Annotated in this window: 84 protein-coding genes, 4 pseudogenes and 3 riboswitches (1 of these 91 running past the window's edge); of the genes and pseudogenes, 21 read left to right on the forward strand and 67 right to left on the reverse strand. The window is 38.0% G+C overall.

From position 1 onward, the window contains the following. From gcvPB to BDR01S_RS06905, 21 genes and pseudogenes are all read right to left on the reverse strand, one after another. Window positions 1-63, reverse strand: partial view of an aminomethyl-transferring glycine dehydrogenase subunit GcvPB gene (gene gcvPB / locus BDR01S_RS06805; RefSeq protein ID WP_066255299.1) — the start only. It extends 1,422 nt beyond the left edge of the window; the window shows 63 of its 1,485 coding nt (coding positions 1-63); its start codon is at window positions 61-63; its stop codon lies off the left edge, out of view. Further along, window positions 56-1,408 (reverse strand): aminomethyl-transferring glycine dehydrogenase subunit GcvPA, encoded by a 1,353-nt coding sequence (gene gcvPA, locus BDR01S_RS06810; protein WP_066255302.1) that lies wholly within the window; start codon window positions 1,406-1,408, stop codon window positions 56-58. Before gcvPA ends, gcvPB begins: the two co-directional genes overlap by 8 nt. 1 nt (window position 1,409) lies before the next feature. Beyond that, window positions 1,410-1,805: a glycine cleavage system protein GcvH gene (gene gcvH, locus BDR01S_RS06815; RefSeq protein ID WP_066255304.1), complete on the reverse strand. Its 396-nt coding sequence runs from the start codon at window positions 1,803-1,805 to the stop codon at window positions 1,410-1,412. A gap of 58 nt (window positions 1,806-1,863) precedes the next feature. Continuing rightward, entirely contained in the window at window positions 1,864-2,976 is a 1,113-nt protein-coding gene (gene gcvT, locus BDR01S_RS06820) for a glycine cleavage system aminomethyltransferase GcvT (RefSeq protein WP_066255308.1), read from the reverse strand. A 15-nt stretch (window positions 2,977-2,991) separates the two neighbouring features. Further along, complete coding sequence (glyA, locus tag BDR01S_RS06825; RefSeq protein WP_066255311.1) at window positions 2,992-4,242, reverse strand: serine hydroxymethyltransferase; 1,251 nt, start codon at window positions 4,240-4,242, stop codon at window positions 2,992-2,994. A gap of 153 nt (window positions 4,243-4,395) precedes the next feature. Next, window positions 4,396-4,494: riboswitch (glycine riboswitch) on the reverse strand. A 202-nt stretch (window positions 4,495-4,696) separates the two neighbouring features. Beyond that, on the reverse strand, window positions 4,697-6,085 hold the full coding sequence (locus BDR01S_RS06830; RefSeq protein ID WP_066255314.1) for an amino acid permease: 1,389 nt from the start codon (window positions 6,083-6,085) through the stop codon (window positions 4,697-4,699). 282 nt (window positions 6,086-6,367) lie between these two features. Then, window positions 6,368-6,435: riboswitch (glycine riboswitch) on the reverse strand. After that, a riboswitch (glycine riboswitch) is annotated at window positions 6,436-6,536 on the reverse strand. Window positions 6,537-6,742: 206 nt separating this feature from the next. Further along, window positions 6,743-7,501: a response regulator transcription factor gene (locus tag BDR01S_RS06835; protein WP_066255316.1), complete on the reverse strand. Its 759-nt coding sequence runs from the start codon at window positions 7,499-7,501 to the stop codon at window positions 6,743-6,745. Then, complete coding sequence (locus BDR01S_RS06840) at window positions 7,498-9,336, reverse strand: sensor histidine kinase (RefSeq protein WP_066363074.1); 1,839 nt, start codon at window positions 9,334-9,336, stop codon at window positions 7,498-7,500. The genes BDR01S_RS06835 and BDR01S_RS06840 overlap by 4 nt, the downstream gene beginning before the upstream one ends. Before the next feature lie 98 nt (window positions 9,337-9,434). Beyond that, the gene (locus BDR01S_RS06845; protein ID WP_066255319.1) at window positions 9,435-10,460 is read right to left on the reverse strand and encodes a TRAP transporter substrate-binding protein; all 1,026 of its coding nucleotides are present in this window, start codon (window positions 10,458-10,460) and stop codon (window positions 9,435-9,437) included. Between the two features lie 51 nt (window positions 10,461-10,511). Then, on the reverse strand, window positions 10,512-11,807 hold the full coding sequence (locus BDR01S_RS06850; protein ID WP_066255322.1) for a TRAP transporter large permease: 1,296 nt from the start codon (window positions 11,805-11,807) through the stop codon (window positions 10,512-10,514). A 1-nt stretch (window position 11,808) separates the two neighbouring features. Then, the gene (locus tag BDR01S_RS06855; protein ID WP_066255323.1) at window positions 11,809-12,306 is read right to left on the reverse strand and encodes a TRAP transporter small permease; all 498 of its coding nucleotides are present in this window, start codon (window positions 12,304-12,306) and stop codon (window positions 11,809-11,811) included. Between the two features lie 350 nt (window positions 12,307-12,656). Beyond that, window positions 12,657-13,106 carry a DinB family protein gene (locus BDR01S_RS06860; protein ID WP_066255325.1) on the reverse strand — a complete coding sequence of 150 codons (450 nt, stop codon included), beginning with the start codon at window positions 13,104-13,106 and terminating at the stop codon, window positions 12,657-12,659. Window positions 13,107-13,165: 59 nt separating this feature from the next. Next, window positions 13,166-13,874 (reverse strand): annotated as a pseudogene (locus BDR01S_RS06865) (polysaccharide deacetylase family protein). Between the two features lie 577 nt (window positions 13,875-14,451). After that, window positions 14,452-14,772 carry a ribonuclease E inhibitor RraB gene (locus tag BDR01S_RS06870; protein WP_066255329.1) on the reverse strand — a complete coding sequence of 107 codons (321 nt, stop codon included), beginning with the start codon at window positions 14,770-14,772 and terminating at the stop codon, window positions 14,452-14,454. 241 nt (window positions 14,773-15,013) lie between these two features. Continuing rightward, window positions 15,014-16,099 (reverse strand): 4Fe-4S binding protein, encoded by a 1,086-nt coding sequence (locus BDR01S_RS06875; RefSeq protein ID WP_066255332.1) that lies wholly within the window; start codon window positions 16,097-16,099, stop codon window positions 15,014-15,016. 36 nt (window positions 16,100-16,135) lie between these two features. After that, window positions 16,136-16,942 carry a dimethyl sulfoxide reductase anchor subunit family protein gene (locus BDR01S_RS06880; RefSeq protein WP_066255335.1) on the reverse strand — a complete coding sequence of 269 codons (807 nt, stop codon included), beginning with the start codon at window positions 16,940-16,942 and terminating at the stop codon, window positions 16,136-16,138. Window positions 16,943-16,944: 2 nt separating this feature from the next. Next, window positions 16,945-17,505 carry a 4Fe-4S dicluster domain-containing protein gene (locus tag BDR01S_RS06885; RefSeq protein ID WP_066255338.1) on the reverse strand — a complete coding sequence of 187 codons (561 nt, stop codon included), beginning with the start codon at window positions 17,503-17,505 and terminating at the stop codon, window positions 16,945-16,947. 13 nt (window positions 17,506-17,518) lie between these two features. Next, a complete protein-coding gene (locus BDR01S_RS06890; protein ID WP_066255342.1) occupies window positions 17,519-19,720 on the reverse strand; it encodes a molybdopterin-dependent oxidoreductase in 2,202 nt (733 codons plus the stop codon). Then, the gene (locus tag BDR01S_RS06895; RefSeq protein ID WP_066255345.1) at window positions 19,710-20,336 is read right to left on the reverse strand and encodes a TorD/DmsD family molecular chaperone; all 627 of its coding nucleotides are present in this window, start codon (window positions 20,334-20,336) and stop codon (window positions 19,710-19,712) included. The genes BDR01S_RS06890 and BDR01S_RS06895 overlap by 11 nt, the downstream gene beginning before the upstream one ends. Window position 20,337: 1 nt before the next feature. Beyond that, window positions 20,338-20,568, reverse strand: coding sequence for a hypothetical protein (locus BDR01S_RS06900; protein WP_066255348.1), 231 nt, complete (start codon window positions 20,566-20,568; stop codon window positions 20,338-20,340). A gap of 222 nt (window positions 20,569-20,790) precedes the next feature. After that, complete coding sequence (locus BDR01S_RS06905; protein ID WP_066255350.1) at window positions 20,791-22,842, reverse strand: molybdopterin-dependent oxidoreductase; 2,052 nt, start codon at window positions 22,840-22,842, stop codon at window positions 20,791-20,793. Window positions 22,843-22,984: 142 nt separating this feature from the next. Between BDR01S_RS06905 and BDR01S_RS06910 the strand changes: the two genes are divergently transcribed. Further along, complete coding sequence (locus tag BDR01S_RS06910) at window positions 22,985-23,545, forward strand: 4Fe-4S dicluster domain-containing protein (protein ID WP_066255353.1); 561 nt, start codon at window positions 22,985-22,987, stop codon at window positions 23,543-23,545. A gap of 17 nt (window positions 23,546-23,562) precedes the next feature. Further along, window positions 23,563-25,137: a PucR family transcriptional regulator gene (locus BDR01S_RS06915; protein WP_066255356.1), complete on the forward strand. Its 1,575-nt coding sequence runs from the start codon at window positions 23,563-23,565 to the stop codon at window positions 25,135-25,137. Window positions 25,138-25,326: 189 nt separating this feature from the next. Here BDR01S_RS06915 and BDR01S_RS06920 read toward each other — a convergent pair whose 3' ends face one another. The 3 genes from BDR01S_RS06920 to BDR01S_RS06930 form a co-directional block, all read right to left on the reverse strand. Next, window positions 25,327-25,683 (reverse strand): protoglobin domain-containing protein, encoded by a 357-nt coding sequence (locus tag BDR01S_RS06920; protein ID WP_169801417.1) that lies wholly within the window; start codon window positions 25,681-25,683, stop codon window positions 25,327-25,329. A gap of 160 nt (window positions 25,684-25,843) precedes the next feature. Further along, window positions 25,844-26,497 carry a vWA domain-containing protein gene (locus BDR01S_RS06925; protein ID WP_066255364.1) on the reverse strand — a complete coding sequence of 218 codons (654 nt, stop codon included), beginning with the start codon at window positions 26,495-26,497 and terminating at the stop codon, window positions 25,844-25,846. A 77-nt stretch (window positions 26,498-26,574) separates the two neighbouring features. Then, complete coding sequence (locus BDR01S_RS06930) at window positions 26,575-27,576, reverse strand: macro domain-containing protein (protein WP_066255367.1); 1,002 nt, start codon at window positions 27,574-27,576, stop codon at window positions 26,575-26,577. 246 nt (window positions 27,577-27,822) lie between these two features. Here BDR01S_RS06930 and BDR01S_RS06935 point away from each other — a divergent pair, with 246 nt between their 5' ends. Continuing rightward, window positions 27,823-28,149 (forward strand): winged helix-turn-helix transcriptional regulator, encoded by a 327-nt coding sequence (locus BDR01S_RS06935; RefSeq protein ID WP_335582600.1) that lies wholly within the window; start codon window positions 27,823-27,825, stop codon window positions 28,147-28,149. A gap of 20 nt (window positions 28,150-28,169) precedes the next feature. Then, window positions 28,170-29,093 (forward strand): DsbA family protein, encoded by a 924-nt coding sequence (locus BDR01S_RS06940; protein WP_066255369.1) that lies wholly within the window; start codon window positions 28,170-28,172, stop codon window positions 29,091-29,093. 360 nt (window positions 29,094-29,453) lie between these two features. Here BDR01S_RS06940 and BDR01S_RS06945 read toward each other — a convergent pair whose 3' ends face one another. Both BDR01S_RS06945 and BDR01S_RS06950 read right to left on the reverse strand, forming a co-directional pair. Then, window positions 29,454-29,948 carry a DinB family protein gene (locus BDR01S_RS06945; RefSeq protein ID WP_066255372.1) on the reverse strand — a complete coding sequence of 165 codons (495 nt, stop codon included), beginning with the start codon at window positions 29,946-29,948 and terminating at the stop codon, window positions 29,454-29,456. 130 nt (window positions 29,949-30,078) lie between these two features. After that, a complete protein-coding gene (locus tag BDR01S_RS06950) occupies window positions 30,079-31,272 on the reverse strand; it encodes an FAD-dependent monooxygenase (protein WP_066255374.1) in 1,194 nt (397 codons plus the stop codon). Between the two features lie 171 nt (window positions 31,273-31,443). On the opposite strand from BDR01S_RS06950, the gene BDR01S_RS06955 reads away from it, so the two are divergent. The 4 genes from BDR01S_RS06955 to BDR01S_RS06970 all read left to right on the forward strand — a co-directional run bounded on the left by BDR01S_RS06955 (window position 31,444) and on the right by BDR01S_RS06970 (window position 35,465). Further along, window positions 31,444-32,205 carry an IclR family transcriptional regulator gene (locus BDR01S_RS06955; protein ID WP_066255376.1) on the forward strand — a complete coding sequence of 254 codons (762 nt, stop codon included), beginning with the start codon at window positions 31,444-31,446 and terminating at the stop codon, window positions 32,203-32,205. A 101-nt stretch (window positions 32,206-32,306) separates the two neighbouring features. Further along, window positions 32,307-33,257 carry a fumarylacetoacetate hydrolase family protein gene (locus BDR01S_RS06960; RefSeq protein WP_066255378.1) on the forward strand — a complete coding sequence of 317 codons (951 nt, stop codon included), beginning with the start codon at window positions 32,307-32,309 and terminating at the stop codon, window positions 33,255-33,257. Between the two features lie 79 nt (window positions 33,258-33,336). Further along, complete coding sequence (locus BDR01S_RS06965; protein WP_066255383.1) at window positions 33,337-34,461, forward strand: cupin domain-containing protein; 1,125 nt, start codon at window positions 33,337-33,339, stop codon at window positions 34,459-34,461. A gap of 551 nt (window positions 34,462-35,012) precedes the next feature. Further along, a complete protein-coding gene (locus BDR01S_RS06970) occupies window positions 35,013-35,465 on the forward strand; it encodes a C40 family peptidase (protein ID WP_066255385.1) in 453 nt (150 codons plus the stop codon). A gap of 138 nt (window positions 35,466-35,603) precedes the next feature. Here the strand turns inward: BDR01S_RS06970 and BDR01S_RS06975 are convergent, their stop codons facing one another. The 4 genes from BDR01S_RS06975 to BDR01S_RS06990 all read right to left on the reverse strand — a co-directional run bounded on the left by BDR01S_RS06975 (window position 35,604) and on the right by BDR01S_RS06990 (window position 39,121). Continuing rightward, complete coding sequence (locus tag BDR01S_RS06975; RefSeq protein WP_066255387.1) at window positions 35,604-36,683, reverse strand: PrsW family intramembrane metalloprotease; 1,080 nt, start codon at window positions 36,681-36,683, stop codon at window positions 35,604-35,606. A 216-nt stretch (window positions 36,684-36,899) separates the two neighbouring features. Beyond that, window positions 36,900-37,628: an amino acid ABC transporter ATP-binding protein gene (locus BDR01S_RS06980; RefSeq protein ID WP_066255390.1), complete on the reverse strand. Its 729-nt coding sequence runs from the start codon at window positions 37,626-37,628 to the stop codon at window positions 36,900-36,902. Further along, window positions 37,625-38,269, reverse strand: coding sequence for an amino acid ABC transporter permease (locus BDR01S_RS06985; RefSeq protein WP_066255392.1), 645 nt, complete (start codon window positions 38,267-38,269; stop codon window positions 37,625-37,627). Before BDR01S_RS06985 ends, BDR01S_RS06980 begins: the two co-directional genes overlap by 4 nt. Window positions 38,270-38,335: 66 nt before the next feature. Then, on the reverse strand, window positions 38,336-39,121 hold the full coding sequence (locus BDR01S_RS06990; RefSeq protein WP_066255395.1) for a transporter substrate-binding domain-containing protein: 786 nt from the start codon (window positions 39,119-39,121) through the stop codon (window positions 38,336-38,338). Window positions 39,122-39,396: 275 nt separating this feature from the next. Here BDR01S_RS06990 and BDR01S_RS06995 point away from each other — a divergent pair, with 275 nt between their 5' ends. Further along, window positions 39,397-39,717, forward strand: coding sequence for a DoxX family protein (locus BDR01S_RS06995; RefSeq protein WP_066255399.1), 321 nt, complete (start codon window positions 39,397-39,399; stop codon window positions 39,715-39,717). Window positions 39,718-39,806: 89 nt separating this feature from the next. Here BDR01S_RS06995 and BDR01S_RS07000 read toward each other — a convergent pair whose 3' ends face one another. Further along, window positions 39,807-41,882 carry a sigma-70 family RNA polymerase sigma factor gene (locus BDR01S_RS07000; protein WP_066255402.1) on the reverse strand — a complete coding sequence of 692 codons (2,076 nt, stop codon included), beginning with the start codon at window positions 41,880-41,882 and terminating at the stop codon, window positions 39,807-39,809. Window positions 41,883-42,144: 262 nt separating this feature from the next. Between BDR01S_RS07000 and BDR01S_RS07005 the strand changes: the two genes are divergently transcribed. Together BDR01S_RS07005 and BDR01S_RS07010 are read left to right on the forward strand one after the other, a co-directional pair. After that, window positions 42,145-42,369 carry a hypothetical protein gene (locus BDR01S_RS07005; RefSeq protein WP_066255405.1) on the forward strand — a complete coding sequence of 75 codons (225 nt, stop codon included), beginning with the start codon at window positions 42,145-42,147 and terminating at the stop codon, window positions 42,367-42,369. 236 nt (window positions 42,370-42,605) lie between these two features. Beyond that, window positions 42,606-43,370: a DUF3891 family protein gene (locus BDR01S_RS07010; RefSeq protein WP_066255407.1), complete on the forward strand. Its 765-nt coding sequence runs from the start codon at window positions 42,606-42,608 to the stop codon at window positions 43,368-43,370. 169 nt (window positions 43,371-43,539) lie between these two features. Here the strand turns inward: BDR01S_RS07010 and BDR01S_RS07015 are convergent, their stop codons facing one another. The 8 genes from BDR01S_RS07015 to BDR01S_RS07050 all read right to left on the reverse strand — a co-directional run bounded on the left by BDR01S_RS07015 (window position 43,540) and on the right by BDR01S_RS07050 (window position 50,931). After that, window positions 43,540-43,758 carry a helix-turn-helix domain-containing protein gene (locus BDR01S_RS07015; protein ID WP_066255409.1) on the reverse strand — a complete coding sequence of 73 codons (219 nt, stop codon included), beginning with the start codon at window positions 43,756-43,758 and terminating at the stop codon, window positions 43,540-43,542. Between the two features lie 10 nt (window positions 43,759-43,768). Continuing rightward, complete coding sequence (locus tag BDR01S_RS07020) at window positions 43,769-44,254, reverse strand: DUF2975 domain-containing protein (protein ID WP_066255412.1); 486 nt, start codon at window positions 44,252-44,254, stop codon at window positions 43,769-43,771. Between the two features lie 258 nt (window positions 44,255-44,512). Continuing rightward, window positions 44,513-45,637 (reverse strand): NADH-dependent flavin oxidoreductase, encoded by a 1,125-nt coding sequence (locus BDR01S_RS07025; protein WP_082797331.1) that lies wholly within the window; start codon window positions 45,635-45,637, stop codon window positions 44,513-44,515. Window positions 45,638-45,786: 149 nt separating this feature from the next. Beyond that, window positions 45,787-46,173, reverse strand: coding sequence for an IDEAL domain-containing protein (locus BDR01S_RS07030; RefSeq protein WP_066255415.1), 387 nt, complete (start codon window positions 46,171-46,173; stop codon window positions 45,787-45,789). A gap of 126 nt (window positions 46,174-46,299) precedes the next feature. After that, window positions 46,300-46,719 (reverse strand): RrF2 family transcriptional regulator, encoded by a 420-nt coding sequence (locus BDR01S_RS07035; RefSeq protein WP_066255417.1) that lies wholly within the window; start codon window positions 46,717-46,719, stop codon window positions 46,300-46,302. 325 nt (window positions 46,720-47,044) lie between these two features. Next, window positions 47,045-48,436, reverse strand: a complete 1,392-nt coding sequence (locus BDR01S_RS07040) for a purine-cytosine permease family protein (RefSeq protein WP_066255420.1) — start codon at window positions 48,434-48,436, stop codon at window positions 47,045-47,047. A 39-nt stretch (window positions 48,437-48,475) separates the two neighbouring features. Next, window positions 48,476-49,468, reverse strand: coding sequence for an agmatinase (speB, locus tag BDR01S_RS07045; protein WP_066255422.1), 993 nt, complete (start codon window positions 49,466-49,468; stop codon window positions 48,476-48,478). Window positions 49,469-49,563: 95 nt separating this feature from the next. Then, window positions 49,564-50,931 carry a sigma-54 interaction domain-containing protein gene (locus BDR01S_RS07050; RefSeq protein ID WP_066255425.1) on the reverse strand — a complete coding sequence of 456 codons (1,368 nt, stop codon included), beginning with the start codon at window positions 50,929-50,931 and terminating at the stop codon, window positions 49,564-49,566. Window positions 50,932-51,130: 199 nt separating this feature from the next. Here BDR01S_RS07050 and BDR01S_RS07055 point away from each other — a divergent pair, with 199 nt between their 5' ends. Then, window positions 51,131-51,319, forward strand: coding sequence for a YjcZ family sporulation protein (locus tag BDR01S_RS07055; RefSeq protein WP_066255427.1), 189 nt, complete (start codon window positions 51,131-51,133; stop codon window positions 51,317-51,319). A gap of 139 nt (window positions 51,320-51,458) precedes the next feature. On the opposite strand, the gene BDR01S_RS07060 is transcribed toward BDR01S_RS07055, so the two are convergent. After that, window positions 51,459-52,028 (reverse strand): HD domain-containing protein, encoded by a 570-nt coding sequence (locus BDR01S_RS07060; RefSeq protein ID WP_066255430.1) that lies wholly within the window; start codon window positions 52,026-52,028, stop codon window positions 51,459-51,461. 823 nt (window positions 52,029-52,851) lie between these two features. Here BDR01S_RS07060 and BDR01S_RS07065 point away from each other — a divergent pair. Further along, entirely contained in the window at window positions 52,852-53,892 is a 1,041-nt protein-coding gene (locus BDR01S_RS07065; RefSeq protein ID WP_066260076.1) for a zinc-dependent alcohol dehydrogenase family protein, read from the forward strand. 292 nt (window positions 53,893-54,184) lie between these two features. Then, window positions 54,185-55,072 (forward strand): Rpn/YhgA-type helix-turn-helix domain-containing protein, encoded by an 888-nt coding sequence (locus tag BDR01S_RS07070; RefSeq protein WP_066255433.1) that lies wholly within the window; start codon window positions 54,185-54,187, stop codon window positions 55,070-55,072. 106 nt (window positions 55,073-55,178) lie between these two features. Here BDR01S_RS07070 and BDR01S_RS07075 read toward each other — a convergent pair whose 3' ends face one another. The 4 genes from BDR01S_RS07075 to BDR01S_RS07090 all read right to left on the reverse strand — a co-directional run bounded on the left by BDR01S_RS07075 (window position 55,179) and on the right by BDR01S_RS07090 (window position 59,437). After that, window positions 55,179-55,649: a lysophospholipid acyltransferase family protein gene (locus BDR01S_RS07075; RefSeq protein ID WP_066255435.1), complete on the reverse strand. Its 471-nt coding sequence runs from the start codon at window positions 55,647-55,649 to the stop codon at window positions 55,179-55,181. A 286-nt stretch (window positions 55,650-55,935) separates the two neighbouring features. Further along, window positions 55,936-56,445 (reverse strand): RNA polymerase sigma factor, encoded by a 510-nt coding sequence (locus tag BDR01S_RS07080; protein ID WP_235846504.1) that lies wholly within the window; start codon window positions 56,443-56,445, stop codon window positions 55,936-55,938. A gap of 78 nt (window positions 56,446-56,523) precedes the next feature. Beyond that, complete coding sequence (locus tag BDR01S_RS07085) at window positions 56,524-58,767, reverse strand: sensor histidine kinase (protein ID WP_066255437.1); 2,244 nt, start codon at window positions 58,765-58,767, stop codon at window positions 56,524-56,526. Beyond that, window positions 58,745-59,437, reverse strand: coding sequence for a response regulator transcription factor (locus tag BDR01S_RS07090; protein WP_066255440.1), 693 nt, complete (start codon window positions 59,435-59,437; stop codon window positions 58,745-58,747). The genes BDR01S_RS07085 and BDR01S_RS07090 overlap by 23 nt, the downstream gene beginning before the upstream one ends. A 459-nt stretch (window positions 59,438-59,896) precedes the next feature. On the opposite strand from BDR01S_RS07090, the gene BDR01S_RS07095 reads away from it, so the two are divergent. From BDR01S_RS07095 to BDR01S_RS07105, 3 genes are read left to right on the forward strand one after another with little or no spacing between them, the layout of a single operon-like run. Further along, window positions 59,897-60,343, forward strand: coding sequence for a hypothetical protein (locus BDR01S_RS07095; protein WP_066255443.1), 447 nt, complete (start codon window positions 59,897-59,899; stop codon window positions 60,341-60,343). A gap of 2 nt (window positions 60,344-60,345) precedes the next feature. Then, complete coding sequence (locus BDR01S_RS07100; protein WP_066255448.1) at window positions 60,346-60,570, forward strand: helix-turn-helix transcriptional regulator; 225 nt, start codon at window positions 60,346-60,348, stop codon at window positions 60,568-60,570. Window positions 60,571-60,626: 56 nt separating this feature from the next. Next, on the forward strand, window positions 60,627-61,334 hold the full coding sequence (locus tag BDR01S_RS07105; protein ID WP_066255450.1) for a DUF4386 domain-containing protein: 708 nt from the start codon (window positions 60,627-60,629) through the stop codon (window positions 61,332-61,334). Between the two features lie 132 nt (window positions 61,335-61,466). Here BDR01S_RS07105 and BDR01S_RS26205 read toward each other — a convergent pair. The 15 genes and pseudogenes from BDR01S_RS26205 to BDR01S_RS07175 all read right to left on the reverse strand — a co-directional run. Further along, window positions 61,467-61,594 (reverse strand): annotated as a pseudogene (locus BDR01S_RS26205) (hemin ABC transporter ATP-binding protein); the annotation flags it as partial. Between the two features lie 120 nt (window positions 61,595-61,714). Beyond that, complete coding sequence (locus BDR01S_RS07110; protein ID WP_157406116.1) at window positions 61,715-62,254, reverse strand: hypothetical protein; 540 nt, start codon at window positions 62,252-62,254, stop codon at window positions 61,715-61,717. A gap of 105 nt (window positions 62,255-62,359) precedes the next feature. Beyond that, complete coding sequence (locus BDR01S_RS07115; protein ID WP_066255455.1) at window positions 62,360-64,174, reverse strand: DUF2357 domain-containing protein; 1,815 nt, start codon at window positions 64,172-64,174, stop codon at window positions 62,360-62,362. Continuing rightward, window positions 64,158-66,224, reverse strand: coding sequence for an McrB family protein (locus BDR01S_RS07120; RefSeq protein ID WP_066255457.1), 2,067 nt, complete (start codon window positions 66,222-66,224; stop codon window positions 64,158-64,160). Before BDR01S_RS07120 ends, BDR01S_RS07115 begins: the two co-directional genes overlap by 17 nt. A 308-nt stretch (window positions 66,225-66,532) precedes the next feature. After that, window positions 66,533-68,050, reverse strand: coding sequence for a COG4705 family protein (locus BDR01S_RS07125; protein ID WP_066255459.1), 1,518 nt, complete (start codon window positions 68,048-68,050; stop codon window positions 66,533-66,535). Between the two features lie 235 nt (window positions 68,051-68,285). After that, window positions 68,286-69,629 carry an MmgE/PrpD family protein gene (locus BDR01S_RS07130; RefSeq protein WP_066255462.1) on the reverse strand — a complete coding sequence of 448 codons (1,344 nt, stop codon included), beginning with the start codon at window positions 69,627-69,629 and terminating at the stop codon, window positions 68,286-68,288. A gap of 211 nt (window positions 69,630-69,840) precedes the next feature. Then, the gene (locus BDR01S_RS07135) at window positions 69,841-70,644 is read right to left on the reverse strand and encodes an RQC-minor-1 family DNA-binding protein (RefSeq protein ID WP_066255464.1); all 804 of its coding nucleotides are present in this window, start codon (window positions 70,642-70,644) and stop codon (window positions 69,841-69,843) included. 188 nt (window positions 70,645-70,832) lie between these two features. Beyond that, the gene (locus BDR01S_RS07140) at window positions 70,833-72,467 is read right to left on the reverse strand and encodes a M20/M25/M40 family metallo-hydrolase (RefSeq protein ID WP_066255467.1); all 1,635 of its coding nucleotides are present in this window, start codon (window positions 72,465-72,467) and stop codon (window positions 70,833-70,835) included. Between the two features lie 82 nt (window positions 72,468-72,549). Then, window positions 72,550-73,311 (reverse strand): dimethylarginine dimethylaminohydrolase family protein, encoded by a 762-nt coding sequence (locus BDR01S_RS07145; protein ID WP_066255470.1) that lies wholly within the window; start codon window positions 73,309-73,311, stop codon window positions 72,550-72,552. Between the two features lie 123 nt (window positions 73,312-73,434). After that, on the reverse strand, window positions 73,435-74,394 hold the full coding sequence (locus BDR01S_RS07150) for an L-lactate dehydrogenase (protein ID WP_066255473.1): 960 nt from the start codon (window positions 74,392-74,394) through the stop codon (window positions 73,435-73,437). A gap of 90 nt (window positions 74,395-74,484) precedes the next feature. Beyond that, window positions 74,485-75,273 (reverse strand): ABC transporter permease, encoded by a 789-nt coding sequence (locus tag BDR01S_RS07155; RefSeq protein ID WP_066255476.1) that lies wholly within the window; start codon window positions 75,271-75,273, stop codon window positions 74,485-74,487. Window position 75,274: 1 nt separating this feature from the next. Continuing rightward, the gene (locus tag BDR01S_RS07160) at window positions 75,275-76,177 is read right to left on the reverse strand and encodes an ABC transporter permease (RefSeq protein ID WP_066255478.1); all 903 of its coding nucleotides are present in this window, start codon (window positions 76,175-76,177) and stop codon (window positions 75,275-75,277) included. A gap of 15 nt (window positions 76,178-76,192) precedes the next feature. Further along, window positions 76,193-77,260, reverse strand: coding sequence for an ABC transporter substrate-binding protein (locus BDR01S_RS07165; protein WP_066363080.1), 1,068 nt, complete (start codon window positions 77,258-77,260; stop codon window positions 76,193-76,195). Window positions 77,261-77,282: 22 nt separating this feature from the next. Further along, window positions 77,283-78,392 carry an ABC transporter ATP-binding protein gene (locus BDR01S_RS07170; protein ID WP_066255480.1) on the reverse strand — a complete coding sequence of 370 codons (1,110 nt, stop codon included), beginning with the start codon at window positions 78,390-78,392 and terminating at the stop codon, window positions 77,283-77,285. 91 nt (window positions 78,393-78,483) lie between these two features. Next, window positions 78,484-79,356, reverse strand: coding sequence for a dimethylarginine dimethylaminohydrolase family protein (locus tag BDR01S_RS07175; RefSeq protein ID WP_066260082.1), 873 nt, complete (start codon window positions 79,354-79,356; stop codon window positions 78,484-78,486). Window positions 79,357-79,603: 247 nt separating this feature from the next. Between BDR01S_RS07175 and BDR01S_RS07180 the strand changes: the two genes are divergently transcribed. From BDR01S_RS07180 to BDR01S_RS07200, 4 genes and pseudogenes are all read left to right on the forward strand, one after another. Then, the gene (locus tag BDR01S_RS07180) at window positions 79,604-80,335 is read left to right on the forward strand and encodes an IclR family transcriptional regulator (RefSeq protein WP_066255483.1); all 732 of its coding nucleotides are present in this window, start codon (window positions 79,604-79,606) and stop codon (window positions 80,333-80,335) included. A gap of 105 nt (window positions 80,336-80,440) precedes the next feature. After that, window positions 80,441-81,613 (forward strand): aminotransferase A, encoded by a 1,173-nt coding sequence (locus BDR01S_RS07185; protein WP_066255486.1) that lies wholly within the window; start codon window positions 80,441-80,443, stop codon window positions 81,611-81,613. A 114-nt stretch (window positions 81,614-81,727) separates the two neighbouring features. Further along, window positions 81,728-83,092 (forward strand): FAD-binding oxidoreductase, encoded by a 1,365-nt coding sequence (locus tag BDR01S_RS07190; protein WP_066255489.1) that lies wholly within the window; start codon window positions 81,728-81,730, stop codon window positions 83,090-83,092. Window positions 83,093-83,305: 213 nt separating this feature from the next. Beyond that, window positions 83,306-83,889, forward strand: a pseudogene (locus BDR01S_RS07200) (peroxidase family protein); the annotation flags it as partial. A gap of 135 nt (window positions 83,890-84,024) precedes the next feature. On the opposite strand, the gene BDR01S_RS07205 reads toward BDR01S_RS07200, so the two are convergent. The 8 genes and pseudogenes from BDR01S_RS07205 to BDR01S_RS07230 form a co-directional block, all read right to left on the reverse strand. After that, a complete protein-coding gene (locus BDR01S_RS07205) occupies window positions 84,025-84,351 on the reverse strand; it encodes a DUF2442 domain-containing protein (RefSeq protein WP_066255495.1) in 327 nt (108 codons plus the stop codon). 12 nt (window positions 84,352-84,363) lie between these two features. After that, a complete protein-coding gene (locus BDR01S_RS26625) occupies window positions 84,364-84,600 on the reverse strand; it encodes a DUF4160 domain-containing protein (protein WP_082797333.1) in 237 nt (78 codons plus the stop codon). Then, window positions 84,530-84,834, reverse strand: a pseudogene (locus tag BDR01S_RS26630) (thermonuclease family protein); the annotation flags it as partial. The pseudogene BDR01S_RS26630 and the gene BDR01S_RS26625, both read right to left, overlap by 71 nt. Before the next feature lie 504 nt (window positions 84,835-85,338). Then, the gene (locus tag BDR01S_RS07210) at window positions 85,339-85,614 is read right to left on the reverse strand and encodes a hypothetical protein (RefSeq protein ID WP_066255498.1); all 276 of its coding nucleotides are present in this window, start codon (window positions 85,612-85,614) and stop codon (window positions 85,339-85,341) included. 234 nt (window positions 85,615-85,848) lie between these two features. Then, window positions 85,849-87,183 carry an aromatic ring-hydroxylating oxygenase subunit alpha gene (locus BDR01S_RS07215; RefSeq protein WP_066255500.1) on the reverse strand — a complete coding sequence of 445 codons (1,335 nt, stop codon included), beginning with the start codon at window positions 87,181-87,183 and terminating at the stop codon, window positions 85,849-85,851. 815 nt (window positions 87,184-87,998) lie between these two features. Continuing rightward, complete coding sequence (locus BDR01S_RS07220) at window positions 87,999-88,736, reverse strand: esterase family protein (RefSeq protein ID WP_066255503.1); 738 nt, start codon at window positions 88,734-88,736, stop codon at window positions 87,999-88,001. Continuing rightward, a complete protein-coding gene (locus BDR01S_RS07225; RefSeq protein ID WP_066255506.1) occupies window positions 88,727-89,923 on the reverse strand; it encodes an ATP-grasp domain-containing protein in 1,197 nt (398 codons plus the stop codon). Before BDR01S_RS07225 ends, BDR01S_RS07220 begins: the two co-directional genes overlap by 10 nt. A 157-nt stretch (window positions 89,924-90,080) precedes the next feature. Next, a complete protein-coding gene (locus tag BDR01S_RS07230) occupies window positions 90,081-90,911 on the reverse strand; it encodes an alpha/beta hydrolase (protein ID WP_066255508.1) in 831 nt (276 codons plus the stop codon). Window positions 90,912-91,108: the final 197 nt, after the last annotated feature.

Here is a 91,108-nt window from a genome sequence, read left to right on the forward strand (position 1 = left end):
AAGGCTTGAACCAACACGTCCTTGACGACTGATTTCAAAAATTAGATCATTATATTCAACCATGTACAGCTGCCTCCAATACTTCGATAAATTGGTCAATCTCTTCTTTTGTCCGCTGCTCTGTTACGGCTAGTAGCATTTGATTTTCTAGGTCGTAATCCGTTCCTAAATCAAACCCACCGATGATACCAGCCTCAAGAAGTTTTGTATTGACTTCCTTTACCGGACGAGGAAGTTTGACAACAAATTCATTAAAGAATGGGGCTTTATTGATAATAGGAAAGCCTTTTTTATCGAGAGACTTTGCCATGTAATCGGCTTTTTCAATGTTTAGTTGGGCCATTTGACGAATTCCTTGTTTTCCAAGTGCACTCATACATACCGCAGAAGCAAGCGCATTTAGTGCTTGGTTTGAACAAATATTGGATGATGCTTTATCACGGCGAATATGTTGTTCACGAGCTTGCAGGGTTAATACAAATCCACGCTGTCCTTTTTCATCTGTTGTTTGCCCAACAATTCGTCCTGGGATTTTTCGCATGAATTTCTTACTTACGGCAAAATAACCGCAGTGTGGTCCGCCAAAGGACATAGGGATTCCTAATGGCTGCATATCTCCGACCACAATGTCTGCACCAAGTTTACCTGGAGCCTGCAAGAGTGCCAGTGCCAATGGATTGGCGCTTACAATTAACATCGCCCCTTTTGTATCCGCGATATGCTTGATTTCTGCCAAATCCTCAATAGATCCGAAAAAGTTAGGGTATTGAACAATAACCGCAGCCGTATTTTTGTCTATTTGTCCTTGCAGCTTCACCAAGCTTGTCTCATCATCCGTAAGATTGACGTCTTCAACTATATATCCTTGGCCTTCTGCTACCGTATTTAAGATCGCACGGGATTCAGGATGAACTGCCTTTGACACAAGTACTTTCGAACGACGTGTTGATGCAACCGCAAGCGATGCCGCTTCTGCTAGAGATGTAAAGCCATCGTACATTGAAGAGTTGGCCACATCCATTCCTGTCAGCTCACAAACCATAGTTTGAAATTCAAAAATCGCCTGTAATTCACCTTGGCTGATTTCCGGCTGGTAGGGTGTATAGGCCGTGTAAAATTCCGATCGTGAAATCATATGATCGACCACGCTTGGGATGTAGTGATCATAGGTTCCCGCCCCAAGAAAGGTTGGGTAATGGTTTGCATTTTTATTTTTAGAAGCAAGCTGATTCATTTTTTTCAAAAGAAGTGGTTCAGAAACCGCCTTTGGGATATTTAAGTCCCCTTTTAATTGAATCTCAGCCGGAATATCTTCAAATAACTCGTCTATCGAAGAAATATTTAAAAAAGCGAGCATTTCCTCTTGATCTTGTTTCGTATCAGGGAGGTAACGATATGTAGAAGTCATTTTATTCCTCTCCTTCATTTATATATGCTTGGTACACATCCTCATTTAAAAGTGCTTCCAATTCTTCCGGATTGGACATTTCCACTTCGATTAACCAACCTGCTTCAAAAGGATGTTCGTTAATCGTCTCAGGAGCATCTGCTAACTCCTCATTTACAGTAACAACCGTCCCTGTTACTGGAGAGTAAAGTTCAGATACCGCTTTAACCGATTCGATCGTTCCCATTGATTCATTCGCTGTTACTTCATCATCCACTTCCGGAGTTTCAACGAAAACGATATCTCCTAATTGCTTTTGTGCAAAATCAGAAATTCCAATTCGTACACGGTTTCCGTCTAACTGTAATACCCATTCGTGTTCTTTGCTATATAGTAAATTTGCGGTTGCTTTTGTCATTATTTCTCTTCCTTTCAAATGTAAATTAATGTTGGATATTCAGGTTTCTATCACTCTATTAACTCTTTTTATAGAAAGGTGCTTTAACTACGACTGCATCAATCGGCTTATTACGGATAACCACTTTTAATGGTGTCCCCACTTCTGCATGTTCTGCTGATAGGAGTGCAAGGCCGATGCTTTTCTTTAAAGATGGTGATTGAGTTCCAGATGTAACCACACCAATTTCCTCTCCACCTTCGGAAACCACTTGATAGCCGTGGCGCGGAATCCCCCGGCCGGTTACCTCAATTCCTACTAATTTTCGCTTTAACCCCGCTTCTTTTTGGGCTGAAAGTGCGGATTTACCAATAAAATCACTCTCTTTTTTGATTTTTACGGCAAAGCCGATTCCAGCTTCAAGGGGACTAATATCACTTAATAGTTCTTGACCATAGAGTGCAAGACGTGCTTCTAAGCGGAGCGTGTCACGTGCACCGAGGCCACATGGTTTTAAGCCCTCTTCACTTCCTGCTTCTAAAAGCTTTATCCAAAGTGCTTCGACTTGTTTGGCATCTAAATAAAGCTCAAAGCCGTCTTCTCCGGTATACCCTGTCCGAGATACGAGCACATCTGTAATCCCGTCTAAGTTGACATGTTGTGCAAATTTAAAGGATCCAATTTTTGAAAGATCTGTATCCGTTAACTTTTGTAAAATACCTTCAGCCCTTGGACCTTGAATGGCAAGCTGAGCAACTGTGTTCGAAATATTTTGGAGCGTCATATCTCCTTTAACATGCTGCTTCATCCAGTCAAAATCTTTCTCTATGTTTGCGGCATTAATGACAAGTAAATATTTTTCATCCGCTAATTTGTATACTAATAAATCATCGACTGTTCCGCCGTCCGGATAGCACATCGCTGTATACTGTGCTTGATCGATACTGAGCTTGGTTACATCGTTCGTGACAAGGTAGTTAATGTAACTCTCTGCATCTTTCCCTTCAACAAGCACTTCACCCATATGTGAAACATCAAAAAGACCAGCTTTTGTTCGAACTGCCTCATGCTCATCTAAAATGCCGGAAAACTGTACCGGCAATGCCCAGCCTCCAAAATCTATGACCTTCGCACCAAACTTTCCATAAGTTTCAAAAAGCGGCGTTTGCTTTAATGCGGTTGCTGTCCCCATTCTCATTCCCCTTTCTTATACTGTGATTGCCTGTTGAAATAACGGATAGACTTCACAAATTGCTTTGGTAGTTTCTTTTGCTTTCTCAAGAACAACTTGGTCCCCTTTACTCTTCAATACTGCAGCGATTACTTTCCCGATTTTCACCATTTCATCCTGTTTCATACCTCGTGTCGTTAAAGCCGCTGTTCCCATCCGAATACCGCTCGTTACAAACGGCTTTTCTGGGTCAAAGGGAATCGTATTTTTATTGACAGTAATGCCCGCTGCTTCTAATAATTTCTCTGCTTCTTTCCCGGTTAAATTCCACGGACGTAAATCTAAGAGGACGATATGATTATCCGTTCCACCAGAAACAAGAGCTGCACCTTCATTTTTTAATGTCTCGCCTAGTGTGGCGGCATTTAGAATGATTTGTTTCGCATATTCTTTAAAGCTTGGCTGCAATGCTTCATTGAATGCAACTGCCTTCGCTGCAATAATATGCATTTGCGGGCCGCCTTGAATACCTGGGAATACGGATTTATTAATAGCTTTGAACATCTCTTCATCGTTTGTTAAAATAATGCCCCCGCGCGGACCTCTCAAGGTTTTATGGGTTGTACTGGTTACAACATCTGCATATGGAACCGGCGAAGGATGGAGTCCTGCGGCAACTAGTCCCGCAATATGCGCCATATCTAACATGAATTTTGCGCCAACTTGATCAGCAATTTGTCTAAAGCGAGCAAAATCAATCGTTCTAGTGTAAGCACTTGTTCCTGCAATGATCAATTTCGGCTTTTCTCTTTTTGCAATTTCTTCTAGTTCATCATAATCAATCAATTGAGTATCTTTTCTCACACCATAGGAGACAACCTCAAACCACTTTCCTGAAACACTGACAGGACTTCCATGCGTTAAATGTCCGCCATGTGAAAGGTTCATCCCCATCACTTTATCACCGGGCTGAAGCAGTGCGAAAAATACAGCAAAATTTGCCTGTGCACCTGAGTGAGGCTGTACATTAGCATATTTAGCGCCAAACAACTGAGTTAGGCGGTCAATCGCTGCTCGTTCTGCCACATCGACAAATTCACAGCCTCCATAGTAGCGCTTTCCCGGATAGCCTTCTGCATATTTGTTCGTCATCACACTTCCCATTGCTTCTAAAACATCTTGGCTTACGAAATTTTCAGATGCGATCAATTCCAATGTTTGACACTGTCTATCCTGCTCATTTCTAATAGCTTCAAAAATTATTGAATCATTTTGTTGTAAACTCATCTTGTTCCTCCTTGGTTGTTGTTTTAGCAATCTCTAACTGTGTTAAACATTGAAGATTTTATCTGTTTATTCCCAAGATAAAACCTGAAACGCAGCACTACCCTTTTTTTGCACGCAAAAAAGGACATAGAAGGGTAGCTCAGAAGCTTTCATCTACCCTTCTCTGTCCTTTTACCTGAGAGTTTAAGTTCCGTTTAAGAACCTTCCCCTTTGGTGGCGTAAACTGTATACGCGCTCTCCAGAGTTGCGTCCAATCGTGGTACCATCTACCTGAGAGATTTGTTCCAAGGGTCTTTTTGGAACTTGCTCCTTCGGTGGCGTGTAATCTTGCACTCTCCCACAACCATCATCCGCTCATATTTTTTTATTATTTTTAGATTAATAGTTACTGACATCTAAGTCAAGCCTTTTTTGAAAACGGATACATTATTGTGTAAACTTCTCAAGCTGCCTCTTAATTTCCCGCTACTTTTCGATCATCTGCTTGATCAGCATAATCCGCCCTCTTGGTCATCATCTTATAGATCGCAATCAGCATGATAAACCAAACAGGTGTTACGAACAAGGCAACACGAGTGTCTTCCGCAAGTGCAAGGACGACAAGCACGAACGCTAGGAAAACAAGGATCAAATAATTGGAAAATGGATAAAGAGGTAATTTAAATTTATTCACTTTCGCTAGATCTGGTCTGGTTTTGCGGTATTTCAAATGGCTGATGACAATAATTCCCCAAATATAGATGAAACATACTGTAGAAATACTTGTGATCAGCGTAAATACTCCTTCTGGCATAACATAGTTCAAAATAACAGCAATTAAAATGACAACAGTAGAAAAGAACAATGCATTGGAAGGTACTTGACGAGTTGTGAGTTTTCCAAATGGTACAGGTGCATTTTTATCTTTTGCAAGTGCGTATACCATCCGGCTAGTACTGAAAACGGCACTATTACAGGCCGAAGCAGCAGATGTTAGCACGACAAAATTGATGATACCAGCAGCTGCCGCAATCCCAACCGCCACGAATACTTGCACGAATGGGCTTTTCGCTGGATTGATGGCGTTCCACGGATAAATACTCATGATGACAATAAGTGCGCCAATGTAGAAAATTAAAACTCGAATAGGGATATTATTGATGGCTTTTGGGATTACTCTTTCTGGGTCTTCTGTTTCACCTGCTGTAAGTCCGACAAGTTCAATGCCAACAAACGCAAACACGACCATCTGGAATGAGAGGATAAAACCATTCATACCATTTGGGAACATGCCGCCGTGGCCCCATAGATTCCCGAAACTGGATGCGCCGGAATCTGTCGAAAAGCCTTTAATAATCATAAATATTCCGATAATAATGAGGCCAACAATCGCAATGACTTTAATTAATGCGAACCAGAATTCCATTTCGCCAAAAAGCTTTACAGTTGCAAGGTTCATGATTAACAAAACGACTAGTGCAATTAATCCTGGCATCCACTGAGGTACACTCGGAAACCAAAACTGAGTATAGAGACCAACAGCTGTTAAATCCGCCATTGCAATTGAAATCCAGCAAAACCAGTAGGTCCAGCCTGTAATAAATGCTGCCATATTACCTATATAGTCTCTTACAAAGTCAACAAAAGAATGATATTTCAAATTGGATAAAAGCAGTTCTCCAAGTGCGCGCATGATTAAAAAGCAAATGACACCTGTAATTAGATAAGCAAATAATATCGATGGTCCTGCGAGATGAATTGATTTACCTGCTCCTAGAAAAAGTCCCGTTCCAATTGCCCCGCCAATAGCGATTAATTGTACGTGCCTGTTTTTTAGACCCCTCGACAATGTTTGTTCCTGCATATGAATTCCATCCCCCTACTCTCCCCGAGAATGCTTGCAATTGTTTGATGGTCTTAAATCAATAAGTCGTATGTAAAATCTATATTTGCAAATTGATCCCCGTGAAAGTTTAATATTTTATTCGTCAATTCGGCAGAAAAAAGCGCTTACATTTTGTGAAAAGGAAAAAATCAAGAGGACAATCATGATGGGAACCGATTATTAGTCTTGTTTTAACTCCTCCTTTATTATTTATTACTATTTTTCCCCGCACAAAAAGGACAAAGAAAAATAGGTTAATTCCTATTCTTCTCTGTCCTTTTACCTGAGAGTATAACTCCTTTGGTGGCACATGGCTCTCTCCAGAGACGCGTCCTATTGTAGTCCTTTTACCTGAGAGATTGAACCCAATTCTTTAGGTTTTGCTCCTTCGGTGCTAAACAATACGTTTAGTCTCTCCCACAATACTCATCCGCAATTATGAATCTAATTAAATCCTATTCTATCGGATGAGTGATGTCAAATGAATTTTCTGAATTAAAGTATTATTTCGATTTATAGAAATACAATTGGCGTCTAAATAGACACTTTTTCGTCACAATTTAAAACTTTTGTGTGCTTTCAACTCTTATTTATAGGTTAATCCAAAGTCAAATGGCTCTTCGAACTTTATGGGGTTTATTGCGGTACTTTTTCAAGCGCTGATTTTCGAAACTCTGATGGTGAAAAGCCTGTAAGCCTCTTAAAGTTGTTACTAAAATAAGCCAAATCCGAGTATCCCACTCTCTCAGCAATCTCAGACATTCGTAAGCTTGTATTTAGTAACAAACGTTTGCTTTCTTCAATTCGCAGCTCGGTAATATAATCGACAAACTTTTTATTTAGCTGTTGTTTAAATAATTGACTAAGATAACTGTGATTCATATGGACAAACTCTGCTGCATCTTTCAGAGTAATTTGGTCTAATGGTGTGGTTTCTATATAATGCAAAACCTTTTCAATCGTTGAGAAAGGAAGATTTTCATCCTCATTTTTTGGAGTATTCCTTTTTGTCTCTTCTTGTGATTTCATTTCCAGCCACTTTTCAAGACAAACTTTTAACTCGGTTTCCTCTACTGGTTTAAGAAGGTAATCGGTTACCCCAGTTCGAATCGCTTGCTGAACAAATTGAAACTCGTCATGAACACTAATGACAATGACATCCTGATTCTTCTTCAAATGACTCAATTCTTTTACTAACGAAAGCCCGTCCATTATGGGCATTCGAATATCTGTTATCACTAAATCTGCATCATTTTGCTTAATCCAATCAAGTGCTTCTAATCCATTTTCACATTCGTGGACCACATGTAATGGAAGGTTCAACTTATTTATCGTCCACTTAAGAGCTGTTCGAACCCATCTCTCATCATCAACCAACAAGATATTTTTCTTCATTCTTTCTCCCCCTCCACATAATGATCTAGAATTGGTAAATGGATCAAGATCTCCGTTCCTGAACCCGGTTCACTTTGTATGGTTATTCCATATTCTGCTCCAAACAAATAATGAATTCTTTGATTTACGTTGACTATTCCTATATTTTCACCATCACTGGTGGTCGTGTTAAGAGCAATTCTTTTATTGACCGTTTCTAAAATACTTTCCTCTATTCCTTTACCGGTATCGAAAATCCGAATAACAAAGGAAGACTCAGATTGACGGTAAACTGATATCATAATTTTTAATTTTCTAGTTGTAGAACCATAACCGTGAACAAAGCAATTCTCCACTATTGGCTGCAATGAAAACTTTACCACCTTTAGTTCCATGACCCAGTGCGGGATATCAAACATATACTCAAAACGGTCGTCAAAGCGAAACTTTTGAATCTGCAGATACATTTCACAAAAATTCATTTCTTCTCTAAAACTCACGGTAGATGAATGATTATTAAGATTATACCGGAGTAGTTTTCCAAGTGCGTATGACATGGTTGCAATATTTTCCTGATTTTGTTCCAATGCCATTCCCCTAATCGTTTCAAGAGAATTGTATAAAAAGTGGGGATTCATTTGTGATTGGAGCATTTTTAATTCCACTTCTTTTTGTTTAAGTGACATCTCTGCTTCCCTTAACTTAGAAATGTATACCTCTTCAAGTAGATGGGATAGTTTCTCCACTGTATTATTAAAACCAGCAGTCAATTGTCCGATTTCATCATTTGAAGCCACTCGAACTCTGCCATCTAATTTTCCAATTTCAACTTCTTTCATGAAATGCTGGAGTCGGCGGATTGGCCGAATGATGCTTGTAGCGAACCCGAAACCAATCAAATAGGCAATAATAAGAGACACAAAAATGGTTAAAGATATCGCTTTTTCAATTTGAATAATCCCGCCCGTTAAATCACGGTAGGGGACTGCCGATAGAAACCTCCAACCGAGGTTTTGAGAGAAAGTATAGGTAACAAAATCTTTTCGTTCATTTTCTAAAATTTCCGTGCTGTTTCCTTCTTTTTTTAAGTTTAAAAGTTGTTTGAATTCAACCCTTTTCCCGAGTTTCAAGTAGTCAGGATGGTATACATAATGTCCGTTCGCATCTAAAATGAAAAAATAGCCATTTTTACTAATGGTTACTTTGTTAGAAATTTCTTCTATTCTCCTGAAATTGATATCAATAATAAGCATGCCTACAGGTAAGAGAGTCTGGGGGTTATAGAGTCTCCTTACAAGTGAAATGACAGGCTGTTCCTTATTTTCTAATTTTAGTTTTCTCGTTACTAACATACTCATCCCATTTAATGGGACTGACGAATACCAATATTCCTCTTTCATTTTCATCGCTGGGTAGAAATTTCTTTTTCCTAAAGTATCGATAACCTGATCGTTATCAAGGATGATCGTAATATTAGAGATATCTGCTCGCGAATACTCTGCTTCTTTTAAGGTGTTACGAGTTTGTTCAATAAAGATGTCCTTATTTTCTGACGATTTTAATTTCAACAGACTTGATACATCAGGAGAGTTGATAAGTTTAAGGCTGGTAATCTCAAAATCTTGTAAATAATATTCGATATGTGACTCTACTTGATCAATAACTTGGCCGCTCGATTGTCTAAGGACATTTTCGAGTTCTACCGCTGAACGATAATATGAAATAACCCCAACTGAAAGGACTGGAAGAATAACCAGAAAACTGGAGAATACGACAAGCTTTAACATCAATGATTGATTTTTTAATAGAATGTATCGTTCAAGGAATTCTGCCATTTTTCTCCACCAGATCATCATCGTTGCTATTCATCCTATCTATTAGTAATTTTTTAAACAGAAAAGACCTAGCTGGTAAATGGATATATTCACCAACTAGGCTTACTGCCAGCTATTGATTATGGACGTGCTTTTTCAATGGCATCCATTACTTCTTTATAATCTTTTGAGTATTTATCAACCATGGATTTAACAGCGTCTTTCCATGGTGTAATATCATCAACCTCAGTGAATGTCACTCCGGCATCTTTCAGTTTCTTAGTTGAACGCTCTTCCCACTTATCCCATTCTTCCCTTTGAGCTTGAACGGAATCAAGTGCTGCTTGTTTAACAATCTTTTGGTCTTTTTCTGAAAGCTTATCCCATGCTGCTTTACTAATAAGCAGGACTTCAGGGATTCGTTGATGATGGTCTAAAATAAAGTTTTTAGCTTCTTGATAATGGTTGGAAGAGTCTAAACTTGGAATGTTATTTTCAGCACCATCAATAATTCCTGTTTGTAGGGCACTAAATACTTCTCCATATGGCATTGGTGTTGCGCTAGCTCCAAGAGCCGCCATGAAGTCAATATTGATTTTACTCTGCTGCACACGGATTTTTTGCCCTTTTAAGTCTTTTACACCTTTTAGTGGTTTAGTAGAATAAAAACTACGTGAACCTGAATCGTAATAAGCAAGCCCTTTCATTTTTGACTGTTCTAAACCATCTAACAGCTTGGTTCCCATCTCACCATTAAGGAAATTCCATAAATGTTCTTCACTTTCGAATACATATGGGAGTCCTAGTGCAGTGAATTGATCATTGAATTCAGCAAGCGGACTGGAATTGATTCTAGTGAACTCAATTGCTCCAAGCTGAACCTGTTCCAACACGGATTTTTCATCCCCTAATTGTGCAGATGGAAATACTTCAATTTTAATGCGTCCCTTTGTTCTTTCTTCAACCAATTCGGCAAACTTTTTGTCGCCAACCACAGTTGGATAATCCGGCGGCTGATTATCTGCCAAGCGGAAGGTATACTTTGCTTCCTCTGCTTTCGATCCACCATCTTTTGTCCCTGTCGTTGCCTCTTTTCCACAGGCAGCTAAGATACTACCCATTAAAAGCGTTGCTGCAAGAATTCCTGTGATTTTTTTCTTCTTCATTCTCTGTAACCCTCCTTAAAAATTGTTATTTTATTTTCACCTTTCCTTCGGTTACTTGACTAACATATTGGGAAGCCAAAGGACTACCTCAGGAATATAGGTAATAACCAACAGAACAATTAGTAACGCGTAGAAAAATGGCATCATCGCTTTTGTCCCTTGTTGTATCGAGACCTTTCCTATCGCACATCCGACGAACAAAACGGTTCCTACCGGAGGCGTTAATAGGCCAATTCCAGCATTTAAAATGAGGACGATCCCAAAGTGGACTGGATCCATTCCAAAGCTGGTTACAACTGGAAGGAGAATGGGTGTCATAATTAAAATCATTGGCGCCATGTCCATTGGTGCTCCAAGGAGCAGCAACAAAATATTAATTATTAATAGAATAATGATTGGATTATCAGATACACTTAAAAATAAATTAGTTACCATGGCTGGTATTTTCAAATAAGCTAAGATCCAGCCAAATGAAGCAGATGCGGCTATTAGGAAAAATACCATCGAAACCGTTCTCATCGTGCGAGTTAATATTTTCCATATATTAGAGAACTTTGCTTCCCGATAGACAACAAACGCTAGAATAAAAGAATACAAACAAGCTAATGCCCCAGATTCCGTTGCTGTAAACCAGCCACTCAAGATCCCGCCCAAAATAATGACCGCTGGGCTTAAGGATAATAGTCCATGGAAAAGGATACCGGTTCTTTCTGATTTTGGAACGGGGTCCGCTTTTTGGTAGCCTCTTTTTCTGGCAATAATGTAACCCGTGATCATTAAGGAAATTAACATAATAAATCCAGGAACAATACCAGCCATAAATAAACTGGCGATGGAAACACCACCTGCAGCTAAGGAATATAAAACAAGATTATGACTAGGAGGAACTACAACACCTTGAATCGCTGATGCAATCGTTACACCGACCGCATAGTCTGCTTCGTACCCCTTCTTTTTCATCATCGGAATCATAACAGACCCAACTGAAGAAACATCGGCGACGGCAGAACCAGAGATATTTCCAAAAAACAATGCTGCTACACTGTTAACCATAGCGAGCCCCCCACGAACTCTTCCGACCATTAAACTTGCCAGATTCACAATTCGAGTTGCAAGGCCCCCTTCACTCATAATTTGTCCAGTTAAAATAAAGAACGGTATCGCAAGTAAAGAAAAGGAATTCATTCCTTGGATCATTTGCTGGCCCACTACCGGAAGAGGTATACCGAGATAAATTACCGTCATTAATGACGATGCGATAAGCGTAAGGGCAATGGGAAAACGAAGTAATATTAATAGGACAAAGCTTGAAAGTAAGATGATAATCCCAATTGTGTTGCTTTCCAAGTTACATACCCTCCTCTATGTCATTATGGCGAGTGGTGTTAACGTTAAAGAATTGCAAAAGTGAATAAACACAAATCATCACTCCGGTGACCGGCATCACCGCATAGGTGATACTACTTGGCCATTTTGTTGCTGGCAGGGTTGAATCCATCATCAATACCGTAAAGTCCCAACCCTGGATTACTAAGTATAGTCCGAAAGCAAAAACTGAGGCACTGATGATTTTATCTAGCACCTTATTAAAACTTTTAGGAAATAGATTCGTGAAAGAATCAATTCCTAAATGGATATACTCTCGAAAGCCCACCGCAATGGCCATAAAAGCAAACCATGCTAGTAACAAAAGCGTAACTTCTTCTGACCAAAAGAAAACAAAATTGAATAATTTCCTGGTAAAAACTTGTGTTGTGACAACAAAAATCAATGCAAGTAACGAAATTAGAGTGAATTTTTCGAAAATAGTGTCGATGAATAAGCCTACTTTTTTGATTCCATTCATTTGATTCCCCCCATTTGAAAACGTTTTCCTGTTTTTTATTTTAAGGAATTTATGAATGTTTTTGAATGTCCTTTTTTTAGGATAATTTGTGATTTTTTTAGGTCGAATTTGAAATCTTTAAAATATTGAAACCACTTACATGTTTTTGTAAGTTTAATAAACGAATAAAAGATATATTAAACTTACCATTTTAATAGTATTTCATCAACTCGATAAACCGTGGGACTAAGGGTACTTTGGAAAAAAAATCCGCTAAAAAAGAATGGCTTGAGAATACCTCCAGCCATTCTTTCTATAAACCTTTGATTCCTTTTTGAATTTCTATGCTTTTCCTTCTTTTACGTATTTTTTTATCTCTTAAATGTTATAAAGTCTACATTCACTGGTTCAAATTCATTTGCTCTCAGAAGAAGATTGATCTGTCCTCTGTGATATTGGCCATGTAGTGCAACATGTGTCAGGATGTCCCTTACCGAATTATTGAACTCTTTCCCTTTACTGTTCTTGTAAGACACGATTTGCTCGAACTTTGGAGTGGACAAACCAGATAGTAACTCGTTAAAGTTTTGATGATTTTGGTTAATCAGCTGCTCACATTCTTCTAAGTTGACCTCTGCCCAAATAGGTAATTTTGAACTATCCAATCCCTTTAACCTTGTAAACCACACCTGTTCTGCCAGAAGGGTATGTGCAAACAAGTTGTAAACCTGTTTGTTCTCACCCTTGATAATTTGCAAATTTTTAAGAATTCGTTGATTAGCCCAATGTAAATGCTCAAACATATTTTTAATTGTTTCCAAGTGATCACCCCTATTAATAAACAATATATATTTAAAAAAAGAATTTTTAGGATACACCCTCATTGAGTTTTCTTTAGCTTCAAAAGTTCATTAACAGTGATGAACTTATAACCCTTGTTTGATAATGAATTCAGGATTCCTTTAATTGTTTTTAGCTCTTCGTTAGAATCATCATACATTGGGTGGATCAAGATAATCGACCCAGGTTTTATGTTCTTCTTCACGTAACTTAATTTGTCAGTAGCAGTGGAATAGTAGGTATCTGGTTCGAGATTCCACATAATGGTCTTTCTTTTATGCTTATTTAAGTAAAAAGGCAAACCTACGAGTTTTTTTCCATTTGGTGGTCGGAAATCAATTTTCCCTAAACCCCGCTTCTCGAATAAGTTTATCAGTTTTTTCAATTTCCGCCTTGATGTATGAAGGTGATTTAAATACCATCCGCTGATGAGAATAAGTATGATTGCCAATTTGATGGCCGGCACTTACAATTTTTTTAGCCTCAACTGGATTTTTTTCAATTTCATTACCGATTAGAAAAAATGTCGCTTTTACATGATATTGATCTAATAACGGTAGAATTTTATCGACATTCTTTGTTGGTCCATCATCAAAGGTCAACGCGACTACCTTTTGTTTGGTCTCCACCTGGTCAGTAATCCCACCAAATAACTGAAATTTTCTAGCATTCATTAACTTATAGGTTCCTAGTAATAAAAGGAACACTAGCAAAATACCAATTCCACTGTATATTAGAATTTTTTTCATAACTTCAGCCTTTCTAACTTTGTACTCTTCAATAAATCCTCACGTAAATAGGCAATGGTGTTAATACTCAAATATATCAGGAAAAAGTCAAAAAAATGGTCCAGTTTTACCTTAACAGGTTCCGTTTCCTATCACAAACATTAAAAATGGAGATTAAAATAGTGCCAATTTGCATATGAAGTTGGCACTATTTTTTTTATTGTGTAAAGCCATCTGGGTGGAAATTATATAAGCGGAGATTTTCCGGTTAGACTTCAGTATAGAGCTCGGTTCGGGGTATATAAGCGGAGGTTTTCCGATTAAGCCAAGCAAAATTACCCATTTTCATGTTTTTTGAGTTAATAGTCGGAAATCTTCCGTCTATTTAGGCTATTTTCAGTGCTATTTCCTGATTAAGAGAAGTTTCTCCGCTTATTTATCAAACCCGGTCCTTAACCTGCCTCCCCACCGATAAGACCTCATATCTTTACAGATATAGGTGAACTTTCCTGTCAATAAAGTGTGTATATGTTGAATTAAATCTATTGTTTCAGGTTGACCCGCTTTTAATTCTCCAAAATCGTCACCATAGTTACCCTTACTCTACAAAAACGCCCCAACCGTCTGAATATCCACCATGTGGTTTGCTTATGTTATTTAGTTTATTCTGTATTTTAATTAGTTCATTATAATTTAATAGCATTTTTTTAGAGCAACAACATGCCCATTCTTCAGTTTCATCGTCTTGCTCTAAGAAGCAATTGAATCCTTCGCCTTTTAGGACTTGTGATAATTTTTCACCTGTTGCTTTATCGGGAATGGCAACAAAAAATTCCACAGCTTGTTGTTTTTTAAAATTCAATCCATCTTTAAATAGACTACGTAAAGCATCTCCATCAGCATCATTTGGGAATTTCATTTATTTCTCCTCCATATTCCTGTACATTCGTAGTTGCTATTATAATACACGATTAACTTTTTCACTAATCATAAATTTATATTTAGTCCGAGAAAGTTGGCATATTATTAAAACTGTTTCTTTATATCTTCAATACGTTAGGTCACCGAAAGAGTCAGGCACCAGTCATTTTACCTGACTGGTGCCTGTGGATTGAGCCATTATTAATCACCATATTTGATAGTCCCGCAATGTCTTCTCTTCAGTTAGGTTTTTCGGCAAGTACGATTTTTTTAGAAAGCAGCTGGTTATTCGGTACGCCTTGTAAGAGTATATTTTGGAAAAAGCATATATCTTCACATAGATGACAATCGACACATTTTTGTGGCTGTAGTGTGATGGTTGTGCATCCATTCTTTTCCTCTTTAGATAAGGCATTTGTTGGACAGAGAGTTGTGCAGGCACCGCAAAAATTGCAATCTGGTAAAATAGTTGGAAGCCGATAATCATTGCGTTTTTGTAACGAATCACTTTTCATTATTTCTTCTAAAATTAGTTTTCGTTTATTCATATAAGGAAAAGCTGATTCATTCGTCACCTTTTCCACAATACTAGTGGATACTGCAGACCATTCTTTTTTCACTTTAGACATAGGATCATCCTGCAACTTTTCCCGGTACGATTGAACTTCTGAACCACCTAACGCTTCCTGAATCGCAAGCCTATTCGTTGATTTGATTTCACTAAATAATGTCGTAAAAAAGGAGCGCCGGTTATGATCGTACTGAGGTTGTTGTTTAGATTTTTGAATCTCAGCAGTGATCAAAAACCTCTTCCCTGACATTGCTTCTCCTGCGCCCAACTCTTTCCTCCATACCGCTTCCCCCTGTGATACTTCACAATGGCGGCAACTCTCATCAGGGTGATAGACAGCAAGTTTCTCACACATCCTGCTAATCGACACCCATACCTCCCGTGGAATCATGCCTAAGCATGGAACGGTGACCGAAGAAATCTCTGAATCGGAAATAGGCATCCTCTTACAGTGCAAGTACACTCTTTCATTTTTTGCACACTTTTGAATAATATCAGTTACAAGTTGATTGAGCGAAGGTCGCTGCGATGATATTGCACTCGTTGGACAAACGGTTGTACACAAACCACATTCAACACATTGGTCATTGATTTCAATCTTATTTTTCATAATAGTAATGCTGTTCGTTGGACAATAATCAACACAGCTATTACATGATCCTTTAGGCGAAATGATTCGTGTACAAAGGTTCGGTTCGATAGACAATGGTATCATTTTTTTATCCATCACATTCACCAATTTGAAAATATTCATTGGTATTGGACCTCCTCTCAATCTTAAACTCTCTTCCTATAAATGGTTAGCTGTTTCATAAAATTGGAATCGTGCAAGAAATTCGCTAATGAACAGAAGGACAAACACAAACGAATAGATTTTCGCATTGCACATTGCCTTATTTTTAATCGATAAAGATAGAATCGCAAAGGCAATGACGAAAGTGAAAAGTCTTATCCAAAAAATAAAATGATGGGTCGTCAGTCTAGCTGCTTCAACGGCCTGAGGTAACCCACTTTGAAGTGATGAGAAATAGAGAATCATCACAATAGCTGCGGCAATCAAAGAAAAAATAGAAATTCTAGAAATATTCACGGAGAGTTCTCCGCGAAAGGCTAATAGAAGCCCTACAAATAATGGTCCCAAAATAATAGAAGTTAAAAAGAAGGCAAACATGGTTGTCACACTATTCCATGCAGGAATCGCAGGAATCATATAAATCTTTGCTGATGAAAAAATCGCAATGGCACCAATAATAGTGGCAATGCCACCAATCAAACTGCGTCTAGCAGGCATATCTTTTAACCAAAACCAGGTATATAGTACACTTAATCCCACAAAGCCTCCATAAAAAGTGACCTCCCGGCTTAGCCACGAGACTTTAATATTTAAGATGGCCCGATAGGCTGCGAACGGTTGACCTAAATGGAATAAAGATACTAGGACCGCAATTCCTCCGAGCACAACGAGTGAACAAGAGATGATCAGTCCAGTGGACCGAGTGATGGTTTTATTTTTCCGATCAAACCACCAGAGTGTCACAAATCCTCCAATCGCAAGCTGCGACAAAACGGTGAAAATGACGAGAGGCAGATCATGCATGATTAAAACCTCCTAGATTGTTTGCCTGGTTTATGCAATATAAAATGAGTCGTTGGATGGGTAATCGAGGTATCGGCAAATGTCGGTATCTCACTGACCGCATTCGCAGGTTGAACCTCATTATAATCGACAATTTGAATGGCCTCTAAAGGGCATTTTTCTACACAGATTGGCAATTGACCGACGTCAAGACGGTCATAACACATACTGCATTTATCCATCTTTTTCTTCACAGGGTTAAACATTGGCACACTATATGGGCACGCCTTCCCACACATTTGGCAGCCAATACATAAGTCTTGATTATGGACAACGATCCCGTCTTCTCTCTTTGTATAGGCGCCCACCGGACAGGCCTTTTTACAGGCCGGATCGTCACAGTGGTTACAAGCAGTTGACACAAATGCTCTAACAGGTGTTCCGACAACGTCTTCTGGCAGCTCTTGAACCCTGCGCCGTCTCATATTTGGTTCCAGCTGATAAAAGCTCTTACACGATATTTCACAAGCGTGACAGCCGATACAACGCTCAATATTCACTAAAAATCCCAGCTTTTTTGCCATCCTTGATTCCTCCTTAAGCTTTTTCTATGTTTACAAAGTTATCGTGAAAGGCAATTCCACGCTGTCCTTTTAAATGTTCACCCATATCTTCCTGCAAAGCTTTTACAGTGAAATTCTCTGTATAGTTAACACCTTTCCACCAGCCCTCATACATGACAACCGTATCTGCTGGAACCATTTTCGTGATTTTTGCCGGTAAAGTCATATAGCCAGTTTCATTGATAATTTTGACCATATCCTGATCACGAATAGATTTTTTCTTGGCCAAATCAGGATGAATCTCAAGAAACGGATGCGCTTGAATCGCCATGAGCCAGTCTTGATGTTGGAACTGGCTATGGATGCCAAATTTCCAGTGCGGAGACATACAGCGGATCGGATATTCTTTAGGTGCCTTGTATTCCTCTGTAAATATTGGTAACGGATGATGTCCATACTCGGCCGCAGTTTTAGAATAAAATTCATACTTACCAGACGGTGTTCTAAATTTTAAATCCTTCCATGCAACGGTAATACTTTCGTTGGCTTTAGCTGTGCCCCCATTTTTTCGAAGGTCGTCCCAGCTCTTAACATTGAACAATGCCTTAATATCATCATTCATTTCCTTTTCAACCCAATCAAGCGGATCACCAGTGACAGGGAACGTACAAGAACCAGGCTTAAGCTGATTTAGCTTTTTCGATAATCCCATGGCAATTTCCAAATCACTCTTGGTTTCATAAAGAGGTTTAATCGCTTGCTCGTTCACATTCATCCAATAGTGCCAGTAGCTAACATTAACCCCCACAGATTCAAATGGTGTGGTCACGGGCAGAACAATATCTGAATATTCAACGGTCTTATTCATATATAAATCGGCGGTTACGATTAAGTCCATTTGATCAAACGCCTTCTTAACAACGGTCGGTTCAGGATCCTGGGCCATTGGGTTACGGCAAGCAATCCACATCATCTTAATTGGTGGATCATTCGCATCCAAAACTTGTGCCCCAAAGTTATTCATGTTCACATAACGGTCGGCTTCCCCACCGCTTCCTTCAGGGGCACCGAAACCCATCGTGGAGTAGTTGAATCCCCAGGTTTCTTCGCCAATATAATTGACGCCGCCGCCCTTTTTGCCAATATTCCCAGTAATCGCAGCTAGGGCATCAATAGCCCGAACCATCGCTCCTCCATTGACATGGCGCTGCATCCCAAACCCAATCCAAATATTTGCCGGCTTGGCGGTTGCATATTCACGAGCAATTCGTTCGATGACTGGCTTAGGAACACCTGTTTTTTCTGCTGCCCATTCGACTGTTATATTCTTTTTCACATACGAGAAAAATTCGTTGAACCCAATTGAATTCTGACTAACCCAGTTTTTGTCGTACAATTGATGATCAAGGATATAGCGGATCATCCCAAGTGCAAGTGCTCCGTCTGTACTTGCTTTCACTTGAATATATTCATCAGCTTTCGAGGCAGTTTGCGTGATAAGCGGATCGATTACGACTAGCTTCGTTCCTCTCTCTTTTGCCTGTTCAATAAAGTACATCGAGTGTGCTGAAGTCCATGCGGGATTTGCTCCCCAAAGAATAATATAATCGGCGTCTAGGAATTGTTCTGGGTCATTATTATACGGAGCTCCCATATCGAAGCCTTGGGCATCAGAGCCAGCAGGGTCACAAGGGGTTCCTTGTGCACGCGTCGTATACCCGATACTTGAAAGCATGCCTTCTGTTGCATAGTTTAAAATATTGAAGTTTCCGGAATACTTATTTAAGCAAATCGGCAATGTGCTGCCGTATTCTTTTTTAATGGCGAGGATTTTCTTGGCAATTATCGTATAAGCTTCATCCCAGCTGATTCGTTCCCAATTTCCTGATCCCCGTCCCTTTTGGCGCATCGGGTATTTAATTCGGTCTGGCGAATAGACAACACGAGGATAGGTGTTACCCTTTACACAAAGGCGACCTTTCGTGTATGTATTCTTTTCATTTCCCGTAATAAACGTGATCCTGCCGTCTTCTACTGTTGTTACGATGGAACAAGTATCATAACAATTACGGGGGCAGGCATTGTAGAATTGCTCCACTTTTCCATTTGATTTGGCTTGAGCTTTAGGAATTAGTCCCTTTGGTGCTTGACTGGTGGCAACTCCTAACCCTAATAAGGCACTTAATGAAGCTGAACCCTTTAAAAAAGTTCGGCGTGAAAAATTTTCAGTTAACATTGGGCTCCCCACCTTCGATTATAATTTTTTCAAGCTGTAAAAATTCTTTCAACAAGTAAGCAAATGCTAAGGTAAGTTGATTCTGACTGTGTTCTTCAATCCGTTCGCAGTGCTTATCCACCCATTTGAAGAAATGGTTTTCTAAAAATAACTTCAAATCTGGTCCCTTTTCGTTCTGATTTAATAAATAACAGATAAATTCTAATTCGTATTGAATATGATCATCAGGATATTGACCTTCATCCGCCACCTGAAGTCCTTCATAATGGTAGAAATTCCTAACTTTTATGGTCTCCTGCTGCATGATGGTTCCCTCAAAGTTCGAATAGGTTGATTCATAGGGAGAAGCATGTAACCGATTCGGTCCGACAAATAATCGGTTATAATCAAATACAAATGATTCAAGGGTCTCCTCGCTCACTTCGTCGAATTTGGTGATTGCTTGATTTCCAAATTCGCTCTCACATAGGACGGTCATTGTTCTTAAAAGTTCCGCGAGGTTTGCCCAATCGATTGTGGTAAGCTTCATTAAATCGCCCCGGTAGTAGTGCCAAAACAATTGATATAAAAGCAGCCTGTCTCCTTGATCCATATGAATAACTGTCAACTTGGTCATCTTATTTCCCCTCTTTTTGGATCAATACTTCCTGCTGCAGCTTGTCAAATTCCTGCTTTTCTTCATCCGTTAATTTCATCTTTTCGTGAACGACTGGATGCGGATCGCCTACATAATCTTTATTTGGAACAAATTTAATTTTATCTTTTATGTCTTGATCTGCCTGCTGCTGACATCCTAACAAGGAACCTATAACCGTCAGACCCATTAGTAGAATTAAGAATTTTTTCATATCATATATTCTCCCTTCAGGATTATGAATAAAGAATACCATGTTAAATGTTGAGCAAATGTAGAAGTCTCTACAGACTTTTAGTCGTTATGGTGTAAAAACATTCAATTATGCCATTACGTCACAGTTTGCTCATACTTTCACAAAATTTTAGACACATTTTAAATCAAAAAAAAGGATTAAGCTTTCCGTTAAGATGATCGAAAGCTTAATCCATTCACTTCAGCACAATTTGGTTATATTCACGTGTAGGTCATTTAATGCATTCCCTTTCCCGCTTGTCATGACCTTCCCCATGTCGGCTGCAGTAAAGGATATTAGTTTATTAACAAGCGGATGATTCGGAAAGATCACAAGTGTTTGCTGGTTCAAATCAGTAGAGAAATTGGCTCTAATCGTGATTTCTCCCTTTTCACTAACCACCTTCATCATTGAATAACGTTGAATGCCTTTTTCCTTGGCTAGTAACGGATGAAGATAAATGCACGGCTCCCTACTGATCTTCTTAAATGAGGTTAAATTTTGAAATTGAGAATTAATCCGAAATGGTTCATGATTTAATAACAAAATATACGGAAAGAGAGGATTAGATCCATTTTCCATTAACCCCATCCCAAATGGAGAAAGTTGATTATCCAAAGCCTGTTTGGAAAAGAGTTCGATTTTTCCAGAGGGTGTCTTAAATTCCATGGTCCCCCATGCCGTTTTTTGGACATCAACCCTGCGTGGACCATTTAGTAATTCACGCCAATCTTTAATATGAAGGGCTTGATAAAATTCATCAGTAAATTCCTGTTCAATAAATTGCTCATCCTCCATGTCAGTTGGAAAAGCACTAAAATGATCCTTGTATTCATTTAATTTTTTTGACAGCAAACGGGCAATTTCTAACTCGCTCTTACTTTCATAATAAGGCTCGATGGCCGGCTGGTTGATGCTGATCCAATGATGCCAATAGCTCGCAACAATATCCCACTCTTCAAATTGAGTCGTTGCAGGCAAAACCAGGTCTGAATATTGGGTGGTTTCAGTCATGAAATGTTCAACCGTAACAATTAGTTCCAAGGTTTGCAGTGCCTTTTTTAATTCTTCGACGTTCGCACTTTGAGTTAACAAATTTCTGCAGGTAATCCAAAGAAATTTCACAGGTGGATCCTGTTGTTTTTGTAAATCATTCGCAAAATCATTTATATCTAATGGACGTACCCCCGCTTTATTTCTTTTATCATCTGGAAAAGGGTTTAGAATATGATAAGTAAATTTCCAAGTGGCTCGCTGTCCAAATTGAGCCCCGCTGCCTTGACGGCCAATATTCCCTGTCATTGCTGCTAACGCATTAATGGCACGAATATTTTGTCCGCCATTTCGATGGCGCTGCATCCCAAATCCCATCCAAATATAGACTGGCCTATGTTTGGCCAGTCTCTCTGCCAGGAATTGAATCGCTTCTATTGTTTGTCCACATTGATTTAAGGCTTCTTCCATTGAAAGCTGATCAATATAATCTCTTAATTCTTCCCAGCCAACCGTGTATTGGTCAATAAATTCACGGTCAAATAAATCATGTTCGAGGATGTATTTTGCAATCGCAGTAGCAAGAGCGCCATCGCTTCCAGGTTTAATTTGGATATAGGTGTCTGATTTTTTTGCCGTTTCTGTATAGACGGGGTCAATGGTTATCACTTTCGCCCCTCGTCTTAGTGCTTCATATATATAATTCAGCGAATGAATCGATGTCCATACCGGATTAATCCCCCAGAGAATAATCGTTTCAGAATGAAGAATATCCTGCATATCGGATGTTTGATGTTCACCATAATCATAATAAACCGCATCCATTCCTGGAGACCAACATGGGTTCCCTACAGCTCTCGAAGTTTTTCCTAACCCGTTGAAGAATCCTTCCATCGCATGATGCAATATACCCATGTTCCCTGAATATTTATTTAGTGCTAGAGACAGATTGGATTCATACCGGTGATTAAGCTCGATTATTTTTCCCGCGATGATGTCAATAGCCTCAGTCCAGGAAATGCGCTGCCATTGACCACTTCCACGAGGATACTGTCTCATAGGATATTTCAGACGATCAGGGTGATAAACATTATTGATATAATTGTAGCCCTTCGCACATAACAACCCTTTTGTATAGCCGTGCTTGTGGTCGCCGGTAACCTTTTGTAAGTGTCCATTTTTCGTATAACCGAGAATGCTGCATGTGCTATAGCAATTGCGCGGACATACATGACGAGTAATTGAATAGGTTTGGTCCATTATGCATTCCCCTTTTCAATGTCCAAATTGTTCTAAACTTGTTACATTTATCGCGATTTCTTGTTTATGAAACATATATACTAAGTATATAGGGAAAACCCGAATATGAAAGACCGACAAAAGGCAAAAAGGTGATCATTTTATGAAACAACTAGGATTTCTCGTTCATATTGAAAAGTGTTTAGGCTGCCGTTCCTGCGAATTTTCCTGTAAAAATGAGCATGGACATGAAGACTCCTTCCGGAGAAATATCCATTCTTTAGAAGATGAAGATAATAAAATGGGCCATAGTTTTCATCATTTTTCCATGGCTTGTAATCACTGTGAAAATCCAGCATGTATGCCTGCCTGCCCAGAAGGAGCCATTAAAAAGAAGCCTAACGGAATTGTGATGATAGATAAAGCAAAGTGTTCAGGGTGTGGGAAATGTGTAATCTTCTGTCCTTTTGATGCCATTAAAATGAACCCCCTGACAGCGAAGGCGGATAAATGCGATATGTGTTATGATCGACAGATGCAAGGGAAAACCACCATCTGTGTTTCAGCCTGCCCGGTTAAAGCACTTGAAATCATAGACATTAACGATCCTAAGAACGCTGATTATGATAAGTCCATTTATGGATTTGAAATGAAAAAAATAACAAATCCTTCGATTCGCTTTCATAAGAAAAAAGAAGATATCCAGCATTTTTGGTGTCGATAAAGGAGTCCCTAAAAAATATGCTCACCATTCAAGAAATCATAAGCGCCCCTCCTTTTATACATGCCGAAATAATGGGTGGTTGGGAGGGAAAGGAGCGCTCTTTTTCGATTGTTCAAAATCATTCAATCAGTCTTGAGGAACCATCCTTATTACTTCTTGCCAAAACACAGAGTACAATCATGCAATTGCCTGAGTACCTTTCTAATCAAGACGTTCAGGGAATTCTTCTCTATGGAAATGATGACCTGTTGATCCCAACCACGTTTATGGAGACCGCTGATTCCTACAAGAAACCAGTCTTAATGATAAATGAACAGAACCCTGAAAGTATTAAACAAAAGATTGCTGATCTAAAGCATCTTAAAAGTATCGGCCTGTTTCAATATATTTGGGAACGTTCTACCAGCTATTGGCTGCAATTGATGAATGAGCGTGGATTACCCGGGCTACTGCAGCGGCTTTGTGTATTTCTAGGTCAAAATGTCCTGTTGCTAGACGAGGATTTCCAGTTTCATTCTGGAAATGAATCTCCTGCAACCAGTGGTCAAGTGGCATTAGTAAAATCTCTTTCCAATCAGCCATATAAAAATAAAAAAGAAGCTTTTAAGATCGTTGAAAATGAGTCAGGTCGTTATCTTCTATTTCATTTACAATCTGGGGAAAAACGATGTGGATTTATCCTTTTACAAGAACTACCAGGCATGATGATTGACATTTGCATTGAACAGATCATCCATGCCATTCCAGCCATCATTTCCTATTTAATGAAGGAAGATGCTGTAAAGCAAGCACATCGATCCTACAAGGAACTATTTCTCTACAATCTTCTATATAATAATTTAGAATCTGAGAATGGATTAATCCAACAAGGAAAGCAGTGGGGCTGGGATTTCACAAAGACCACCCAATTAATGGTAATGAGGTTAGATAGAAAAACAGACTTTCCAAACGGGAATGTCGATTTAGATGCAATCATGCGAAAAATACGCTCGCTCATTTCCGCCGCCTTTCTACAAGCAATTATCTTCCCCATTCAAGGTAATATCGTCATGATTGTTTTTGATACGCCTGATCATACGCCTAAAGAATTGAAAGAGCGAATGCTTGTTTTAGCAAATAGAATTCACAAGGAAATTGAACATTCTCTGGATACAATCGAATGTCAAATTGGGTTAGGACGTCATTACCCATCCAATATGCAATTGTTTCGGAGTTTTTATGAGGCAAAGGTTGCACTAGAATTAGGAAAGTATGAATCTAGACATCGTTCCGTGCGACATTTTGAAGATATTGGAATCGCAAGACTCCTCTCAAATGTTCATAATGACTTATTACACGAATACTTTGAAGCAACATTGGGTGAACTGATTGTTTTAGATGAAGAGAATGATGATTTTTATATGGTCACATTGGAAGCATTTTATAATCACAATGGTGATATTAATCAAACCGCTGAGCAACTCTATATTCACCCAAACACGTTACGGAAACGCTTAAAAAAGCTGGAATCTATCTTAAATGTTGACTTTAATCAGATGGAAGACATGCTAAAGATCTTCGTGGCCCTAAAGATTAGGAAAATTCTAAAGTAAACGCCTCCTATTTTTTCCATTTCAAAGGGAAAGTTCGGGATTGATGAAATACTAATCCAAAATTTAAAGTCAGCATCCAATTGATAGGATGCTGACTTTATTTTGGTTATTCGGATTAGTCTTGGCACAATTATTGCCGCTTAGGTTCTACGTATAACGCTACTGCCAAACAAGAAATTTTTTTGGAAATCATCTTACAATCTTATTCAACAAAAAATCAACTTTCTCTATAAGAAGGTCCCTTACACGAACATTAAGGTCCATTTCTTCCATCGTCTCTTTCAATTTGCCAAACCAAACTGCGGCTCTTTCGGGAGCTATTTGAAAGGAGTGTCTTTCTTTAACCTGTGAGACTTGCTTCCATTCTTCCTGAACAGATTCATCGGAAACAAGGCGATTTATAAAGACTCTTTGCCGTTTTTTCAGCATTTCAATATCAGTGTTTCTTTCATTAAACATGTTAACATAGTATGTATCCTTTAACAGCTTATCATAAAAGCGGTCAACCAACTCATTCACTTGTTCCTGTTCTAATGCAATAGTCATCATTCATTCCCTCTTTTTCTTAACAGAAGTAGTTTCTACTATTAGTATAGTGTAAATGAGATTCTAGATTCGTGACCTACATCACAGAAAAGTACTTTATGAAAGAAAAAAGACACCTCTGTTACTCTTAACAGCAGGTGTCCCTTTAGTGAAAATTACCTTATTTATTCTTCGACCGGCGATTATAATCCTTTTCAATTCCTTGTTTCCAGCTGCGATCAATCTTTTTACCACTCCGAAGGTTGACCACTGCTTCATTCACCGCTTCATAATTTAATTGGGTTCCTTCATGGTCAGCGTGGTATTCAACCGCAAAATCCTCACCGATTCCAAACCGGGCAGCCGTTGCAATGGCATCGATATTGGCTCCAAGGAACAGGAATTCCCAACCATATTTGTCCTTTTGGTGCTGAACCTTTTTTTTGATTTGGCCTACTGTAAATTCACGGCTGGCATTTTCCATCCCATCGGTTGTAATAACGAAGAGTACTTTTTCAGCACGTTCATCCTCACTCGTTCTCTTTTGTACATTGATGATTTTTTGAATTGTAAAACCAATCGCATCCAATAACGCGGTGGTTCCGCCTAATTCATAATCTTTTTCAGTGATAGGGGAAATGCCTCTTATATTTATTCGATCGTGTAATAATTCGTAATCGTGATCAAATAATGAAGTCGTAACGACAGCCTCTCCTTCTGCCTTTTGCTGTTTCTTCAACATTGCATTATAACCACCGATCGTATCGGCCTCAAGGCCAGCCATCGAGCCGCTTTTATCTAAAATAAACACTAATTCTGTTAGGTTTCTTTTCATATTCATCATCCCTTGTTATGTGATAAACAAAGAATAACAAATATCGATTACAAAATGGTCGCTTGGGAAGCGACATTTCAGGCACCGAGTAAGGGCTGATCAAAAGCAAATAAGGCCTCATTGATTTCATGGATATTGTAATTCGCCTGTTGAATAAAGTACTCAACAATCACATCAAATTTATTGCTGCGTGACAGGGTATAACCGGCAGCAGCCAGCAGCTCCATCGTTTCCTCCACATTTAATCGTAAAGCAATAGCAAAAGCAATCGTCGTTTTCTTTTTCGGAGTATACTCGGCTCCATTCCTGATTTTGGAGAACAAGCGACGGTCAATATTCGCCCGTTTATACGTCTCAACATCTGTCATTTCTTTTTCATCAATTAAACGAAGCAACCGCTCGGAAAAAGACTCATCGAGTTGGTCCAACAGGTTTACTAAGGAACTCTCTGCCTCTTTTAACTGATCCTGCTGAAAAATTTCGACTTCTTGCCGGCATTCCCATATGTATTGTTCTTCTCTGTTACGTTCAAAGCTACTTTCTACTTCTTCCACATAATGCTCATCAATAAATTGATGAATCGAAGTAAATAGTTTCTGGCTTAATCCGAAAGAATTTTTATCAAATACCACCAGATAAACGAGCAGGTCATGATGTAATAAAAATGAGCCGATGGAGGAGATCGCGATCTGTAATGCCTCCTCCTTTGGATAGCCATAGATGCCCGTCGAAATCAGCGGAAATGCAATTGATTCACATTGATGGTTTTTTGCCAGCTCCAAGGAGTTATTGTAGGAAGCCTTTAACAGTGCTGCTTCTTGATGTGAGCCACCCCGCCAAATAGGTCCCGGTGTATGTATTATATATTTTGCCTTCAAGTGAAAGCCATCTGTCAAAACCGCTTCTCCAACCTTGCATTCCCCGTGTTTTTCACATGCTTTTTGCAACTCATGGACACCCGCTGCACGAAAGATCGCACCACAAACGCCACCACCCATTTTCAGTGAGGTATTTGCTGCATTCACAATCGCATCCACCTTCATCTTGGTAATATCATGGCGAACAATTTCTAACGGCATTAGTTTTTCTCTCCCCAAAAAAAATTTTAATAGACCCCTTTTCCTTTTCTCCTCCACAGCACACTAAGAGAATGATAGAAAATTAAATAAAATCCCGATTCCTTCTATTAAAATGCATCCTTTTTAGTGTTCATTATAACAGAAATATATTGGACATTCTAAAGAGTTGGTGCCTGACACTCACCTATTGATATATTTTTTATATCTGATATACTTTATATATCAGCTGTTTTGACTTTTGTGGAGGTGATTTTTATTAAAATTTGCCCATATTTAGAATACTCATTTCAAATACTAGGTAAAAAGTGGAACGGGTTAATCCTTCACTATTTATCTCTTTGTGAAAACAACTCAACCAGTTTTACCGAAATGGTTCATGAAATTTCTAACATTACCCCTAGAGTCTTATCCATGAGGTTAACTGAACTTATTGAGTATGGTTTGGTTAAGAAAGACGTTATTGATACACCACACGTAACGATTTCATATAAATTAACCGAAAAAGGGCAAGCACTTGTTTCTGCCCTTCAGCCGATCCAGAACTGGGCAATTGATTTTAAAGATCATATTTAATCAAAAATAGGAGGAATAAAATGAATAGCAAAAATAATATGATGTGCGATTTGGAAACAGGGGTTTGTGGAAGTGCGGGAGACGAGGACATGGAAATGATTGACTTTAATCAACCAAAAAAAGCGATTGAGCTTTATTATGTCACCGACCCCATCTGCTCTCACTGTTGGGCATTAGAGCCAGTTCTCCGTCGTTTTGAAGAACAATATGGCGATCACTTTACCATCCATACGGTTATGGGAGGATTGCTAGAAAAATGGGGGGATGGACCTGTCGATCCAGCAAATGGAATTGGTCAACCCTCAGATGTGGCTGGCCACTGGAGAGAAGTTGGTGAATATACACGCATGCCAATTGACGGCTCACTTTGGTATGACAACCCGATTCACTCATCCTATCCCCCTTCTATTGTATTCAAAGTCATTCAAAAACAAAATGAAGCGTTGGCTCGTGTGTTTTTACGCCGCGTGAGAGAAGCCGTTTTCGCATTCAATCAAAATATTGCAGAGCATTCAATTTTAGTTGATATTGTGAATAAACTTGGACTTGATGGTGAAGCAATTGTTAAAGAAGCGGAGCAGCCAAGCGGACAGCAATTATTGAACGAAGATTTTGTGCTAGCTGCAAAATTAGGTGCCAGAGGCTTTCCAACGATTGTCATGATCAATGAGGAAAATAAAGGTGTCAAGATTGTTGGGTCTCGCCCATTGGAATACTATGTTTCCGGACTAAAACAAGTTCTAGATTCTGCGGATCCCCAACCTAAACAACAACCGGCCCTTTCTAGCTTGCTTGAAAAAGAAAAACTTTTATTTTCAAAAGAAATTGAAGTCATGTACGATCTTGAAAAAACAGAAATTAACGCTTTTGCCGAAAAAGAACTTTCAGCAAACAGTTATCAAGTGAAGGAAATTCTAGGTGAAACCTATTTTGTGAAGCAATAACCACGGAGGCCCTAAGGACTATTGTGGAGATTTCCAATTAGTATCCAGTAAATGTCGTAAGTTTCTTAAAATATGTAATAAGAATCAAAAAATATGTAGTAAAACTCCTAAATTATGTAATAAGCACCCATACATTATGAAGATTTCCAATTAATATCCAACAAATATCGTGAATTTCTAAAAATATGTAGAAACAGTCAAAAAGTATGTAGTAAAAGTCGTAAATTATGTATAAGAGTCCCACAGCTTAATACCTAAAAAAAGAGTGCAGTCACCCTTCCTTGCGGAATAGTAACTGCACTCTTTTTCATATCCTGAATTCATGGTATCCCGAGTGGTGCCTGACACCAGTACTCGTGTTTATTGAACTTTTTCTAAATGACGGACCATTTGCTCGTAATGTCCAGTTACGTGCTTAACGATTAAATGGTCGACTAAAAATGATAATGGTTTACCGTCAAAGTTTGGGTTATAACTTGGAGCTGTTTTTACTAGATCCTCTTCGTTCACTCTAGCAAGTGCTGCCTCTACTTTCGGTACTAAGTTTAATAATTTAGAAATAGCATAATCTTTCTTAATACGAGATACTACATTTTCATCTACTGCAGCTAACCGTCGCACATGTTCATGATTACGTCCCCATTTTGCCCCTGGAACAACGAGCAACGCTTCCAAATCGGCTACCCAATAATCTACAGCTTCTAAAATATGAGAAACAATTTGCATGGCAGACCATTCGTTTTCGGAAGGTTTAATGAAAAGCGTCGCCTCTTCCGTATTTTTTACGACCGCCACGATATCATCTATGCTCTTTTTAAAAGCTTCCAATCTTTCATTCAATACTGCTGTTGCCATAGAATAAGCCCTCCCCCAGTTCACTGATCGTGAACTTTCAATAATTTATATTAATAATTTCATAATACATAAATTAAAAAAAATGCGCTAGAGTTGGCTCTATCGCATCTTTCTTGCGTAAAGTTGTAAATTAGCAATCGACTCGTTTGTAATTTTTATTGAAATAGCCATATAAGAAATCAACAATCTTGTAATCGGTTGGTTTTTGTTGTTCGAAAATAAAGTTACGAAGTGAAATGGTCGTTGGATTCTCCGCGTGAATAATTTCGCCCCATTTACGTGCTGTTGTTTGTACCATTGCAGAACGCGGAATCCGCATATCTTGGTAGGCTTTAAATGCTTCTTCGTAAGATTTATGTTCTTTTAATTTCTCACCTAATACAAACGCATCTTCAAAAGCTTGGACGCCGCCCTGTGCTAAATATTGAAGCATGGCATGACCGGAATCCCCTAATAATGTAATGTTTCCTTTTGTCCAATTTTCGATCGGTTGACGGTCATACATTTGCCAGCGGAATTGACGGTTAATGTAAGTTAAAGCATTTTGAACCCTCGGATGACTATTTTCAAAACGACGTGTAAGTTCTTCTGGATTTCCCCAATCTTCTACAGTAGCATCATAGGATTTAAATACGACAACCTGGTTGTAAAGTTCGCCACGGCGTACTGGATATTGTACTAAGTGCAAGTTGGGCCCAATCCACATGATGACATCATCTAAGTCTAAGTTTGAGTTATTTGCCACTTCTTCAATTGGAATTGTTCCACGGTATGCTACATACGCAGAGTTTACGGGTTCGTCTTCAATCATTAGCTTACGCATGTTTGATTTGACCCCATCCGCACCAATTACAGCTTCAGCACTAAACGTTTCACCATGTTGGTTGACAACTGTACATGTATCACCATTTTGTTCTGCTGTTTGAATCGTTTGATTTGTAAAGAATTTGATATTGCTTCGTTTTTGACAAGCTTCATATAGAACTCTGTGTAAATCAGATCGATGCAATACAATATATGGCTGACCGAATTCTTTTTGGAAAGCTTCCCCTAAATCAAGCGTTGCTAACTCCTCTGCAGTATAAACATCTTTAAGTACCAGACGTTTTGGTACAACAGCATATTTCAAAATTTCTTCCTTTACACCGAGACGATCTAATACTTCTAACGCGTTTGGTGCTAACTGAATCCCTGCACCAACTTCGCCAAACTCAGGTGCTTGCTCGAAAATTGCGATTGATTTACCAGATTCTTGGATGGATAGAGCTGCTGCTAAACCACCGATTCCTCCACCTACTATAATGATGTCGCTTACATTTGCCATTGATAATTCCTCCCATTTAAGTTAGTATATTCTATAAATAGAGAACAACGTTCCTGATAAGTAAACTTTAAATCATTTTTCACCTTTTAGTCAATACAAAATTTAAAAAATTTAGAAATTTCTTTATTTCCGCAACACTATCCAAAATTAACTGATAATAGGAGGATCATTATGGCAATTGCAACGAAAGCTACCGGTATTCAGTCATTACAAATTGGGTTAAACATATTAGAAATCTTAGCCATTGAAAAACAGCCGCTAAAGTTTACTGATATTCAAAACCTAACTTCGATGACAAAAAGTAATCTATATAAATATTTGACCACACTCTCCCAATTTGGTTTAATCTATCGTCACCCGCATACAAACATGTATACACTTGGACATAAATTAGCACAGTTAGGAAATGTGGCTTTAAACCAATCTTCGTTAATTGAAGTGGTGATTCCCTATTTCAAAAAGATCACTGAGAACACAAACCTAACTATACTTCTAGCTGTTCCTTCTATCAAAGGTCCTCTCATCTCATATATAGTAAGTGCAGATTATGGAATTAATATCGGTGCTCAAATGGGAACACTTTTGCCGCTCTCCTCTTCAACAGGAGTCGTCTTTTCTACCTTTGAAAAAAATGTCTTTATGAAAGATTGGGAAGAAAAAGAATTATCGAAGTTCAATCAAAATGAATTACAGCAATTTCAAGATGATAAAGAAAAAACATGGAGGTTGTTTTTTGCTTCAAAAACAGAACCTCTAATAAAACATGTCTCTTCTTTTAGTGTTCCACTCTTAAATTTCAACCATGAACTACTCGGTGCCATTACCGTTGTTGGTATAACGGAGACCGTGCCAAAATCAGCGGACCATCCGACTGGTCAATACGTTCTCAATGTAGCAAAAGAAATTTCAGAGTATTTCGGTTTTAAAAAATAAATTTCTGAAAACAAATAATATTGACAATTTTCACGAAATCTTTTAAGATTTTTATAAATAGTGAACTAGTTTCACAAATAGTGAGTATGAGGAGGACAACAATGAAACTTATTAATTTTACTGTCGCTGGGCATACACGTGCAGGGGCAATCGTTGACAACCAAGTAATCGACTTAAACTATGCTTACCAAGCACAGTTAAGGGCAGAAGGAAAATACCGATACGAAGCCATCGCAAAGGCATATGTGCCAGAAAATACAGACGAGTTATACCAAGGTGGGAAAGAATCACTGCTTCTCGCGCAAAATGCGATCGATTTCATTTTAGCGAATCCTGAAAGATTTGATAAAAAAGTAGTTTACAATCGCGAAGATGTTAAGGTAGAAGCGCCTGTTCAAAAACCAGGCAAAATTATTTGTGTGGGTCACAACTACCGCGAGCACATTTTAGAAATGGGTCGTGAACTCCCATCGAATCCAGTTATTTTTGCAAAATTCGCTAATACCATCTTGGGTCCAGAGGATGATATTCCACATTATCCAATTTCTGACCAACTTGACTATGAAGCAGAGTTTACTTTTGTAGTGGGCAAACAAGCCCGTAATGTTTCCGAAGAAGATGCATTAGACTATGTAGCAGGCTATACCATTACAAATGACGTCACCTATCGCGATATTCAACGCCGTACGCTTCAATGGCTGCAAGGAAAAACCGTTGATGGTAGTGCACCTATGGGACCATACTTAGTCACTTCCGATGAATTACAAAATCCAGCCGGTTTAGATGTTGTTCTAAAAGTAAATGGTGAAGTGCGTCAAAAAACAAATACTGCGAATCTAGTATTCTCAGTACAAAAATTAGTCTCTTTCTTATCAAATTTAATGACGTTAGAGCCAGGAGATGTAGTATTAACAGGAACTCCAGGTGGCGTGGGTGTTGCGATGAACCCTCAGCAATTCTTAAAAGATGGAGACGTCGTTCGGATTGAAATCGACAAACTTGGAGCACTTGAAAATAAAGTCAAGTCAACAGAAGTCTTAGCCACTGTTTAATGAGGATTAGCAAGGGGGCAAGCAGCATAGGCTGCTCCCCTTTTCTTTATAAAACTTGAATAATGAAGGAGAATGAGAAATGGCTGAAGTAAATCCAGAAGTTCAAGAGTTTATGAAAAGCTCAATTGTAACCGATTACACAAGAGATATTCAACAATACAACTTAGGACCTCTTTGGGAAGCAATTCCTGCAATTATGCACAAATCGCCAACGCCTCAAGCCCAAGCTTATCTTTGGAGCGATGAATTACTCAAAAAGAAAATGGCGGAAGCAGCTCAAATTTTCACACCGGAACGCGGAGGTGAACGTCGAGCGATTTATTTCCAAAATCCAGGCTTAACCTATCGTCAACCATGGGGATGGGGATCTACTACTCAAACGATTTATGCAGCGATTCAAATGTTATTGCCAGGTGAAAAGGCTCCCTCTCACCGTCACTCCCAAAGTGCCTTGCGCTTCATTTCTGAAGGAACAGGTGCCTACACGATTGTACAAGGTCAGCGTGTTTTCATGGAAGAAGGCGATTTCTTAATTACTCCAAAGGGCCTTTGGCATGGGCATGAACATTTAGGAACAGAGCCAATGTATTGGATGGATGCTTTAGATATTCCTACACTTTACGCAATCGGAGGTACCTTCTTTGAACCGTATGAAGAAGGATTACAACAACCAGATATCCCAGATAACTTTTCAGAGATTCGTTATCGCGGGGGCATGGTTCGTCCTGTCGGTGATGATAAATTCACAGTGGCACCACTAGCTAATTATAAATGGGATCTTACAGTCGAAGGAATTAAGGGCTTAATGGAATTTGATCCAAATCCACACCATGGATATGCAATAGAGTACATTAACCCATCAACGGGTAAATCGGCGAACCCAACGCTAGGCACGAGAATGCAGCATTTACCACATGGTTTCCAAACCAAGGCATTACGCCATACTCACTCAACCGTTTACCAAGTACACAAAGGTTCAGGTCACACCGTCATTAATGGTGTTCGCTTCGATTGGAAAAAAGGCGATTACTTCGTCGTTCCAAACTGGGCTTGGTATGAACATTCAGCATCAGAAGACTCTTACTTATTCTCAGTCAACGATTTACCAATTATGAACCGTTTCGACTTAGAACAAGAGCAATCATTTGAAGAAAACAACGGTCACCAAAAAATTACGGGTGAATTTAAACCGGACTTCCGTTAATAGATTGGCAACTTTTATAATGAAAATTTGTTATTATCTAAAACGTTTGGATACTTATTTAAAGGGTCCCGTTTTGATGTGCTTTTCTTAAAGTACGTGCCGAAACCAGCAAAAGTAAAATAAGCGGAGATATTCCGGTTAGATGCAGATTGGAGCTCATTTCGGTGTATATAAGGGGAGGTTTTCCGCTTATGCAAAGAAAAATCTTCTATTTTCAAATTTTTCGAGTAAATAGGCGGAATCTCTCCGTCTATTTAAGCTTTTTTTAATTATATTTACTAATTAAGCGGAATTTTTCCCTCTATTTAGCAGCTTGGGTGCTTAACCTGATCCTCTAACCGAGACGTTTGCCAATTCATACTTCAATACTTGTATCTATTCATAAGAATTCACCCGAAAACGGAACGTTTGGATACTTATTCCAAGCGTTTTTTCTATTAACAAAATTATTTCAATATAATCTTGTAATGTAATTGTAATTTTACTGAGATGTCTCTGTTACAGCTCTCTAGTATATTAAAACTATCAAATCACACTAGGAGGTAACAAACATGCTAAAGAAATTCATTCTAGCATTTGTCATCATCGTTTCTTGTGGCTCTTTGTTTGCTAACAGGGGTGATAAAGCGGAAGCAGCTTATTATAATACAAAGGCAGTTGCGGTTGCAAAGTCTAATTTAGGAGTACCTTATCGTTGGGGTGGAATGTCAACCAGTGGTTTTGATTGTTCAGGTCTAGTTAAGCATTCCTATGCAAAAGCTGGAAGAACGCTAAACCGTACCGCCGCTCAAATGTACTACGGAAACGGATATCGTATCTATAATAATATCCAACCGGGTGATTTAATGTTCTTTGCTCCAACCAAAGCAAGTCGACCGACACATGTCGCGATGTATGTCGGGAATGGTAAAATGATTATGGCTTCTTCATCAAGAGGAGTCATGATTACAAGTACAAACAATTCATATTGGCATCCAAGATACGTTGGAACCAAACGCGTTTAAAGACCATCTGATAGATGGTCTTTTTTTTGGCTGTTTTTGTAAACTTTGTTGTTTTTTTATAGTGTTTCTAATAGACATATCTCTCGTTTCTTTAGTGGGTTTTGTATTTTAGGAAGCTTCTATTTTTACCACACCACATTAGAAGCCACGGGTGCCGCCCCTTTGAAGCTCAATTTTTTCACTAATCTCCTTAAGTCCCGCACGAATAAGTAGAAATACAACAATCCATGAAGTGATCATTAAAAAAATATGGCCATAAGGAAACATCCCAGTTATGGGAGTATCCCATAGCGCATGCATCAAAACAACGAGGATAAAGACACGTAAAAATTTAACACGGAATAACATGTTAAGATTAAAGGGCTGATCCCCTTGTACCCTGCAGAAAGCTGCACCTGTTAAGCCTGCCCAGGCCACATGACCGCCAGGTGCTAAGATCCCTCGCCATAATATCGTGGTATAGAGATTTTGAGTATCCCCGGATAGCAATGCCCTTAAGGCATAGCCTGCTGTTTCAAATGCAGCGAAGCCTGCACCAACGGCCGCACCAATGAGAAGTCCATTTAGAATATACCTGTATTTTCGATACTTGACAAAACTAATCACGGTAATCGCTTTGGCAAGCTCCTCAGCGATTCCAATCGTAATCGGATTAATAATATTCTTAAGAATATCAAAAAAGACAAGGGCGACTAACAAGGAGACAATCCCGCCAATGAATACGACAAAAATAATTCGATAAAATGCGATATTTTGCGGCGCGTTCATTTCCCAGAAGAATATAAGCGTTGTCAACGGAACAGCAAAAGCACCAACGATAATAAGTCCGGGTATAAAATTGATATTACTAAAATAGCTGAACCCAATGTGCAGCCCGACGAACGCGAGAAGCGAAATGATGAACACCCTTGCAAACAGCCAAGGTTTTGGCCATGTGCTTTTTACTTCGGAAATTTTCGGCGTCGTAAGTGCGGTCCCAACGATAAACAGTCGCTCAGCTTCTAGTTCGCTATGATTTCGGAAAACACGAGAAAATATATTTTGAATTTTTGGTTCAACCGATTGTTCTAATTTTGGAACCATGTCCACATAGTGGGCAAACTCGTAAAAAAAGCTGTTATCCTCCTCTTGCGTGTTACCCTTAATAAATTTTTCACCGCAGCTTAAACAGAACTTCACACCCTCTGGATTGGAATAAACACATTGCGGGCATTTCATAACTTCACCCCTCTTAGTTGTCAAAACGCATATTGATGTTATGGAGATATCCACCAAATGAAATAACAATCTCAAAAAGAGTATACCCAATGATAGGTAGTTTTTACTCTACTTCATACAATTCAACCATTAAAATAAGCCATCAAACACTAGATTCATGATCACTAGTATTTGATGGCTTATATATTTTCAATTCAACCTAAAAAAACTTATCGTCTATAACACTTTACTTAAAAATGCTTTGGTCCGGTTATGCTGAGGGTTACTGAATAATTCATTCGGTTCATTTTCTTCAACAATATAGCCGCCGTCCATGAAAATAACCCGGTCGCCAACTTCACGTGCAAAGCCCATTTCGTGGGTAACAACCACCATTGTCATCCCTTCTTTAGCAAGCTGCTTCATGACTTCTAAAACATCTCCGACCATTTCAGGGTCAAGTGCAGAAGTCGGCTCGTCAAAGAGCATGATTTTTGGATTCATTGCCAACGCCCTAGCTATGGCAACACGTTGTTTCTGTCCACCAGAGAGTTCGCCTGGATAACTTTTTGCCTTTTCTCTTAAACCAACTTTATCGAGTAACTCATATGCTAATTTTTCGGCAGCTGATTTCTCTGTCGCACGAATTTTAATAGGACCCATCGTGAGGTTTTCTAAAACAGTTTTATGAGGGAATAGATTGAAATGCTGAAAAACCATCCCAACTTCTTGTCTAACCTTATTGATATTGATCTTATTGTCTGTTATATCCTGTCCGTTAATGACTACCTCGCCACCTGAAATTTCCTCGAGGCGATTTAAGCAGCGAAGAAACGTACTTTTGCCCGAACCAGATGGACCAATAACACAAACTACCTCTTTTTCTTGCACGATTGCATTGATATCTTTTAAAACCTCTACCTTGCCAAACGATTTCCTTAGGTTTTTAACAGTAATCATACTCATCGCAGCTGAATCCTCCTTTCGATGAAATTAGCTAAAATGGTTAATAAATAAATAATGATAAAGTAAATAACACCTACAGCCAGCCAAATCTTAAACGCTTCGAAGGTAGCTGAAGCTTGGATTTGTCCTTGCTGGGTTAAATCGGCGATCCCAATAACGGATAAAAGAGAAGTATCTTTTAAACTAATTATCGACTGGTTCGTAATGGTAGGAAGCATTCTTCTAAATGCCTGTGGGAGCACCACGTATCGCATGGTTTGTGCACCCGTAAAACCAATAGATCTTGCTGCCTCTGTTTGTCCTTTATCAATCGATTGAATTCCCGCCCTGATAATCTCAGCAAAATATGCCCCAGCATTAATGGCAACAGTGACAATACCAGCTGTTGTGCTGTTTAGGGAAACCAAATGTAAAGAGTTCACACCGAAATAGATAAAAAACAATTGTACGATAAACGGCGTACCACGAATCGCATCCACATAAACCTTAGCAATCCAGTTTAAAATCTTACTGGGTGCCAATTTCAACAATGCTATGACTAAACCAATTATAAAACCTAGAATAATGGCAATTACAAATATATATAGGGTCACTTGAAGCCCTTTTAACAGCATTGGTATTGCTGCAGAAATAATATCCATACGATTCATCCCCTTTCAAAAAGAAAGCGCGCTATAAGCGCGCCTATTCATTACTTTTACGATAGTCTATTCACCTAAATACGTTTTAATAATTTTATCATACGTTCCATCTTTCTTTAACTCAGCAAGACCAGTGTCGATCTTTTTCAGAAGATCCGCGTTTTGCCCTTTTAGTACAGCAATACCATATTGATCTCCATTTAAGCGATCACCGACAATTTTTAATCCAAGGTCTTTTTGAGCAATAGCATAAGAAATAACAGGATAATCCTCAATTAGTGCATCTGCATTTCCGTTAGAAACCTCTTGGAACATGGCAGGACTATCATTAAATTGAACAACGGTAATTCCTAATTTAGAAGCATTATCTTGTGCATATTTTGCACCGGTTGTCCCTTTTTTAACAGCAACTTTTTTGCCTTTTAAGTCTTCGACTGCTTTAATACTTGAATTATCTTTTTTAACAACGACTGTTAATCCAGCATCAAAATATGGTGTTGAGAAATCTACTACTTTTTTTCTTTCATCCGTAATACTCATTCCTGCAATAGCTACATCTAGCTGATTGGCTTGCATCGCTGGGATGATCCCACCAAAATCCATCGGTGTAAGTTCAATTTTGAACCCTTGATTTTTTGCAATTGCATTGATTAATTCAATATCGATACCTTTATAGTCGTTTCCTTCTTTAAATTCAAATGGAGGATAGGTAGTATCTACACCAACTTTATACACTTTACTACTTTCCGCCTTACCACCTTTCTCCTTCTCACTTGTTGAAGAATTACTTCCACAAGCTGCGATAAAGATAGTTAGGATTAAAAATAAGCTAAATAAACCAAATTTCTTCACTTCAATCTCCCCTTTATTATCTGATTATTTCTATTTGCAGAATAGAATGAATTTACTTAATTAATATACCACAGATAATAAAAAGAGCAAAAGAAAAAATTATTGGAATATAAATAATTTTTCTTGAATAAATATACTGGAATATTTTCAACGGGAGACATATGCCACAGGGACGGTTCGAGACCTGTTAATTTTTTGTAATGGTCTGTCCCTCTTCATGCATAAAGATAGATAAAGGGGGGATTTTTATTATATTTACAAATAAACTTATTAGGATGACTGTTGCTTATGTTTTTATTACCTCAGCACTTATGAAATTAATGGGTACCGAATTAGCGAATCATTTTCTTGGATTAGGACTGCCCTATCCTCACTTGATGTTAAAACTTGTCATTTTAATAGAAATAGTCTGTGGAATTCTACTATTGGTTAATAAAGCTGTAAAAAATGCGGTTGTACCTTTAATTGGGATTATGATTGCAGCCCTTCTTTTAACAAAGGTTCCCTTACTGCATACCGGCCTACTTACATTCGCTTTTGGTGCTCGTTTAGATATTGTTATGTTAGTTTTGCTGGTTTCTCTTTATAAACATTAGCTTCTGATAGCTGAATCTAAACATTTTTATTACCAATTTACCGTAAAAACAAAACTCCCCTCAAACATCAGTTTGAGGGTTCATTCTTGTCATTCCAATGAAATCTTAACAACATCATCCAAATATTTCATTGCGCTATATCCAAAAATCTCCAGTCTTTTAGGAATTACTTTCTCTCCAGTATTGTTTCCCTCTAACTTCATTCTTTGAACGGTTACAAAAAAACGAGGTTGCTCGATTTCTTCATAGGAAACAGGGTTTACATTCATATCGTATTCCACCCCGTTTTTATCAACAAGCACTCCTTCAGAATCCATCTCTATGGTATTAGTATCATTTTCATTCTCACCGAAAATTTGGAATTGAAATGACTCATATGCTCGATTCTTCACTTCATGATCGCTAATGACCACATTGGTCGTCTGTCCAACTTCCACTTTGTCAATCGAAATGGTACTACCTGCATATTCAAAGGTTTGCGGATATTCCTTAGAGGCATCCAGTTCAATGGTTTTATGGTCTTCAAACGCTAATTGAACCGATTCAAATTGAACATTGACCTCTTTTGGTTTTTCTCCAAAAAGTGGGCCAAAGTGGGTTTGAAAAGTACTCCAATTCATGTCTTGACTTGTTTCAAAATACGAGATGCCGCCATACAAATCAGATTTCATTTTCTTTTTATTCACTACTAAATTATCAAAATTTAAAGCTTCTATCCGCTTCTCTGACTTCTCAATATTAATACCATATTGCAAAACCGTCGCTGTAGGAGCAATGGTTAGTTTATCAAATCGAACCGGGATTCCCTCGACTTCTGTTTTTTTACCCAATGCATATTCGATAGAGGGCTGTTTGGCTACAGGAATCTCAAAGTTCCACTCACCTGTTTCATTTTCCACGTTCTCGTAAGCCGTAATACGATTCCGGTCAGAGGAATCACGAATCAATTTCTGTAGCTTTGTGATCTTTAGTTTGATTGTCCCGTTATCTTTCTTGATTGGCAGCAGACTAATCTTGCCATGATATACATTCTTTTCCTTTCTATTTACATCCGATTCAAAGTCAGGAGGATAGTACCTTGGATTTGCTTCAGGGCTAATGATTTCATATTGGTTCTCCACCAAAACTCCATCATCATAATTCATCACATATTGATTGTCTTCTTTTGTATCTTCAATTTCATAAAAAACAAGCGTCTGAATATCATCAGCAATCGCACTCTTGATCTTAATTTTCACTCCCTTACTTTCCGATTCCAGATTAAGCTTTTCACCCAAGTCCTGTTGAAGAAAGCCACGTAATTCCGGATCTTCTTCTGTCCAAGTATAGTAGAGATTGGAAGAAGTTTTCGTAAAAAAATCGATTCCAATTAATAATGCGAATACACCTGCAATAAAAAGGCCTTTTCTGACACGTTTCTTTTTCTTCTGTTGTCTTTGCTTTTCCTTTTCTTCCAGCCTATCTTTGACGATTTCCATAAAATCGGATGGCACAACCAAATCTTCCAGACTATCAGAAAGATTTGACAGGGTTAACATGACATCCTGAAAGGTAGCCAAATCCTCCTGACAGTCGTGACAGTGATAAATATGTTTCTCTAATTCAATCTTTTTCGGCCGATCTAGGTTTCTTCCTAAGTAATCGATATAAATCTCATGATACTCCTTGCAGCCATTATAGTTTAATCCATCTCCCATTACTTTTCTAAGTGATTGAATTCCGGAAAACAAGAGATCTTTCATCTTTTTCACTGAAATTTGGAGAATGTGAGCCACTTCCTCCTGAGAAATTCCTTTTACATATGTAAGGAATATCGCTTCTTTCTCGGACTCATTCAATTGATCAAGTGCATTAAATAAATCCTTTTGTTGTTCACTTTCCTCTGAAACTAGTAAACTTCTATGATCAGAAAGCTCACGGCAGGTATGTATAAAAATGGATGTAACCCACGTTTCGAATGATGTTTCATTTTTAAATCGAGGCAATTCCTTGTGGACTTTGATAATGGAACGGTAAAAAAGCTCTTCCATTTGCTGGCGATTCCTAAGATAGGACCAACCAAGTGTATAGAACGATTGTTTATGCAGTTCGAACCAATCGACGATGGATGCTACGCCTTTTTCTTTTATCGTCGTGATTGAAATGGAATCTATTTTTGGAATCATAAAAGTGTTCACCTCTTTGCATCAAAATTCCTTTAAGATGGTTTATTCGACATTTTACTATTATTTCCCTCCTATGCATTTTTATGGAGACTAATTTCTAATTATGGTGATATGGATGATGTCGCTTAGGAAATGTCGAAATTTAGCGAAAAGTATTCCTTCTATGTATTCGCTTTCACTTGTTAATTTTATACTACGAATATTACAAATTTTTAATGTTTTTAAACTATTCTTTTTTTAAACACAAAGGGGTGTAATAGGAATGCTGCAGGGAAACACGGGGAAAAACAGGGGAAAGGGATTAAAGATCGAAACTGTTCAATTAAGCATCGACGTTCCACGTCATATAAGAGATGACTTTCGAGACTCAGTGGAAAAAAACGGAAAGACGATGAATGATGTTTTAAAGTTATATATACAAAAGTACATTTGGAAACAAGGAGAATTACAGAGAAATAGGCAAAAACGACGCGAAGAATTAGGATAATCTCCATTCTACTACCTCACAAATTTAAACTGCCACATTAGTGTATGTGGCAGTTTTTGATTGGATGAGCTTATTGTCTGACAGCCCCAGTAGAGTTTATCTCTATTTTTACTGATACATTGACATCAGATTCGAACCACTTTTTACAAAACAGTAATGGTCTGACCCTTAAGTGGTAAATATTAAATAAGAGAAATACAAAAAATGTAGTTTTACAAAGCGAGGATTAACAAAAAATGATTATTGTTGAAAGCGAACAAAGCTATTTTATGGTTACTCAGAATGATCACGCCAAAATTGCAGGGGTTATCTCCCGAAACTGTAAAGATGATTATTTTTTTGATTTGACACGAACTCAAGAAGTGCAATTGGCGATCCAAGAACATGACCGAGGCTGGATAGAACTGGATACGTCTCCTGTATGGAATGATAAAACGGAAAAGCCGTACTCTTTTATCGACTACCCAATCGTGCTGAAAATTTCTTTTTATAAAAAGGGATTGAATGAAGTTGAAAAAATGAGCAAGTATGCTGGACTGTTATGCAGTTTACACTATTCTTCATTCATTCAGGATGCTTCAGAGCCCGAAGTCAGGGAATTTTGGAATGAAGAAAAGCAAAGACAGGAGCAGCTTTTAAAGGAATTGCAAATAGTGGGAAACGAGAATAAGAATGAAACGTTAATGTACCACTTAGATCTGTTAAAATTCTGTGATTACCTTTCCCTTTATATTTGTTTAAATGAACCTGGAGAAAATAAAAGGATCCATCCCTTTTTTCGAAATGGATTTCCACAGTTATTTCCTTTTGTTACAGACAAACCCATCGTTGCTCATTGGAAAAACCAAGAAACGGTTTCGCTCTCCTTCTCCCCTCTGAAAGGTGAATTAGAAGTAGAACTTCCTTTTAGGGATGTAAGAAAAGGCCAAATAGAGAGGCATGGCATCTTACAGGCATACAAAGATACCCCTGTTACGATAAGGAAGATAGCGTTTAAATAAGCGATAACCCACTGTGCAAACATTGCTAATCACATCATATTTTTTTTTGTCACTAATATCAATGAAATTTTCTGTGTAAAAAACATCAATAAACACAAAGAAGGGGTAGTTTAATGACTATCCCTTAAATTCTCTCTCGACTCCCGTTAAATAAAATTGTTGTCTGTTTTTATTGAGTGTCTTCGTCGCTTTTGTACTCCAAAATATCACCTGGCTGACAATCCAAACTCTTACATATTGCTTCTAATGTTGAAAAACGAACCGCTTTTGCTTTCCCATTCTTTAGAATAGAAAGATTCGCCATCGTAATTCCAACCCTCTCCGAAAGCTCCGTTACGCTCATTTTTCGTTTTGCTAACATCACATCAATATTAATAATAATTGCCATATTCTCCCCCTCAGACCGTTAAATCATTTTCTGATTTTATGTTAATCGATTCTTGAAGAAGCCGTTGGAGGATAGCAGCAAAGACGGCGATAACCAAGGATGCAAAAATGATGATGAGACCCATTAATCCAATAGGAGGGTCAACTTTCTTTGCTATAAAACGAAAGAGTGGCAAACCTAATACATACAAACCACTGATTGTAATCGCACAACGCTTTATGTTCTTTAATGCCTTTACAGATAATTCCGAGAACGCTGTGTTCTCGTCAATGTACCGTAAAAGGTTGAAAGCTTGATAGAGAGCAAAATAAAAAGGCACAGCCGCTCCATACATCACGATGAAAACGAGATATTTCATTGGGGCAATATTTGGATACAATCTTGCTGCAAAATTCGCTATAAGGGGCACTAAAAATATACATAAAGCAAGCACTGCAATTCCAGCCAGAAAAATAATTACCTTTAAGAAAGTGGTTGAACCTCGTTTACCATTCATATAAAACACCTCACTTATTTAATGATAAGATGATTTTATCACAACATTTATCGTTATTCAATAAATTAGTATTGTTTTCTATTATATTATTATTGTTAACAGAATATCATTTTTATTTAAAGTAAATTAAATCATCTTTTGTGCATAGTCTCAATCCACTCAAGAAACTTTATGCATTCGCCAAATTCCTACAAAAATAAATAGAAACTCCCTCTTTTATCGGAGGGAGTTTCTATCTTGTTAAAGTATTGTACCGATCTATTCTATTCCTGGAAACCACCCTGGCCGATTAATAATTACCTGCCAGAGGGGATCAGGTATTTCCAGTTCATGCTGATCATTCTTGTTTATTTTGGTGACAATTTCAGATTCTCGACCTTGTTCTACTTTTTGCACCCATTCAGGATCAATAATCAGTTCACGCCCCAATGCAATTAATGGGACTCCTGTTTCCAATGCTTCTAAGGCATCATTGGCTGAATAAATCGAACCGACACCGATAACTGGAACCCGGTCACCGACGCGCTCTTGAATGATTTCAAGTCGTGAACGTGTATCCTCCACTCCTCTTCTTGGCGTAGACCTGAAATCCTGCAATGAAACATGGAGATAATCAAGGTCTTTTTCTGCAAGTGCATCTATTAATACTAGTGTGTCAGCCATCGTGATACCAGGTGTTTCAGCTTCTTCTGGAGAAAAACGATAGCCTACCAAGAAAGGCCCCTTCGCATATTCAGCTACCACCCTCTTGACTTCATCAACAAGCTCCAACGGAAAAGTAAGCCGTTTCTCAAGCGTGCCTCCCCAACGGTCATTCCGACGATTAGAATGAGGGGAAAAGAATTGCTGAATCAGGTAACCATTGGCACCATGTAATTCAACACCATCATAACCTGCTTCAATGGCTCGTCGAGTAGTTTCTCCATAATCACGAATAATGGATTCGATCTCTGTTTCAGTCAATGCCCGGGGAACTGGTTTTCCTGCACCTTCCAAAGGAACTGCACTAGCACTTACCACATCACCATTTACTAATTCAGGTGGAACCTGGCGTCCGCCATGGAAAATTTGCAAAATCGCTTTTGCCCCATCCTCTTTAATCGCTGATGCCACACGACGCAAACTTGGTATCATCTCATCTCGGTCTCCAGCAAATTCACCATGAAATCCTTTTCCATTTCTGGTCACATAGGTACATGCGGTTATGACCATTCCAACACCATTGGAACGTCGTTGATAGTACTTGACCTCCGCATCTGTGACGGTCCCGTCAGGATTGGATGACCAATTTGTCATCGGTGCCATGACAATACGATTTTTTAATTCGATCCCCTTTCCTATCGTATAGGACTCAAATAAGGGTGCATAGTTTTCATTCATCATGTCTATATTCCTCCGCCTAGTTCATTAGGTAAAGTAGGCAAAATTTTTCTTTGCCCACTGACAACTTTATTTTATAGTTTACCGTTTCAATCAAAGCAAATTCCTTGATTAAGAGTGTTTTAATATGTTCTCAGTAGAAAATTTGAAAATTACCTTTTTATATCAAAATTCTTCATTCTATATCCACTAATTAGAAATTCATGTTTCTTGTTTTTTACTTTGGATATTTTTTTTATAGCTGCTAATTTTGTTGATAATTCCATGAACCAATGCTCATCATTTGATTGTAAAGCCAAATCGATTAATGGTAAAAGCTGACTTTCATCATTAACTGTTAAATCGAGCAGCTTTTCAGCAGATTTATGATGGAGCCAAATCGACTTGCCAATCGCTTTTTCATTATCACATTCGACAACGTTTACTTTTATCAGTCCTTTAATGGAGTCAACGGTTTCAACATATCCGTGAATTAGTTCACCATCTCTGGACCTCCCCTGGACCCAATCTCCATATTCAAATAGATATTTATCGGCCATCGTCACTACACCCCTTAAATGTTATAAAAAAAGTTACAGATTAGTTTTAATGAAAAAAGTATATCATCAATAACGCACTATACTGTAATAATATAATATACAGTATAAAGAAAAGAAAAAACTAAATCATGGACAATGTTTAATTTTTTCTAAAACCGAACTGAGGGTAATATTCTCTAAATATTTTTCAAAATACAATTCAGCATCATTGAAAATTTGATCCATAACGACCTGTGTATTTGACGATATAATACATTTTTGCTCCGGATCACCAGTGCACCAATTTGGTTTCAGGCTTCCGCGTGAAACGGTACGATAAATATCTGCCAATGATACCTCTTGAGAGTTACAGTCGAGAATATAGCCACCGCCAATCCCTTCCTTTGTTCTAACAAATCCATGATTGCGCAAACAGCTCATGATCTTGCGAATCCGCGCCGCATTGGTACAAACATTGGTAGCGATTGACTCACTGCTAGCCATATGATCTGGTATATATGCTAGATAAACTAAACTATGGACGGCTATCGTAAAATCACTATTCACTTGGATGCTTCCTCCTCAAGAAGATTAATGTAATTTTATTATTTACAGTTTGTAAAGTCAACCAAAGATAACTCAATTTTAATAATTCCACTATAGCCCCTAATTATACCCTTACTGCTTGCTGAATAATGTCTCCTATTTTATTACTTTTGCTAATCACTTTGATGAGTACCTAGCTATAATATCTGTGCCTGTCCCCCAGTAAATTTAAAGGGTAAGCTCGGGGGACATGCACTAAATGAAAAGTTATAAACATTTTGATCGCCTCAGGGCCAAATCGCGCTCCAGAACGGTAGTCCCCTGAAGTGATTCATAGTCTACTTCATTACTTAACCAATTCTGTTTTGCTCTCTTCAAACGGGATAGGTAACTGGGACAGATCCTCCAATTTTCGTTTCATCAATACATAATAGAGTACGGATGGAACCACCAATCCTAAGATCCAAGCTATATCGGCGCCCCCCATTGCTTTCGCACCAGCTCCTACATAGAAAGAGGTGTTCATAAATGGCACTTCGGCGATAATAGAAGCAAGGAACGAAATAGCTGTTATTTTGTTTACTTTTCCATACTTTCCATTTATATCAAAAATATCTTTAATACTATACTCTCCGTGACGCAGGACGTAAAAATCAATGAGGTTAATGGCTGTCCATGGAATTAAAAAGTAACTAATAAATAAGATAAAGTTGATAAAATTGGACAAGAAATTCCCCTGACCCAAAATAGCCAGAAAAGTTCCAACTGTTCCAATTCCAAGGATAAAGTACATCCTTACTTTAGGGGTTACTTTTATTTTTGAAAAAGGCTCAACAGTAGAAATGGTTGACATAAAGGCGCCATATAAATTAAAAACATTGATGGAGAACTGACCTAGGATGATAACAGCAAATAAAAGAAACGAGAAACTTCCAAACTGATTAGCGAGATTTGTACCGGCATTACTTAGGAAATTCGGAATGGCTGTAGTCAATAATACTCCTAAAACCATCATCCAAACCGTGCCTAAAACAGTCCCTGCATACGTATACCAAAAGGTTTTTGAATAATTGGTATCAATCGGCAAATACCTTGAGTAGTCAGCGACATAGGGTGCATATGAGATCTGCCAAGTTGCTACCACACTAACACTTAACATAAAGATGGGTAGATTGAACCCAGCTGGAGACCAGCTGCCTGACGGGACAGGTAATTGGAAGACAATAAACGTCGCAGCTATGAATACAAGAAAGAACACCCATGTCAAATACTTTTGCATTTTATGAATCAAATCATGGCCAATTATTGTCACGATAAAGGTGATGATATTAAGGACAATGATACTTAAAGTTAAATTAAGGTTTAAGGCACTGCTCAATACTTGGGCACCTAACAAACCACTGCTTGCAAAGAAACCCAAGTACATGAAAATTACAAGAATCAAGGGAATCACGGCACCAATCACACCAAATTGTGCACGGCTTTGAATCATTTGCGGGATACCGAGTTTAGGTCCTTGAGCAGAATGTGAAGCCATAAAAATGGCTCCTATTAAATTACCAAGGATAATAGCTACAACACTCCAAAAAAGATTTAAGCCAAAAGTGACACATAGTGATCCTGTCACAAGTGTGGTAATATGCATATTTGCAGCAAACCAAACTGAAAACAATCCTCTTGGTTTTCCATGACGTTCATTGGCTGGAATATACTCAATACTTCTTGTTTCAATTTTCATAGACCTGCCCCCTGAAATATAGTATTTTGGTGACTTATCTTAGGAGTGAACTTCTTCCTTATTCAATTTACGATCATCTATGTTCTCTTTTTCCTTTAAAACAAAGCTGAGTAAATCCAATGCAAGTCTTGCACCTACTTGACTGGTCATTCCAGCTGGGTCATATGGCGGTGCTACTTCGACCAAATCAAAGCCAATTACTTTTCCTCTTTTAGCTATTCCTTCAAGCAATTCATTTACTTCATCGTAAATAAATCCTCCTGGTGAAGGGGTACCTGTTCCGGGTGCTACGGAAGGATCCAACCCATCAATATCAAGGGTAATATAGTATTTTTCTCCTTCCGGAAGTAGTTCTATCACACTTTCAATTCCCATTTTCCTAATTTGGCGCGGTGATAAGATCACACTGCCATAATCTCGTGCTGCATCTACATCTTCCTTCAAACTGCTGGAAATTCCTCGAATTCCAAATTGGAAAATTTTCTGAACATGGTCCATTTCAGATAAACGACGGATACAGCTTCCATGCCCATACCTTTGTCCGGAACGATGATCCGCCCAATCCAAATGTGCATCGATTTGAATAACATGAAAAGGGCCTAACTCCTCTAAAGCTTTACCGACTGGAATGGTAATGGAGTGATCTCCGCCTAATACAACCGGCATGGCTCCTTTTGAAACAATCTTTCTTATCGCTTCTTCTGTATTTTCATGACATTGCATCATATCTCCATGAACCATGTCCACATCGCCGCAGTCGACTACATTCCATCTTGGTCCTAAATACGTAATATCTTTTTCAATATCATATGCACCATTTAATCCAAAACTATATAGTGTAGATCCTTCACGGATCCCCCTTGGACCCATTCTTGCTCCAGATTTCCATTGCGTACCCATATCATTTGGAACACCAATAACAGCAACATCCGCATCTAGTTGATTAATATCTGGACAAACAGGATATTTCCCAAAAGTGCAGATACCAGTAAAAGGTAAATTTAAAAATTGCTTTTCATCTTGATTTGACATAAGATTGCCTCCTTTAGATTTCTATAAATATAGAGTGCAACTTTCATGCCAATTAATAAAGACAGTGTTTAAGAGGGCTGTATAGTCAAAAACGACTACCTTTGCTCCACATATTTTAGTATTTTCCGATTGGCAGTAGATTGGCTGATTCCCAATATTTCTGCAAGTTTAATGCTACTGGGATATTTCTGATACATTCGCACAATATACTCCTTTTCTAGTGTTTCAATGTAATCGTTTAACGGAATTTCTTTCGTAGACTGGGTGAAGGAATCCTTTTTTGTTTCCTCTTCGCGCCAATTAAGGTCTATTTCGTTACCACTAGATGTGATTATCTTATTTTCAATATAGTTCCGTAATTCTCTGACATTTCCCGGCCAATTTTGCTGGCTAAGCCAAGCAGCCATAGTCGGGGTAAAATATGTATTTAATTGATATTTACGATTCAATTGTTCAGTAATCTCGTAGATTAATGGAATGATTTCTTCCTTTCGTTCCCTTAGCGGTGGAATTTCTACTTTTACGACATTGATTCGGTAATAAAGATCTTCCCTAAATTTCCTTTCTTTGATCATCTTTTCTAAATTTTGATTTGTAGCACAAATAATTCTGCAATTCACCTCAATATTTTTTGTTCCTCCAATTCTCATTAAGGTTTGATTTTGCAAAACTGACAGTAATTTTACTTGAAGATTTAGAGGCAGTTCACCAATTTCATCTAAAAAGAGAGTTCCCTTTCCTGCTACTTCAAAATACCCCTTCTTCCCCCCTTTTTTAGACCCGGTAAAGGCTCCATCCTCATACCCGAAAAGCTCTGATTCAAATAATGATTCAGGAATTGCACCACAGTTTACTTCAATGAAGGGTTCAGCCTTTCTTGATGACATTTGATGAATTTTATAAGCAATATGATTTTTACCAACCCCCGACTCACCCTCGAGTAATAACGTAACGTTTATATCGGCTACCTTAAACACAACTTCAAATACTTTTTCCATTTTTCCATTACTTATAAAGAATTGTTGAGTCGCCTGTTTTCGTAATTTTTCATTTTCTTTTTGAAATTTTAATAATGCTCTAGCTACCTGCTCATTTTCTTTTCTTAAGGACTCAAATTCGGTTATATCCCTTGAAAAACTCGTTGCACCTACTAATGTTCCAGATTGGTCATAAACCGGATAACCGGAGATGATTAGTTTTTTATTATGATTTGTTTCTTGAATTAGTGTTACTTCCTTATTAGTTCTAAGCACACTTGCAATGACAGAGGGAGAAAAAAGCCCTTGTTGTTCAAGTTCAAAAATATTATGATGAACAATTTGCTCACAAGAAATACCAAAGACTGTTTCAGTAGATTGACTGGCAAATAAAACCAATCCCGTTGCATCCGCAATAAAAATTTCATCAAAAGAATGTTCTAAAATATGGTTTAAAAGAATCGAATCATCTATGAATTTATTCATTTTCATCACCTAGTCATTTTTGATTTAATCATAATCAAAAATGACTAATAATTCAAACTATTTTAAATGTTTCTAATTCATTTGTGCAAATTTTAATAATGATTTAATATATACAGGCTCCCATTTCATCACTAAGTATATTATATAGGGTATTGGGCTCCTTACTCTGCGTACAACCGAAAGCGAAAGGAAGTTTGGAATGTATACAAACGCAATCCCACAATTTACTGATTACTCAAATGCTATTCCCCAGCCTACAATGTCTTACGGCTATGCCTCTCCTGTTCAGGGACCATGTGTTAATGTTCGTGGATGTGAAAATTTTATTATCATCATTGTGTTGTTTATATTATTAATCATTATTGGTGCAATTGCTTTCTGCTTTTAAAAATGAAGACCTAATATCAAGCACTTCAAAAAAACATAATGATCTTGTCGAGTTAGCTGACGAAAGCCAGGGACATGGTATGATTCCATGTCCCTTTCAAGTATGCAGAGCCTCTAAATCTACCCATAAAAACGAATAGCTATAAATCTTTATCAGTTAACACTTCCAGTGATCCAAACACCTCATTGACTTCTTTCTCTAACTCCTGAATAAGCTTAAATTCCTTTTTTCTCGTTGATAACTCTTTAACAATGCTGGCATAATACCAATGTTGCTGGGGCTTCCCATGGTTGAAACGCTCCCATACCTGTTCACCTATCAGCTCGAGATCGGCCTTGATTGTTGACAAGTTATGTAATTTATCCGCGGTGATTACTTGGATTTCTTCTAAATTTGCATCTTTTAAGCTTTCAATTGTATGCTGTTTTCTTACGCTCCAAGGTAAGCTTTTATCATGTTCTGATGCAGCTTGGACCAAATTAGCTATTTGTACACCAAACTGTTCTGTCAATTCCTCATAGGTGGTCGGTGTATCCTCAATTGTATCATGAAGAATACCTGCAGCTATTACCGCATCAATACACTTTGCTTCCTGCAAAAGCATCCCTACTGCAAACGGATGTGTGATATAAGGAATATCCGTCGATTTTCGATACTGATCTTTGTGTGCTATTGCTGCAAAATTAATGGCCTTTTGAATGATGCTCATATTTACAAAATCCCCCCATCTGATCCTTACCAAATTTCTCTTTTTACTATACTTCCAATCATATCCAACTTTAGTAATTTTAAAAAGGCGTTGTTCGGTCGATTATGTCCCTTTTCATGTTGGGTAGTAATACGATGTACAGTTATATATTTTTTTAGCAGTATGGCTTATCGATTGCGAATTACGGATTTTAGTCATTATGAGAATTCATAGGCGGAGAATTTCCTGCTAATGTATTTAGGGGAACCTTAAGAAACGGATATAAGCGGAGATATTCCGATTAACTGTTCTAAATAAGACAAAATCCAAAGATTTTGATGATATAAACGGAAAAACTCCCCCTATTCTTAAGGAAATATCGGTATTTCCCAATTTAGCCGGAATTTTACCGTCTATTTTTCATATACCGTGAAATCAACATTCAGGTATAACAGATCATTCCTAAAAAAAACAACAATATTTTTCTGTATATCACATTCAATATAAAATTTCCTACCTCTCCTGGTCTATTTCGTTCATTTGGCGAACCAAACATATCTAAAAGAACCCTCCACTTGCCCCCGGAAAGAAGGTTTTGTAACAATATTGACAAAATTATCAGATTTTTCAAAACCACTTATAAACTATAATTGATGTGTAGGAATTTTGGAAAGGAGGATTTTGTAAGGGTTTACATTTTAATGATTTAACAAATTACCGACATGGGGATGTTGGGAAAGTCATTTTAATAGAGGATTGCCTAGAGCAACTCTATTAATCAAATGGAGGGGTTAAAATGAGTTACAAATTAGTTGAAGAAAAAGTTGAAACGGCTCAAACCACTATGAAAGCTCTCATTTATCGCGGACCCGGAAACAAAGAATGGGCTGATGCTCCAAAGCCAACCGTCCAAAAATCAACAGATGCTATTGTCAAGGTATTAAAAACTACTATCTGCGGCACGGATCTACATATCTTGAAAGGAGATGTACCTACCGTTGCTGTTGGAAGAATTTTAGGACATGAAGGTATTGGAATCATTGAGGAAATAGGGCCGGGAGTACAAAACTTCAAACCAGGTGACAAAGTGTTGATTTCATGCATTACCTCTTGCGGTAAGTGCCCAAATTGTAAAAAGGGCTTGTATGCTCACTGTGAAGATGGCGGTTGGATTCTTGGTCACACGATTGATGGAACACAAGCTGAATTTGTTCGGATTCCTTATGCAGATACAAGTCTGTATCCAATACCTCCTGGAAGTGATGAGGAAGCCATGGTTATGTTAAGTGATATCCTCCCAACAGGTTTTGAAATTGGCGTACTTAATGGGCGTGTGAAACCTGGTGATACCATCGCAATTATCGGAGCTGGTCCAGTAGGCTTATCAGCTTTGTTAACGTCTCAATTCTACTCTCCATCTGAAATTATTATGGTGGATCTCGATAGTAATCGCCTAGATATAGCCAGAAAATTCGGTGCTACAGAATTAGTCAACAGTGCTGATGGAAGAGCTGTACAAAGAATAATGGAACTAACAGAAGGAAAAGGTGTAGACGTTGTCATTGAAGCAGTTGGTATTCCAGCCACCTTTGATATCTGCCAGGAAGTCGTAAAGCCTGGAGGGAATATTGCCAACGTTGGGGTACACGGTAAAAGCGTAGAGCTTCATTTAGAAAAACTATGGATTCAAAATATTACGTTAACAACAGGACTTGTAAGTACAAATTCAACCCCAATGTTATTAAAATCGGTTGCAGCCAACAAAATAGAACCTAAAAAACTAGTTACGCACCGCTTCAAGCTAAATGACATTTTGGAAGCATACAATGTATTTGCAAATGCATCAAAGGAACAAGCGATAAAAGTTATTATAACTAATGATTAAAATGAAACATACGTGAAAAGACGAATAGCTTATTTGCTTTATGATGTTCGTTTTCGCTTAAAAAGAAGTCTTGGTCATTATTATTTGACCAAGACTTCTTTTATCCTATACTACTAGATTCATCCAAAGTATTGGACCATTTCTTTACTCTATCCTTAAAATATAGTACAGTGACATGCACTCATACTGACCCTAACCAGAACATTTGTTTTATTTCGTGTAATTAGATATAATATTTATAGAATTTCATCCTCGCTAAATCCGCTTATTATCAATAAAAGGATGTGCTAAAATGTCATTAGGTATGTTAGTACGTGAAGACCCCAGCCAGTTTATCCACCATGATCAATTATTCAAGCAATTAATTAACACATTTTTTTCAGAGTTTTTAGATTTATTTTTTCCAAATGTTCATCAACATATTGATTTTTCTTCCATAAAACCGATGTCGGAAGAAATGTTTACGGACCTTTTTAAAGGAGAGAGCCGTAGAGCAGATGTTGTTATTGAAGCACAATTGAAAGGGCAAGACACATTAATTATCATCCATGTCGAACCGCAAAGTTATGGGCAATCGGACTTTAACGAAAGAATGTACCATTATTTTAGTCTACTTTATAATAAGTATCGTAAACCAATTTTACCTATTGCTATTTTTAGTTACGATGAAAATCGGTATGAACGAAACGAGTTTACCATTACCTTGCCTTTTTTTCATGTTTTAACTTTCCAATTTCTGATGGTTGAACTCCGAAAAATGAATTGGAGACAATATATTCATTCTAATAATCCTGTTGCGGCTGCTTTAATAAGTAAAATGGGTTATTCCCAAATTGAAAGAGTTCAAGTAAAAAAAGAATTTTTGCGGATGTTAGTTAAAATGGAAATAAACCCAGCTAAAATGGAGCTTATTAATGGTTTTTTCGAGACCTATTTATCTTTAAACGAAAGCGAGGAAAAAGAGCTCATGGAAGAAATTAAACAGTTAAATCAGGACGAATTAAAACAAATCTTGAAACTGCCAAATTCTTGGGTTGAAAAAGGAAAAAAGGAAGGAATTAAAGAAGGAAAAAGGAAAATCGCCATCAATATGTTAAAAGAAGGATTATCCATTGAATTAATCGTAAGAGTAACAGATTTAGATTATGCTGAAATTGAAGAGATAAGTAAACAGCTGTAACTTTGCACTGTTCTTCCTCTAAAAAAAGAAAAAAAGTGCCAGGCATCATCCAAGTTTCTGGATGATACTTGGCACTTTTTTCTGGTCCTCCACTTCCAAAACACCCCTATAATAAATGATTTTTAATTTGAGCTTGAACTGCTTCGGTTAGTTCATTTGTATCTTTAAAGCTTTTTGAATCAATAGCATCAGAATAATGGTTAGAGACTTTCACAGCTCTATTTCCCCCTCTTTTTTCAGTCAATTTATATGAATCTTTGATGGAAACAAGAATAACTTTAACTGCGGATTTCATGGCGATTCTTAAACTACCTGATTTAAAATTATCCATATTACTTTGATGGTTTCCAACATATAATACGGGTTCATCTAATGGGACATTTGCAAATCGTGTTACTGTTACGTCTGCACCTGAAATTTTAACCAACCTTTTTGTACATTTTAAAATCAACTTATTAATTAGTTCTAGTTTTTCTATGTTCTTGCCGGCTTTCTTTAATTTATTTATCGTAAATGTTTTGTTTGCTTTACTTAAAATATAACCCCATAAATATCCTTGAAATACTAGAGCGCGCATTTTCATCCTCTTCTCAAAATTTACTAAATAAAAGGGATCACCCGTTTATTTCCACTCATTATATGATAATAATTATCGTTATTAATTGACTTAGATCAAGATTGGTTACTATTTCAAGTGAAGGTCATAGGGACAGGTTTTATCGCAAACACTAACTTATAAACTGATAATAATTAAAAATCTTCCCTCAAACATCAATTTAAGGGAAGATTAAAAGATGCATTTAAGTTTACATAACATTATTATAAACAATAAGCACCTGACACTTTTTGTTATTTCTTAAAGATTAAGCACCAATCTGATCAAGATAAAGTAGTTTTAGTTGTTTTCTCGCTCTGTAGATCCTTGTTTTCACAGTGCTGGGTTTTAAATCAAGGACGTGGGCAATTTCGTTTTCTTTTAAACCCTGTCCTAACTTGAGCATAAGTACGTCCTGATATTCATGTGTTAGTTTTCTGATAGCACGATAAACCTCCTCCACCAAAAATCCTATTTCCACTTCCTCTTCCACGTTTTGCTTCATTACTTTCCCTAAACATTCAAAGCTTTCCTGCTCCATCGGTATCCCTTTCTTTTTCCTTTCGATACGGACAAAGTCTATTGCTGTTCTCGTTGCAATGACGGATAGCCAAGCACCTACTTTGCTGTCTTCTTCAATCGTTTCTATCTTTTTCATAGCTTTAATAAAGGTTTCTTGAACGACATCCTCTGCCAAATGTAAATCTCTTGTAATTGAATATCCTATATGAAAGAGGCGTTTATAAAACAAGCTATATATCTCAGAAAAATCAATCAAGCTAGATCACTCCCATCTTTCTCCCATCTTTCTCCCATCTTTCCCTTATCAAATAAACTTAATGAAATAAATGATTCGCTATTTTTCTAACTTCAAAGTAATATTTACCTTAAATAAATCACCATCCGTCTCGATATCAAGACGGCCATCATGGAGGTCGATAATTGATTTCGCAATGGCAAGCCCAAGTCCGGATCCCTCCGTATGCCGGGATGTATCCCCACGTTTGAACCTTTCAAAAAGCTCGTCAGTATTATCGCTTAGTTCATATTTTGAAACATTTTTAAACATAATGATCGCTTGGTCATTTAAAGTTGATATTGTAATATAGACACGCGAGTGGTCCAATGAATATTTAAGGATATTACCAATTAGGTTATCAAAGACACGCCAAAGCTTTTGTCCATCTACAAGGGCGTAAACGGGCTTTTGGCTATTGTTTACCCGGAACTGCAGACTGGATTCGTTGATCGTTTCATCATATTCGGCAAGTGCTTGTTGCAATAGCTGGTCAAGATCGACTCGTTCCTTTACCAATTCAATATTGCCGCTTGCCATTTTTGACACTTCAAATAAATCCTCAATTAACACCTTTAACCGCTTTGATTTCCGATCAATGATTTCAAGATAAGCGGCCCTGTCCTCACTTGACACATCTTCTGTTTTTAATAACTCGGTATACGTAATGATGGAGGTTAGCGGTGTCCGCAAATCATGGCTTACATTTGTAATTAATTCGGTTTTTAGACGTTCACTCTTTGCCTGATGACTCTGAGATGTTTTTACCCCTTGCTTTAACACATTAATATTGGCAGTAAGCGTTGCCAGTACAGATCTCCCGGACACCTCTAGGTCCTCTCCCAGATTTCCAAGCGCCAGTTCATTCGTTTTCTCAACAATCCGGTTAAAATAGCCAATTCTATTGATCAAGACCATCACTAGAGGAATTCCTATAGCTCCAAGAAGGATCATATATAAAAGAAGAAAAACGGGATGTACAAACATCATTAGGGCTGCTAACCCTAGACAAAAAACGATAGCCAGTAGAATAAACAACTGCGTACCAGTGCTTTGATTTAAAAAAGCTTCATTTAAGCTTCGCTTTCCTTTAGTAAAGTGTACCTTTATGCTGCGTCCTGCTTTATTTAGGAGCCCTTTTTCCCATGCCTTTTTTACATTTTGCCAATCCTTTAATTCCGGAACAAGGCATTTCCACTGTATAAAAGAAAGACCCCAGAAACACGATGCCACAGCTATAACAATAAAAATTTCCACAGCTCGGAAGGGATTTTGCGCTACATATATTGCTTGACTGCTTGCCTCATAAATGGAGCTAAATGCGACAATGCCAGCAATGATAAAAAGAATTACTCTTAAATCAATGGGAAGCTTGTTATAAAAAGGCCTCCATTTTTCAATTTTTGCTGAAAATCCTCGCGATTTTTTTCCTAGAATAAAACAGAGAATTAAAGCGAGTATGCCAGCCATGGATAAAACTAATAAGATGATTCGCATCTGTTTATAGTTTTCAGATCCACTCATGATTGAATTTGATAGGGATAAGGATTTAGGTATACCTATTTGTCCTTCAAACACCCCACTCGTTTTAGGGATGATTGAATTGATCAGACCTGCATATCCTGGGATCCCATAATTAATGGCATAATCTCTTGAGATTTGAAAGTTTGTAACAAACCGCATATTTTTAGGGTTCATCATGTCATTTGCTGATTGATCTTTTGGTAGATTAAGATTTGTGTGGACTTTACCTGTTGCGCTATTCGTATAATAATAACTAAATGTATCTTTGTACCGTAAGAAAACTGAGCGAGTATTCTCTCTTTCCTTATAGTATTCTTCTAATCTCTGTTCTTTTTCTTTAATTACCTTGGGCCGAATATATTCATCACTTTTGAAGTTTTTCTTAATATCGTCAATTTTCAAATCCCTTTCGGCCGTTAAAGCATCCGCTGCCTCTTGATTATTTGTGTTTAAATCTTCCTGAATTTGTGCTTCATATTGAGCGTTTATGTTATTTATTTGATCAGGGAGATTTCCATATCGATAACGATGCTCAATAATCTCGTCTTTCGTAACTGTTATCGCTTTTTTGGCTTCATCCAATGGAAGATCATATAGCTCAAACACACTTAAATACCCGGCGAAGGCATCGAGTTCGCTTTGGAATTGAGGAGTATGGAAATAGTCCCGATGTAGGTAATCGCTGCCGTAGGTGAAAAAGGCAAGGAGCCCACTTAGCCCAAAAGTAAATAGTAGAGTCCAGGCTGCAAAGATTGTTCTACTTCTCCATTTTGTAACCAATTCCCCACACCACCTTTAAATATCTTGGATTTTTCGCATCAATTTCAATTTTTTCACGAATTTTCCGGATGTGGACCGCCACTGTATTCTCCGCATTATAGCAAGGTTCTTTCCATACCCGTTCATAAATTTCGTGAATTGAAAACACCCGGCCGGCGTTTGTCATTAACAGTTCGACAATTTTATATTCAATTGGTGTAAGCTTCACCGGCTCGCCATGGGCCGTCACTTCTTTTGCTGATTGGTCTATGGTGAGACCATTTAAATCAATCACTTTTTTTATACCTTCAAAGGTCCCAAAGGTTACATACCTTCTCAACTGAGATTTCACGCGGGCAACAAGCTCCATCGGATTGAACGGCTTGGTCACATAATCATCCGCTCCCACCTGAAGTCCTAAAATCTTATCAGTATCCTCGCTTTTTGCACTTAAAATAATGATCGGTATGTTTTTCTTCTCACGAATCTTATATGTAGCAGAAATGCCATCAAGCCTCGGCATCATAATATCTAAAATAATCAGATGGACTGGGTGTTCATTTAATAATTCTAATGCTTCAATCCCATCCTTGGCTTTTAATACCGTGACCCCTTCATTTTTTAAATAAATTTCAATAGCGTCTCGTATTTCCTTCTCATCATCTACAACCAGCACAAAGTAATTCTCCATTTCCCCCCCACTTTCTAGCAGCCAACTTTCATTACCTTAATAGTAAACGGAAAATCTTAACATTCGTTTACAATAATCCTTAAGAATTTCTTAATATTTTTATATTTTTCCTTGAATAGTGATCAGGGAGTCCTAATCTATTAATATTTTTATTTTATATTAGAAGGTAAAGAGATTGGGGGCTTTTGGAGAAATAAACCAATTAAATTTGAGGATGTAGTATAAAAAGGTGATATTCTATTTTTCTGGATAAACAAAAGAAAAGAATCCACCCTAGAGACTAACTCAAGGATGGATATTATTACTATACTTCCAATCATAGCTAAATTTAGGAATGTTAAAAAGACGGTGTCCGGCCTATTTTATGTAAACTTTATATAACTTTATGTAAACTTTTCTTTACATTATGCATATAATACATTACTCTATGTAAAAGTGACCATACTGGGGGTGTAAACCATGACCTATCAAGAAAAGAAAAGCATTGTATCGTTGATCAGCGCCATGCTCATTTTCGGATCTTATTGCTTGTACATGTACCCGCGGTACCCAGGGGGCGGACTGGAGTCGATGGAAACCTTTCGCTATTTTGGATCTTTCGTCCTCATCCTGACCTTATTTTCAATCGTCGCGCATATCATGATCAGCATTATTTTTAACATCGTCTTTAGAATGACGACCAGAGAAAAGGAACCAAGATTTGCGGATGAACTGGATAAGTTAATTGACTTGAAAGCGGCCCGAAATTCATTTTTTGTGTTTATCGTCGGCTTTCTTGTGGCAATGGGATCGCTGATCATCTATCAGCCGTCCCAGGTGATGTTCATTATCCTGATCATTTCAGGATTCATTTCCGATGTGACCGGCTCCGTTACAAAATTTTATCACTATCGGAAAGGAGTGTAACAGTGCGCAAAACGCTTGTCGGTAATCATATCCGTAAATTACGATTCCACTATGATGAAATGACTCAGCAGCAGTTAGCTGACAAGGTGGGCGTAACAAGACAAACCATTGTGGCTCTAGAAAAAGGAAACTATTCCCCATCGCTAGAACTGGCTTTTCGCATTGCTCACGCCTTTAACTTACCGTTGGAAGAGGTATTTTATTATGGGGACAACACAAAGCTGTAAGAACTATGATTGTTTTTACCATACATTTTTGAATTTATTAAATGGAGGAGATAAAAATGAATTCAAACAAAAAAGCTGCAAAAATCGTGGGAGTATTGTTTATACTGGCAGCGGTTACGGCGATAGTGGGTCTTAATTTATATAATCCTATCCTAAACGGTCCCGATTACTTGATTAAAGGTTCCGAACACGCCAACCAGGTAATACTCGGAGCGCTCATGGAATTAATTCTTGTCATTTCAGCAGTTGGTACTGCAACTACAATGTTTCCAATTTTAAGGAGATATAATGAGACTATAGCTCTTTGGCATGTTTGCTTTCGGTTTCTTGAAGCGATAATTATTACTGTTGGTGTAATCAGCGTACTATCCCTTTTGACCTTAAGCCGGGAATTTGTAGCATCAGGAGTTCCGGATATCACCTCTTTTCAAGCTTCAGGTACAATATTAATAGCAGTACATGACTGGACATTTATGCTTGGTCCACTTTTCATGCTGGGTATTAATACGATGATGTACAGTTATATATTTTATAAATCCAAACTTGTACCCAGATTCATCTCCATCTTGGGTATGACAGGGGCAACTCTTGTTTTTATTTGTGCCTTGTTAGTAATGTTCGGTGTCATCCAACAAGTTTCTGTTTGGGGTGGTATTTTGGCGCTGCCAGTCGCAGCGAATGAAATGATTTTAGCAGTTTGGCTTATCGTTAAAGGATTCAACGAATCTGTAAATTTAAAAGGACAAAACTACCTTCCTCTTTGATTACAAAATTGATCGATTTTGATTATTTATCCTTCAGAAAAAAATATAGTTTCAATTACAGAACAAATAGTGTCAAGCACCATCCCAATTTTCGGATGGTACCTGGCACTTTTTTCTGTTTATCTATTAATATTAATCTTCATTCCGCAAAACAATGCCATCGCTCATTTTAATGATATATTCAGCATAGGAAAGCATATCCTCATCATGGTGACCATTAGTGTAGTGATGTTTAATGTTTTAGTAAATTTCTGGATTAACCGAGATGAATGCTTTGCAAAATATAGCCTTTTTCCGCATTATTTATTTCCTGTTCTCACTAAAAAAAGTACCGTTCACATGGCGAGTGAACGGAACTTTTTCATTAATTTAAAAAGAAGTCATCTATATCGAATTGTAATTAATATATCCTTTTCTTTCACACTCATAGCACGTGCAAATTCTTGACTGTGCCTGAATTGAACTCCAGCTAGTGACCCGCAATCAAAGGCCAAGCTCATTAATTGATTTAACCGCTCATACTCTTGGTAAATCCGATTCAGAATCAGTTGATACTCGGCGTCAATCTCCGCCACAGCCTTTTGATAGATAGAACGAATTTCAGTAGGGCTTACGTTAAGTTGATATTGTATCAGTTTGAAAGACTCACCGATTTTTTTCATAATCGTGCCAAAGTTATCGATCAAATATACAAGCGTGACCGCAACAATACCCGTTAGGATTCCGCCCAATACCCCTGCAATCAGGTCTGCAAAAGCAACCAGTGGTGTTGTTTTTAAATACGTTGCAAACGATTCCGTTAAGATGACCCCGACAGATGTGACAACAGCAGTTGTTAAGATTTTTGAAGCTTCAATTAACGCTTGTTTTCTCGTCATATCTGCAGGAGGATTAATGAGTAATTTGAATGCTTTTACCAACGCATGAATGCCGTCATTTAACATCCGCGCAGTATTTTTCGCTGTTTTTGCAAAAGTGTTGATAAATACAGTAATAAGGTTTTAATCCCCAATTCATAAAAAACACTAAACTTTAATATAATCCAAGAACTCCATAACAGTCCTGCTTCTTTGCACTAGTTTATCAATCGTCAACTTTAATTTTTCAACAAAGTAGGCATGATCCAATCCTGGAGTCAGTTCGATTAGACTTACCTTATGATCAGGGTAATCCTTGCTCCCACATGTTCCATAACGGTTGGGATAGATGGCCCATACTTCTTGAACAGGGCTCATTGTGCTCACTAATGGGTGGCTGCCATCCCCAAATAAATAGGGAGAATGGAGATGATCTCCGTAACTGACCAGCTGCTGCATGACCTCATTCCGTTGGTTATTCACAATTAGGTTCTCGTTCCAGATGGAGTTTCTTGGGCGGTATTTAAAATCGAATATGATCGTACCGATGAATCGTTCATTCCTATATACATCCAAACGTCCATCTGGGCAGTTATGTGTTCCTCTTGTGTACAACGGTTCCTTCATGGTGGTTAGCCTGCTTTGTGAAGGTAAAAGTGCTTCATACACTAAATGCACTCTCAGCTCATCTTTTCTAAATTCCACTTCTGTATTTGCTGGAAGTGTCGGGACCAACAGACTGTTTCCGTCTGGAGTCTGACTATATAACCATCCTTTTTCAGGAACAAACCCTAATTCTTCCCCAGCAAGAGCCTTGATGAACTGAAGATAACCCCATATTTCATAGAGCTTATCGGTCCGTTTCCACTGATAGCTATACGAATGGTGAATTTGTAATTGGAATTGCTCATTTTTGAGTTCCCGATAAAGCTGGTAAAGGGCACGATATCTGGGGTCACTATTCATAACTGGCGGGATGTCTGAAAATTGGTAGGTTCCAATCCTTTCAAACCACGGAGCCGTTTTAATCCATTGAATCGCTCCTCTCATCTTCCCAGCCACTTCACCAAGTTTTTTTAGTTCAGATAGTGTCCGCTCTTTTTCTACCACAGTCCGAAACGGTCCAGCATCCTTTGAATTTCTAATGTTTATTTCCGAATTTTGGACGCCTTCCATAAAACCGGTTAAGGTTTTTGAAATGGAAATAATGATTTTCTTCACGAATCGATTTTCTAGTAGATCATAGTTGATCGAATTCCTGGGTGTCATTAAAACCTGATTTCGATTCGGATTACTCCCACAATGCCGAATCGTTTTTTCATCAACAAACCTTGCCTTTTCTTTTGGGACGACCTGATAATCCTTGCTAATACGATAGTTGACCTTTCGATATAAATCACTAAGCGCGGCCATGACCGAAGGAAACCGGTTATTGATGACGATAAATTGTTCGAGCAACCCTTGTGAAATAGCACCTAAACGATGATTCAATCCATTTTTTTGTAAAATGACTTCACGAGCAAGACCGCTTACCTCCTTTTCAATCTCTTCCTTCATAATTTCCCACTGTGTTTCTTCTATCTGTTTGGGTATCACCTTGACACCACTAAAATATCGTTGTTCATCACAAACAACCATAATCCGATAGAGTCCAGGTATCAGCGGATAATATGCCTTTGTGTTATCAAAAAGCGCAACTGGTTTTTCAGAGGGTGCTAGATAAACCTCTCGTTCTAATGGATCCACATGAAGCTTGGGTTCTGGAAGTGCTTCAAGACCATCCATAAAGAACTTGGCATCGTCCCGATTGGAGGAGAAGGTTACAGTTAACTCGATATTTTCTTTGATTTCAATAAAGTTCTCTTCTCTTTTCTGAAGAATATCAAACTCGTTGGTAAAAAAACGGTCCAAAGGAAGGAAACGATCTTTCTCCCCGCATTTCTGTGAAAAAATGACCTCAAATCCTTTAGAGGGTATAGCCATTTAATTTCAACTCTTTCGCTTTGTGAATTAAAACATTTCTTGTTTCAAAAAACTCTGAAATCTCATGATAACGGTCTAGGATTTCCCCTAATTTACTGTCGATTATATTTTCGGTGTGAACATCATAAGTACCAATAAACTTTTTAAACTGCTCTTCTGGTCCTCTAACCTTTGTCAGGATTCGTTGGACAATTTGCTTATCAAATGCCTCAGCTCGGGTAAAGTGGTCCGTTTTTGGCAAGTTTTTAAGATACATGTCAATCTGGCGAACAATTCTTGGTCCAGCACCTAAATTCTTGTTCACCTTTTGTAATTCTTGATGAATCTCCCATAGGAGCGCCAATTCATGATCCTCCATATGTATGTCTCGGTTATGATTTTTTAGGCTATTGAATAATTCAAAAGAAATGGTTCGATCCTGGGTAGTTCCTTTTGCTTCCTGCGATAACTTTTTCAGATTGCCATAGTTTAAGACATTTAAAGTGATAACGTTCGCACGATCAAGAACCTTGTCCGAAAAATGGTAAGTAGACTCATCCAAATTTACGGTTCCTACAAAGATTACGTTATCTCCGATCGGGATAGCAGGTGGAAATTGTGCTGAATTCTTAAGTTTGAGATCACCATTATATAGCTGCAGCACTCTTTGTGGTCCGGGTTCATTCTCAAGAACCGAAAGAAATTGAGAAAAGTAATGCTCAACCCTAGCAAGGTTCATCTCGTCAAAACAAATAATATGAAGACGTTTACTGTTTTCTTTCGCACTCATCAGGGCATTGATCAATCCAGAGTCACCGGGACGGTAAACCATTTGAAGGGTATCCGCATACCCGATTAAATCAGCGTCATCTGTCCATGCCGGGCGAACAGGAATGAAAGTCAGCTGGTGATTGTCAAACAGACCGAGTGCCTTCCCATATGCTTGAACAAGTTTCGATTTACCTGTCCCACTCATACCTGCCAAAATCACGAGATTTGAAGATTTCATCGCCGTATGGAAATTATAGAGATCCTTTTTGTCATATATTAGACCTTGTTCATGTGTGACACGATCAAATTCTTTCATAAACAGTTCTTCAGTTAGTTCATCTGTTTTCTGGTTTGATTCAACCTGTTTTGATGCCGTTGCTTCCATGGTGGCAGCTATTTCGCCTTCCGCTGCTAGTAAATCAGCAAACATTATTTCATCAGAACCAACTGTACGAGCCTCTGCCACTTCTAATTCTTTGGTAACCAAAGCTTTTTCATGCTCCGTTCTCTCTTTTAGCATGAGTGCATGTAATTTGGCGATTTCTTCGTCCTTTGCTTTGAGAGCGTTTATCTGTTTTTCCAACTTCTTCTGATTTAACTCCTTTTCAGAAGAAAGTTCGAGTACCTTTTTCTTTAAAGAACCTACTTCACCTTTAAGTGAATGATTATCCTGCGATAATACCTTTTTTTCATCCTTTAGTTGTTTTCTCTCATTTTTAATAGCAATCTGGGCAATCGATTCTTTTTCCTTTAACTCTTCAATCCTTTGTTCCAGTTTTTTAAGCTTCCTTTCTAGTTTTACATTTTTTTGCAACGCCTGTTTCAACTCATCCTTCAGGTAGGTTACCTGGCTTTCCTCTTCTTTGCCTTCATCCACTTCGACCGTTTCTTCTGGCCTTTTTTCAAATGCCTCTAATTTCTCTTCATCTCTTAATGTTCGATAGATTTCAACTGCTTTTGCATGCTCCTCCTCATCATCGCTCGATAGCAGCACACTCAATAAAATGGATGGAACAAGCTCCTCTTCAACAACAAGGAGTAGTTCCTCCATACTACGTCCCCGAAAAGTTACTAGTTCCTCATCTTCTTCAGCAATCTCATCAAAAAAACACTTAAGCTTTGTCGCATTTCGTTGATGAAGCGCTTCCTGAATAAGCGCTGGTCTTAAAATCTTAAATCTCTTATTATGAGGATTGATTTGGCGAAATCCCGATATTTTAATTCCTATATTTTGACCGATGTTGGCAATTGCTTCATCATTAAGCGTCTCTAATATCCACTTCCATATTTCCTTCTCCATTACTAATGCCTCCAAATAGTCATACTATTTTCCTACACTTTGATAATACCACCCTTCCTATTTTACTAGATTTTTCATATTTCGACCTATTTTTATGTAAATTTTTGGAGAATATTGTACAATATTATTTCCATTTTCCCGTTTCTCAATGGAATTGGATAAAATATGAGAGAAAAAAGCCAGAAACTATCCTTTTAATGTTCAGTTACACAGCTCCTGATGACTTGTTAATGTTTACCTTGTAAGACGGAGCAGTTTAGTAAGAGTTCTATTTAAAAAGGAACCGCGCTTGGCGATTCCTAAGATTATTATTTATTTGCTGTGTTTATGGTACTAAGTGAATCGTTAAGTGCTGTTTTACACTTGTTTACATCTGGATTCGATGAACGAACTGATGCTAATACAACATCAATTGTTCCATCAATTTTCGTCCATGTAGCGCCATCGATGTTCCGTAGCTTAGGTTCCTGTGTGTCCCATTGATGTTCTAATTCATCTGCTCCGTTTTTCGCAGAAGCAAAGTTATTTTTGTTTACAGCGTTTAGTATATCATTTTCGATTTTTGCAAAATTATTTAACTGTCCAGATAATGTAGTTTGTGAAGCACCTGATTTTGATGTTGATTTATTTGCGGCTTTTAAGGCATTATGTGAATTAGTAAGTGCTGTTTTACTTTGATTAACATTAGGTTTTGAAGAACGAACCGCTGCTAGCACAGAGTCAATTGTTCCATCAATTTTTGTCCATGTATTGCTATCAATGTTTCGTAGCTTAGGTTCTTGTGTATCCCACTGATGTTCCAAATGATCAGCGCCATTTTTTGCTGAAGAAAAGTCGTTTTTATTTACAGCAGTTAGCATATCATTTTCAATTTTAACAAAATCGTTTAATTGACCTGCTAATGTAGTTTGCTCTGCAGCACCTTGTGATGCAATAGTATTACTGCGCCAGTTATAACCACCTATACCAGCAACTAAGAAAATTACGAGTACAAGAATCGTTTGTGTTAGCACATGATTCTTATTTGCATATCTTTGGTTTGTTTCCGCTATTTCACTTTTAGCATTTGTGTCAATTTTTGAAACAGCAAGGAAGACGATAATCGCTAAAATAGCGATAAGAAAAATCACACTCGTAACGGTTGTCCCTAGTCCTAATCCACCATTTACTTTTGATTGAGATAGATAATCTCCAATTGAAGCTCCAAGAGGGCGAGTTAAAATATACGCAATCCAGAAAGCTAATACTCCGTCAAGTTTCAAAAATTTATAAGCTAAGAAGACAAGAGCAATAATAATAACAACGCCTATTCCTGTGTTAAGATAACCAAAACCAAGTTGTTCGGAATATAAATCGCCGACCGCTGTTCCAAGTGCAAAGGTGAAAAGAATCGTAAGCCAGTAGAAAACCTCTCTTTTTCTAGTAAAAATCGAGTGGATCGATAGTGTTTTTTCACTAAGATACCAGAATAGAAAAGTCAGTCCTAGTAGCACCGAGAAAACAACTGTGCTAACCTCAAGTGGTACGCCCATATTATCAGTCAAGTTATCCGTTACCAATGTTCCAAATACGCTTATAAGTACGACTGTTATCCAATAAGTCGCTGGAACATATTTACTTGCTTTAAATTGAAAAAACAATGCAATAAAAAATGCAATCCCCATAATAATGGTAGTAAAAGTTAAACCAAGTCCAATGTTGAAATTGATGAAATCAGCAAATGTTTCACCAACAGTTGTACACAAAATTTTGATGATCCAAAAGAAAATCGTCACTTGTGGCACTTTGTTAAGTAAAATTTTCATATTATTTTGGTTTTCTGGCATATATAATTTCCTTTCTTTATTGTAGTTTCCCACAACTTAATTATTAGAGATAATGTTCGTCTCTACTTTTCTACTATATTAGAAATTGGCGGGCTCTTTATTAAAAACGGATTAAAGTTAACTTAAGTGTCAATTAAGTCTAAGCTTTAATACCAAAAAAGGTTCCCCAGCAAACTTAAGCTGGGGAACCTTTTTTGGTTTATTTAGTATGGTTTGAATGGATTATATGATTCTATTAAATAATTATTGGTAATCTATTTACTCCATCAAAATCTAGATTGTGGCTTAACGTTTCCCATAGTTTTTCTGGATCAGCTACGTCTGCATACTGACAACAGTCGATAAATTTCTTCTTCACTTCATCGAAAGGTGTTTCAGGAAGAATACGTTCTATCTGTCTCTTTGTTTCTTGGGCGGTAACTATCTTAATATCACCTAAAGGAATTCCAGGCGTATTATCCTGGGTTTGCTCAATTTTTAGACGATTGGTCAAATTTAACACTTCAGTATCCATAAGTGCCTTCTCCGTCAGGTTATTCAAGTGAACACTCCCATGAACAAATGCAAATGCAACCATGAAAGGAATACTAAATTTAGCATCTTGTAATGTTTTAGGGTGACAACGATCCTCAAGTGGTTGACATAACATATCCGCAGTTTCATTTACCCCTATCACTATTTGGTCAATTTCATTAAGGCTAAACTGATTTCGAAGAACAAGCGCAGATTTAATATATGGATGTGAGTAACGACAACTCGGATAAAGTTTAATAGATGTATCGGTAAATGCCCATGTTTCAGTGTTCAATAATACACTTCGTTGTTTTTCATTTAAATTCTTTCCAAAATAATTTGGAAAGAGACCCGTCTTTCCATCCAAACTACTTGCAGGTGCAGTCACCCCTTCTCGAGCCAAAAATGCAGCTTGAACACCTCCCATTGATGAAAAGGCCGGATAAATGGATCTAGCTTGGGAACCTGTACCAACACCAGGCTCTTTACCGCCAGCTACTTGCATATATGCCAGTCCTAAGGCATGAACTAACTTATTATCATCTAATCCAAGGACCAGTCCAGCAGTTATAGCAGCACCTAAATAACCAAATAATTGACTTAAAAACCATTTGGAATCCGTACCTGTACCCCTGGGTTCGATTGCATAACCCAGTCGACATAATAACTCGTTTCCTAGTGCAACCGCAGAAATAAGATCCATACTCCTTGAATCCTCAGCATTTGCGGCTGCCAATGCGGTAGCTAATGTCACAGGCGTTGGATGGATTCTAGCTAAATCATTGATATCATCATAGTCTAAAGCATGTGCCAACGCCGTATTTGCAAATGCAGCATAGGCGGGAGGTAATCGATGCTCACTTCCTATTATTCGACCCATCCCACCTTTTACTCCTATAGAAAGAGCCGCTATCGATTTTAAAGCGATTGGTGCTCCTTTATAAGAAGCTAAGGAAATGGCAATTGTATCACATATATGAAGAATCACCTTTTCACGAATTTCCTCTGGCAATCCTCGTTTCTCTCTTTGACGGATAGCGTGTACAATCTCATGGCTTAATGACAATATAGCTCCTCCTTGTGTTAAATGAACTTACCTTAAGAGACAAAAAGAGTGCCTGACACCAGCCACTTCAAGTCTAAGTTCATTTTTGTAATATCAGGGCGAACAATTTCTAATGGCATCCGATCTTCCCATTCCCTACAAAATTCTCTTTTTACTATACTTCCAATAATAGCTAATTTTAGGAATTTTTAAAAAGAGGAATATAATTATTTTAGTCAATAACTCTTGCCACATCATGACCACACTTTTGACATTTTCCTTCCAATACTATTCCGGTTGAAAATTCTTTGACTATATAGCTTTCAATCTTCACAACATCACTACAAGAACTGCACCAAACATTTTGTTCTAATTTTCTACGTATATTTTCAGGAATAGACAGCCATTGTTTATTTGCAGAAAAAGAGATTACTTCTTGATCTACTCTTTTGAGTTTTTCTTCTACTTTCTCTAATATTTCGATAACTTCTTGAATTTTTGTCCTAACTTTTTTAAATTCATTCGTTTGCCACGCATCCAAGATTGTGATTAATTCTTTATTGCCTGAATCTGCAATTTTTTCTAATAAAAGAAGAATCAAGCCGCGGTTCCGATCTTTTAATGTTTCAACAAATTCATATCTTCTATTTTCGGCAGCATCAATAAGCTTTTTCATTAATTCATCTGCATAAGTCTCGCGCTCAATGTCCCAGCCTTTATCGGTATAGACAAGCATAGGGAGTCTGCCATTATACTCAATGGCTAAATAATGATGAACAATCAGCCAGTCTATTTTTTCGAGAATCTCATTTTGAGAAATACCCTTAAATGCCCCGTATACAGGACTGTCATCCAATTCTAGTTCTAATAACTTTTTATCTTTCGAGCCCGCAAGAATTTTGGCAAGCATAGCTCTGCCGCCACTCATGATTAACTCATCTGCCCCACGCAGAATGGTTTTAATTTCATTGTCTGGAATAGACTTAATACCGTTTGGATTAAGTTCATATTCCACTCGTTTCCCTTTTTTAACCATTGTCATCCCTCATTTATAAAAAACTCAACCTATTACAAGTATAGCACCTTAAACATGGGCTTAAACACAATTGGATCGATCATATTGGTATTGGCACAGGTTGCTGGCTCATCTATCTGTTTATCCACCTAACATAAAAAAGAACCAAGGATTTTATCCAAGGTTCCCAATTGTTTAGGTAGAATCTATTAACTCTTTAATGATGTAACAGTGCTGGAATGTACACAAATTTTCTTTATTAGTCCTTCTACTAGTGCCGGTACCTCTTCAAAGGCACTCTTTTTGTGAAGACGTTCGGTGCGTTTATGGGCGTCTTTACCAAAAGGCCCAATGTTTAGAACTGGTGCTTGAAGCTCCTTCATTTCTTGAAAAGGAATACTGTAACTATCTCCCCAAACCGGTGTGTTGTCGATGAAAGACGTCCAACCACTACCAGTATCTTTATAATTCACATAGCTTAAATCACTGATACCATTGAAAAAGTGGATTTGTTGAACCGGCAGCTCAAATTTCTCCATCCCTTGTTGCCTAATATAATCCACGCATTCACTAATAAATTCACAGTCAGAAGAATTCACCGCAGGATAATACGGCGGCGCAAAAAGCAAAATCATCGCCGGTCCAAGCTCTTGACACTCAATCATCAATGCATCAACAATATGGAAAGATTTTTCACGGTCATCCCAATTTTTATTTGCATGAATATCAAGTTTAACGGACTCTACATACTCGCTCCCGAGTTTTTTTACCGCATACTTCAACAATTCTTCATACAGAAGAACACGAACGGTACCAACAGGTTTAACATTCTGTGATGTACAAATTTTTTGATAGGCTTCATTACATTCCCTTGCCGCATCCAATGCTATTTCCTCAAAGATATCCATAATTTCCGCTGCATTGCGCTTCATTAAAAACACATTGTACAAGGCTGCCGCACGAAATGGTGTTTGCACCGAATACTCCATTTTCAAATCCTTTTGCTGTAAGGTTACTGGAAGAGGTGTCTTCTCCCCCATTACCGTTTCTTGAAGTTTGTCATTCCACTCCATCTGCTGTGTCATAAACGAAGCAATATAGTTTGCAGTAATTCCGCTAAGTGGTTCCCCTACATGTGTCTCTCGTCCGTAAAAAAGCACAGATGGCATAATTTTTCCGATAGAACCGGAGTAAACATAATAATTACGGTCACCCGGCTGTTGAGCGAATACTGGTTCACCATTTAAGAACAGTTTGTAAGTGAGATCATACTCTTCCTTAATTTCTAGTAGTTTCAGCACAGCCGCCCTCATACCAGCGGAATTAACCTCTTCATCAGGAACGGTTAATAATATGAGATTGATCGGCCATTTTTCATCGGAAGCCTTTTCTATTAATCCCATATGCATAACGAGTCCCATTTTCATGTCCATCGTACCCCTGCCAAACAAATATTCCCCCGACAGGAGATCCTCCTGTGCATCCTCTGGCAAACTATCGATTCGATTATAAAGTAACTGAGTCAGTTCCTTCGGTCGAAAGGCATATTCTTCAATATCCCCATATTCTTCGGTAAAAACGGTATCAAAATGACTAATAAGAACTACGGTATCCTTGGCCTCAGGATGTTTATATAAAGCAGTTAGAAACTTTCTGCCTAAATCTGCATCGTGAACCCCTAAAAGAGCAGGATTCTCTTGAAAATATGGTAAATTCTGCAGCTTTGCTTGAACCTTCTTAGGGAATTCAATTTCTCCTGGTGTCAGTGTCCTACTATCCCAGCTGACCACCTCACATAATAAACTGCAAAGCCCTTCTTTCGTCGCCCATTGATATTCCGCCATTCTCTGCCCTCCAACCTTGTAAATAGCTAATTGCAGCCGGGATTTTGATTGAAAAAGTACCAACACTAGAAATCAATCTATTCTAAAAACGCAAGGACAAGCAACTTAAGCCTCCATCTAATTTACGGAATTCAGTAGTATCGACCTCAAGAGTTTTATAACCAGCATCCTCGATTTTTTGTTTGGTTTGCGGGAAGCCTGCAGGCACAATAACATAATCATTCACACGAATGCAGTTTGCAGCATACTCCTCCTCTTGTGGAACAACTATTTTTTTATAGGAATTGAAAAGAGGATGGTCAACAAATTCCCCTGCAACAACAATAGTACCTTCACCTAAATAGGTTATACCAGTCTTCAAGTGGAAAAACTCTTTAAGTTCCACTATTGTCGCCTTGTAGTTTTCGGACTCTAGGATTTGCTTTAATTGTGTTGCACCTACATAATTGGTTCTAGCTGATATTCCAATATAAAAATGATCTTCAATTTGTAAAATATCGCCGCCATCAAGAGTTCCTGGAGCTTCAACACTGTAAATTTCGTTGTAAAACTTCTTTAAAACAGGTTCCATTTCAATAATTTCACCATTACGAGTCTCTGCACCCGGGTTTGTTACAACGGCAAAGTTAGAAGTAAGAACAGCTGTATCCTCAACAAATGTTGAATCAGGGAAATCAGGGTTTGAAAGGAGTATTGTAACCTCAACACCGCAGGTTTTAAGAGCTTCAATATATGAAATATGCTGCTCAAGTGCCTTTGTCATTGTTGGCGTTCCCAGATTTGAAGTGGTTAATCCGTTTATATAAGATTCCCCAGGTGTTTTGACGATTACATTTTTGAACATAGATAATTACCCCCAAATTATGAATTAGTTTACTATTAGCAGAAAGGAACATGAAACTTATAAACTCAAATACATTTATTTCCGAACTATTAATGAAGCCTATCATTTAAATATCAATATTTATCAGGTTGCTTCAGGTTTAAAAATTGGTTCCATCGTACTCTTTAGTACATTTACGGAAGCAGCTAGTTTTTCTTGCTCATCCTTTATTAAATCGATTTCCACAATCTTGCTAATCCCTTCTCTGTTAATAATTGCCGGCACTCCAACATATACATCATGAAATCCATATTCACCATCTAAGTAGGCGGAAACAGGCAGAATGGTATTTTCATTTCTTAAAATGGCTTTTGTAATTCTGGCTAATGCCATTCCAATTCCAAAATAGGTGGCTCCTTTTCGGTCCCACACATGGTAGGCTGCATCACGAACATCTATTGCAATTTTTTCAATGTCGGCCAGGCTATATTGAGGTTCAGAATTTACAATGTCCATTAACGGCTTACCGCAAATGGATACTGAACTATATGCTGCTAGTTGAGAATCACCGTGCTCTCCAATAATATATCCATTGATACTAGAGGGATTGACCTGAAAATACTCCCCTAGCTTGAATAGTAATCTAGCAGTATCCAAAGATGTTCCTGTACCTATTACTCTTTCTTTCGGCAGGCCTGAAAATTCCCATGTTGCATAGGTAATGATATCAACTGGATTTGACACTACGAGAAAAATTCCATCGAACCCGGATGCCATTACTTTTTCAACCACACTTTTCACGATGCTGGTATTTTTTTCGACAACTGTTAGTCGAGTTTCTTCTTCACTTTGACTTACACTAGCACTTATGCAAACAATATCGGCATCTTTACAATCGCTATAGTCCCCGTTCCAAACCTTCGAAGGCGAAGGGGTAAAAAGCTTTCCATGGTTTAAATCCATAGCATCTCCATCTGCCTTATGGCTATTTATATCAATTAATACAATTTCCTCTGCAATCCCTTGATTCATTAAAGCATAGGCATACGTAGACCCAACAAAACCAGACCCAACAATAGCTACTCTATTTGTTTGATTAGCCATAACTTCCTCCTTCAGGAGATAAATAATTTCGATTTTGTAAAAGCTACATGGATTGTACTTTATTAAATACTCATAGAATCATTTTCTACATTAATTGTCACTATACTTTTTCTTAAGGCGTGCTTTACGAACTGCTACTAGCTCTTGCGACAGAAACAACACAATGGTAATAACAATTAGAATAGAGGAAACGGCTGCCATTGTTGGGTCAACCTGAATCCGTAGATTTTCCCACATAGCAATTGGCAAGGTTTTGGTATTAGGCCCCCCCAAGAAGATGGTAACAACCACTTCATCGAAGGAAATAATAAAGGCAAATAAAGCTCCCGATAGTACTCCCGGACGAATAAGCGGAAGCGTTACTTTAAAAAATGCTCCGATTGGAGTCGACCCTAATCCCATCGCGGCCCATTCAAGGTTTCGATCCATCCCTTTTAGACTAGCTGTTACTGTTACAAAAACAATCGGCAAAGCTAAGACCGAATGAGCTAAAATCAAACCTAGAAAACTATTTGTTAGGTTAAGGGGTGCAAACGAATGATACAGAGCAACTCCAGTAATAATCACTGGTATGATCATCGGTGCTACCATCAACGACATAAAAAGCTTTTTCCCCCAAAAGTTTAATCGAGTAACGGCTAGTGAAGCCATTACTCCAAGAATGGTGGATAAAATGGCTGTGAAAATGGCGATCGTAAGGCTTCTTAATAAACCAACTACCCATTCTTGGTTATTAAAAAAATTGATGTACCACTTTAAAGAGTAACCTGGAATAGGATACTCGAAGAAGCTAGCCGATGAAAAGGACATAGGGATAACAACTAATATAGGTGAAATTAATGCAACGATAGTGAACCCTACGAAAATTCTAAGCCACATCTTATTCCAACTCCTTCAACACAGGATTTTTTCCTGTCAGCAAGAGGGGAATAAATAGCAAAATTAAGGTGGTTACAAATAAAACCAATGCTAAGGCGGAAGCCATATGCCAATTTAACGTCGTATTGATATTACTTTCGATTAACATCGAGATCATCGTTGTGTTGGTCCCCCCTAATAGAGCCGGAGTAATAAAATATCCGATTCCCATCACAAAAACCAGCAATGAACCAGATAGGAGTCCTGGAATAGACAAAGGGAAAAAGACTTGAATGAAGGCCTTCCATGGACGCGCTCCCATACCCTGGGCAGCCTGAAGCAACCTTTGGTCAATCCCCGCCATGACGGAATATAGGCTTAATACCATATATGGCAGGAGAATATGAGTCATCGCAATAACTACACCAGTAGTATTGTAAATAAGTTCAAGCGGATGATCGATGATTCCCAAATCTAATAAAATAGTATTAATCACACCATTTTTTCGTAATAGAATCGTCCATGAGAATGTCCGTACTAGTAAACTAATCCAAAATGGAATTAATACGGCAGAAAAAATAATTTTTTTCCAGAGGTTTGATTTTGTACTTACCAACATATAAGCCAAAGGATAGGCGAAAATTAACGAAAACACAGTGACAAGGAAGGAGATTTTCAGTGTCAGCCACAATACCTTTAAATAAACATCCGTAGAGAAAATATGGCTTATATACTCAAGTGTAAAACCATCTTCATCAAAAAAACTAAGCTTAAAGAAATCTGCCATCGAAAAGAACATTAAAATAAAGATATACCCAAATGGAACAAAGAGAAGGAGCCATTGCAGCCCTGTAAATCGTGCTAACCGTTGGGAGAAGGATACCTGCTTGACAGGTATCCATGATTCTGATTTAACTTCGATCATATCTTTATCCTCCTATTATTCTAGAAGCCATTGCTGGAATCGCTCATTGACCTTAACGTAGTTATCCACCCACCAAGAGGTATTAATGTAAACTTGATTATCTAATTGAGAGGACGATTGTCCTAACCCTAAACGATTTTTCACTTCATCAGATAACAGCGCAACGGCATTAGCGTTGGCAGGAGCATTATCATATTTCATAGATAGAGCGGCTTGCTGCTTTGGCTCCAGTGAGAAAGCGATAAATTTCATAGCCAAGTCCTTATTTGGTGCTCCTTTAGGTACGGCCCAAGAGTTAGACAAGATTAAGCCTTGGTTAAATTCCACCTCTACTGGTGCTCCCCCGTCCCTCGCTGATGTAATGCGTCCGCCCCATGCGCTTGAGATCGGAACTTCATTAGTAGCTAGAATTTCTGGCGGCTGTGCACCTGCAGTCCACCAAACTTTTACTTCATCTTTGATTTTATCTAGCTTCTTGAAAGCACGGTCCACATCTAGAGGATATAACTTTTCCGGCTCTACACCGTCAGCAAGCAGCGCAGCTTCGAGTGTCCACATTGGATCCTTATATAATCCGCGCGCACCAGGGAATTTTTTCACATCCCACACATCAGTCCAATTTTTCGGATGTTCGCCTTTCGGAAAAGTATCTGTATTATAAGCAATTACGGTTGAGAAGACATTTTCAGGAACAGCATAATCGTGAACAAGTTCTTTAGGAAGCCCGTCTGTTTTGATCACATTAAAATCTAACTTCTCTAAAAGCCCTTCTCTTCCGCCTCGAATGGCAAAATCATCACCAACACTGACAACATCCCATTCCACATTTCCACTTTCAACCATCGACTTTAATTTACCTACATCTGGAGGTGTGACAACGGTTACTTTCACACCGTACTTTTTCTCAAAAGGTTCAAAGACGGTTTTCTTGTGGATATCTGTATAAGGGCCTCCCCAATCCACGACTACCAGATCTTTATCCTTTTTGTCTCCTCCGCCACCCGATGCCCCACTACTGCATCCTGCGATAATTAATGCTAGAATTGTCATCAAAACGGACATGAATATTTTCGTTTTTGTCATTAAAATTCCCCTCTCTCTATTTTTAATAATAATGAAGTGGTGTTCCATCATGAATCAAACTGGCATCCTTAGGATTCCAGCCTAAGAGAATATCTTTTCCTCTACCAGGCAAGTCAGAAATGTGTGCAGGGATTTTTGCAGTAATTTCTTCTCCAGTTTCCGTCACCGTCTTGATATTGACCGCTTCCCCAACATAGATTATTTCGATAATTTGGGCTCGAATCGTATTTTGGAAATGGGATTGTTCTCTGGCAACTTGTATGTTTTCTGGACGAAGTGCAATTAGAATCGATTGATCCTTCATTTCTTTAACAGAATCTTTCTTTCTCTCAATATCTGCAATTAATGAATCGTGAAATTTAACCTTTACATTTTCTTCAGATACATTCACTACACTGCCTTTTATTAGATTGATTTCCCCGATAAATTCTGCCACAAAGCGATTCTTAGGATGTTTGTAAATATTTTCAGGGGTATCAATCTGCTCAATCCGACCATGATTCATTATGCAAATCTTGTCTGACATCGTTAATGCTTCTTCCTGGTCATGTGTAACACTAACTGTGGTAATACCTACTTGCTTCTGAATATGCTTTATTTCCAATTGCATCTGTTTACGTAATTGTTTGTCAAGGGCTCCTAGAGGTTCATCTAATAGAAGAAGTGGTGGATTGAAGACGATGGCTCTTGCCAAAGCTACCCGTTGTTGTTGACCCCCGCTTAGCTGCTCAGGGTACCTGTATCCATATTGCTCAAGATGAACAAGTTTAAGAATGCTTTCTACCTTTTGTTTAATTTCATCCTTCGGGGTTTTACGCAGACGAAGCGGATAGGCAATATTATCAAAGACAGTCATGTGAGGGAAAAGAGCATAGTTTTGAAATAGCATACCAATCTGTCTTTCATATGGCTTTTGTTTGGAAATATCTTCATCGTTCAAAATAATGGATCCATTACTCAATTGTTCGAACCCGGCAATTAATTTAAGTAAGGATGTTTTCCCGGAACCACTCGGCCCCAATATCGTTAGGAATTCCCCTTGATTAACAGTTAAATTAACATCGTCAACTGCTTTGAATTTCTTATAGTACTTTGATGCATTAACAATTGACAAACTGTTACCTAGTACCATGCCTTAACCTCCTGTTCAGATATAGATCATTCTACTTTCTATTAATCCATTAAACTTTTGTCTATTAAGAATAAAGCTGTTTAATGAAAAATTATTTTCTAACCACAGGAGCAGTAAGGCAGGTAGGTCCGCCGGTTCCTTTAAAAGAGATTTCCGTCCCTTTGTATTCGTAAACAATTGCGCCTGCTTTTTCTAGTTCGCTCTTTGTGTAATCGTTTCCAAATGGTATCACACAAATCCTTGGTGCAAGTGCTAAAACATTACACCCGAGATTGTTATACTCATCTTTAGGTACCTCTATCAACTGTATATCCCTCTTCTCTAATAACTGCCTGAAGTAAACGGGCATTAATCGTGAATATACAACCGCTAAATTATGGTCGACCATACTGATTAACGACATAAGGTGCAAGCATTCTTCTTCTCCTTGATGATATGGGAGCTGAACAACAATGAATTCATCGACGAAAGGTGCAGTTATTTCTTTTAATTGCTTAATGGCTTCATCGTTGGTCCTGTACCCACGCCCTACTGCCAAGGTACGGTCATCCAACCAGACAAGATCTCCACCATCGGCAACAGCCTCTCCGGAAAGTTCACCAATAATCGGTATATTTTTTTCTTGTAAAAACTGCTTGTAAACTTCTGCTTCAGATTGTCTTAGCTTTTTACCGGATTTGAGAATAATTGCTCCATTACTTGTGAACTTAACAGGGTCATGGGCGTATAAAGAATCAATTCCTGTCCTATCAGATAGAGGTAAAAAGTCAATTCTCCCAACGTGTTTTTTCAAAATCGATAAAAATTCTTCGTATTCCCTTATTGCCTCCTCATAATCCGGTTCAGAAATATAATTGTATGTTTTCCAATGTTGATGCAGATGTTCTTGGCTTATAAAAGCATCCTGAGGATGTTTTACAATCACATGTTCCAATGTCTTAACCATAGAACTGCAATAGTCCATTGTTTTTATCATTTCATTCACCCTTTCCGTATAGTGGAATTTAATTCTTGCTAACGGGACCTAGTTCTAATATAATTAGAAATGAGTTTATTGTCAATTATGAATTTTCACTATATTTAGAATTCTAAATTGTAAGCGTTATTATTAATTGAACATGGGTGATGAAATCTCCTCATGCCATTATGTTCAATCAAGCTCTCCCATGGTCTTATTTGCTTTATATGATAAAAGAAAGGAAGTTTTTATAATGCAATCTCTTACTCGCGCGATGCAAATAATAAAGGTCTTAATTAAACATGATCCCAATCGAATGTTTTCTATTACAGAACTTGCCAAAGAATGCGGACTGCCCACCAGCTCCATGCATCGTATTCTAACTGCCATGAGCAAACATGAAATGATCAAACAGGATCCACAAAGTAAGTTATATGGTCTAGGCACCGTTTGGCTTGAATACGGATTAATGGTGTACGACACCCTCGATTACGTTAGCTTATTAAGACCAGAATTGGAGAACTTGATGAAAACTGTCCAAGCAACCGTATATTTGAGCAAGCCTATAGGCATTGAATCAATTATTATTGAAAGAATTGACTGTATCAATCAAACCATACGTGCTCACGACAAATTAGGACTCAGGACACCTTTATACACAGGAGCCGCCAATTTATCTATGCTTGCCCATATGCCTTTTGAACTTGTCGAAAAGGTAGTTTCTGAAGCCATACCTGATAGTGAAAAAGTTACATTCAATCAACATTTAAATAAAATAAAAACGGATGGATATGAATTAATTCAAGAGGAGCAAATAGGTGGGATATCATCCCTAGCAGTGCCTATACTCAATCATTCCGGAGGAGTCTTTGGCGCTGTTAGTGTTAAATTAAATACCTCTATATTAACTGATGAACAATTGAGAATGACAATTGATGAAGTAGTAAATACAGGGAACAACATCTCGTGGAAAATTGGTTATTAATTAGGAAAGGTGGTGGTTACTTTATCTGAATATTATTTCATTCTTCTTAAATCTATCAATACGATCCTAGTTTCAACCAATTAAATAAGGAAAGGACATGATCAAATGATTAATCTCCTAAATAAAAATGTACAAGGAATAGAAATGTCTGGCATTCGTAAAATAGCAAATAAAATAGATCGATCAACTGACGTTATTAACTTGACATGGGGCCAGCCTAATTTTCATACCCCTACATACGTCAAAAATGCAGGCATTATAGCCATTGAAGAAAATCAAAACGCCTATACTGAAACTGCGGGATTATTTGAATTGCGTAAAGCAGCATGTGATTATGTTCATGACCTTTATAATTTATCGTATCGGCCCGAAGATGAAGTGATTGTCACCACAGGAGCTAGCGAGGCTCTTGATCTTGCTTTTCGTACCATTCTTGAAGAAGGATCTGAAGTCATTCTACCAGTACCTATCTATCCCGGATATGAACCGTTAATTAGATTATGTAATGCTGTTCCAGTTTTGATTGATACAACCAAGAGCAATTTTAAGTTAACCGCAGCCCAACTCGAAGCACATATTACTGAAAAAACCCGTTGTGTAGTTCTCCCCTATCCTAGTAATCCGCTAGGTTCCATTTTAACTAAAGATGAAGTAGTAGAGATTAGTAAAGTTCTAGAGGACAAAAAAATATTTATTGTTTCAGATGAGATATATAGTGAATTAGTTTATGATGAAAAACATTTTTCAATTGGAACTATTCCAAGTTTAAAAGATAAAACGATTATCATAAATGGTCTTTCGAAGTCTCATTCGATGACAGGCTGGCGCATTGGGTTTGCGTTTGCTCCTTCGTATTTGATCGATGAATTTTATAAAATTCATTCGTTTAATTCCATTTGTCCAAGTACAATCAGCCAATACGCTGCTGTTGCTGCCTTAACCCAAGGTCCTCATACTGAAGAAGTATTGGCCATGAAAAACGAATACAAACTAAGAAAAGAATTAGCTTACAATAGAATTAAAGAAATGGATTTGGAAGTAGTTGAACCGAAAGGCGCCTTTTATATTTTCCCTTCCATTAAAAATACAGGGCTTACATCCTTGGATTTTTCCATGAATCTACTAGAGCAGGAAAAGGTAGCTGTCATACCTGGCAGTTCGTTTTCTGAGTTTGGAGAAGGGTACATTAGAATTTCGTTCGCCCAATCCAGCGACGATTTAATAAAAGGACTGGATGGTATTGAACGGTTCTTGCACACTATAAAAGCAGTAAACTAATATATCCCCCCTTCTTTGTTTCGTAATCAGAAAAATACCTTAAACTAATAATGACTGATTGAATGGATTTTAATACCAAAAATCCCCTATAAGTTTAAAGTGAGGCGATAAGAAATGAATTTTACAGATAGATTAAAACAAACGATACCAGGAGATCGTATCAGTACGAATGAAACTGTGCTCCTAAATCACAGTAAAGATGAATCCTTTCATTCCGCAAATCTTCCTGATGTTGTGGTTTTTCCAAAGGATACACAAGAGATTGTCGAGATTATGAAAATGGCTAATGAAAACAAAATTCCAATTACCGCTTTTGGGGTTGGTTCGGGTCTTGAAGGTGCAGCTATTCCCATGAAGGGCGGTATCTCGCTAGACTTACAAGAAATGAACAAAATATTGGAGATAAATCCTGAAGATTTTTTAGTTCGGGTCCAACCTGGGGTGACAAGAAAGCAATTAAACAAGGAACTTGGTAAATACGGTTTATTTTTTTCCGTCGATCCTGGTGCAGATGCTACCATCGGTGGAATGGCTTCAACAAACGCAAGTGGTACCACTACCGTCAGATATGGAGCAATGAAAGATAATGTACGAGATTTAGAAGTTGTTTTGGCAGACGGGCGGGTGATTCGCACTGGAGGAAAAGCGAAAAAGTCATCATCAGGATACAACCTGACAGAACTTTTTATCGGGTCTGAGGGGACATTAGGTATTTTTACAGAATTAACCCTTCAGGTATACGGAATTTCAGAAGTGATTATGGCCGCACGTGCAGTTTTTAAATCGGTAGATGATGCGGTGCAGGCAGCCCACTCATTAATTACCCTTGGGGTTCCAATAGCCCGAATCGAATTGGTTGAAGGCGAAACTATTCAATATGTGAATCAGGTTTTTGAGACAAATTACACCGAAGGCGACTCTCTTTTTCTCGAATTTCATGGATCCAAAGGAAATGTCGAAACAGATGTCCAGCTGACTAGAGAAATATTCACTGAATTTGGTTGCTTTCAATTTGAATTTGAAACTGATTCATTAGGGAGAACCCAGTTATGGGAAGCAAGGCATAATTCTTTATATGCACTGATTCATAATAATCCTGGTAAACAGGTCATGAACACAGATGTTTGTGTTCCATTGTCTAAGCTGGCTAGTGCCATTGAATTCACGCGGAAATGTATGGAGGAATCAGGCTTGAAGGGCGACATTATCGGTCACATAGGTGACGGAAACTTCCATGCTGGTGTTTTAATTAACCCTAATAACCCTACTGATATGGAACGAGCAGATCGATTTAATGAAGAAATTGTTAAATATGCTTTATCGTGTGGAGGTACTTGTACCGGAGAACATGGCGTTGGGTTAGGTAAAATTAAATATCAGCGCTTGCAACATGGAGAAGCTTTGGATGTAATGAACAGTATAAAACAAATGTTTGATCCGAATGGTATTTTAAATCCAAGTAAAATTTTCGAATCGTAATTTATTCTGATTTGAGCCTGGGGGACGGTTTTGGGATTGGCGCATGGGTTGCTGCCACATTATCTGCGGCATCTTATTATATAAACAATTCTTCCAATGGGGCTGTATTTCAAAAAAAGTGCCAGGTACCATCCAATTCTCTGGAAGGTGCCTGGCACTTTTTTTGGCCTAACAATGCAAGCCTGGATAAAGCCCGACGACTTCCTATGGCCAATTAAGCAAAAGTATGGGAACAAGATTTCATGTGCCGACTTGCTTGTACTAGCAGGTAATGTCGCGATTGAGGACATGGGTGGCCCGACAATCGGTTTTGGAGCAGGACGAGCAGACATTTGGCATCCGGAAGAAGACGTTTATTGGAAGATCTGCTAATCGATAAAGCTCAACTTTTAAACCTTACGGCACCGGAAATGACCGTTCTAATTGGCGGTATGCGTGTTCTGGGTACTAACTATGGCAGTACTGGACACGGTGTATTCACCGATTCTGTAGGACAACTCACGAATGACTTCTTTTTGAACTTACTTGACATGGGAGTGGCGTGGAACCCTGTAGATGGAGTTGTTTATGAAGGACGAGATCGTAAAACAGGTGAAATTAAACGTACAGCAACTCGAGTGGACCTCGTGTTTGGTTCAAACTCCGTCCTTCGTTCCATTGCAGAAGTGTATGCTCAAGATGATAACAAAGAAAAGTTTGTCCGTGACTTTATCGCTGCCTGGGTTAAGGTGATGAATGCTGACCGCTTTGATCTAAAGGCGGTTGAACAGAAAAAAGCTCAATTAGCAGGTAAGTAAGATTTAGGAAGAAACCGCCGTTGATTTGACGGCGGTTTTTGGCTTTGCTTTGGTGCCAGGCACCATCCAAAGATTGGAGATGATTCCAAAATATAAAAAAGTCCCTCAAACGAAGGACTCTTCCCACTAAAAGGCTTATGCTCTTTCTCGACGATCATTTTGGTCGTATGTTATCTTCCCTGCTGTATTTTCATCAGACAGAAAATAAAAAAGGTTTTTAATAATGCGGGTGTTAATACCTTGTTTATAAAGGTTGTCCGGGTCAAGGTCAAGTTCACCTGGCCAGCTAACTGTCTCCAATTCTAGGTCAACAAACACCTGTTTGAAAAATTCCGGGTCTTTCAGCTTTTCTAATATCCCTTTCATATGAGGCTTAATGTCAACAAACTTTTGTTCCCCGTTGTCAAAGGTAATTAATAGCCAGCCATCGGAAGTCGGAATTACTTTTTTGACTAAAACCATTTGAACACCCCCTTAGTAGAGTGGTGGAATTTTAGCGGGTTCTTTTCCTTCCCGGCAATCGTTCCACCCTTTCATAATATCACTTCGCCACATCCCAAGCCACTCAAGAACATCCTTTTCTTTACCGCTTGGTAACGGGTTGTCCCCTTTTAGGTACGCCCCATTCTCAATCTCTATTCTAGTCTGGTACTCTCCGACAACATGAAAATGTGGTGGGTGGTGATCGTTGTAGTATAGAACTATTATAATCCACCGAACTTACTAATTCTAGGCACAGCATACACCGCCCCCAACCCGTCACATAACCCTCCCTTCTCCAGATATTGATTTTCCCTCTTTTTGCTAGACCTTCATCCTTTCTAAATTGTTCAAGGTATATATAGGGAGGATTCATAATATACGCTACTCGTGCGAATCCCTCTTTAGCAGCGTTCCTTGAACTGATTCTCCATCGACATAAACATATGCCAGCAGTCGTCCGTAGGAGAAAAGGGTCAGACTCTCATTGCGCTAAGCGTTAGCACGTTGGGGGTCTGACCCTTTTCTTGCAGGAAGCGACGTCTGCTAGGTAAAATCTTTAACGTTATACTAAAACTTCGGTTTGATAACGACCGATACGGAACGAAAAGCACATAGGAGGTCATTCGGTTGGCTTGGTGAAGTGACTGGCTTTACGCCATAAGTCCTTAGATGTTCTAAAAGAATCTATGCCAGAGTTTCAGTGGAAACTTTCTGCTTAGAAAGATAATGCACTGTTAAGAAGCATAGTAGTATCTTAGAACCCCATCGGCTTTAGCCATGGGAGTATCAGGAACTATGCTGTATTTCTATTTTATTAGAAATACTAGAATAGCTGCACATCTATTTCAATTGAGAATATATTGGAGGCTATTCAATGTACGTACGCCTTCTAACCAAATAGTGTAAATTGATTGAACCTTCTAGCATAGGTGACGCCAGTTCTATTAATAGGAGTCCGGATTATATTCATAGTTTTTCTAAAAGGACCAATCCCTCTGAGTTCTCTTTAACGAATAATATAAGATTCCTTTCTCCACAAATAGTTCCAATGATTGTATCTCTGTATACCCTCTTAAACTCATTGCCTATTCTTCGCGCGCGCCCTTTCTCCATTTTTATTTCAATCATTTTCACTCCACACGTAGGATATAACCAGTCTTCAATGAGTGAACAATCCTTTCTTTCTATCTGATCAAGGAGTTGGCTTTTTTCTTTTTGTATGTTAGCTTCATAGGATTCCAATAAATTACACCTCTATTCAATCAAATTTGCACACCAGCCCTTTTCCCTCAACTGTGGTACGAACTCTGTCCAAGCCCTAGAAAGGTTCACTCTATGTTCAGTGCCGTTTTTTTATATTTCGTTCAGTACCCTTCGACATATAAGCTGCGTCATCAGTCAAGGACGCAGCATTCAATTTTGTCTACCGGCATGGTTATTTTGTGTTCATAAAGTTCAGTTGATATTAACGCTTGTCTATAGCTCTACTTTTGTTTTTATACCCATGGCTTGTTCATACTCTTGCTTTACATCCTCGGGTTGCCCTGCACTAAACGCGTAATAATCTCTTTTGGAGAAACCTGTTCCAATAGTTAGCCTTAATTCATGCAGTTTTTTTCGACGCCAATCCTCAAAAGGCAATCCTTTTTCCAACACAGAACGTCTATCTTCTGGCCATGGGACTAGTTTGGCTTTTTCTGGATATCTAATAACTCCTGATGGATCAAGCCCTTTCTCAACTGCTTCTAAGTCCGCCTTTAAGCCCTTTCTTAGTGCGACGATTCCTACGTCTGAAGCCCCGAGATGTTCATTGTTTCTGTCTGTAATAGTTCCTTGCCCTACCCATCCAACAATGTCCTGATTGAGCACGTGAGTCGTAATCCATTTTCCTGTTTCCGAATCTTTTATCGGAGCATACCAATGCGGTATACGGTCTTGAATATAAGGTTGTTGCTCTAAAGGAACCGCTTCCCATGAAAATGCAACGCTGAGAGTGTTATTATCATCTATAGGAACACGGTACTCAAGATGAGTACCTATCGGACAAAAGATGTTTGGCATTAGGTGCAACCGAGAATAATCATTTGAAATGAGACGCTGCCGACGATCATCTGGATTTTCTTCATACTTTTCTTGCAAGGTACGTCTATACGTAAGCCCATATTCAAACACATCGATATCAATACTCAAATGCGTAGCAGCTGGATTGTGTTTCTTACCGCTTTGTCGCTCCGTCCAATTCTCATGTATCCATTCGAAGTGAACGGGATCAAGATTATTCTCTACACCCTGTAACCAATTACATGGGATTTCAGATATAACAATTTGAGCAAAACCATTTTTATAATCAAAAATTTCCCATCGAGGAAGTTCAGGTGCTGGCAAGGGTCCCAAGTAGGCAAAAAGCATTCCTGCCATTTCCTGTACAGGATAAGATGTCATTTCAACGGAATCACGGAACTTTTGGTTTTTCTCTGCTCCTTTTATCGTGTCTTCATAGGGCTGGGAAATACAAGTTCCTTTCTCATCGAAGGTCCATCCATGATAACTACACCGTAAGCCACACTCTTCAACCCAACCATATGACATGTCAGCACGTCTATGGGGGCATTGCCGATCTATCAATCCATACGTTCCAGATAGATCTTTATACAACACGAGGTTTTCCCCCATAAGACGAACTGGTTTTGTAGCTTTATCTTCGAATTCTGTAACTGCTGCAATAGGATGCCAATAACGCCGTAATAATTCTCCCATAGGTGTTCCTTTACCAACTCTAGTTAATTTTTGATTCTGTTCCACACTAATCATTTAAAACCCTCCCGTTCATAAAATCAGTTCTTTAAGTGCAGAAATCATTTGTGTTGTTCATATATTTCTTTTTTTAAAGATTTTATTGTTATTCAATTTAAGTTTTCTATAATTATATTAACAGAATTCTTTTTATATTATAAATATTAGTTTTGTTTCTTATTTATATCTTTTTTGTATAAATAGACAAGGGACAGGTTTGAACTGAACCTATGTTTCCCTTTCAATCTGCTGGATAAATGATGCCTGTTTGTTTTCTTGCTTCTTGCATGAGTTTGGCTACGAGTTGCGAGCGGTGATGGGAATTTATTGGTGATTCTTGGGCTCCATGTTTGATTAAGTCAATGAATTCTTTGGGTTTTTGGTTCTATTAGCGACTGAAATTCCTCTGGTTGAGTATTAAAAATGATGTCAGAAAAAAATGAATAAGGTAAATTTAGGTGGGGGTGTCGAAGCACGAGGATTTGTAATTTAAATTAGAAAAACCTTACATTTCATTGCACCTGACTAGGTCAATAACGCGGAAAATGGGGTCAATCCCCCGGTGCGTTAGGGCTTTAGATTACCGGGGGACTGACCCAAAATTTTATATTGGGACTTTTACACATATCTATATCAAATTACCTCTGAGATGTTAGTATTCAGTTTTAAAATTCCTGCGTGTTTTGTAGTCGAAAGGGTGAAATTTTTCCAACTGTTTGGTTGCTCTCATTTATTTCCTTATATATATTCCCACCAGCGGTATCATTTTTACCCGAACGTATGTAGGAAAAAAGATTGTTGCACTACCATACCTGTGGAAATCCTTAATTTTATTAAAGTAATTTCTCTAAATAATACGGCATTTGGCGTCGCCACCAAATCCAATCATGGAAAACATCTTCGCCCCACTCATCAAACAATGCGGGAATTTGTTTTTCTTCAAAGGCTTCTTTTAATGAATTGTATGAAGGCAGTCCATCCTGTTCCCAATCACCCAGCCCGGTACAAATAATGATATCTGCTGAACGATATCGATCAATAAACCAGCCGTCATTTTGATTCCATATGTAATCACTCGGAGAATTTTCGTATACAAGCGGATCATTTCCGTAATCCCCAAAAAAGAAACGCGCATCATAAATACCGCTAAGTGCAACGGTTGTTTGGAAGACATCCGGATGTCTCAAGAAAAAGTTCAACGCATGATATGCCCCCATGCTGCACCCTGTTGTCATCATTGGATCAAACCAACCTGTTTTATGTTTAATAAATGGAATAGCTTCTGAAATCACATAACGGTCATATGCCTCATGCGCTAATGCACGGTCATGCGCCGGTTTTGAGTCGTGCAGCCAACTTTCGCTATCTATACTAGCCAATGTAAAAAATTGAACTTTTCCGGATTCAATAAAGTCATGACACACATCAATCATTCCAAAATCATAGTATTCAGTATGCGTCCCGCCAGATGAAGGAAAAACTACGATTGGCATACCACTGTGTCCATATCTGTTTAACAGCATTTCACGTCCTAATTCGCCACTCCAATGGTTTAACTGTTCTATATGCATACAAAAACCTCCTTTCCCGAATATTTTCGTTCATGTACAAAACGAATAATGTCATCCACTTCTTCCTGCGAATCTGCATTAATCGCATAAAATTGATTTCCTTGGAGTTCTGCAAACGCATCTGGAATGCGTCGTTCAAACTTCACGCGGTCGCCAAATCGTTCATAAATAGCATTCGTACCATGTTTATACTCATACGCATCACGCTGTGTAATACCGACACAAAACTGGTTTTCGGCATCGGGCTCCTTAAATTCTCCTCCTGTTACAAGAGAAGCATACTGTGCAAATAAATCTATGGAGTACGCGAAATTGTACATATCAATCGTGTAGCCGCCAGCCAAACGATTATTGTATTCAAGTGCAACATAATCCCCATTTTCTAATTTAAAAAACTCAATATGGAAAAAGCGTTCTTTCATGCCAAAAGCTTTCACAATCGCCTTTCCATAAGCTTCGAGCTTTGGATCAATTTCTTTTTGAATCACATAAGCTAAATCCAACTGACCATTAACGAGTTCTAGAGTTGGCACATTATATGTAAAGCTTGTTTGGAAAACAATGTTCCCTTTCTGATCCACTAAACCATCAAAAGTACAAAGCACGCCTCCTTCGACATATGGTTCTAAGAAGTACACTTGTGCTTCTCTCCATTCTTCTTCAAAATGGTGTACATCCTCTTCTGAACTTAATTTAAAGGTGGCAGCTGATCCAACTCCATTATCCGGTTTAGCGATAACTGGCAGGCCTAATTCATCAATGGCCTTAGATAAGTCCTTTTTAGTTTTAACGATTCTTCCTTCTACAACAGGCACATCTGCTTCTTTAAACAGCTTCTTCATTTCAGATTTATACTTAACTTTTTTCAAGTCATTTGGTTTATTGCCGTACACGTTAAATTGATCACGCAACTGTGCATCCAGTTCTAACCAGTATTCATTATTGGATTCAATGCGGTCAATTGGACCATGTTTATAAAATAAAAATGCAACAGCACGTTTTACTTCATCTACATCTTCTAAATCATTCACACGATAATATTCTGTTAAAGAGTTTTGTAATTCGGAACCTAATTGGTCATATGGCTCTTCGCCTATTCCTAAAACATTGACACCTGCGTCTTTTAAACGATGAGCAAATGCCTGAAAATTCCCTGGATAAAATGGTGATATCAAAATATAATTCATAAAAAAAGCTCCTTCCTCTGAGTCAAAAAATTCATTATTTTCACGAATAAGGTGCAATTATTTCAATTATAATCAAAATAAACTTTCAAAAATATTCAAAAAAATTGATAGATTCCTATTATGTTCAAGTTCAATCAAATATAATTATTCAGTTCATTCAAGTCCACTTCACACTTAAGAAACGTAAACATTCTGGCAAGTGTTTTGCCCAAGCCTTTTCATTATGTTCTTCATCCGCAAAAATATTTAAACGAATGCTATCAATTGGAACAGAGCCTTTTATCAGTTGTTTATAATACTTAAGCGAGCAATCGATATATGCTTGCTTCATATTACCATACAACATTTGTCGATCGACATCATCGCCTTCCTGTGTCCCAACTTGAATGTACACGCGTTGTTCAGGGTCCAACTCTTTTCTAGCAATATAGCTGTCAAAGGCTTTACTTGTAATCCAATTAGCTAAAGAAAAAATGCCTAAACCACCAATTTGATCTTTATATTCAATACCCATAAAAGCCGAAATATTTCCTCCAAGTGAACTGCCAATCAAAGCTGTATGATATTTATCCGATTTAGTTCGGTAATGTTTATCGATAAACGGCTTCACGACTGTCATGACAAACTCAGCAAACTCCGCGCCTCTTCCGCCTAGTTCAATATCTTCAGGAAGTGGGCTTTCAGTAATTTTCCAAGGCGTATATTCATTAATTCGATCTTGTCCAGCGTTATCTATCCCAACAACAATCATCTTCGGTAAATCGGGGTTTTGTTTAATTGCCGGAATAACTTTCCATGAATACCCACTATAAGATTCACTACTGTAGAATACATTTTGTCCATCATGCATATAGACAACTGGATAATTTATAGCCTCATCTTTATCATAATTTTTCGGCAATAAAACACGCACGCGCCGTCTTTCATTTTTATAAGACATATGTAATTGATGTGTTTCTAGTTTTAAATAAAAATAGGATTGATTCATTTTACCTCCCACTCCTTTGATATTATATTAAATATACTGAATAAGTTTAATGTTCACAATAAAAAAAATAAGAAAAAGCGGGCAAACTGTTAACAGGTTTATTTGTGAGGCGCAAAACGGTTAATCACAAACCTATCCATAGCAAATTACATAAATTCCCCAACACAATACACAATATATAGCACAGTAAAAAAGGC

Origin of the sequence: Neobacillus drentensis NBRC 102427, assembly GCF_001591445.1 — a bacterium.
Taxonomy (GTDB): Bacteria; Bacillota; Bacilli; order Bacillales; family Cytobacillaceae; genus Neobacillus; species Neobacillus drentensis.

Excerpts from the sequence above, each read along its gene's own strand:
- gcvPA (WP_066255302.1), bottom strand. The coding sequence starts at position 1,408 with ATGACTTCTACATATCGTTACCTCCCTGATACGAAACAAGATCAAGAG.
- gcvH (WP_066255304.1), bottom strand. The coding sequence starts at position 1,805 with ATGACAAAAGCAACCGCAAATTTACTATATAGCAAAGAACACGAATGG.
- gcvT (WP_066255308.1), bottom strand. The coding sequence starts at position 2,976 with ATGGGGACAGCAACCGCATTAAAGCAAACGCCGCTTTTTGAAACTTAT.
- glyA (WP_066255311.1), bottom strand. The coding sequence starts at position 4,242 with ATGAGTTTACAACAAAATGATTCAATAATTTTTGAAGCTATTAGAAAT.
- BDR01S_RS06830 (WP_066255314.1), bottom strand. The coding sequence starts at position 6,085 with ATGCAGGAACAAACATTGTCGAGGGGTCTAAAAAACAGGCACGTACAA.
- BDR01S_RS06835 (WP_066255316.1), bottom strand. The coding sequence starts at position 7,501 with ATGAAGAAAAATATCTTGTTGGTTGATGATGAGAGATGGGTTCGAACA.
- BDR01S_RS06840 (WP_066363074.1), bottom strand. The coding sequence starts at position 9,336 with ATGATGATCTGGTGGAGAAAAATGGCAGAATTCCTTGAACGATACATT.
- BDR01S_RS06845 (WP_066255319.1), bottom strand. The coding sequence starts at position 10,460 with ATGAAGAAGAAAAAAATCACAGGAATTCTTGCAGCAACGCTTTTAATG.
- BDR01S_RS06855 (WP_066255323.1), bottom strand. The coding sequence starts at position 12,306 with ATGAATGGAATCAAAAAAGTAGGCTTATTCATCGACACTATTTTCGAA.
- BDR01S_RS06870 (WP_066255329.1), bottom strand. The coding sequence starts at position 14,772 with ATGAAATTCCCAAATGATGCTGATGGAGATGCTTTACGTAGTCTATTT.
- BDR01S_RS06875 (WP_066255332.1), bottom strand. The coding sequence starts at position 16,099 with ATGAATATTTTCAAATTGGTGAATGTGATGGATAAAAAAATGATACCA.
- BDR01S_RS06880 (WP_066255335.1), bottom strand. The coding sequence starts at position 16,942 with ATGCATGATCTGCCTCTCGTCATTTTCACCGTTTTGTCGCAGCTTGCG.
- BDR01S_RS06885 (WP_066255338.1), bottom strand. The coding sequence starts at position 17,505 with ATGGCAAAAAAGCTGGGATTTTTAGTGAATATTGAGCGTTGTATCGGC.
- BDR01S_RS06890 (WP_066255342.1), bottom strand. The coding sequence starts at position 19,720 with ATGTTAACTGAAAATTTTTCACGCCGAACTTTTTTAAAGGGTTCAGCT.
- BDR01S_RS06895 (WP_066255345.1), bottom strand. The coding sequence starts at position 20,336 with ATGACCAAGTTGACAGTTATTCATATGGATCAAGGAGACAGGCTGCTT.
- BDR01S_RS06900 (WP_066255348.1), bottom strand. The coding sequence starts at position 20,568 with ATGAAAAAATTCTTAATTCTACTAATGGGTCTGACGGTTATAGGTTCC.
- BDR01S_RS06905 (WP_066255350.1), bottom strand. The coding sequence starts at position 22,842 with ATGGACCAAACCTATTCAATTACTCGTCATGTATGTCCGCGCAATTGC.
- BDR01S_RS06910 (WP_066255353.1), top strand. The coding sequence starts at position 22,985 with ATGAAACAACTAGGATTTCTCGTTCATATTGAAAAGTGTTTAGGCTGC.
- BDR01S_RS06915 (WP_066255356.1), top strand. The coding sequence starts at position 23,563 with ATGCTCACCATTCAAGAAATCATAAGCGCCCCTCCTTTTATACATGCC.
- BDR01S_RS06920 (WP_169801417.1), bottom strand. The coding sequence starts at position 25,683 with ATGACTATTGCATTAGAACAGGAACAAGTGAATGAGTTGGTTGACCGC.
- BDR01S_RS06925 (WP_066255364.1), bottom strand. The coding sequence starts at position 26,497 with ATGAAAAGAAACCTAACAGAATTAGTGTTTATTTTAGATAAAAGCGGC.
- BDR01S_RS06930 (WP_066255367.1), bottom strand. The coding sequence starts at position 27,576 with ATGCCGTTAGAAATTGTTCGCCATGATATTACCAAGATGAAGGTGGAT.
- BDR01S_RS06940 (WP_066255369.1), top strand. The coding sequence starts at position 28,170 with ATGAATAGCAAAAATAATATGATGTGCGATTTGGAAACAGGGGTTTGT.
- BDR01S_RS06945 (WP_066255372.1), bottom strand. The coding sequence starts at position 29,948 with ATGGCAACAGCAGTATTGAATGAAAGATTGGAAGCTTTTAAAAAGAGC.
- BDR01S_RS06950 (WP_066255374.1), bottom strand. The coding sequence starts at position 31,272 with ATGGCAAATGTAAGCGACATCATTATAGTAGGTGGAGGAATCGGTGGT.
- BDR01S_RS06955 (WP_066255376.1), top strand. The coding sequence starts at position 31,444 with ATGGCAATTGCAACGAAAGCTACCGGTATTCAGTCATTACAAATTGGG.
- BDR01S_RS06960 (WP_066255378.1), top strand. The coding sequence starts at position 32,307 with ATGAAACTTATTAATTTTACTGTCGCTGGGCATACACGTGCAGGGGCA.
- BDR01S_RS06965 (WP_066255383.1), top strand. The coding sequence starts at position 33,337 with ATGGCTGAAGTAAATCCAGAAGTTCAAGAGTTTATGAAAAGCTCAATT.
- BDR01S_RS06970 (WP_066255385.1), top strand. The coding sequence starts at position 35,013 with ATGCTAAAGAAATTCATTCTAGCATTTGTCATCATCGTTTCTTGTGGC.
- BDR01S_RS06975 (WP_066255387.1), bottom strand. The coding sequence starts at position 36,683 with ATGAAATGCCCGCAATGTGTTTATTCCAATCCAGAGGGTGTGAAGTTC.
- BDR01S_RS06980 (WP_066255390.1), bottom strand. The coding sequence starts at position 37,628 with ATGAGTATGATTACTGTTAAAAACCTAAGGAAATCGTTTGGCAAGGTA.
- BDR01S_RS06985 (WP_066255392.1), bottom strand. The coding sequence starts at position 38,269 with ATGGATATTATTTCTGCAGCAATACCAATGCTGTTAAAAGGGCTTCAA.
- BDR01S_RS06995 (WP_066255399.1), top strand. The coding sequence starts at position 39,397 with ATGACTGTTGCTTATGTTTTTATTACCTCAGCACTTATGAAATTAATG.
- BDR01S_RS07000 (WP_066255402.1), bottom strand. The coding sequence starts at position 41,882 with ATGATTCCAAAAATAGATTCCATTTCAATCACGACGATAAAAGAAAAA.
- BDR01S_RS07005 (WP_066255405.1), top strand. The coding sequence starts at position 42,145 with ATGCTGCAGGGAAACACGGGGAAAAACAGGGGAAAGGGATTAAAGATC.
- BDR01S_RS07010 (WP_066255407.1), top strand. The coding sequence starts at position 42,606 with ATGATTATTGTTGAAAGCGAACAAAGCTATTTTATGGTTACTCAGAAT.
- BDR01S_RS07015 (WP_066255409.1), bottom strand. The coding sequence starts at position 43,758 with ATGGCAATTATTATTAATATTGATGTGATGTTAGCAAAACGAAAAATG.
- BDR01S_RS07020 (WP_066255412.1), bottom strand. The coding sequence starts at position 44,254 with ATGAATGGTAAACGAGGTTCAACCACTTTCTTAAAGGTAATTATTTTT.
- BDR01S_RS07025 (WP_082797331.1), bottom strand. The coding sequence starts at position 45,637 with ATGATGAATGAAAACTATGCACCCTTATTTGAGTCCTATACGATAGGA.
- BDR01S_RS07030 (WP_066255415.1), bottom strand. The coding sequence starts at position 46,173 with ATGGCCGATAAATATCTATTTGAATATGGAGATTGGGTCCAGGGGAGG.
- BDR01S_RS07040 (WP_066255420.1), bottom strand. The coding sequence starts at position 48,436 with ATGAAAATTGAAACAAGAAGTATTGAGTATATTCCAGCCAATGAACGT.
- speB (WP_066255422.1), bottom strand. The coding sequence starts at position 49,468 with ATGTCAAATCAAGATGAAAAGCAATTTTTAAATTTACCTTTTACTGGT.
- BDR01S_RS07050 (WP_066255425.1), bottom strand. The coding sequence starts at position 50,931 with ATGAATAAATTCATAGATGATTCGATTCTTTTAAACCATATTTTAGAA.
- BDR01S_RS07055 (WP_066255427.1), top strand. The coding sequence starts at position 51,131 with ATGTATACAAACGCAATCCCACAATTTACTGATTACTCAAATGCTATT.
- BDR01S_RS07060 (WP_066255430.1), bottom strand. The coding sequence starts at position 52,028 with ATGAGCATCATTCAAAAGGCCATTAATTTTGCAGCAATAGCACACAAA.
- BDR01S_RS07065 (WP_066260076.1), top strand. The coding sequence starts at position 52,852 with ATGAAAGCTCTCATTTATCGCGGACCCGGAAACAAAGAATGGGCTGAT.
- BDR01S_RS07070 (WP_066255433.1), top strand. The coding sequence starts at position 54,185 with ATGTCATTAGGTATGTTAGTACGTGAAGACCCCAGCCAGTTTATCCAC.
- BDR01S_RS07075 (WP_066255435.1), bottom strand. The coding sequence starts at position 55,649 with ATGCGCGCTCTAGTATTTCAAGGATATTTATGGGGTTATATTTTAAGT.
- BDR01S_RS07090 (WP_066255440.1), bottom strand. The coding sequence starts at position 59,437 with ATGGAGAATTACTTTGTGCTGGTTGTAGATGATGAGAAGGAAATACGA.
- BDR01S_RS07095 (WP_066255443.1), top strand. The coding sequence starts at position 59,897 with ATGACCTATCAAGAAAAGAAAAGCATTGTATCGTTGATCAGCGCCATG.
- BDR01S_RS07105 (WP_066255450.1), top strand. The coding sequence starts at position 60,627 with ATGAATTCAAACAAAAAAGCTGCAAAAATCGTGGGAGTATTGTTTATA.
- BDR01S_RS07115 (WP_066255455.1), bottom strand. The coding sequence starts at position 64,174 with ATGGCTATACCCTCTAAAGGATTTGAGGTCATTTTTTCACAGAAATGC.
- BDR01S_RS07120 (WP_066255457.1), bottom strand. The coding sequence starts at position 66,224 with ATGGAGAAGGAAATATGGAAGTGGATATTAGAGACGCTTAATGATGAA.
- BDR01S_RS07125 (WP_066255459.1), bottom strand. The coding sequence starts at position 68,050 with ATGCCAGAAAACCAAAATAATATGAAAATTTTACTTAACAAAGTGCCA.
- BDR01S_RS07135 (WP_066255464.1), bottom strand. The coding sequence starts at position 70,644 with ATGGTTAAAAAAGGGAAACGAGTGGAATATGAACTTAATCCAAACGGT.
- BDR01S_RS07140 (WP_066255467.1), bottom strand. The coding sequence starts at position 72,467 with ATGGCGGAATATCAATGGGCGACGAAAGAAGGGCTTTGCAGTTTATTA.
- BDR01S_RS07145 (WP_066255470.1), bottom strand. The coding sequence starts at position 73,311 with ATGTTCAAAAATGTAATCGTCAAAACACCTGGGGAATCTTATATAAAC.
- BDR01S_RS07150 (WP_066255473.1), bottom strand. The coding sequence starts at position 74,394 with ATGGCTAATCAAACAAATAGAGTAGCTATTGTTGGGTCTGGTTTTGTT.
- BDR01S_RS07155 (WP_066255476.1), bottom strand. The coding sequence starts at position 75,273 with ATGTGGCTTAGAATTTTCGTAGGGTTCACTATCGTTGCATTAATTTCA.
- BDR01S_RS07160 (WP_066255478.1), bottom strand. The coding sequence starts at position 76,177 with ATGATCGAAGTTAAATCAGAATCATGGATACCTGTCAAGCAGGTATCC.
- BDR01S_RS07165 (WP_066363080.1), bottom strand. The coding sequence starts at position 77,260 with ATGACAAAAACGAAAATATTCATGTCCGTTTTGATGACAATTCTAGCA.
- BDR01S_RS07170 (WP_066255480.1), bottom strand. The coding sequence starts at position 78,392 with ATGGTACTAGGTAACAGTTTGTCAATTGTTAATGCATCAAAGTACTAT.
- BDR01S_RS07175 (WP_066260082.1), bottom strand. The coding sequence starts at position 79,356 with ATGGACTATTGCAGTTCTATGGTTAAGACATTGGAACATGTGATTGTA.
- BDR01S_RS07180 (WP_066255483.1), top strand. The coding sequence starts at position 79,604 with ATGCAATCTCTTACTCGCGCGATGCAAATAATAAAGGTCTTAATTAAA.
- BDR01S_RS07185 (WP_066255486.1), top strand. The coding sequence starts at position 80,441 with ATGATTAATCTCCTAAATAAAAATGTACAAGGAATAGAAATGTCTGGC.
- BDR01S_RS07190 (WP_066255489.1), top strand. The coding sequence starts at position 81,728 with ATGAATTTTACAGATAGATTAAAACAAACGATACCAGGAGATCGTATC.
- BDR01S_RS07205 (WP_066255495.1), bottom strand. The coding sequence starts at position 84,351 with ATGGTTTTAGTCAAAAAAGTAATTCCGACTTCCGATGGCTGGCTATTA.
- BDR01S_RS07215 (WP_066255500.1), bottom strand. The coding sequence starts at position 87,183 with ATGATTAGTGTGGAACAGAATCAAAAATTAACTAGAGTTGGTAAAGGA.
- BDR01S_RS07220 (WP_066255503.1), bottom strand. The coding sequence starts at position 88,736 with ATGCATATAGAACAGTTAAACCATTGGAGTGGCGAATTAGGACGTGAA.
- BDR01S_RS07225 (WP_066255506.1), bottom strand. The coding sequence starts at position 89,923 with ATGAATTATATTTTGATATCACCATTTTATCCAGGGAATTTTCAGGCA.
- BDR01S_RS07230 (WP_066255508.1), bottom strand. The coding sequence starts at position 90,911 with ATGAATCAATCCTATTTTTATTTAAAACTAGAAACACATCAATTACAT.